The organism is Pseudomonas mandelii (assembly GCF_900106065.1).
GTDB classification, from domain to species: Bacteria; Pseudomonadota; Gammaproteobacteria; order Pseudomonadales; family Pseudomonadaceae; genus Aquipseudomonas; species Aquipseudomonas mandelii.
Genome location: NZ_LT629796.1, coordinates 3,810,540 through 3,924,288, shown reverse-complemented (window position 1 = coordinate 3,924,288; position 113,749 = coordinate 3,810,540). Strand labels below are relative to the sequence as shown.

Genomic DNA, 113,749 nt, shown 5'->3' with positions numbered 1-113,749 from the left:
CGACAAGCTCCCTCGCCACAAAAGCGGTTCACTCTGGATTAGCGAGCAGTAGACACCATCAACATGCGCTCACGCACCACGTCATACGCCCAGTGATACACGTAGGTGTATGGCAGGAAAAACAGCAACACGCCGATATCCAGCAGGAACGCCTGCCACAGGCTGACGTTCAGCCACCACGCAATCAGCGGCACCCCCATCGCCACCAGCCCGCCTTCGAACAACAGCGCATGGACAACCCTTACCCAGGCGTTGTGCACGATGCCATAGCGTTTGAGCAAACGGTCGAACAGCCCGTTGAAGACCACGTTCCAGGCCAGCGCCAGGGCGGCGATGACCAACGTGACGATGCCCATCTCGAGCATCGGTTTGTCCATGATCCACGCCAGGAGCGGCGTACAGATCAGGATGGCCAACACTTCGAAAGCGATGGCCTGGAAAATACGTTCAGTGATGGATTTGTTGACGCTCATGATCAGGAATCTCTGAGTGACTGTGGTTGCCATCATCCAGCCCTACGTCGATACTTCCTAACCAATAACCATCGACAAAGGCGATAGTTCATGGCTTCTCAGGAAGTGTTGCAAGCGTTTGTCCAGGCGGCGACGCAAGGTTCGTTTTCTGCGGCAGCGCGCAAACTCGGCCGCAGCCAGTCGACCATCAGTGCAGCGGTTGCCAGCCTTGAAATCGATCTGAACCTGGTCCTGTTCGACCGCAGCAGCCGCAAGCCGAGCCTGACCCCGGCCGGGCACGTGATGCTGCAGCGGGCCGAGGAGATCCTGGCCGCCACCAGCCGCCTGGCAATGACCGCCAGTCTGCTGTCCCAAGGGGTTGAGCCGAAGTTGACGGTGGCGATTTCCGACACTTATCAGTCCGACCGTTTCGAAGCGGCGTTGAGCGCGTTCGATCAGCGTTATCCGGACCTTGAACTCGAATGCCTGATCGCTGAATGCGATGACCTGGTGGCCTTGGTGCAAAGCGGCCGGGCGCATGTGGCCTTTGCCGAAAAGCAGGACAGTTACCCGCCGGACCTGGTCAGCTCGACCGTGGATGAACGCACGGAGATTGCCCTGTTCGTGTCCCGCGAGCATCCATTGGCAGCGCTGGGCCTCGTCGATCAAGACGTGTTGCAAAAGCATCGGGAGTTGCGTCTGGCGACGATCGTCAATCCGTATGAAAGCCGTGCGAAGGGACGCGTCTGGTCGGCGCCGAGTTACCTGATGCTGCTGGAAATGGCCCAGGGCGGGTTTGGCTGGGCACCGTTGCCGCGATGGCTGGTGGAGCGGTTTGGCCCGGGGACATTGCAGGAGCTGGACGTGCGGGGCTGGCCGAAACCGGTGTTTGTCGATGCCTTGTGGTCGCGGCTGCATCCGCCGGGGCCGGCAGGGAGCTGGTTGCTCGGCAAGCTGCTGGAATGAAAGTCCTGCGGACCTTATCGCGAGCAGGCTCGCTCCCACAGTGGATCGCGGTGATCACAAAATTTGTGTACGCCCCCGTAGGAGCGAGCCTGCTCGCGATGGGGCCCGTCAGTTCACATCACCTCAGCGCCTTGATCCGCGCCTCGATAAACCGCCGCTCCGGCACCTGCTGCGTCAATTCCAGCGCCCGTTCATACGCCGCCCGCGCCTCTTCACGCCTCCCCAACTGCCGACAAAACTCCGCCCGCGCCGAATGTGCCAAGTGGTAATCCAGCAGATCACCCCGACCCAGAATCCCGTCCACCAACACCAGCCCCGCCAACGGTCCGTCTCGCCTGGAGATCGCCGCTGCACGGTTCAACTCAATCACCGGTGAAGGCACCGCCGCCAGCAGCACGTCATACAAACCCACAATCTGCTGCCAGTCGGTCTCCCCCGCCGTGGGCGCTTCGGCGTGCACCGCCGCAATCGCCGCTTGCAGGCAATAAGGCCCGAACCGTCCGGTGGTCAGCGCCGCCTCCACCAGCGCGCAACCTTCGGCAATCATCCCGGCATCCCACAACGAGCGGTCCTGTTCATCCAGCACAATCAGTTCACCGCTCGCCGACGTGCGGGCCGGGCGTCGTGATTCATGCAACAGCATCAACGCCAGCAGCCCTATCACTTCCGATTCCGGCAGCAACTCCATCAACAGCCGCCCGAGCCGGATCGCTTCGCGGGTCAGGTCCTCGCGGGTCAGTTCGGCGCCGACCGACGCCGAGTAACCTTCGTTGAACACCAGGTAAATCACCCTCAGCACGCTGTCGAGACGCTCGGGCAGTTCCGCCAGTGTCGGCACTTGATAAGGGATTTTCGCGTCACGGATTTTCGCTTTGGCGCGCACGATGCGCTGGGCGATGGTCGCCGGTGCCGAGAGAAAGGCGCGGGCAATTTCCTCCGTGGTCAGGTCGCACACTTCGCGCAGGGTCAACGGCACCTGGGCATCCGACGCGAGGGCCGGGTGACAACAGGTGAAGATCAACCGCAAACGATCGTCTTCCACGTCCTCATCACTCCAGTCGGCCTGTTCCAGCTCCTCCAGTTGAGCAATCAACATCGGCCGGGACGCGGCAAAACGCGCGCGCCGACGCAACACATCAATGGCCTTGAAGCGCCCGGTGGACACCAGCCACGTGCGCGGGTTATCCGGCACGCCGTCACGCTGCCAACGCTCGACCGCGACGAAAAATGCCTCGTGCAGGGCCTCTTCGGCGAGGTCGAAATCGCCAAGCAGACGGATCAGCGTCGCCAGAATCCGCCGCGACTCTTCGCGGTAGACCTGCTCGACCCGAGCCGTGACCGAAGCGTCAGTCATCAGTCCGGCATGCCTTCAGTCACCAGCATCACCAAGCGATCGAGGCTTTGTCCCCAGCCATCGTAAAACCCCATGGCCTCGTGGGCCTGACGATCTTCTTCGGACCAGTGCATGGCCCGGGCGGTGTAGAGGGTTTTGCCGTCCTTGTCTTCGAGGGTCACTTCGGCCGACATGAAGGGTTTGCCCGAAGGAATCCACCCGGGAGTGAACGCGTCGGTGAACACCAGGCGTTCAGGCGCGACGATTTCCAGGAAGACTCCCATGGTCGGATACTCAGTCCCGTCCGGTGCGCGCATCAGGGTGCGAAACTGGCCGCCGACCCACAGATCCATTTCGCACTCCGGCGTGGTCATGCCATGCGGCCCCCACCATTGAGTGAGCAAGGCCGGCTCGGTCCAGGCGCGGAAGAGCTTGCGACGCGGCGCGTCGATCAGACGACTGATGGACAGCTCGAATTCGGCAGGCTGATGCTTATAGGGTTGCGGACTCATGGGGATCTCCTGTCTTGTGCTTGTTATTCAGGGATTCAACTGGCGAACGGGCCGCACCTCGACGCTGCCGATCCGGGCCGCCGGGATGTTGCCGGCGACCTGGATCGCTTCATTGAGGTCTTTGGCATCGATCAGGTAGAAGCCGGCCAACTGCTCCTTGGTTTCGGCGAACGGGCCATCGGTGATCGACATCTTGCCGTTGCGCATGCGCACGGTGGTCGCGGTCTGCACCGATTCCAGCGCCTCGGCCGCGATCATCCGGCCGCTGCCCTGAATCGCCTCGGCGTAGGCCATGCACTCGGCGTCATGGGGACTGTCGGGCAGCGAGTGCAACTCCTGTTCGTTGCTGTAGACCAGGCATAGGTACTTCATGTGGGCTCTCCCGGATCGAACTGATCAACTATGGCTGCTGATTGGCGTTTTGGCGCTGCTTCCCGATAAACAGCCCGGTGATCAGGGTTCAAGGTTGAACAGCGCCGTGCCGCTGGTCATGTCGAACGGGGCCGACCAGTGTTCATGGACGATGCGCCATTGCCCGGCATCGCGCCGATAGCAGGCGGTCACACGCATCCAGCAGGCCTGGGTTTCACCTTGTTCGTTGGTGCCGCCGCAATGGGCCAGCCAGTGAGCGAAGGCGATGTGCTCATCCGCGACGATGTTCAAGTGGGCGAAGTCGAACGTGTGCGCGCCCTGGCACATTTCCATGCACTCCTCCCAATGCGCGCGGTAAGCCGCCTTGCCGCGAAACTGCAAGGCCTTGACCGCGTCGTAGGAGACGATGTCGTCGGCATACAGCGTCATGAGTTTTTTGACGTCCTTGGCGATGACCGCCTCACGATAGGTGTCGATCAGGGCCTGGATTTCTTGGGTTGCGTTCATGGTGGTTCTCCGTGGTTTTTGTTGTGAAGACACCCTTAGTCGTCTGGCGCACCGCCAAATCGACAGTCGAAATAAAAATAATCCATGAATGCAAACTCGTTAGAATCCAACGCCTATTTTGTTGGAAAAAGGACACTCCAGTGACAATCCGACTCGTGCCTTACGAAAGCCTGAACGCGCGCCAGCGCCAGCAGATCGAGGCCATCGAAGTGCATAAAGAGCAGATTAAATTCTCCGGCGACATCCACGGTGCATTGCACACCTTGCTGTCCAAACCCGGCCCCGGCGTCAAGGGATTTGCGCTACTGGCCGAGGAGGTTCCCGTGGCCTTCCTGCTGCTCAAACGCCCGCCCGTGTTGCCGGCCTGGGCCGATGAACACAGTGCGACCTTGCATGCGTTGCAAGTCGATCACCGCGCTCAAGGCAAAGGTTATGGGAAGGCTTGCCTGCAAGCTTTGCCCGACGTGGCCCGGCTGGCGTTTCCGGAAATCAAAGCGCTGGAACTCTCGGTGGATGCGGACAATGAGGCCGCCATTGCGCTCTATGCAAAATTTGGCTGGGTCGACAGTGGCGAGGCGTACAAGGGCCGGATCGGTTATGAACGGCGCATGAGTCTGGTTTTCTGAGGTGGTTATGCTCAACAGCATCGAAGCACTGGAAGCAATCTACGGCCAACCCCACGACCGCGCCGTGCGCAAACAGATTGCCTTTCTGAACGAGGACTATCAGGCCATGGTCCGCGCCTCGCCGCTGGTCATCATCAGCTCGGCCGGGCCTGATGGCCTGGACGGTTCGCCTCGTGGCGACACGCCGGGATTCGTGCGGATCATCGACCCGAAGACCCTGGCGATCCCGGACCGTCCGGGCAACAACCGCATCGACACGCTGCGCAATGTGGTGCTCGATTCGCGGGTGTCGCTGCTGTTCATCATCCCCGGCATCGGCGAGACGTTACGGGTCAACGGCACGGCGCAGATCAGCGCGGAACCGACGTTGCTGGAGAGCTTTGCGGTGAACGGCAAACCGGCGCGCACAGTGATGCTGGTGACCGTGGACGCGGCATACTTCCATTGCTCGAAAGCGATTGTGCGTTCGGATTTGTGGAACCCCGAGAAGCATCTGGAGCGCTCGGCATTGCCAACGGCGGGGGCTTTTCACAAGCGATTGAATGACGGGCAGTTCGATGCCGAAACGTATGACCGGGAAGCGCCGGCGCGGGTGCGGGACAGTCTTTACTGACACGCCCCCTAACCAATGTGGGAGCGAGCCTGCTCGCGATGACGGCATAACATTCAACAGAAGTGTCGACTGTCAGACCGCCATCGCGAGCAGGCTCACTCCCACAGGGGATCTTCGGTGCTTGATATACGTTGGTTACAGCGCCAGAACCATCTCATGCCACGCCATTCCGCCGTGGTCGGAGGCCGACGGCTTGATGTAGGCAAAGCCGAATCCGGCGTACAGCGGAATATGCCGTTCCTTGCACATCAGATGGATGTGGGTCTTGCCCATCGCCCGCATGCCCTCGATGAATTCGCCCATCAAACGCTTCGCCAGCCCCTGCCCCTGAAAATCCGGGTGCACCACCACCGACATGATCACGACGTGCGGCCCGGCCGGGTCGTGGCCAATCAGCTCCTTGAACGCTTCGTCTGACATTTCAACCTGAAACGCTGCACCGGAATTGATGAAACCGGCTACAACGCCGTCTACTTCGGCGACGATGAAACCGTCGGGCCAGGTGGCGATGCGCGTGGCGATTTTTTCCCGTGTGGCGGCTTCGTCGCCTTCGTAGGCAACGGTTTCGATGGCGAAGCAGCGGTCCAGGTCGGCGGGAGTGACGTGGCGGATGACGGTGTTCATGGCAGCTCGGATTCAGCGTGGGAAAGGCTGGGGATCATAAATTAATAAGGTGTTCATATCGATCACTGCTGATGTCGTAAAGCCTTCGTATAGGCGCTTTCATTGCCGATCGGATCGGATTATTGGTGTTGCCTGTCTCTGATCATCGATAGGGGGAACACACCATGAGCAGCGTTCAGATCGGACTTCTCTTGCTGTTGGGCATCAGCACGTTTGGCTTTGTGACGTTGTCGATTGACGTGATGCGGTCGCGACGGATGAAGCGGAGCAAGTAACGATCAAGAGGCGGACGTGGGTCCGCCTCTTGATGCGGTCATTTGTCTTTTAGCGGCAGCCAGATTTCCAGCACGCCGGTGTTGAGCTTCGGGTTGAAGTCTTCGCTGTAGCGTTCGAACTCTGGCGCGTCCGCCGCCTGATGGCCGGACTGCGGCAGCCAGGTTTTCCAGATGTACTGAAAGGTCGCGGGCAACTGGTCCAGTGTGCCTTTGTGCTCGAACACCGCGTAATGCTGGGGTAGAACCTCGACCCAGCGGTACTTCTCGGGCAGGTCGTCGAGTTTGGCGATTTCGACGCCGGCGATGTACTCAAACCCGCCTTTGCCATCGGGATTGCAGCAAATACCGTAGGTCACTTCACCTTTTTGGCCGGGTATCTTGCCCATCTCGGGAATGAATTTTTCCCAGAGTTCGGGAATGCCTTGTGTGGTCTGCTGGGTAAATCGACCACCCAGCCCTGCGATGAGCAGAAAATGCCCATGTTCGAAGCGTGGCTCGGCCGGTTTCACGCCTGTTTGCTCATCCATGACTCAACTCCTTGCTGCAAAAAAAATGGGTTCGGCTGGGAGTATAGAAGCCAAACCCGATTCGCCTAATTACAGGGCGTGCAACTGCTCGACGGCGCCCGCACCAACAAACTCGTTATAGCCCGATAGAATCACGTACACCGCGAAATAGCAGAAGATCGCCGCCGATGCCATGTAGGAGTAACGCAGCAGTTTGTCGCCCAGCAACTTGCCGCCGTGGCTCGCGGCGAAGCACAACGCGACGCACCAGAACACTCCGGCGCACAGAAAACCGCCGAGAAACAGCGCCGAACTGACGGCATCACCGCCACCGGAGCGCGCGATCAGCGTGCCACCCACGGCCGCAAACCAGAGAATGGCGCTGGGTGACGACATGGCCAGGAAAATCCCACGGAAAAACTCCTTGCGGTGAGAGTTCTGCCCCACCTCGGCGGACTGCGCCAACACCGCTTCATGGTGAATCGCCGAATAGATCATCTTCGCCGCGAAATACACCAGCAACGCTGAACCGCCGATCCACAGCACCCAACGCACGGTTTCGTATTGCAGCAAAACGGTCATGCCCGCCAACGCCAGCACCGCGTAAATCAGGTCACCGACGCAAGTGCCCAAGCCCAGGGCAAAGCCTTGAAAATAGCCGCGCTGCATGGCCAGGGTGATCATCGCGATGTTGGCCACGCCGATATCCAGGCACAGCGAAAGGCTCAGCAGAAAGCCGCTGGTAAATTCCATCAACCGGGTTCCTTCGGACAAATTTATTTACAGAGTCGCTGGACAGTGTGCCACAACAGCCCTTACATTCCGCCACAGGCCACCGCAGTGGCCAGCGTCGCTCGGACGGTTCCGGGCGCTCACGTTACCGAGGCAACAATGGCTAACCCAGGTTCGCCGCGCCGCTTTGCGCGCATAGATCGACTCCCCCCTTACGTATTCAACATCACTGCCGAGCTGAAGATGGCCGCCCGTCGTCGTGGCGAAGACATCATCGACTTCAGCATGGGCAACCCTGATGGCCCTACTCCGCCACACATCGTCGAAAAACTGGTCACCGTCGCCCAGCGCGAAGACACCCACGGCTACTCGACGTCCAAGGGCATCCCGCGTCTGCGCCGGGCCATTTCCAATTGGTACAAGGATCGCTACGAGGTCGATATCGACCCGGAAACCGAAGCCATTGTCACCATCGGTTCCAAGGAAGGCCTGGCGCATCTGATGCTGGCCACCCTCGACCAGGGCGACACCGTGCTGGTGCCAAACCCCAGTTATCCGATTCACATCTACGGTGCCGTGATTGCCGGCGCCCAGGTGCGTTCGGTGCCGCTGATCCCGGGCGTGGACTTCTTCGCTGAACTGGAAAGCGCGATTCGCGGCTCGATCCCGAAACCGAAAATGATGATTCTCGGCTTCCCGTCGAACCCCACCGCCCAATGCGTGGAACTGGACTTCTTCGAGCGAGTGATCGCCCTCGCCAAGCAGTATGACGTTTTGGTGGTGCACGACCTGGCTTACGCCGACATCGTCTATGACGGCTGGAAAGCCCCGTCGATCATGCAGGTGCCGGGCGCCAAGGACATCGCGGTGGAATTTTTCACCCTGTCCAAGAGCTACAACATGGCGGGCTGGCGCATCGGCTTCATGGTCGGCAACGCTGAACTGGTCAACGCCCTGGCGCGGATCAAGAGTTACCACGACTACGGCACCTTCACCCCGCTGCAAGTCGCGGCGATTGCGGCGCTGGAAGGCGATCAGCAGTGCGTCAAGGACATCGCCGAGCAGTATCGGCAGCGTCGCAACGTGCTGGTCAAAGGCCTGCACGAACTGGGCTGGATGGTCGAGAATCCGAAAGCGGCGATGTATGTCTGGGCCAAGATTCCCGAAGCCTATGCGCACTTGGGCTCGCTGGAGTTCGCCAAGAAATTGCTCGCCGAGGCCAAGGTCTGCGTCTCGCCAGGCGTCGGGTTTGGTGAGTATGGGGATGATCATGTGCGCTTTGCGCTGATCGAAAACCAGGACCGGATTCGTCAGGCCGTGCGCGGGATTCGCGGGATGTTTCGGGCGGATGGCCTGGCCCCGAAATCCGCCGGCTAACACTTAACCTGTAGGAGTGAGCCTGCTCGCGATGAGGCCATCACATCCAATTGAAGTGTCAACTGCCGCACCGCTATCGCGAGCAGGCTCACTCCTACAAGGGTGATGTGTTGAGCCATGAAATCATCACCCACAAAAAAACCGCATTGCTGCGGTTTTTTTGTGCCTGCGCCTTGCTTAAACAAAGAGCCGCTTAAACGAACATCGACAGCAACAGGATAAAGCCCAGCGCAACGATGGACAGGATGGTTTCCATCGCGGTCCAGGTCTTGAAGGTTTCCGCCACGGTCATGTTGAAATACTGCTTCACCAGCCAGAAACCCGCGTCGTTGACGTGAGACAGGATCAACGAACCGGCACCAGTGGCCAGCACCAGCAGCTCACGGTTCACACCCGGAATCATCCCCACCACCGGCACCACGATGCCTGCGCCAGTAATGGTCGCCACGGTTGCAGAACCGGTTGCCACACGAATCACCGCCGCCACCAGCCAGGCCAGCAGGATCGGCGAGATCTGCGCTTCCACCGCCATGTGGCCGATCACGTCACCCACACCGCTGGTGACCAGCATCTGCTTGAAGCCACCACCGGCACCGATGATCAGAATGATCGCAGCGGTCGGCGCAAGGCTCGCGTCCAGCCATTTGAGCATCTGGTTGGAGCTAATGCCTTGCTTGTAGCCGAAGGTATATAGCGACAGCAGCAACGCCAGCAGGAGGGCCGAGATAGGGTGACCGATCAGGTCCATGAAGGTGCGGAAGAAGTTACCGTCCGGCAGCACCACATCGGCAAAGGTCTTGAGCAACATCAGGAAAACCGGCGACAGCACGGTGATCAAGGTGATGGAGAAACTCGGGAGATCGGCAGAGTCGTTTTCACGTGCCAGTTGATCCACCAGTTCCTGGTTAGGATGGCCGGGGATGTATTTGGCGATGAACGTGCCGTAGATCGGACCGGCAATGATGGCCGTCGGCAGCGCAACGATCAGACCGTAAAGAATGGTTTTACCGATGTCAGCGCCAAACACGCCGATGGCCAGCAACGGACCCGGGTGCGGCGGAACCAGGCCGTGCACGGCGGACAGACCGGCCAGCAGCGGGATACCGATCTTGATGATCGACACGCCGGTACGTCGGGCGACGATGAACACCAGCGGGATCAGCAGCACGAAGCCGATTTCGAAGAACAGCGGAATGCCGACCAGGAACGCGGCGAACATCATCGCCCACTGCACCTTGTCCTTGCCGAACGCACGAATCAGGGTCTGGGCAATCTGATCCGCCCCGCCCGACTCGGCCATCATTTTGCCGAGCATCGTGCCCAGCGCGAGGATGATCCCGACAAAACCGAGCACCCCACCGAAGCCGTCCTGGAACGCCTTGATGATGGTGCCGATCGGCATGCCGGAGGTCAGCCCGAGAAAGGCTGCGGCGATGATCAGGGCAATGAACGGGTGGAACTTGAACTTGGTGATCAGGACGATAAGCCCGATCACCGTGACCACTGCATCGAGCAGCAGGAACGTCTCGTGGGACATGCCAAACATTAGGGGTGTCTCCTGGTTGTTGTTGTTATTAAAGCGGGTAACTCGCACGCCATCAGGACAGCGCTATCTCTTCGGAAAAAACTCATACGGCCTGTTTCAGGCCATGGGCCTGCCACCAGACATGCGCTTGCTTCGCCAGTTGCTCGACGCTGTGGTTCGAAGCGTCCAGCGCCAGGGTCAAGGGCTCGCCAACGGGGGATTCAAGGGTGGCGAACTGACTGTCGATCAGGGTCGAAGGCATGAAGTGGCCCGGCCGGTGGGAGACACGATCAGCGGCGACTTCAGGGGTCAGCTCAAGGAACACGAAGCCCAGGCCCGGCAAGGCGCTGCGCAGACGTTCGCGGTAACTGTGTTTGAGGGCCGAGCAGGTCAGCACCGGGCGCTGGCCTTGAGCGTCGACGCGGCGCAATTCATCGCACAGGCTGTCGAGCCAGCCGGCACGGTCTTCGTCGTTCAGGGGGATGCCCGCGCTCATCTTTTCGATATTGGCGGCAGGGTGGAAAGTGTCGCCTTCAATGGCGGTCGCGCCGCTGAGTTGGCACAAGGCCTCGCTGACGCAAGTCTTGCCGCAACCGGCAACGCCCATGATGACCAGGGCGGTGATGGAATGATTCATGTAACACCTCAGCGCGCAGACAGCGCTACCTTTGCCAGTTATGACGCTTGAGCAAAAGCAGAAGTTGCCGACGCCTTCTTGTCATTTTTGTGGGTTGCAGCATGTTCGTTCCCAATGCCAAAAAGCGGGGATCAGGCAAACCCCGCTCACGCATTTGCAGCTGCATCGAGACAGCGCTACCTTAGTGCCTCGAATTTTGTTTGGCAAGCCGTCCGATGATCTCCACTAAAAACGATAAGAATACGCGCACCACTGGCCGCCCTACCCTGAACGAAGTGGCACGCCTGGCCGGTGTCAGCCCGATCACCGCCTCCCGCGCCTTGCGCGGCGTCAGCACGGTGGCCACCGAACTGGTGGAAAAAGTGCAGAAAGCGGCCCTTGAACTCAACTACGTGGTCAACCCTGCCGCCCGCGCCTTAGCCTCGGCCCAGAGCCATTCGGTGGTGGTTTTGGTGCCTTCGCTGTCCAACCTGCTGTTCATCGATACGCTGGAAGCCATTCATCAGGTTTTGCGTCCCAAGGGCTTCGAAGTGCTCATCGGCAACTTCCATTATTCGCGCGATGAAGAAGAAAACCTGCTGCGCAATTACATGGCGTATCAGCCTCGCGGTTTGCTGCTGACCGGTTTCGACCGCACCGAAAGTTCGCGACGGATGATCGAGGCGAGCAACATTCCGTGCGTGTACATGATGGAGCTGGACAGCGCCGCCGGGCTCAATTGCGTGGGTTTCTCGCAACTCGCGGCGGGTGAAACGGCGGCGCACCATTTGCTTTCACGTGGGCGCAAGCGCCTGGCCTACATCGGCGCGCAGCTGGATCAACGCACCTTGCTTCGCGGCGAAGGTTTCCGCAAAGCCCTGCAAAAGGCCGGTTTGTATGACCCGGACCTGGAAGTGCTGACGCCGCGCGCCTCCTCCGTCGGCCTGGGGGGCGAACTGTTTCTGCAACTGCTCGCCAATCATCCTGATGTCGATGCCATTTTCTTCGGCAACGACGACCTGGCCCAGGGCGCCCTGCTTGAAGCGATGCGTTGCGGGATCAAAATCCCCGAACAAGTGGCGATCCTCGGTTTCAACGACCTGCCCGCCTCGGCGCACATGGTCCCGCGCCTGAGCAGCATCAGCACCCCGCGCGAGGCGATTGGCCGACGTTCGGCGGAGTTGATGTTGACCTTGCTGGCGGGCAACACCGTGGCGAAACCGGTGCAGGACATGGGGTTTGAGTTGAAGGTGCGCGAAAGTACCTGACCCAGGTTGGCACGAGCCTGCTCGCGATGGCGGTGGGTCAGTCACCATCAATGTTGACCGTCAGGTCCTCATCGCGAGCAGGCTCACTCCCACAAGGGATTGCCTCAGCGACCCATCAGTTCGACGAACGCCATCGCGCCTTTCTGCAACGGCTGGCTCTTGAGCCATACCGCGTGCACCGGCAGCACCAGACCGTTCTCGATGTTGCGGAAACTCAGGCGCTTGAGTCTTCCGGCATCGAGCAACGGTTGGACCACCGACAACGGAAAATTGCCCCAGCCCAATCCGGCTTCGACCATTTCCAGCGCCATGGCGAGGGTGTCGGTGCGCCAATAGGATTCGCCCACCAAAGGCCGGGTTTCGCTGATCGGCAGGTCGCGACTGGCAACGATGATTTGCCGCACGTGAACCAGATCCTCCAGAAACAAATCCTCGCCCTGAAACAGCGGATTGTCCGCTGCAAGCGTCGCGATCACGCGCTCGGTGCCGACGAACTGGAATCGCTCCAGTACGTTCATGCTCAACCCCGCGAAGGCCAGGCAAACGCTGACGCGACCGCTGTGGAGCATCGCCAGCACATCGTCCTGGGGCGCGCTGAGCAGTTCTATCTCCAGGAGCGGATGACGCTGGGCGATGACCTTGATCGCGGCCAGTAAATGGCGCTTGTCGAGGTCCGCCACGACGCCAATGGACAACTTGCTTTCCAGCCCCAGCGACAGCTCGATCGCATGCACCTGCAGCTGCTTGAGCTGTTCGGCGATCAACCGCGCGTGCGGCACCAACGCACTGGCCATCGCCGTCGGCACCGGTTCGCGATGGCTGCGATCGAACAGCGGATATCCGAGCTCGGCTTCCAGGTTGGCAATGCCCATGCTCACCGCCGACGGCACTTTGCCCAGCGCACGCGCCGCCGCCGAAAACGAACCGCGCTCGATCACGGCCAGGAACAACTCGATGCTGTCGCTGTTAAAATTCATTCCTCGTCCTATCAATAAAACTGAAAGCTTCTGACTTTTTCTGTCAGTACTATTGAAGCTATCTTTCGTCGCCTTCGCCAGTGCTGCTGGCTTCAAGTTCGCGAGAAAGAGGCAAAACTCCATGCAAGGCGTTAAACGAAAACTGGTCTACGTGTCGCTGTTCGAAGTCTTTGGCATGACCTTCTCGACGCTGGGCCTGGCATTGCTGTCCGGCACCTCGCCTGGCAGCACCGGGCCGTTGGCCGTCATCATCACCACCATCGCAGTGACCTGGAATTTCATCTACACCACAGTGTTCGAGCGCTGGGAACGTCGTCAGCCATCGCGCACCCGCACCGTTAAACGGCGCATCGCCCATGCCGTGGGATTTCAACTAACCTTGATAGTATTTCTCATCCCGCTGATCGCCTGGTGGATGAACATCAGCCTGGTGCAGGCTTTCCTGCTGGACCTGGCGCTGATCATTTTCATCCCGTGCTACACCTTCGCGTTCAACTGGCTGTTTGATCGCACGTTTGGTTTGCCCGCCTCGGCGTTGCCGGATCCGGTTTGAAAACCGCGCAATGTCTGTCAGATTCCTGAAGCGTCGAATCGCTAACGGAGTAGCTCAATGGAACATGCACTGAAGATTTTGGGTAAGGCGTCGTCCATCAATGTCAGAAAGGTCCTGTGGACCTGTGAAGAACTGGGCGTTGCCTACGAACGCGAGGATTGGGGTAGCGGTTATGCCTCAACCCACACACCGGAGTTTCTGCGGCTCAATCCCAACGCGCTGGTGCCGGTGATCATCGACGACGCTGGAGTGCTGTGGGAGTCCAACACCATCTGCCGTTATCTGGCCGGCAAACACCAGAACACCGATCTGCTCCCCCACGAACCGGCCGCGCGCGCTCGGGTCGAGCAATGGATGGATTGGCAAGCCACTGAACTCAATGCCTCATGGAGCTATGCGTTCACGGCATTGGTGCGCAAAGATCCGGAGTTCCAGGACCCGCATCACATTGCTGCCGGTGTACGTGGCTGGAACCAGAAGATGGGCATCCTCGAACACCAGCTCGCGGCGACCAAAGCTTACGTCGCCGGGCCACGCTTCACCCTCGCCGACATTGTCATCGGACTGTCCGTCAACCGCTGGCTGATGACCCCGATGGAGCGGCCCGATTACCCGGCCATCGACGAGTATTTTCAGCGACTGGCACAACGTCCGGGGTTCCTCAAGTTCGGCTGCAATGGCCTGCCTTGATGCCCTGCCTTGTTTGCCGCCAAGCGGCAAAGACTAACCGCAGAACCCACGTCACCCCCTCGGCCAGCACTCACTAACTGGTTGATTTATAGTGATTTTTTCTTATAGGCATACTATTTGCTCAAAGCACCGCACCACAACTACCTGCAAGGTCTATTCATCATGTTGGTCAGTGCCAAACAACAAACGTTAATGATCCCGCTCTCCAAGAAGCCCGGCGATGATCCTGCGGCCGAAGCCGCTGCCGGCCTTCAGGGGGCAATGCTGCAAACGTTGCAAAGCAACGTTCAGGCGCAAACCGCGCAGGTGCAGACTTCCGCCACCCGGGACGCCACCCGGCAAGTCAGCGAGGCGAGCAAAATCAGCGACAACGTGGATGAAGCGTTCGCCAAAACCCGCGTGCAATTGCAAGCGCTCGAGTCTTTCCAACTGCCGGCCGATGTTAAAGCCAGGGTCACGGACAGCGCCGCCATGAGCGACTTCAAGGACTACATGAGCAAAACGCCGGAGCAGCGCCTGCGCGACAGCATTCTGCAAGAGATGGGGCTGACTGAAGAAGAAGTACAAGCCATGCCACCGGAGAAACAACAGGCGATCGCCAAAGAGATCGCCGAGCGCACGGAGGACAAGGTCAAACTGGCGCAGGTCGAGAAAGAAAACGCCAACAGTGAGAAAGGCAGTAGCCAAGTGGTCGACAAGTTCCTCGCTTCGCTTTAACGGCAGGGAGCCCTGCCCTTCATGCAGCAACCGGCACAGCCGGCTGCGACAAGAGACGCGACGCGATCAGTCAGTTCAACTGCAACGTTTCGTTGAACTGACTGATCGCATCCACCACATGCCGCGATCCCTGCTGAATCTCCAGGATCACCTCCCCCGCCTCGTTCGCCAGTTCCACCCCAAGTCCGGTTCTGCTCAAGCTCGACTGCATGCTGGTCACCGCGCTCAACGACAGGTCATGGTTCTTGCGCACCACATCGACGATCTCCAGCGTCGCCTGACTCGTGCGTGCCGCGAGGCTGCGTACTTCATCGGCGACCACCGCAAAACCCCGCCCATGCTCGCCGGCCCGGGCCGCTTCGATGGCTGCATTGAGCGCCAACAAGTTGGTCTGGTCGGCAATGCCGCGAATCGTCTGCACGATGGTGCCGATGATGTCGGACTGTTTGCTGACGGCATCAATACTGAGCGCGGCTTCGTTCAAATCCCGGGAAATGTCCTGGATGATCTGCACCGTTTGCTGCACCACCTGAGAACCTTTCTGTGCACAGGCGTCGTTTTGCACCGACGTGCTGTGCGCCGACTCCGCAGCGGTTTGCAACGTGGCGATTTGCCGGGTGATGTCGCTGGCAAACTTCACCACTTTGTAGAGCCGGCCCTTGGCGTCGAACAAAGGGTTGTAGGACGCTTCGAGAAACACGGTATGGCCGTGTTTATCTTTGCGTTCAAAACGATGAGAGTGATACTCGCCGCGATTGAGTGATGCCCAGAACGCTTTGTAAGCCGACGACTCGGATTCGGCGCGGTGGCAAAACAGGCTGTGGTGTTTCCCCACCACTTCGTTGAGCGAGTAATGCATCGTCTTCAGAAAGTTATCGTTGGCCGTGATGACGTTGCCCTCGGGGGTGAACTCGATCACCGCCATGGAACGACCTATGGCGGCGAGCATGCTTTCTTCTTCGTGTTCCTTGTAAACCCTGGCGGAGATGTCAGTGGCAACTTTAATCACGCTTTTAACCTGACGGTCGGGACCGAACACCGGCATGTAATTGGCTTCGAGCCAGACCTCCTTGCCGCGCTTGTTCAAGCGCAAGAAGCTCCCGCCCACCGGTTCGCCACGGGCCAGGTCGCGCCACAACTTCGCGTAAGCCTCGCTGCGATAAAAAGCTTCCTCGCAAAAGATCCGATGATGTTTGCCGCGCACTTCGTCGGCGCTGTACCCCATGACACTGCAAAAGTTGTCGTTGGCATCCAGCACGATGCCGTCCGGCGTGAACTCGATCATCGCCATTGATCGACTGACCGCCGCCAACTTGGCGTTGGCTTCGCTCAACGCGCAGCTATAGCGCTCGATTTCCAGCAGGTCAGCCTTGTGATGTAGGTTAAACATGGTCGTATCACCTTCAGCGCGTTCTTTTGATTGATGAAAGGTCTTTGGTCTTTCAACGGATCCACCACAACGTTCTATGGAACAGGCACACGCGTTCCTCCACGGGAGGAAGTGTCAGGTGATCAATGATGTTCAATCGGAGTGTCCATGCAGCAACGCACTCATCAAGACATCCTTCTCTTGATAGCCCGGGACCGGGCCAGCCCTAACGGTTTCATAAGTAATTCCCTTTACCGGCCAGCTCCTTGTTACTCCCTGTCGGCGCCTTGGGTTGGGCACTCTTGCTGCGCCATCTTTCATATGGCGAGCGACATGGGTAGTTAGAAGTCAGCGTAGACAGTCGATAGAGGGGCGCAAGGCCACTAGTCGGCCAGTATTGAGGACAAAATCGGTTCAGCGAGGAAAATCAGGAATGCCTGTAGCGCTGCAGCGCATCAAACGAACTCGCAATGTCTGCCCGTGGGCGGCATCGAAGTAATGGGGCATGGCGTTGCTCAGATCGGGGACCGGTCCCCCTCTGTGCAATGGCGCAGGGAAATCTTGCGGATTATTGGGTTACTTCTTTAGGCATGCAGCAGGAGCCCGAAGACCGGGCTCCCTTGTGGCGAGATCAATGACCGAACACATCCACCTTCTTGGCCTTCTTGTCTGCGCGCTTTTCATCGGCGGTTTTCGCCGGTTTCTTCTTTGCCGCTTTTTTTGAATCCATGCCTTTGGCCATGATACGTACTCCACTCATACGGGATGTGAGATCAGGTATACACCTATCGCCGGCCGCGCGTTCTTTTATAATCACCCGCTTTGCGCACCGACAGATCGAACCCATGCCCGACACCCAGTACACCCTGCTCGCCGAGCCGTTATGGCCGTTGATGAACAAGTTTTATCGCGCCCACCAATCGTCGATGAAAGCGGTTCGCGACGCTCAGCTGTGGGTCGCCAGACGCGAGGAGATCATTGGCGCGCTGTGTTTGCGGCCGGTCTCGGGCGGGCATTGGTTGACGGGGTTGTTCGTCGATCCGGCCTGTCGCGAACAGGGCATCGCGGCGGCGTTGATCGCCGAAGCGGTGCGCGGTCTCGACCAACCGGTCTGGCTGTTCTGCCACCCGGACTTGCGGGGCTTTTATGAACGCCGAGGGTTTTCCTTCGATCCGCACATGCCCTACGCCATGACCGAACGCCTGAGCCGTTATGCCCGCAGCAAACCGATGATCGCCATGGGCCTGGAACCGTCTGTGAGTTCGACATGTAGGAGCGAGCCTGCTCGCGAAGGCGGCGTGTCATTCGACATCATCGGTGAATGACCCGCCGCCTTCGCGAGCAGGCTCGATCCCACCGTGGTTTGTGGTGTTTTCGCCTCAGTCGTCAGCGTTAGGGTCGAGGTCGGGGAACATCACTTCGGTAAAGCCGAATTGGCTGAAGTCGGTAATCCGTGACGGGTACAACCGGCCGATCAGGTGATCGCATTCATGCTGCACCACCCGCGCATGGAATCCCTCGGCGATCCGCAAGATAGGCTGGCCCTTGGGATCGAAGCCTTCGTAGCGAATCTGCTGATAACGGTCTACCGCGCCGCGCAGGCCGGGCACTGACAGGCAACCTTCAAAGCCCTCTTCCATCAGCGAGTTCAAAGGTGTGATCAGCGGGTTGATCAGAATGGTCTGCGGCACCGCTTCAGCGTCCGGGTAGCGTTCGCTGTGTTCGAACCCAAAGATCACCAGTTGCAGATCGACGCCGATCTGCGGCGCAGCCAGGCCGACGCCACCGACGCTTTCCATGGTCTGGAACATGTCGTCGATCAGTTGCCACAACTCAGGGCTGTCGAACATCTCGGCCGGCACCGGCGGAGCAATGCGCAGCAGGCGTTCATCGCCCATTTTCAGGATTTCACGGATCATTTTATGGTTTCGTCAGTGTGCGGCTTGATCGAGTGATCCCGACCCAGTCCGGAAACGTGGTGTTTGGGTTCGTGATCGAGCTCACCGGGGACTTTTTCACCGTCATTCTTGCCTTCGGTCGACATGTGCTCGATCACTGCATTCATCTCCGCGCCCAGCAACAGCACCGCGGCGGAAATATAAAAATAGAGCAGCAACACGATGATCGCGCCGATACTGCCATACATGGCGTTGTAGTTGGCGAACTCCTTTACGTACAGGCCAAAGCCCACGGAGGCAAGGATCCACACCACCACCGCCAGCACCGAACCTGGGGTGATAAAACGAAACTCTTGTTTAACGTCGGGCATCACGTAATAAATCAGCGCCACGGCCACCATCAGCAAAATCACCACGACGGGCCAGCGCACGATGGTCCACAGGGTCACGATGAAATCCTCCATGCCGACTTGCGCGGCAATCCAGCCCATCAGTTGCGGCCCGAGCACCATCAACGCGGCGGCGATCAGCAGCATGCCGGCGATGCCAACGGTGTAGATGATCGACAGCGGAAAACGCTTCCACGCGGGCCGGCCTTCGACCACGTCGTAGGCGGCGTTCATCGCGCTCATCATCAGCCGCACGCCAGCGGATGCGGTCCACAGGGCAATCACGATACCAATCGACAGCAAGCCACCCTTGGACTGCTGGAGTTGGTCGATCACCGGGTTCACCTGTTCCAGCGCCTGGGGCGGCAGGACCAGTTCCGATTGCAGACGCAGCCAGGAGAAGAAGTCCGGCAGGTGCAGGAAACCGATCAGAGCGATCAGGAACAGGATGAAGGGAAATAGCGAAAACAGCATTTGATAGGCCAGCGCCGAGGCATAGGTCGACATCTCATCGTCGACGAACTCGGTGACCGTGCGCATCATCACACGGTGCAGGCGCAGGCCTTTCATGTGGGGGAAAAACATTAGCGTCTCCTTTCGCCGCAGGTTGGGTTGAAGTCGAGGCGACTCAGGGGCCGTTTTCTACATCAAAGTAGCCTACTTGGCGACTTTGAAACAATTTCCGTGCGCAAGTTCAGGCTGACACAAAAACGGCCATCCGTGGATGGCCGTTCATGTTGTTCATCAAAGGCCGAATCAAGCCTTGTCGACGCCTTTCTTAATCGCGTCCTTGGCTTTGCCGACCGCTTGCTGGGCCTCGCCTTTTCTTTCCTGCACGACCCCTTCGGCGCGCATTTTGTCATTACCGGTGGCCTTGCCGACGCCTTGCTTGACGTTGCCGGCGGCTTCGTTGGCCATGCCTTTTACTTTATCGCCAGTGCTGCTCATGGTGTTTCTCCTGTGAACAATTCAACGGAAAAAGTCGTTACACAAAGATTGACCGGGAGCATTTGCACGGAGTTTCATTTATTTTCACGGCGACATTTCATCGTTCAGTGCAGGTTGGGCTTTATGTTTGCCGACCAACCCCCGAGAATGCGCAACGTATTCAGGCCATGGCGCTGAAGATCCAATCCCGTAGGAATGTTATGAAACTCGATAAAAAGCAGGCCATTGCCCGCAGAAACCAGGAACTCGGCGGTGCTGTGCTTGGCGTCAACAACTGCCATTTCACCGAATTGAACCGCAACCGCAACATCTGGTGGTTCGATATCCCGGTGGCGCGCCTGGCCATTGGTCAGTACGAATGGGTTCACCTGCTGATGCACACGCCGGAAACCGACGAACTGCTGCACTTGAAAGTGCCGACGGTGTTCCTGCGCGAGAAGCTTGAAGGCCTGGTGGTGCGCAACGAAGGCAAGCGCAAAGCCGCCTTGAGCCTGGAACTGAGCGCCGACAAGGACTCATACCTCCAGGACATGCGTCCGGCGGGCACCAACGTCAATTTCGCGCCGTTTCGCCTCTAAATCGATCGCTCCCACGCAGAGCGTGGGGACGATCAGTCAGGCAACAAAAAGCCCCGCATCTGCGGGGCTTCTTGTTTGTTACGCGCTGACTTTCTTGGCGTTGAGCTTCTTCAGCTCTTCGTCGCGCAATTCGCGGCGCAGGATCTTGCCGACGTTGGTGGTCGGCAGCGCATCGCGGAACTCCACGGCGCGCGGGACCTTGTAACCGGTGACGTTCGCACGCATGTGCTCCATCACCTGCTCCTTGGTCAACGTCACGCCCGGTTTGGCGACGATGAAGATCTTGATCGCCTCGCCCGACTTCTCGTCCGGCACGCCGATGGCCGCGCATTGCAGCACGCCCGGCAGGGTCGCCAGCACATCTTCCAGCTCGTTCGGGTAAACGTTGAAACCGGAGACCAGAATCATGTCTTTCTTGCGATCGACAATTCGCATGTAGCCGTCCGGCTGGATCAGCGCGATGTCACCGGTCTTCAACCAGCCTTCGCTGTCGAGCATTTCATCGGTGGCGTCCTGACGCTGCCAGTAGCCCTTCATGACTTGCGGACCTTTCACACACAGTTCACCGATTTCGCCCAGCGGCTGTTCAACGCCGGCATCGTCGATGACCTTGCACACGGTCGATGGAACCGGAATACCGATGGTGCCGATCTGGATGTGCTGGATCGGGTTCACCGTGGCGACCGGGCTGGTTTCGGTCATCCCGTAACCTTCGCAGATGGCGCAACCGGTGACCGCTTTCCAGCGCTCGGCTGCCGCCAGTTGCAGGGCCATGCCGCCGGACAGGGTGACTTTCAGCGCCGAGAAGTCCAGCTTGCGGAACGCTTCGTTGTTGCACAGCGCCACGAACAGGGTATTGAGGCCGACGAAGCCGCTGAACTTCCACTTCGACAGTTCTTTGACCATCGCCGTCAAATCGCGCGGGTTGCTGATCAGGATGTTGTGGTTGCCGATCAGCATCATCGCCATGCAATGAAAGGTGAAGGCATAGATGTGGTACAGCGGCAGCGGCGTGATCAGGATCTCGCAGCCTTCGTTGAGGTTGGAACCCATCAGCGCCTTGCACTGCAACATGTTCGCCACGAGGTTGCGATGGGTCAGCATCGCGCCCTTGGCTACGCCGGTGGTGCCGCCAGTGTATTGCAGGACGGCAACGTCGCTGCTGGCCGGGTTGGCTTCAGCCACTGGCTGGCCGTGGCCCTTGCTCAGCACGTCGTTGAACTTGATCGCCTTGGGCAAGTGATACGCCGGGACCATCTTCTTCACGTACTTGATGACGCTGTTGACCAGCAGGCGCTTGAGCGGTGGCAGCAGGTCGGCCACTTCGGTGACGATCACGTGCTTGACGCCGGTTTTCGGCACGACGATTTCGGCCAGATGCGCCATGTTGGCCAGGCAGACCAGGGCTTTGGCACCGGAATCGTTGAATTGGTGTTCCATTTCCCGCGCGGTGTACAGCGGGTTGGTGTTGACCACGATCAGCCCGGCGCGAATGGCACCGAATACGGCGACCGGGTACTGCAACACGTTGGGCAGTTGCACGGCGATTCGATCGCCCGGCTGCAAGTCGGTATGCTGTTGCAGGTAAGCGGCAAAGGCACCGGACAATTCGTACAGTTCACCGTAGGTGATTGTCTTGCCCAGGTTGCTGAATGCCGGTTTGTCGGCGAAGCGCTGGCAGGAACGTTTCAACACTGCCTGAATATTCGGATACTCGTCTGGATTGATCTCGGCAGCAATCCCGGCAGGGTACTTATCCTTCCAAAAGTCTTCGTTCATGGAAGCCCACTCCTCAGCAACGCGAATTCAGCACCGCATTTGATGCGATTATTATTGGTGTGTGTTTGTCGGTGAATCTAGCGCTTTCATAAGCCCGAGACGTCACAAAGCGCGCCGAGAGTAGCAGCTTTGCCAAGGGTCGACTAGAGCCAAAAGCGGCCTCTACGGTCACAATTGTGACTCAAGAATTGCTAGCGGTCATTTTAGAGCAAAAATTCTATACACCCCTGAAAAGCCTGTGAAACCGGGGGCTTCAGATGTTTAAAAGCTTCGCGGGCAAGCCTCGTTCCTGCAGGCTCGCATCGTTCGCTGACTTAATGAACGACACGAACCTGCAGGAGCGAGGCTTGCCCGCGAACGCGCGAAGCGCGGCCATTCACCGACTACGCGATATCCCGCAACTCCCGCCGCAGGATCTTGCCCACCGGCGTCATCGGCAACGACTCCCGCAACACAATGTGCTTGGGCACTTTGTACGCCGTGAAGTTTTCCTTGCAGTACGCCTTCAGCTCTTCAAGGCTGACCCCTGATTCGCGGGCCACCACAAACAGCTTCACCGCCTCCCCCGAACGCTCGTCCGGTACGCCGATCACCGCGCAGTTGGCGACTTTCGGGTGAGCCATCACGATGTCTTCGATCTCGTTCGGGTACACGTTGAAGCCCGAGACGATGATCATGTCTTTCTTGCGATCGACGATGCGCACAAAACCGTCCGGGTCGATCACCGCGATATCGCCGGACTTGAACCAGCCTTCGGCATCCAGCACCTCGGCGGTGGCTTCCGGTTTCTGCCAGTAGCCCTTCATGATCTGCGGGCCCTTGATGCACAGTTCGCCTCGCTCGCCCAGCGGCTGCTCGACGCCTTCATCGTTGATCACTTTCAGGGTGGTGCCCGGCACCGGCAGGCCGACCGTGCCGATCCGCGATTTGTCGCCGTAGGGGTTGGTGCAGGCCACCGGTGAGGTTTCGGTCAGGCCATAACCCTCGGTGATGCGGCAGCCGGTGAGCTGTTCCCAGCGCTCGGCGGTGGCCTTGACCAGCGCGGTGCCGCCGGAGTTGGTGAGTTTGAGGCTGGAGAAATCCAGGGTCTTGAAGTCTGGGTGATCCATCAATGCAACGAACAGCGTGTTAAGCCCCAGCAGTGCCGAGAACCGCCAGTTCTTCAGCTCCTTGATGAAGGCGCCGATGTCGCGTGGATTGGTGATCAGCACGTTGTGGTTGCCGGTCACCATCATGCACATGCAATTCGCCGTGAAGGCATAGATGTGGTACAGCGGCAGCGGCGCGATCATCACTTCCTGACCTTCGCGCAGCAATGGCTGACCGTCGCTGCCGAACTGTCCGAGGCATGCCCGCGCCTGTTGCATGTTCGCCACCAGGTTGCCGTGGGTCAGCATCGCGCCCTTGGCCAGGCCGGTGGTGCCGCCGGTGTATTGCAACACCGCGATGTCGTCGAGGCTGACGTTCAGCGGCTTGATGCCCAGGCCCCGGCCCAGACGCAGCGCGCTCTTGAAGGAAATCGCCTGGGGCAAGGAATAGTCCGGGACCATTTTCTTGACCTTGCTCACCATCGTGTTGACCAGCCAACCCTTGGCGGCAGGCATCAGGTCGCCCATCTTCGCTTCGATCAGGTACTGGATGTCGGTGTCGGGCAGCACTTCCTGGACCTTGGCCCCGAACATGTTCAGGTACACCAACGCCCGGGCACCGGAGTCCTTGAACTGATGACGCATCTCCCGCGCGGTGTACAGCGGGTTGGTGTTGACCACGATCAGCCCGGCGCGCAAGGCACCGAACACGGCAATCGGGTAATGCAAAACGTTGGGCATCTGCACCGCGATGCGATCCCCCGGCACCAAGTCGGTGTGGGCTTGCAGGTAACCGGCGAACGCCAGGCTGTAGCGTTCCAGTTCGGCGTAGGTCAGGGTCACGCCCATGTTGCTGAAGGCGGGGCGATCAGCGAATTTCTTGCAGGAACGCTCGAACACCTCAAGCACCGACTTATAGGCCCCAAGGTCAATGTCCAGGGGCACGCCGGCCGGGCGTTTGTCATTCCAGAAATCAGGTTGCATTGTTCTTGTCCTCTTTACCTGAGCCTATCCGGGCCGCTTTTCTGTCACTTTTGTAAAAGCGGGGCTTCACGGACACTAGCAGCTATGGCGAATCAGGCAAATATGCCAATGGGCGTCATTGACCGCGTGAATCTTGCTGCAGCGGCGTGGCCTGATCAGACGGCAAGCGCTGGATGCGCTATACAATGCATCGAGGCTATTTTCATACCCGGCAGCCCCATGCAAAGGAATCGCCATGATCCACGACACTTTCTGGCTGACCGCGAGTGACCGCAGCCGCCTCTTCGTCAACCAGTGGCTGCCCGATCCGCCTTTGAAAGCCGTGATTCTGCTGGCCCATGGCATGGCGGAACACAGCGGTCGCTACGCCCGCCTGGCGGAAAAACTCTGCGCGCAGGGTTACGGTGTCTACGCGCCGGACCTGCGTGGACATGGCAAAACTGCCGAAAACGGGACGCTCGGCCATTTCGCCGATGACGATGGCTGGTGCAAAGTGGTTGGCGATCTGGCGAGCCTCAACCAGCACATCGGCCAGCAACATCCTGGCGTGCCGATCGTGCTACTCGGCCACAGCATGGGCAGCTACATCGCCCAGGCCTACCTGCTGCATCACAGCGCCAGCCTGCACGGTGCGGTGCTCAGCGGTTCGAACTTCCAGCCCATCGCGCTCTATCGCGCGGCACGTCAGATTGCCCGTGTCGAAAAACTGCGTCAGGGGCCCAAGGGCCGCAGTGCGCTGATCGAGTGGCTGTCGTTTGGCTCGTTCAACAAAAAATTCAAACCGGTGCGCACGCGTTTCGACTGGCTCAGCCGCGATCCGGCGGAAGTCGATCGGTACGCCAACGACCCGCTCTGCGGCTTTCGTTGCACCAATCAGCTGTGGATCGATTTGCTCGGTGGGTTGCAGCAAATCAGCAAAGCGTCCAATCTCGCTCAGATTGATCCGGGCCTGCCGTTGCTGGTGATTGGCGGTGAATGTGATCCGGTGAGCGAAGGCAAACGTCTGAAGGATCTGGCCGATGCACTACGCGCGGCCGGCAGCCAGAACCTGCAACTGACTATTTACCCGCAGGCACGGCATGAACTGTTCAACGAGAGCAACCGCGATGAAGTGATCAATGACGTGTTGAACTGGATCGCCCAGGCGCTGAGCCACCGCCGGCCACCCAGATCGGAATAGTTTTTTTGTGGATTTTTTATTCGTCACAGGAATTGAAACAGATGACCCAGGTTACCAACACCCCATACGAAGCCCTCGAAGTCGGCCAGACCGCCAGCTACAGCAAGACGGTCGAAGAGCGCGACATTCAGTTGTTCGCCGCGATGTCGGGTGATCACAACCCGGTGCACCTGGACGCGGAATTCGCCGCCGGCACCATGTTCAAGGAGCGCATCGCTCACGGCATGTTCAGCGGTGCGCTGATCAGCGCGGCCGTGGCTTGCGAGTTGCCTGGGCCGGGGACTATTTATATCGGTCAGCAGATGAGCTTTCAGAAGCCGGTGAAGATTGGCGACACCCTGACCGTGCGCCTGGAAATCCTCGAGAAACTGCCGAAGTTTCGTGTGCGGATCGCCACGCGGGTGTTTAACCAGCGCGATGAATTGGTAGTGGATGGCGAGGCCGAGATTCTGGCGCCGCGCAAGCAGCAGACGGTGACGCTGCCTACCCTGCCGGCGATCAGCATCGGCTGATTCACCTCTCACCTGTGGCGAGGGAGATTGTCGGAACACCGCACCGTCCCGTTGGGGTGCGCAGCACCCCCAAATCAGGCGCCGCGTTTGATCTGATCAACTGCGGCGTGAGTTTTTTAGACCGCTTCGCAGCCGAGCGTGACGGTGCGGCGTTCCGACAAGCTCCCTCGCCACAATGATTGCGGCGCAGCGTATTTAGCGTTCGCTTACCTGCACACTCGCCGTCATCCCCGAACTCAGATTCATGCCCTCCGGCAATTTATCAATCTTGATCCGCACCGGAATCCGCTGTGCCAGCCTCACCCAGTTAAACGTCGGTTCTACCTCCGCCAACAACTGCCCATCTGGCGTGGTGTTGCGATCGGTAATCCCGCGGCTGATGCTTTCCACATGCCCGTCCAGCGCTTCTCCCGCGCTCATCAACCAGATCTTCACCGGATCGCCAACCCGAATCCGCGACAACTTGGTTTCCTCGAAATACGCCTGCACATAGAAGGTCGAATCATCGATCAATGCCATCACCGGCTGCCCGGCGTTCACATAATTGCCTTGGGCCAGGCGCAGGTTGGTGATGTGGCCGCTGCGAGGCGCATGGACCTGACTGCGCGCCAGATTGAGTTCGGCAACCTTGGCTTCCGCCTGAGCTTCACGCAATTCACCCCGGGCGATACCGGCGTTGATTTGTGCGTTCTCGCGCAGTTCGGCACTGATGGCTTGCGGCCCGAGGCTGGCGCGGCGACTGGCTTCGCGTTCGCGCAGATTGAGTTGTTGCTGGCGGGTCTGAACCACCGCCTGGGCCTTCTCCAGCGCCGCTTCGAACCGGTCACGATCGATGCTCAGCAACAGGTCGCCCGCCTTGACCGGCTGGTTATCGAACGCCTTGAGTTCACGCACCCACCCCGAGACGTCCGGGGCGATGACCACCACGTCGGCGCGGATCCGCGCATCCCGGGTCCAGGGCGTAAGCATGTAGTACTGCCACAAATGGAAGCCGGCAAAGATCGCCACCGCCACCAGGCACAGGGTTACCGCGACACGTACGGGGGTACGCATGTTCAACTCCTTATAAAGGTCCGAGGACGACGGTGATCAAGGCCAATACACAGACGTACAAGGCGCAATCAAACAGTGCTTCGTGCCAGATCCAGCGGCCGACCGGTGTCAGGCGCAACAGCATGCGCAAGGCTCCGGTGACCAGCAGTGCCAGCAGCACATAAATCAAAAACGGACTGAGCAGCACGCCACCCACCGACCACTCACGCAAGCCCATGGCTTTGCTCCTGCTGACGGCACCAGGCGCGCCAACTGCTCTGCAATTGCAGCACCGCGCCCTGAGCCAGTTTCACCGCGTCGCTGGGTGGCAACGCGTACAAGGTCTTCAAGAAATCTGCGCTGGGTCGTTCCAGCGCATCGACGCGGTTGCCCGCAGGGCCCTGTTCAAGGACTTCTTCCAACTGCTCGAGATAACGCCGCTGCGGTGCGCTGACCGGCACTTGCGCCACCGCCAGGCTCAACCGCAGATGCAACAATTCATCGCCGATATCGAGGCCGAGCAAGCCGTCATCCCAGCGACTGCGCGCCGGTTCCGGCAACTCGGGATAGTGCCGCGCCAGTTGCAGCAAGCGGTCGGCCATGCGTCCGCCAAACCAGCTTTCGGCACCCCGCAGGTTACGGCGAGTCAGCCGCACCAGATCGTCGAGCGTCGCTGCCAGCAAGCGGCGGCCATGCCACGCCGGGTTACGCAGGATCAGCAAATGAAACGCCAGCACCGCCGCGCCGACACCGACCACCATCGCCTGGGCGCTGTTGAAGAACGTGGCGACGTCGAATTTCATCGCGTTCAGCGGCGACACCAGCACGATGAAATGCAGACAGAACGAAGTCGCCGTGGCCCCAATCTGCGGCTTGGCCATGCCCAGCGCACCGAAAAACAACGGCACGCCCATGCCCATACAGAGCAAGGCAAATCCGCTCCATTGCGGCAGCAGAATCTGCCCGACGAAAAACGCCGCCGGAATCGCCAGGAAAATGCCTCGCATAAAACTCATGCCGATCTGCGCGCCGTTCTCGCGACTGGCGAACAGGCTGCACACCACGCACGTCAGCACCAGGGCGCCCGACGCGGCGGGCCAGGCCGTCGCCAGCCAGAAGCACGACACCACCAGAAACGCCAGGGCACTACGCGCGCCAAACACCAGCGCCAATGACAGGTCGCGGTGCGGCGCCAGGGTGCGTGGCGGATCGACCGTTTCGCGCCCCTCCTCCACCGCTTTCATCGCCGCAGTGGCCGCCATCGCGGTATCGAGCAACAAGGTGAAACGGGCCAGGCAATAACTCTGCGCGGAGCTGATGTGCGGGTCATGGGACGCATCGAGCAACCTCGGCCGCAACGCTTGCAGGGTCGCCGTATCGTCGCCGCTGAGCGCAACCTGAACCTCGGTCATCCACGGCGACAGTTGCTCGGCTTCCTGTGGTTCCAGCTGCTTCCACTGACGGCGCACCGAACGGGCAATGCGCAGCAGCATCAAGAGCTTCTGGCTCAAGCCGCTGATGGCTCGTGCCCGCTGCCGACCCAGGCCACCTTCAAACCAGGCATGTTCGCGCTGGGCATCGACCGCGACAATTCGCCCGAGGATCTCCAGCAACCCCTTACGGGCCTGAGCATCGCCGGCCAGCGTTGCACGCGCAGCATTCATCCCGCTGTTCCAGGCAGCTCGCGCCTGATCCGCCAGTTGTCGCTCGACGCGCATCGGCCACAGCAACGCGCTGGCCGCCGTGGCGCACAGGATGCCCAGACAAATTTCCGTGCAGCGCGCCACGGCCTGGTCGAACACCGTCAGCGGATGGGTAATGGCCGGCAACGCGATGATCGCCACCGTGTAACCGGCCAGCACAAATGAATAGGACCAGGCACTGCGCAGCAACGTTGAACTCGCTGTACACAGCCCGAGCCACAACGCCAAGGCCAGCAAAAACAGCCAAGGCGTCTGGGCGAACAAGCCCATGAATACCACCGACATAATCGTGCCGACCAGCGTGCCCAGCAGCCGTGCCAGCCCCTTCTGCACCACCATTCCAGACAATGGCTGAGCGACGATGAACGCCGTCATCAATGCCCAGGCGGGTTGCTCAAGCCCCCAGCGCAATGCCAGCCACAGGGCCAGACCGCCACCGATCAAGGTTTTGATTGCGAACTGTAGGGCGCGGCGGTCAGGCGCAAACAAAGCCTGCAAAGTGATAGGCACGTAAAAGACTCTTGAAAGGACGTTTTTAACGATAGTCGGGTTCACTGAAGTCACTTGAAAAACAAATTATTAGCGAGCTATCTATATTCCGTCCAGCGTTAAATCCCAGACACAAAAAAACGCCAGACTGGCTGGCGTTTTTGACAGGCTACGAACGCTTAAGAGCGTGCGCGAGCCTGGTTGCGCAGGGCTTTTACCTGATCGTGATTGCGTTGCACGCCGTGGTACTGACGTTCAACCAGGTCACGAATGCCCACCAGATTGTGCTTGTTGATTTTTTCGAGGGCTTCTTTGTATGCCTTCAGTGCATGGTCTTCACCGCGTTCGGCTTCGTTCAGCACGGCTTCTTCATCCTTGCCGGTGAACATCGCTTTGACGTCGACCCAACGACGGTGCAGATCACCGCTGACGCTGGTGGACGTTTCCGGATCGCCGCCCATCGAACGCACGGCACTCTGAAGTTCGGCAGCGGCGGTGGCGCAGTCGGCGGAGCGTTGCACGAACAGGGTTTTGAGTTCAGGGTGTTTGATGTCTTCAGCGCAAGTCTTGAACCCTTCCTGACCGTCTTTGCTGGTTTCAATCAGGTCGTTGAGTACAGAGATCGCTTCTTTATTCATGTCGGTCATTTTTCAATTCCTTGCGGGTTGATGAAAGATGCAATAGCTATTGCACCCTGCATGCCAGCTTCGAACTGAGAATTTATGCGTTATATTTCAATAAGTTAGTTATAGCGACCAAATCTGTATCCGCTTTTTTTGCATGAACTGTCAATTGGCCTGCATGCAGAATGCCTGTATTTTCCAGCCTGATGAATCAAGACGACCGATAGATGAACCCTGAAAAGCTCGAACTGTTGATCACCCGTGAAATGCCCTTCGGCAAATACAAGGGTCGCATCATTGCCGACCTGCCCGGCCAATACCTGAACTGGTTCGCCCGTGAAGGATTCCCGCACGGTGAGCTGGGCGGATTGCTGGCCCTGATGCAGGAGATCGACCACAACGGTCTGTCGGACCTGCTCGAACCGCTGCGCGCCAAACACGGCAAACCTGCCCCGCGCCACTGACATCGTCATCAAAAAAGCCGAGTAGCTCATGCCCGATAACACCCGTCGCGCCCGTGATGAACATTTCTGGAAAACCTTTGCCGACCGCTACTCGGTCGAACCCGGGCCCATCAACCTTGAAAACGGTTACTTCGGACGGATGTCGCGCACCGTGGTCGAGGAGTACGAGCGCAATATCGAGCTGATCAACCGCAGCAACTCGGTGCATGTACGCCAGCGTTTCGAACAGATCGAAAGTCTCGAGATCCGGGCGCAGCTCGCCCGCCTGATCGACGTTCCAGTCGACACCGTGGCCCTCACCCGTAACGCGTCGGACGGCCTGCAATCGTTGATCCGCAATTACAATCGCCTTCAGCCGGGCGATCAGGTGCTGATTTGCGATCTGGAGTACGACACGGTCAAAGGCGCGATGCGTTGGCTGGCACGGCATCGCGGCGTGGAAGTGATCGAAATCGACCACGCGCACCCCGCAACGTTTGACAGCTTGCTGGCGACTTATCGCGACGCTTTCGCGCGTTATCCAAAGCTCAAATTGATGGCCCTGACCCATGTCACCCATCGCACCGGATTGGTCATGCCCGTGCAGGCCATTGCTGCTGCCGCGAAAGAATACGGCATCGACGTGATCCTTGACGGCGCGCACGCCCTCGGCCAGATCGAGTTCAATCTGGATGAACTGGGCGTTTCTTTCGCCGGCTTCAACCTGCACAAGTGGATTGGCGCGCCCCTGACGCTGGGCTTTATCTATATAGACCCCGAGCGTTTGGCCGACATCGACCCGGACATGGGCGAGATGCACTTCCCGGTCACCGATATCCGCGCCCGCACGCCCTACAGCACACCGAACATCCCGGCCCTGCTGACGCTGCCGCTGGTATTCGAGGAGCATCTCGCCATGGGCGGGGCCGCTGCCAAGAGCACACGGCTCAATTACCTGCGCAACCGGTGGGTCAGCGCCGTTCGCGAGTTACCGGGGATCGAGATCATGACACCCGATGACCCGCGACTGTACTGCGGCATTACCTCGATGCGCTTTACCCGGCATACCGATCAACAGGCGATGGTCGAGCGGCTGCTCAGCGATTACAACCTGTTCACCGTGGTCCGCAGTGGCGCGGCGAGCGGGCCCTGCATTCGCATTACACCAGGGCTCACCACCACCGCTGCCGACATGGATCTGCTGGCCAGGGCGCTGAGCGAGTTGCGCTGACGTCAGACCGTGTATTTGTCGAAGTCCTCCGGCTTGATTTGCGTCGAAGCGGCGAACGTGTCGATACCGATGGTCGTATGCCCGAAAAAGCCATCCTCGTTCGAGTCTCGACCGAGGGTGTGGACCGTCAATGTCGAAGCCTCGCCACCCTGCTCGCGGTAATAAGTGTCTTCATTGTTGCTCAACGGCGAGACCGATCGGCCGCTGTAGTCCCGGGCGTTTAGCACCGAACGTGAAGCGGGTTCGGGGAAGTAGAGCTGACCGACCCAGGCGACGTGTCGTTCGTCGAGGTAATTGTTGCCGGACGTAATGCGCACGGCGACATGAATGTGCAAGGTACGGCCGGCATAGAACCCCGGGTAGATGGTGGTAAACCGCACAATGCCCTTTTTGTCGGTGAATTGTCCGCCTCGCAGATAGGTGTCGTCGTCGGTGCGCGGGATGGAGCCGATGTCCCCGACATCGACTTCCTGGTCCGGATTGACCTTGCTCCAGCCCGAATACGCACCGCGCGCATTGCAATGCCAGATATCGACCAGGGCTCCGGTCACCGGCTCCCCCGTCATGGCATCGACAATCGACAGTCGCAGCACCAGGGGAATGCCATCGGCGCTCTCGCTGATGTTGCGCCTGATCAGTTTCGGATTGCGGAAATACGGGCCGGCAATTTGCTCGGGAGACAGCAGGTAAACGGAGGGTGCGGGTGTTGCGGAGGTGGTGTCGTCCATGACGTTCTCTCTTCCATAAGATGAACGCAGGTTAACGCTGGATGGGCGGCGAGAGGCGGTAACTATGTATCGCATCATTTCCCTTGCAGAGGTATTTCATCAGGCAAAAAAAAACGGTGCACCGACCAAGCGCACCGTAAAGCCGTAGAACACACAACGAAGTGTTTGGTAAAAGCCGATCAGTCCAGCAGCGCCAAGGCCTCGGCGGTGCATTCCTGAATGCGGGCCCAGTCGCCGTTCTTGATCCACTCGGGATCCAGCATCCAGCTACCGCCCACGCACATCACGTTTTTCAACGCCATGTAGCTCTTGATGTTGGCCGGGCTGACGCCGCCGGTCGGGCAGAATTTCACTTCACCGAACGGGCCGCCAAGGGCCTTGATGGCGGCAACGCCACCGCTGACTTCCGCCGGGAACAGCTTGAAGCGGCGATAACCCAGACCATAGCCTTCCATGATGCCGGAAGCGTTGCTGATGCCTGGCAACAGCGGGATCGGGCTATCGACGCTGGCTTCGAGCAGGTCACGGGTGATACCCGGGGTGACGATGAACTGCGAGCCGGCCGCTTCGGCAGCGGCGAGCATCGTGCGATCCAGCACAGTACCTGCACCGGTCACCAGCTCCGGACGCTGCTCACGCAGAATCTGGATGGCCTTGAGGCCGAACTGCGAACGCAGGGTCACTTCCAGGGCAGTCAGGCCACCGGCGGCCAGGGCATCGGCCAGCGGCAGGACGTCCTGTTCGCGGGCGATGGTGATCACCGGCAGGATCCGCGCCTTGGCGCAGAGGCTGTCGATCAGGGCAATTTTGTCCGCCATGGAAACGGTCGGGGATGTGATTGTCATAGCGGCTGATCCTTGGCTCATGGGCACCAGTAAATCTCTAACGTAGGTTGCAGAAACGCGCGAATCGGCATGGCGGCGACATCGTCACCGGCCAATGCGGCACTCAAAGTGGTCAGTTTGGACTGACCGGAAATCGATAGAACGGTGGTCTTGGCCGAGGCCAGCAGCGCGCGGCTCATGGTCAGTCGCTGATGCGGCACGGTCGGTGCCAGCATCGGATAGCACCGACGGGTGCCGTCGACTTTCAAGGCATCGATCAGGTTCGGGCTGTTGGGGAACAGCGAAGCGGTGTGACCGTCATCGCCCATGCCGAGGATCAACACATCGATCGGCGGCAATTCGGCGAGCAAACGGTCGGCCTGCTCGGCGGCCTGCTCAAGGTTCGCAGTGGCGCTGTAGAGGCTCAGAAACTGAGCCTTGGCTGCCGGGCCTTGCAACAGGTAACGCTTGAGCAGACCGGCATTGCTGTCGGCATGCTCGACCGGCACCCAACGCTCGTCGGCCAGGGTGACCACGACCTTGGACCAGTCGAGTTTCTGCTTCGCCAGGTTTTGGAAAAAAGCCACCGGGCTGCGGCCACCGGACACCACCAGCGTCGCGCTGCCGCGAGCGTCGATGGCGTCACTCAGTTGCTTGGCCACATTCAGCGCCAGACCATCGGCCAGCAACACCGGGCTTTTGAACTCATGGGCGCTGACGCCCTGAGGCAGTTTCAATTCAGATATCGCCATACCACGACCTCCCATCCCGCGTGATCAGAGCAATGGAGCTCATCGGTCCCCAGGACCCAGCCGCATACGGCTTGGGCGCATCACCGGATTTTTTCCACCCGGCGATCAACTGGTCACACCACTTCCACGCGGCTTCGATTTCATCTTTACGGACAAACAGGTTCTGATTGCCGCGCATCACTTCCAGCAACAACCGCTCGTAGGCATCGGGAATCCGTGCGCTGCGATAAGTGTCGGAAAAATTCAGCTGCAACGGACCGCTGCGCAACTGCATACCCTTGTCCAGGCCTTGTTCTTTGGTCATCACACGCAAGGAAATGCCTTCATCCGGTTGCAGGCGGATAATCAGCTTGTTGCTGATTTGCAGGCGCTGCTCGGGGGCGAAGATGTAGTGCGACGGTTCCTTGAAGTGGATGACGATCTGCGACAGCTTCTGCGGCATGCGCTTGCCGGTGCGCAGGTAAAACGGCACGCCGGCCCAGCGCCAGTTGCGGATGTCCGCACGCAGGGCGACGAAGGTTTCGGTGTCGCTTTGGGTGTTCGAATTCGGTTCTTCCAGATACCCCGGAACCGGTTTGCCTTCGCTGTACCCGGCGATGTACTGGCCGCGCACCACTTGTGTAGTCAGGCCTTCCGGGCTGATAGGCGCCAGGGCCTTGAGCACTTTGACTTTCTCGTCACGGATGCTGTCGGCGGACAGGTCGGCCGGCGGGTCCATGGCGATCAGGCAGAGCAGTTGCAGCAGGTGATTCTGGATCATGTCCCGCAGCTGACCAGCCTTGTCGAAGTAACCCCAGCGGCCTTCGATGCCGACCTTCTCGGCCACGGTGATTTCCACGTGGGAGATATAATTTTGGTTCCACTGGGTTTCGAACAGGCTGTTGGCGAAACGCAGGGCGATCAGGTTCTGGACGGTCTCTTTGCCCAGGTAGTGATCGATGCGGTAGGTGCGGTTCTCCGGGAAGAACTGCGCCACGGCGTCGTTGACCTTGCGCGAGGATTCCAGGTCCGAACCGATGGGCTTTTCCAGCACCACGCGGGTGTTTTCAGTCAGGCCGACCTTCGACAGGTTCTCGCAGATCGCACCGTAAACGGCGGCCGGCGTGGCGAAGTAGGCAATCACACGCTGGGCGCTGCCGGCCATTTCGGCCAGGGCGACGTAATCGTCGGCCTTGAGGAAGTCGACATGCAGGTAGCTCAAACGGGCCAGGAAGCGTTCGACCACAGCTTCGTCCAGCTCTTTGGCACCTACATAACGGCGCAGTTCGGAGGCGATGAACGCCAGGTGTTCCTGCTCGCTGCCTGGCTCACGGGCCAGCGCGATAATCCGCGTTTCCTCGTGCAGCAGGCCTGCGCCATCGAGTTGATAAAGGGCAGGAAACAGTTTGCGCAGGGCCAAGTCACCGAGGGCGCCGAACAAGGCAAAGGTGCACGGTTCAACCGTAATCGAAGGCATGATGTTTGTTCTTTTATCAAGTTAAGCTACAAATACCTTTTTTCAAGGCATCACTCAAGGGAAAATGTAGTAATAACCACAACATTTTCGCAAAATACAGATTCCGAGTGGTGGTCGGTCGGAGCCATCAGTAGGATAGGCCACCGTGACGGGCCCGATCAAAGTCCCAATTTGCATAGCCGGGGCCCTTATTTGCATTGCTCTCTTGTTTGCGGAGCTAAGGAACATATATGGACCGCGTGCGAAATTTACTGGAACAGATCCAGAATCGCCTTGAAGACCTGAACAAGGCGGAACGCAAAGTCGCCGAAGTGATCCTGCTCAACCCAGAGCTGGCCACCCGGTTCAGCATTGCCGCCCTCGCCCAGGCCTCTAAGGTCAGCGAGCCGACGGTCAACCGTTTCTGCCGTTCGTTCGGCGTCAGTGGCTACCCGGAGCTCAAGCTTCAACTGGCCCAGAGCCTGGCCAGCGGCGCGGCGTATGTCAGCCGTGCAGTCGAGGCCGATGACAATCCCGAGGCGTACACCAAGAAGATTTTCGGCAGCGCCATTGCGTCGCTGGACAGTGCCTTGCAGGCACTGGACCCGAACCTGATCAGCCGCGCCGTCGACTTGTTGATCCAGGCCCGACAGATCCACTTCTTCGGCCTTGGCGCCTCGGCCCCGGTGGCGCTGGATGCGCAGCACAAGTTCTTCCGCTTCAACCTGGCGGTCACCGCCCATGCCGACGTGCTGATGCAGCGCATGATTGCGTCGGTGGCGCATACCGGCGAGTTGTTCGTGATCATTTCCTACACCGGCCGCACCCGCGAACTGGTGGAAGTGGCGCGTATCGCCCGGGAGAACGGCGCTTCAGTGCTGGGGCTGACGGCCGAGGGGTCGCCTTTGGCCAAGGCCAGCACCTTGAGCCTGAACATTCCGTTGCCGGAAGACACCGACATCTATATGCCGATGACGTCGCGGATCATCCAGCTGACCGTGCTGGATGTGCTGGCCACCGGCATGACCTTGCGCCGTGGCGTGGACTTCCAGCCGCATTTGCGCAAGATCAAAGAGAGCCTCAATGCCAGTCGGTATCCGGTTGGGGATGAGTTTAACTAGGTCAATATCTTCATTGCCTGTCCTGGCCTCATCGCGAGCAGGCTCGCTCCCACATTAGATCTTCGGTGGACACTGTATTTGTATTCAAAGCAGGTCCACTGTGGGAGCGAGCCTGCTCGCGAAAGGGCCAGCCCAGGCGCAAAGATTCTGGAACTAAACCCCCACCCGCGCCTGCAAACTCAAATGCGCTTTCTGCCCCGGCGCCAGGCTCAAACTGTCGGTCCCGCCACTCGCCGCCTCGACACACACAAATTCTGAAATCTCGTTCCAGCTCACCCCCAGCAACGGTCGCGCCCCCGGATGCCAGACCACCGTGTCCGCATGGTCACCGGTGTCGATGCACAACTCGCGCTGCCAGGCGTGGTCCTTGAGCTGCAATTCACCGTCATGCTGGAACACCCGCTGACACCCACCATCAACTCTCAACTCGCCTTCCTGCTGGCAAACCTGGCGGTTCAACTGGTCGTAACCGTGGGCGCCATCGAGTCCGGACAGCGCTATCTCACCGACATCACCAATACGCCAATAGGCATGCAACGCCTGGCTCAATTGGCACGGCAGGCTGTCCTGATGCTCGGTGCTCAGGCGCAGATCCATGCGTTCGCCCAAGTGTGCGTGCAGGTCCACTTGCCAGTCACACAGCTGAAGTTGCCAATGCAGGCGCACGCCATCGTCGTCATGGCTGCTGTCGAGCAGTTTCCAGTCGATCAACCGTGCCCAGCCATGGGAAGGCCAGGCGTTTTCGCTTGGATGACGGCCATACCACGGCCAGCATACCGGCACACCGCCACGAATCGCGCCGACTTGTGGCCACTTCGCCGCGCACCAGAGCCAGGGCTTCTGGCCCTTGGGCTGGAAGTGCAGCAACTGCGCGCCCTGCCGGCTGAACACCGCCTGACACAGCGGGTGATCGATCACCAGCACATCGCGCTTCTGATAGCGCTCCCACGCAAACACCGGACGTTCGCGCAAGGATTTGAAGAAGCGTTGTAGCGGATGCTCATGCATGTGCCACGGTCCTGAAAATCATCCGGGGTGCGCCGCCCCAAAAAAAAGCGGACAGCCAAGGCTGTCCGCAAAAATGCGCACATAGAGAGGAGCTTATCGCAACAGCGTTAGAACACCGACTGAATTTTCAGGCCGGCCACCAGCGCGTTGTCGACTTCATCCACACCGCCCGGGTGAGTGATGTATTGCAGGTTAGGACGCACGGTCAGCCAGTTGGTGACGTGGAAGCCGTAGTTGATCTCGTAGTTGTACTCAGTGTTACGCAGCGGCGCGAACAGCGGGTCCTGATAGTCAGTGACATTGTTGGAGGCGTTGACCAACTCTGAGTTTTTCTTAACGTCATCGTTGACATGGATACGGGCGGCACCGATACCGAAGTCATCCTTCGGCCGTGCATCGAACGGGCCCTTGTACACCAGCATCAGCGACTGGTAGTTATCGACGAAGTTGGTGTCCTTGTCGTGGAAGGTAGCGTTGGCAGCAATGTTCAGACCGCGGGAAGCGTCACCGTTGTGGGTGGTGAGTTGTTGCTGCGCCACGAACCAGTAGCCGGACTTGCTGCTGTGGCTGCGATAGGCGTTACCGCTGGTTGCGGCGTCATTACCGTTGTCGTCTTCACGAACGTCATCGGCCTTGGCCGTACTTTTGTAGTAACCGACACGGTATTCGCCCGGCAGGTTGCCAGGGTTAGGCAACCAGACCAGTTCGACCGGCAACACGGTGCCCTTGGTACCACTGCCGCTCAGCTTGAAGCCGTTACCGTGCTCCAGTTGCGACGGGTTCTGGTTGTACGCGCCGATCTGCGCATACCACTCAGGCGAGATGTTGTACTTCACGCGAACCGCAGCCTGCATGACCGGCCAGTTGTACCAGATGTTGGTCGCCCAGTTACCCGCTTGGGAACCGCAGAACGCCAGGTTCTGGAACTCGCACGGGAAGGTGTTGAAGTCTTCGCCTTCGCCGAAGTAACCGGCCTTGACGTCCAGTTTGCCATCGAGGAACTGGTGCTTGATCCACAGTTGGGTCAGGCGAACCATGTGGCCACGGCCGTAGACTTCCTGGGAGGAACTCAAGGTGCCGGCACGCGGATCGCCGACACGGTCATTGGAGATGTTCTCACCGTTACGGTTGGTGAGCTGGACCTTGGCCTGGGTGTTATCCCAGCCCCACAGCTTTTGCAGGTCCAGCGCCACGCCCAGGCCAAACTGGTCGGCGTAACGCGCGGTCTTGTCGTTGTTGTAGCCACCGTGAAGGTTGCCACCGACTTCACCGACGTAGTCCATCTTGATGTCGATGCCCCGCTCGATCAGCTTGGTCCGCTCGCCACCCCAATCGCCGGTCATCCATTCGGAATCGGCGCTGAACGCGTCAGCCGCGTGCACACTACCGGCCAGCATCATGGCCGCAACCGCGGACAACTGGCAGATAAGCTGAGCGTTGTTGTTCTTCTTCATCCCTACATCCTCGTTTTATTGTTATTAACTGTTTTTATTTAACGCGGTTACATCAGGTGCGGAGAGCGACAGGCCGCTCACCGCATATCCCCCCTGCAGGAGCCAGTTTTGCCGGCGAAGGCGACCCTGAAATCGCCTTCGTCGGCAAGCCTGGTTCCTACAGTTTTAATCTTCAGCGGCCTTTGAATTGGGCGACGTTGGCGCCGTGGCTCTCGGCTTTTGGTTGACCGGCCACCCCCAGGCGCTCCCCCGTCTTGGCATCGAACAACAGCACTTTCGATGGGTCGAATTGCAGGGTCAGGGTCTCGCCCACGTTCGGCGCGACGTCCGGCGCCAGGCGGCAGCAGACTTTGGTGTCGTTGAGATTGACGAACACCAGGGTGTCGGGACCGGTCGGTTCGGTGACTTGGACTTCGGCGCGAATGGTCGGCAAACCGTTCGGCTCGCTGCCCGCCAGAACGATCTGCTCCGGGCGCAGGCCGAGGATCACTTCACGGTCTTCCAGACCGGCGTCCTGCATGCCCATCGGCAATTCGCAACGCGCCTGGCCGCTGTCGAGCAGCGCCACCAGACGACCGTCCTTGCGCTGCAAACGCAGCGGAATGAAGTTCATCGGCGGCGAGCCGATGAAGCTCGCCACGAACAGGTTGGCCGGGTTGTTGTAGATGTCCTTCGGCGTACCGAACTGCTGAATGATCCCGTCCTTCATCACCGCGACCTTGTCGCCCAGGGTCATCGCTTCGATCTGGTCGTGGGTCACGTAGACCGTGGTGGTTTTCAGGCGCTGGTGCATCAGTTTCATTTCAGTGCGCATCTCGACGCGCAGCTTGGCGTCAAGGTTGGACAGCGGTTCGTCGAACAGATAAATTTTCGGCCGACGCGCCAGGGCACGGCCCATGGCCACGCGCTGTTGCTGACCACCGGAGAGCTGACCGGGCTTGCGGTTGAGCAAGTGTTCGATCTGCAACAGCTTGGATACCCGCGCCACTTCCGCTTCGATGTCGGCGGCGGGCATTTTGCGGATCTTCAAGCCGAAAGCGATGTTCTCGCGCACGCTCATGGTCGGGTACAGCGCGTAGGACTGGAACACCATGGCGATGTCGCGGTCTTTCGGGCTCATGCCGCTGACGTCCTGATCACCGATCATGATCGCGCCGCCGGTGATGGTTTCCAGGCCGGCGATGCAATTCATCAGGGTCGATTTACCGCAACCCGAAGGTCCGACCAGGATCAGGAACTCACCGTCCTTGATCGACAGTTCGATGTTCTTGAGGGTGTCCGGCAGGCCGGGACCATAGGTCTTGTTTACATTGCGAAGTTCGAGCGTAGCCATGATTACCCCTTGACTGCGCCGGCCGTCAGCCCGCGCACGAAATACTTGCCTGCGACCACATAGACCAGCAGGGTCGGCAGCCCGGCGATCATCGCCGCCGCCATATCAACGTTGTATTCCTTGGCCCCGGTACTGGTGTTGACCAAGTTGTTCAACGCCACCGTAATGGGTTGCGAATCACCGCTGGAGAACACCACGCCGAACAGGAAGTCGTTCCAGATCTGGGTGAACTGCCAGATCAGGCAGACCATGATGATCGGGGTGGACATCGGCAGGATGATCAAGCGGAAGATGGTGAAGAAACCCGCGCCATCGAGCCGCGCCGCCTTCACCAGCGCATCGGGAACGCTGACGTAGTAGTTACGGAAGAACAGCGTGGTGAACGCCAGGCCGTAGACCACGTGCACAAACACCAGGCCGGTGGTGGTGCTGGCCAGGCCCATCTTGCCGAGGGTGAACGAGGCCGGCAGCAGGACGGTCTGGAACGGCAGGAAGCAACCGAACAGCAGCAGACCGAAGAACAGTTGCGAGCCACGAAAGCGCCACATCGACAGCACATAGCCGTTCAGTGCACCGATGGCGGTGGAGATCAGTACCGCCGGAACGGTGATCTTGATCGAGTTCCAGAAGTACCCGTCAACCGTGCCCCAGGCCTTGACCCAGCCAATGCCGCTGACCACGGTCGGCCAGCTCAGCAGGTTGCCGGAGTTGATGTCTTCCGGCGTCTTGAAACTGGTCAACAGCATGACCACCAGCGGTATCAGGTAAAGGAATACCGCCAGGATCAGCACGCCGTAGATGGCGATGCGACTCAGGCTGATGGACGGTTTGGCAGCGAAATTAGTCATGACGCTTGGTCCTCAGCTCGGAGTACAGGTAAGGCACGATGATTGCGAGAATCGCACCGAGCATCAGAATCGCACTGGCCGAGCCCATGCCCATCTGGCCGCGACTGAAGGTGAAGGAATACATGAACATCGCAGGCAGGTCAGAGGAATAACCCGGGCCACCGGCAGTCATTGCCGCCACCAGGTCGAAACTCTTGATCGCGATGTGGGCCAGGATCATGACCGCGCTGAAGAACACCGGGCGCAGGCTCGGCAACACCACTTTCAGGTAAATGCGCGGCATGCTCGCGCCATCGATCTGGGCAGCACGGATGATCGATTGATCCACGCCACGCAGGCCGGCGAGGAACATCGCCATGATGAAGCCAGAGGCTTGCCAGACCGCCGCGATCACCAGGCAATACACGACGCGATCCGGGTCGATCAGCCAGTCCAGGCGAAAGCCTTCCCAACCCCAGTCACGCAGCAATTTGTCCAGGCCCATGCCCGGGTTGAGCAGCCACTTCCACGCGGTACCGGTGACGATCATCGAGAGCGCCATCGGGTACAGGTAAATGGTGCGAATGAAACCTTCGCGACGAATGCGCTGGTCAAGAAACACCGCCAGCAGCACACCGATCACCAAGGTGATGCCGATGAACATGCCGCCGAACACCGCCAGGTTCTTGCTCGCTACCCACCAACGGTCGTTGTCGAACAGCCGCTGGTACTGCGCCAGGCCCGCCCATTTGTAAGTCGGCAGGAAGGTCGAGGTGGTGAACGACAGGATGAACGTCCACAGGATATAGCCATAGAAGCCCACCAGGACGATGAACATGCTCGGCGCCAGCACCAGTTTCGGTAGCCAGCGCTGCAGTGCATCGAACGGCGAGGCCTTGCTGAACACAGCAACAGAACTCATGGGAAGATCCCGTACGAGAGAAAATTTACGTTGGAAATGCTGACCCTTGCAGGCGTGAGACTGCTTGCGATAGCTGAGTGTCAGACTCTGGATGTATCAACTGATACACCGCTATCGCGAGCAGGCTCGCTCCTACAGGGGCCAAGCATTACTTGGCAGCTTTGACGGCCGTGCCCAATTGCTTGGCGGCAGTCGCCGGATCGGCTTTCGGGTCGTTGATGAAGTTGGTCACCACATCAAAGAACGCGCCCTGGACCGCCAGCGTGGTCGCCATGTTGTGCGCCATGCTCGGCTGCAGGCCGCCGGACTTGGCGTCCACCAGGAAGTCCTTGGCAGCGGTCTGGGCGCAGGAGTCGAAACCGTACTTGCCCATGTCGTTCAGCATGTCGATTCGAACCGGGATCGAGCCCTTGTTGATGCTGAAGACTTTCTGGAAGTTCTCACCCAGCACGACCTTGGCAATGTCCTGTTGAGCAGCAGCAGTGCCTTTGTCTTTCTGCTTGAACACGGCCAGGGAGTCGATGTTGTAGGTGAACGCCTTGTCGGTGCCCGGGAACGCTACGCACTCGTAGTCCTTGCCGGCGACTTTCTTGGCGGCTGTCCACTCGCTCTTGGCCCAGTCGCCCATGATCTGCATACCGGCCTTGCCGTTGATGACCTTGGCCGCTTCCAGGTTCCAGTCCTGGCCTTTGCCGTCGGCGTCCATGTAGGTCGCGACTTTCTTCAGCTCGGTCAGCGCCTTGACCATTTCAGGACCGGTCAGTGCTGCGTTGTCCAGGTCGACCAGGGCTTTCTTGTAGCCGTCGACGCCCATGACCGACAGGACCACCGCTTCGAACACGGTGCTGTCCTGCCAAGGCTGGCCGCCGTGGGCAAGGGCAATGAAGCCCGCTGCCTTGAGCTTGTCACCGGCTGCGTAGAATTCCTGAAGGGTGGTTGGCGCTTTTTCGATGCCGGCTTTCTTGAAGACTTCCGGGTTGATCCACAGCCAGTTGACGCGGTGAATGTTCACCGGCACGGCCACGTAGTCACCTTCGTACTTCACGGTATCGGAGACTTTCTTGTCGAGCAGACTGTCCCACTTCTCGGTTTTGGCCGCGTCTTTCAAGACGTCGGTGTCGAGCAGACCGGTAGACGCCCATTCCTGGATGTCCGGGCCTTTGATCTGTGCGACGCCCGGTGGGTTACCTGCAACGGCGCGGCTTTTCAGCACGGTCATGGCGGTCGCACCGCCACCACCGGCAACGGCGCCGTCCTTCCAGGTGAAACCGTCTTTTTCGACTTGGGCCTTGAGGACATCAACGGCCGCTTTTTCGCCACCGGAGGTCCACCAGTGAACGACTTCTACCGAACCTTTGGAATCGGCGGCAAGCGCACTGACAGGGAATGCAGAGATAGGGAGCAATGAGGCAAGAGAAATGACAGTAGCGAGGCGAGAAATCGCATTCATCTAGAATTACCTTTCTTGTTGTTATGCATGCAAGTCTGGTGCTTGCGCTGCATAGGATTTTAAACAGGAGTTATCCCCTCGCAGGTAACGAAGGGACGCTTGAATGTCACCACATGGTTACACAGGAGCGCTCTGGGACAACTGCCCCAAGGCCGTGGCCATGCTCGGCGCCAGTGGCAGGCGCGGGATCAGGACGGCTTGCCAGGCGTGATACAGATCCGGTTTACCGGCCCAGATATCGGCACTTGGACGGTTTTGCGGGTCGAGCTCATGGTGCCAACTGCCATCGCAGCGGTCGATGAAATGACTGTCACAGAATTCCCAGAACAGCCGGTACCAGGTTTCGTATTGCGTATCCCCAGTGCGTTTAAGCAACGCGCTGGCGGCGGCACTGGCTTCGCAATGGGTCCAGTGCAAGCGATGGCGAACCACCGCGCGATTGTCCCAGTCGAGGGTGTAGACAATCCCGGGCAGCCCGTCGACATCCCAGCCGTGACGGCAGTTGTGATCGAAGAGTTTTTGCGCGTCGGTGGCCAGCCAACCCGGCGTGAGCATGCCGGCTTGCACGCGTGCCGCTTCGAGGTGCAGCAACAGCCGCGCCCATTCGAAACCGTGGCCCGGCGTGGTGCCGTAAGGGCGGAAACCGTCGGCCGGGTTGGCGTGGTTGTACTCGCGCAGCGGCTGCCAATCGCGATCGAAATGCTCGACCACCAGGTAGTCGTTGGCAGCGGCGTGACCATGAATGACGCGCTCGACGATGCGCTGAGCGCGGACCAGCCAGCGGTGGTCGTCGGTGACATCGGCCAGGGCGAGAAAGGCTTCGGTGGCGTGCATGTTGCTGTTGGCGCCGCGGTAGGCTTCTTCTCCGCTCCAGTCGCGCTCGAAGGATTCGCGCATTGCGCCCTCCTCCTCGCTCCAGAAATGCGTGTCGATGATGTTGATCGCATCGTCGAGCAACGCCTGTGCACCGGGGCGCCGGGCGACGACCGCCGAACTGGCCGCGAGGGCCACGAAGGCATGCAGGTAAGCGGCCTTGCAGGTGTTGTCATCGTGATGATGGGCTGCGGCAAACCAGCCGCCGTGTTCGGCATCACGCAACGGGCCGCTGAGCGCCTGGATGCCGTGATCGACCAGCTCGGCAAACCCCGGCAACCCCTGGATGTGCGCCATGGCGAAGCTGTGGGTCATGCGGGCGGTGTTCATGGTTTCGGCGTGGGCATTGGCCGGGAGACGACCCTTTTCATCGAGATTACCGAAGCCTTCGGCAAGCTTTGAAGCCTTGGCAAATGCCAACAGGCGCAAGCCTTCGGCCGCGAGCCATTGCTGATGGGCAGGTGCGTTGAGCCAACTGCTGAATGCAGGTTGGAAGGTGTCCATGGGGTGCCTTTTTTTGTTGTTTTGACTGAGGGCAGTCTAAACAACGGGCGGGGGCGGGCTTGTAACGAAGGGGGCGAGTTATGTCACCGGTTTGTGACATTTAGCTTGAGAGATTTGTTTAATGGTCTGACGCCTTCGCGAGCAGGCTCGCTCCCACATGGGTTCTGCGGTGCACACAAATTCCCTGTGGGAGCGAGCCTGCTCGCGAAGAACGATAACGCGGTCAATCTAGTCAAAACTGCGAGGCAACTGCAACGTCACCCGCAACCCGCCTTCACGCAGGTTTTGCAGGCTGACTTCACCGCCATGGCTATGGGCAATGTTGCGCGCAATCCCCAACCCCAAGCCATATCCCTGCTGCTGCCCGGCCAACCGGAAGTGCGGTTCGAACACCTGCTCCATCCGTTGTTCCGGCACGCCTGGCCCTTCGTCATCGACATGCAGGATGAAGGCGCTCTCGTCGTCATCGATATGCAAATGCGCGTTCTGCCCATACTTCAATGCGTTGTCGATCAGGTTGCCGATGCAGCGCTTGAGCGCCAGCGGTTTGCCCGGGTACGCCGCCAGCGCCCGGCCCTGCTGGGTGACACGACCATTGCCGTTGGGCGCCAGGTACGGTTCCACCAGACAATCGAGCACATGATTCAGATCCACCGGCTCGATGTTTTCGTGAATATCGGTGTCTTTCACGCATTGCAGCGCGCCCTTGACCAGCAATTCCAGCTCATCCAGATCGCGGCCGAACTTGGCTTGCAGCTGTTCGTCTTCAAGCAATTCGACCCGCAGCCTTAACCGGGTAATCGGCGTGCGCAGGTCATGGGAAATTGCGCTGAATAACTGGCTGCGTTCGGTCAGGTAACGGCTGATGCGCTCGCGCATCGCATTGAAAGCGCGGCCCACTTCGACCACTTCACTGCCGCCGCCTTCGGCCACCGGTTCGACTTCGGCACCGAGGGACATGTCCCGCGCCGCCCGCGCCAGGCGTTTGAGCGGACGACTCTGCCAGTGCACCAACAGGCCGATGAACAACAGCAAAAAGCCACTGGTGAGCACAATGAACCAGACCTGCTGCGCCGGCAGGCCCTGTTCTTCAAGGCTGGTGTAGGGCTCGGGCAACAGCGAGGCGATGTACAGCCACTCGCCCGGCGCCATCTGGATTTGCGTGACCAGCACCGGCGGGTTCACCGGCTCCAGCGTCAGCGCGTAATGCGCCCATGAGCGCGGCAACTCATCGAGTTTCAGCCCGCTGTTGAAGATCCGCAGGTCTTCGGGGCTGACGAAGGTCACCGAGATATCCGTGTCTTGGCCGAGGGACTCGCGCAACACCTGATCCACCGCCTTGAGCACGGCTTCCTTGCGCGGAGTGATCGGCAACACTTCCATGCCCAGCGGCTTGTCGTTGAGGGTCACCACGAAACGGGTGCCGCCCATGCTGCGCAATTGGTCGAGCACCAAGGGACGAAACGCCACCGGCAGCGAACGAAAATAACTGACGCTGGCCGTCATCGAATGGGCCAGGCTGCGGGCACTGGTGACCAGGCCTTCAAGTTGGGTGGCACGCAGTTGCGACACCCAGATCACGCTCGACAAGGTCTGCGCGAACAGCACCGCCAACAGGGTCAGCAGCAACATGCGCCCGAGCAGCGAACGCGGCATCGGCACGCGGGCGGCGAGCTTGCGCAACCACTCAGTGGCCATTGCTGGCAACCACATTGGCGGCCAGTTGGTAGCCGCTGCCACGCACGGTACGGATCAATCGCGGCGGTTTTTCGGTATCACGCAGGCGCTGACGCAAACGGCTGACCGCCATGTCGACGATGCGATCCAGCGGCATCAGATCGCGGCCACGGGTGGCGTTGCCGATGGTGTCGCGGTCGAGGATTTCCTGCGGATGATCAAGGAACAGTTTCAGCAGCGCAAAATCGGCGCCGGAGAGAATCACTTCTTCGCCGTCGATGTGGAACAGCCGGTGGCTGACCATGTCCAGCCGCCAGTCGTCGAACGCCAGCACTTCACCGCCGGAACGCTCCTGACCGAACTGCGCGCGGCGCAACAAGGCCTTGATGCGCGCCTGCAATTCACGGGGGCTGAACGGTTTACCGAGGTAGTCGTCGGCGCCCAGTTCCAGGCCAATGACGCGGTCGGCCTCGTCGGAGCTGGCGGTGAGCATGATGATCGGCACCTGCGCCTGACGCGGGTGCTGGCGGATCCAGCGACAAAGGCTGAAACCGTCTTCGTCGGGCAGCATCACGTCGAGGATCACCAGATCGCTCGGCGCTTCGTTCATCGCTTGGCGAAAGCCCGCGCCATCGGGCGTGGTGCGGACCTGGAAACCGGCGCGGGTCAGGTAGGTGTCCAGCAACTCGCGTATCTCTTGATCATCATCGACCAACAAAATCGACTTGTTGACTGAGCTCACGGGGCGGCGTCCTTGTTGTTTGAATTGGGCGGATTATGCCTTAAGCACCGTTTTCACAAACACCACAAAACTACTGTAGGAGTGAGCCTGCTCGCGATTGCGGTTTTACATTCAACGCATTGGTTGACTGATACACCGCTATCGCGAGCAGGCTCACTCCTACAGGTTGATCGCATTTCAGGCCTGATCGAGCGCCACACCCGCACCCATCAACCCGGAATACGGCGCCGTCACCAGCCACACAGGGATGCCTTTGAAGTAATCGCTCATGCAGCCCTTGTCGGCGAAGCAGCGGGCGAAACCGCTTTCGACGAAGAAATCGGCAAACCGCGGAATCACTCCGCCGACGATATACACGCCACCGCGAGCCCCCGTGGTCAGCACGTTGTTGCCGGCGACACGACCGAGCCAGCAGCAGAACTGCTCCAGCACTTCCAGCGCAATCGGGTCACCCGCCAGACCGGCAGCGGTTATCGATTCCGGAGTATCGAGCACCGGCTCATGACCGTCCACCGCACAAATCGCCCGGTAGACCCGCGGCAAACCGCTGCCGCTCAACGCCGTTTCAGCGCTGACATGCCCGATCTCATTGAAGATGTGTTGCCACAGTTGGGTTTCACGCAGACTGCTCAAGGGCAGATCGACGTGACCGCCCTCCCCTGGCAAGGCGGCAAAACGGCCTTCGCCCAGGTCCAGCAAGGTGCCGACACCCAGCCCCGTGCCCGGACCGATCACCACGGCAGGCCGCAGCGGCTCAGGCGTGCCTTCGCAGACCACCCGAAACTCACCAGGCTGCAAACGGGTCATGCCCAGCGCCATCGCCGAAAAATCATTGACCAGCAACAACTGATCGACCTGCAATGCCTTGCAAAAATCTTTGCGACTGAGCCGCCAGTGATTATTGGTGAACTTGAATTCATCACCGCTTACCGGGCCGGCCACCGACAGGCATACCGAGCCGATCGAACCCGGCGCCAGGCCAAGCCCGCCCAGATAGAGGGCAATCGCCTCTTCAGGGCTGGCGTGGTCGGCCGTTGCCAGCACCTGGATCGCTTCCAGTTGCTGGTTTTTCCACAACGCGAAACGTGCGTTGGTCCCACCGATGTCACCGACCAAAGCCAGTTTCAATTAAGCGTCTCCAGGGCAGAAGTAAAGGCGCTGGCGCCCTGCTCTGCGGAGCTGAAGGCCATGCGCATGAAACCAAACAGTTCGCGACCGCTGCCAATGTTGTTGCCCAACAGGCCCTTGGCCGGGGTGCGCGCTGCAAATTCTTCGGCGTCCACCTTAAGCTCCAGGGTGCCTTTGACGCCATCGACGCGGATGATATCGCCCTCTTGCACCCGCGCAAGAGCGCCGCCGACATAAGCTTCGGGACTGACATGAATCGCCGCCGGGATTTTCCCCGACGCGCCGGACATGCGCCCGTCGGTCACCAGCGCGACTTTGAAGCCGCGATCCTGCAGCACGCCGAGGAACGGCGTCATTTTGTGCAGCTCCGGCATGCCATTGGAGCGCGGGCCCTGGAAGCGCATCACCGCGACAAAATCCTTCTCCAGCAAACCGGCCTTGAACGCGTCGGCCAGGTCCTGCTGATCCTGGAACACCATGGCTGGCGCTTCGACGATCTGGTTTTCCAAGGCAACGGCGGAGACTTTCATCACGCCACGTCCGAGGTTGCCTTCCATCACCCGCAAGCCGCCCTCAGGCGAGAACGCACGCGCGACCGGGCGAAGAATGGTTTCGTCGAGGCTTTCGATCGGGCCTTCGCGCCAGACCAGCTCGCCGTTTTCGAGGAACGGCTCCATGGTGTAACGGCTCAAGCCGTGGCCCAACACCGTGTTGACGTTTTCGTGCAGCAGCCCGGCTTCCAGCAGTTCGCGGATCAGGAATGACATGCCGCCCGCCGCCTGGAAATGGTTGATGTCGGCTTTGCCGTTCGGGTAGACGTGGCTCAGGGTCGGCACGACTTCGGAGAGGTCGGCCATGTCCTGCCAGGTCAGTTGAATGCCGGCCGCCATGGCGATGGCGGGCATGTGCAAGGTGTGGTTGGTCGATCCGCCGGTGGCGTGCAGCGCCACGATGGAGTTGACCAGCGAACGCTCGTCGACGATTTCGCCGATCGGCATGAAGTCACCGTTCTGCTTGGTCAGACGCGTCACCTGATGCGCCGCTTCGCGGGTCAGGGCATCGCGCAACGGGGTGTTCGGGTTGACGAACGAGGCGCCCGGCAAGTGCAGGCCCATGACTTCCATCAGCAACTGGTTGGTGTTGGCGGTGCCGTAAAAAGTGCAGGTACCCGGGCTGTGGTAGGACTTCATTTCCGATTCCAGCAGCTCTTCGCGGCTGGCCTTGCCTTCGGCATAACGCTGACGCACATCGGCTTTCTGCTTGTTGGAAATGCCCGAGACCATCGGCCCGCCCGGGACGAAGATCGTCGGCAGATGACCGAAACGCAGTGCGCCCATCATCAGGCCCGGGACGATCTTGTCGCAGATGCCGAGCATCAGCGCGCCATCGAACATGTTGTGGGACAGCGCCACGGCGGTGGACAGCGCGATCACCTCACGGCTCGGCAGGCTCAGCTCCATGCCCGGCTCGCCTTGGGTCACGCCATCGCACATGGCCGGGGTGCCACCGGCGAACTGACCGACGGAGCCGATCTCGCGCAGGGCTTTTTTGATCTGTTCAGGAAAGACTTCGTAAGGCTGATGCGCCGAGAGCATGTCGTTATATGACGAAACAATCGCAATGTTGGCGGAGTTCATCATCCGCAGACTGTGCTTGTCTTCAGTGCCGCAACCGGCCACGCCGTGAGCGAAGTTGGCGCATTGCAGCTTGCCGCGCATCGGACCGTCGCTGGCTGCATCGCGAATAAGCGCAAGGTAAGCCTCACGGGTTGCGCGGCTACGGGCGATAAGCCGTTCGGTGACCTCAAGGACGCGGGGATGCATGTGTAGAACTCCAGGCTAACGGATGTGGCGACCTGATTGTCTATGCTGAGCAAGAGCCGGCGTCGATGGGATGACAGACGGTTTTCTTGATCGGTCGGACCAGTTGATTCAGGTCACTCGTTGTAGATTGAACAAAATATTGCCATTAAAAAGGCTTGTTTTCTATTTTTATGCGAATAATCTTGTAATTCCAACAACAAAACGACGGCGGCCCTGTTAAATGACTCTTCGAATCGCAATCAATGGTTTTGGCCGAATTGGCCGCAACGTCCTGCGCGCACTGTATACCCAAGGCTATCGCCAGGATCTGCAGATCGTTGCCATCAATGACCTTGGCGACAGCGCGATGAACGCTCATCTGCTCAAGTACGACACCGTTCACGGCACGTTCGACGCCGATGTCCAGCACGATCAGGAAAGCCTGACCGTCAACGGTGACCGTATTGCCGTCAGTGCCATTCGCAACCCGGCCGAGTTGCCTTGGGCCGCGGAAAAAATTGATGTGGTGTTCGAGTGCACCGGTCTGTTCACCGACCGTGCCAAAGCCGCCGCGCATATTACGGCCGGCGCGCGCAAAGTGATTATCTCGGCCCCGGCCAAAGGCGCCGACGCCACCGTTGTCTACGGGGTCAACCACGACATTCTGCGCCAATCGCACCAGATCATTTCCAACGCATCGTGCACCACCAACTGCCTGGCCCCGGTGGCGCAGGTGCTGCACCGCGAACTGGGCATCGAAAGCGGTCTGATGACCACGATCCACGCCTACACCAACGACCAGAATCTGACCGACGTCTACCACACGGACCCGTACCGCGCCCGTTCGGCCACCCAGAACATGATCCCGAGCAAGACCGGCGCCGCTGAAGCGGTCGGCCTGGTGCTGCCGGAACTGGCCGGCAAACTGACCGGCATGGCGGTACGTGTTCCGGTGATCAACGTGTCGCTGGTGGACCTGACCGTGCAGCTCAAGCGCGAAGCGTCGGCCGATGAAGTGAATGCACTGCTGAAAGAAGCCAGCCAGCACTCGAAGATTCTCGGCTACAACACCCTGCCGCTGGTCTCCAGCGACTTCAATCACAACCCGCTGTCGTCGATCTTCGACGCCAACCACACCAAGTCCAGCGGCAAGCTGCTCAAGGTACTGGCCTGGTACGACAACGAATGGGGCTTCTCCAACCGCATGCTCGATAACTGCCTGGCGCTGTGCAACGCTGAGTAACGGGGAGCTAAACCGATGATCGGTATCAGCTTCACGCAAAAGACCATGGCGGCGCGCAAGCGTATCGCCCTGGTCGCCCATGACCACTGCAAGGTGTTTTTGCTGGACTGGGCCGAGCGGCAGAAGGACAAGCTTGCGCAACATGAACTGGTCGCCACCGGCACCACCGGGCTGTTGTTGCAACAACGCCTGGAGCTACCGGTGGAAAGCATGATCAGCGGCCCCTTGGGCGGCGACCAGCAACTCGGTGCGCGCATTGCCGAGCAGCGGGTCGACATGCTGGTGTTTTTCTGGGACCCGTTCGAACCGCAACCCCATGACCCGGACATCAAGGCGTTGCTGCGGGTCGCGGCGGTCTGGAACATTCCGGTGGCGTGCAACGAATGCAGCGCCGACTACCTGCTCAGCAGCCCGATGATGGAGCAGGCTCACGCTCACCGCATCCCCGATTACGCGACCTATCTGTTGGGTCGCGCCTGAACCGCTTTCGGATCCATCACTGATCCCTTGAACGGATAATGGACATCATCGTCCGTTCAAGAAGGATCAGGTACGCCAGCCTCAGAATTTCCCCGCGATTTCCCCCGTTTTAAGCCCTGTTTTCGGCAGATTTTTCCGCGCAAACGTTCAACCCCTACCGTTCGTCGGGGCCACCATCATGCATCCTCGTCCCACGCCGATGTGCATTGAATGGCGCTGAATGGACTTGGCGAACCGGGTCGACATCGACCCACAGCCAACACTTCATCCCTTCGCGAGTTCGCCCTATGTTCGACTCTCTCTCTATCCGTCTGAAAATCGTCTTGCTGTCCGGCCTGTGCCTGCTTGGCGTGGTCGCGTTGATCGTTGGTATGAACTTCTACCAGACCAACCAGAACGATGAGCTGGTCAGCGCCTCCAGCCGCAAGATGCTCACCACCAGCGTGCAGGACCTGCTCCAGGCCAAGGCCGCCGAGCAAGCGGTGCGGGTGCAGAAGACATTCGGTGAAAGCCTGTTGGTGGTGACTGCCCTGGCCGATCAGATCAAGGACATGCGCGCCATGGCCGCCAAGCGTTCGCTTGAGGCCGGGGCCCTGCGTGAGGAGTTGAACCAGAGCCTGAAAACCGCGTTTGAGCGCAACAGCAAAGTGCTGGGGATCTGGCTGGCGTTCGAACCCAACGGCCTGGACGGCAAGGACAGCGAGTTCGCCAACGATGCGGCCCGCCAGTCCAACGAATCCGGGCGTTTTGCCAGTTACTGGAGCCGTGCCGGTGGGGCCGGGATCAACACGATCATGGTCGAAGACGACATGACCAAAACCACCCTGAGCCTCAGCGGCACGCCGTACAACAGCTGGTACACCTGCCCTCGCGACAGCAAACGCACCTGCTTGCTGGACCCGTATGCCGACACCGTCGGCGGCAAGGAAATGCTGATGACCACCATTTCCGTCCCGCTGCTGGTGGACGGCAAGTCCATCGGCGTGGTCGGTATCGACATCGCCCTCGACGCCCTGCAAGCGGCCGCAGTCGATTCCCAGCGTGACCTGTTCAACAGCGCCGGGCACATGCTGATTGTCTCCGGCAGCGGTGTATTGGCTGGTTACAGCGTCGATGCGAGCAAGGTCGGCAAAAGCATTGATGCGACCCTCGGCGCTGACGGCAAGGACATCCTGCAACTGCTCAGCGGCGGCACGCCGAAGATTCTCGAACAAGGCGATGTGATTCGTGCGGTGTACCCGGTCAGCCCGATCAGCGACTCCAAAGCCTGGGGCGTGGTGATTGACCTGCCCAAGCAAGTGCTGCTGGCCGATTCGGTCAAGCTGCAAGCGGTGCTCGATGACGCCCAGCAAAGCGGCACGATCAAAGCGGTGCTGGTGGCTGTCGCGGCCGGCCTGGTCGGTCTGTTGCTGATCTGGCTCACCGCGTCCGGCGTGACCCGGCCGATCAACAGCGTCGCCGAGATGCTCAAGGCGATTGCCAGCGGCGACGGCGACCTGACCCAACGCCTGCACTACAGCAAAAAAGATGAACTGGGCGAACTGGTCAGCTGGTTCAACCGCTTCCTCGACAAGCTGCAACCGACCATCGCGCAGATCAAACAAAGCATCACCGACGCTCGTGGCACCGCCGACCAATCCTCGGAAATCGCCCGTCAGACCAGCGAAGGCATGCAGGTGCAGTTCCGCGAAATCGACCAGGTCGCCACAGCGTCAAACGAAATGAGCGCCACCGCCCACGAAGTCGCCAACAGTGCGTCGAACGCGGCCAATGCGGCCAAAGGTGCGGATCAATCGGCGCGCGATGGCATGTCGATCATCGAGCGCAGCACCCGCGACATCAATCAACTGGCCGACGAAGTCAGCAAGGCTGTGACCGAAGTCGAGGCGCTGGCGGTGAACAGCGAGCAGATCGGTTCGGTGCTGGAAGTGATCCGCAGCATTGCCGAACAAACCAACTTGCTCGCCCTCAACGCGGCGATCGAAGCGGCCCGTGCCGGCGAAAGCGGTCGTGGGTTTGCCGTGGTGGCCGACGAAGTGCGCAACCTGGCCAAACGCACCCAGGACTCGGTGGAAGAAATCCGCGTCGTGATCGAGCGCATCCAGACCGGCACACGCGGCGTGGTGGCCACCATGCATTCGAGCCAGACCCAGGCCCACAGCAATGCCGGACAGATCCAGCAAGCGGTCCAGGCCTTGGGCAAAATCAGCGACGCGGTCACCGTGATCAGCGACATGAACCTGCAAATCGCCAGCGCCGCCGAACAGCAAAGCGCGGTGGCCGAAGAGGTCAACCGTAACGTCTCGGCGATCCGCACCGTCACCGAAACCCTGACCGGCCAGGCCACCGAATCGGCGCAGATCAGCAGCCAGCTCAACTCGCTGACCACCCACCAGATGAAATTGATGGATCAGTTCCGGGTGTAACAGCCACAGCCCTGTAGGAGCGAGGCTTGCCCGCGAAGGGAGCGCTGCGGTTTTCAGATAGACCGCATTATCGTTCTTCGCGGGCAAGCCTCGCTCCTACAGGTTTCATCCGCTTCATCACCTGTTTGATCTATGCTCGGGCTCTCGTTCCGGAGGGCCTTCGATGACTGGTTTACTCACGTCCATTCAAGCCGCGCTTGGCTTGCCTCACACGCCAATTCCCTTTACGTCGAGCGGCGCCCTGCCCTCGGCGTTTGCCGTCACTGATCTGGCCTGTGCCAGCATCGCCGCCGCCGGCCAGGCAGTCAGCGAATTACTGCAACAACACACCGGTCGCTTGCCCAGCCTTGAAGTCGACCGCCGCCTGGCCTCTTTCTGGTTCGCCACCTCGATCCGCCCCGAGGGCTGGAGCGTTCCGCCGCTGTGGGACCCGGTGGCCGGTGATTACGCGACCCAGGACGGCTGGATCCGCTTGCACACCAACGCGCCGCATCACCGCGCCGCCGCCGAAAGCGTGCTCGGCACTTGTGCCGACCGTGCGGCGATGGCGAGCAAGGTTGCGCAATGGGCGAAAACCGATCTGGAACAGGCCGTGGTCGATGCCGGCGGCTGCGCCGCCGAGATGCGCAGCTGGGCACAATGGCAGGCGCATCCCCAAGGCTTGGCGGTGAACGCCGAGCCGTTGATTCAGTTCAGCGCCGGCAGCGGTCAACACGCGAAACCCTGGAAAGGTTCTGTGGCGCAACCGTTGGCAGGCATCAAGGTGCTGGACTTGACCCGCGTGTTGGCCGGCCCCGTCGCCAGTCGTTTTCTCGCCGGCCTCGGCGCCGATGTATTGCGCATCGACCCACCGACCTGGAACGAACCCGGCGTGGTGCCCGAAGTCACGCTGGGCAAACGCTGCGCACGGCTGGACCTGCACAACAACGACGATCGAGCGGTGTTCGAAAGCCTGCTCAAGGACGCCGATATCGTGCTCCACGGCTACCGCGCCGACGCACTGGAAAAGTTGGGTTACGGTGTCGCCGAGCGGGAAAAACTGGCGCCGGGCCTGATTGATGTGTGCCTCAACGCCTACGGTTGGAGCGGCCCGTGGCGCAACCGCCGTGGCTTCGACAGCCTGGTACAGATGAGCAGCGGCATTGCCGACGCGGGCTGGCAGTGGAAGAAAGCGGACAAACCGACGCCGCTGCCCGTTCAGGCGCTGGATCATGCGACCGGGTATTTGATGGCGGCTGCGGCGATCACGTTATTGGGACGGGGTGGGTCGGCCAGGTTGTCGTTGGCGCGAACGGCGAAATTGTTGATTGAAAACGGTGCCGGGACGGATGAGGCGCTGCGAGCTGAAGATGAAAATGATCAGGGGATGTTGATCGAGCAAACGCCTTGGGGGCCGGCACATCGGCTTCATGTGCCTTTGAAAATCACCGGCACACCGTTGCAGTGGACACTTCCGGCTTCGGAATTGGGTGCCCATCGCGCGCAGTGGTGGTGACTGTCAGATAGCTATCGCGAGCAGGCTCGCTCCCACATTGGATCTGCGTCGAACACAAAACCTGTGGGAGCGAGCTTGCTAGCGATGGGGCCAGAACACTCAATACAAAACCGGTGCCAGCCGCCACCTCACAACGACAGCAACCCGCTGTACAACCCATACGCCGCCAGCCCCGCCCCGCTGATGACGCAGGTAAAAATCCCTTTCTCGATATGGGTAAACAGCGGCTCGCCTTGCTCTCGCTTGGCCTTGGCAAACAAGATCACTCCCGGCGCATACAGCAACGCCGACAGCAGCAGATATTTCACCCCGCCCGCATACAACAACCACACTGCGTAACCCAGGGCGATGCCGCCGATCATCAGGTCCTTGGTCCGCTCGGCCGACGCGTGCTCGTAGGTTTCGCCGCGTCCGCTCAACAGCACCGCATACGCCGCCGACCACAGATACGGCACCAGGATCATCGACGACGCGAGGTAGATCAGGCTGGTGTAAGTGCCTGCCGAAAACAGCGTGATCAGCAGAAAAATCTGGATCATCACGTTGGTCAGCCACAGCGCATTGACCGGTACATGGTTGGCGTTTTCCTTGGTCAGAAAGGCCGGCATGGTCTTGTCTTTAGCCGTGGCGAAAAGGATTTCGGCGCAAAGCAGCGCCCAGGACAACAATGCACCCAACAGCGAAATCGCCAGGCCGATGCTGATCAGCAGCGCCCCCCAAGGACCGACAATGTGCTCCAGCACCGCCGCCAGTGACGGGTTTTGCAGGGTGGCCAATTCCGGCTGGCTCATGATCCCCAGGGATAACACGTTCACCAGCACCAATAACGCCAACACGCCGAGAAAACCGATCACCGTTGCCCGGCCGACGTCCGAGCGTTTCTCCGCCCTGGCCGAGTACACACTGGCGCCTTCAATGCCAATGAACACGAACACGGTGACCAGCATCATGTTGCGCACCTGCTCCATGACACCGCCGAAATTCGGGTTGCTGCGTCCCCAGATATCGCGGGTGAAGACGTCCGCCTTGAAGGCCACGGCGGCGATGACGATGAACATGATCAGCGGCACGATCTTGGCCACGGTGGTCAGCTGGTTGATGAACGTCGCCTCCTTGATCCCGCGCAGCACCAGAAAATGCACGGCCCACAGCAGCACCGAGGCGCAACCGATGGCGATCGGCGTGTTGCCCTGGCCAAACACCGGAAAGAAATAACCGAGGGTGCTGAATAGCAACACGAAATAACCGACGTTGCCCAGCCAGGCGCTGATCCAGTAACCCCAGGCGGATGAAAACCCCATGTAATCGCCGAACCCGGCCTTGGCGTAGGCGTACACCCCGGAATCCAGTTCGGGTTTGCGATTGGCCAGGGTCTGGAACACGAAGGCCAGGGTCAGCATGCCGACCGCAGTGATCGCCCAACCAATCAATATCGCCCCGGCATCGGCACGCGCCGCCATGTTTTGCGGCAAGGAAAAAATCCCGCCGCCGATCATCGATCCGACGACCAGGGCGATCAGCGCACTGAGGCGAAGCTTTTGCGTCGTTTGCACCATCTTGCGTCCCTTTTTTACGGCATGGCCATTGAGGCATAACTTTAACTAAATGGATAACGGGTTTAAGCGTTTATTAACTAACGGAAAATAACGCCTTCTATTTATAGCCGATAATTCTATGGGATCGGTGTGTAACAGTTTTGTATGTCAATTTTGATAAATCCCTTCCACACCGAAAACAGATGACAAAATTGGCAGAAAGCCAAAACCGGACTAAGGTCAAAATTCAAAAGTGCTATGCATCATTCACGCCTGAACTGGCCGAAGCCTCTGGAAAGGGCTTTTCCAGCGATATCCTTATGCCCGTAAAAGTTTCATAAGTCTTTCATTAACAATGGAATGTGTCGATGTACTGATCTATGTCAGATGTCTGAATAGCTAACAGCATTAATCTGCTGTCTCTTTTCTCCTGCATTGGAGGTCATGCAATGTCTGAATCCCCCGGTAAACTGAAACTCGGCGCACTTGTGGCGCTGGTTGTCGGCTCAATGATTGGTGGCGGGATCTTCTCTTTACCGCAAAACATGGCCGCCAGTGCCGATGTCGGTGCCGTGCTGATCGGTTGGGCGATTACCGCGGTCGGCATGCTGACCCTGGCCTTCGTGTTCCAGACCCTCGCCAACCGCAAGCCTGACCTGGACGGCGGTGTCTACGCCTACGCCAAGGCCGGTTTCGGCGACTACATGGGTTTCTCGTCTGCCTGGGGTTACTGGATCAGTGCGTGGCTGGGCAACGTCGGTTATTTCGTGTTGCTGTTCAGCACCCTCGGCTATTTCTTCCCGATCTTCGGCGAAGGCAACACCGTCGCTGCGGTGATCGGCGCGTCGGTGCTGCTCTGGGGCGTGCATTTCCTCGTGTTGCGCGGGATCAAGGAAGCGGCGTTCATCAACCTGGTGACCACCGTCGCCAAGGTCGTGCCACTGGTGCTGTTTGTGCTGATCGCGATTTTCGCCTTCAAACTGGACATCTTCACCGCCGACATCTGGGGCCTGAAAAACCCGGACCTGGGCAGTGTGATGAACCAGGTGCGCAACATGATGCTGGTCACCGTGTGGGTGTTCATCGGCATTGAAGGCGCGAGCATTTTCTCGGCCCGGGCAGAAAAACGCAGCGACGTCGGCAAGGCCACCGTGATCGGTTTTATCACCGTGTTGCTGTTTCTGGTGCTGGTGAACGTGCTGTCGCTGGGCATCATGACCCAACCGGAACTGGCCAAACTGCAGAACCCGTCGATGGCCGCGGTGCTGGAACACGTCGTCGGTCCATGGGGCGCCGTGCTGATCAGCGTCGGCCTGATCATCTCGCTGCTCGGGGCGCTGCTGTCGTGGGTGCTGTTGTGTGCGGAGATCATGTTTGCCGCCGCCAAGGACCACACCATGCCGGCGTTCCTGCGCAAGGAAAACGCCAAACAGGTGCCGGTCAACGCCTTGTGGCTGACCAACGCAATGGTGCAGCTGTTCCTGGTCATCACCCTGTTTTCGGCCAGCACTTACCTGTCGCTGATCTACCTGGCCACCTCGATGATTCTGGTGCCGTATCTGTGGTCCGCGGCTTATGCCCTGCTGCTGGCGGTGCGTGGCGAGAGCTATGAAAACGCTGCGGCTGAACGTCGCAAAGACCTGTTCATCGGTGCCGTCGCGTTGATTTACGCGGTCTGGCTGATCTATGCCGGCGGCGTCAAATACCTGCTGCTCTCTGCCCTGCTCTATGCCCCCGGCGCGATCCTGTTCGCCAAGGCCAAGATGGAGCTCAACAAACCGGTTTTCACCAACGTCGAGAAGCTGATTTTCGCCGCTGTTGTCGCTGGCGCCCTGGTGGCGGCCTACGGCCTGTATGACGGCTTCCTGACCCTGTAACACTCGACTCATTTGTCATCTGGAGGATCACTGTAATGACCACCGAAAAAGTTAAGTACGGCGTCCATTCCGAAGCCGGCAAACTGCGCAAAGTCATGGTTTGCTCCCCAGGCCTGGCCCACCAGCGGCTGACTCCGAACAACTGTGACGAACTGCTTTTCGATGATGTGCTGTGGGTGGCCCAGGCCAAGCGTGACCATTTCGACTTCGTCACCAAGATGCGCGAACGCAACGTCGAAGTGCTGGAAATGCACAACCTGCTGACGGACATCGTCGCCATCCCCGAAGCCCTCGACTGGATTCTGGAACGCAAGGTCACCGCCAACTCGGTCGGCCTCGGCCTGATCAACGAAGTGGGTTCGTGGCTGCGTAGCCTGGAACCGCGGCATATCGCCGAGTTCCTGATTGGCGGTGTCTCCGCCGATGACCTGCCGGACAGCTTCGGTGGCAAGACCATCCAGATGTTCCGCGACTTCCTCGGCCACTCCAGCTTCATTCTGCCGCCGCTGCCCAACACCCAGTTCACCCGCGACACCACCTGCTGGATCTACGGTGGCGTGACGCTGAACCCGATGTACTGGCCGGCGCGACGTCAGGAAACCCTGCTGACCACCGCCATTTACAAATTCCACCCACAGTTCACCAACGCCGATTTTGAAATCTGGTACGGCGACCCGGACCAGGATCACGGCAGCGCCACCCTGGAAGGCGGCGACGTGATGCCCATCGGCAACGGTGTGGTGTTGATCGGCATGGGCGAACGTTCGTCACGACAGGCCATCGGCCAACTGGCGGTGAACCTGTTCAAGCACAACGCCGTGGAGAAAGTCATCGTCGCCGGCCTGCCGAAGTCCCGCGCAGCGATGCACCTGGACACTGTGTTCAGCTTCTGCGACCGCGACCTGGTGACGATTTTCCCGGAAGTGGTAAACCAGATCGTCGCCTTCACCCTGCGCCCTGACGACAGCAAGCCGGGCGGCATCGACATCCGCCGCGAAGAAACCAACTTCCTCGACACCGTCGCCAAGGCCCTCAACCTCAAGGCGCTGCGCGTGGTGGAAACCGGCGGCAACAGCTTCGCCGCCGAACGCGAGCAATGGGACGACGGCAACAACGTGGTGGCCGTGGAGCCCGGCGTGGTGATCGGCTATGACCGCAACACCTACACCAACACCCTGCTGCGCAAGGCCGGTGTGGAAGTCATCACCATCAGCGCTGGCGAACTGGGGCGCGGCCGTGGCGGCGGCCACTGCATGACCTGCCCGATCATTCGCGACCCTATCGACTATTAATTTTTATGCCCTGCTTCGCGCTCATAAAGCGCGAAGCAGGCGGATAACCGAAACCCAAGGAGATCCAAAATGGCTTTCAATATGCGCAACCGCAGCCTGCTCTCGCTGATGCACCACACCACTCGCGAGCTCAACTACCTGCTGGACCTGTCCCGCGACCTCAAGCGCGCCAAATATACCGGCACCGAGCGTCCGCACCTGCAAGGCAAGAACATCGCGCTGATCTTCGAAAAAACCTCGACCCGCACCCGTTGCGCCTTCGAAGTCGCGGCCCATGACCAAGGCGCCCACGTCACCTACATCGACCCGGTGTCGTCGCAGATCGGCCACAAGGAAAGCATGAAAGACACCGCCCGCGTGCTGGGGCGGATGTTCGACGCCATCGAGTACCGGGGCTTCGAACAGGAAATCGTCGAAGAGCTGGCCAAGTTCGCCGGCGTACCGGTGTTCAACGGCCTGACCGCTGAATTCCACCCGACACAAATGATCGCCGACACCCTGACCATGCGTGAGCACAGCGACAAGCCGCTGCACGACATCAGCTACGCCTACCTTGGCGACGCCCGTTACAACATGGGCAACTCGCTGCTGATGATCGGCGCCAAACTCGGCATGGACGTGCGCATCGCCGCGCCCAAAGCCTTGTGGCCGCACGCTGATTTCATCGCCCAGTGCAAAGCCTTCGCTGAGGAAAGCGGCGCACGCATCACCATCACCGAAGACCCGAAAGAAGCGGTCAAGGGCGTGGACTTCATCCACACCGACATCTGGGTGTCGATGGGTGAGCCGGTAGAAGCGTGGGACGAGCGCATCGAGCAACTGCTGCCGTACCAGGTCAACGCCGCGATGATGAAAGCTTCCGGCAACCCGCGGGTGAAATTCATGCACTGCCTGCCGGCGTTCCACAACAGCGAAACCAAGGTCGGCAAGGACATCGCCGCACGCTATCCGCACCTGGCCAACGGCGTGGAGGTGACTGAAGAAGTCTTCGAATCGCCGGCCAACATCGCCTTCGAGCAAGCGGAAAACCGCATGCACACCATCAAGGCGATCCTGGTGTCGGCGTTGGCGGATATCTAACGGCCCACCCGGCTCTCCCGGCTGGAACAAAGCCCCTGTGGGAGCGAGCCTGCTCGCGATAGCGGAGTAACAGTCAACGTCTCTGTTGAGTGTTAAATAGTCATCGCGAGCACGCTCACTCCCACACTGATCGGGTTTCACCAGGGAGACCGAGTCACCTCATCTAGAAGGACTGCATTATGCGTATCGTCGTTGCTCTGGGCGGTAACGCCCTGCTCCGCCGTGGTGAACCCATGACCGCGGACAATCAACGCGCCAACATCCGGATCGCCACTGAACAGATCGCCAAGATTTATGCTGGCAACGAACTGGTGATCGCTCACGGCAATGGCCCGCAAGTCGGGTTGCTGTCGTTGCAGGCCGCCGCTTACACCTCGGTTTCGCCTTATCCGCTGGACGTACTCGGCGCCGAAACCGAAGGCATGATCGGCTACATCATCGAACAGGAACTGGGCAACCTGCTGGACTTCGAAGTGCCCTTCGCCACCTTGCTGACCCAGGTCGAAGTCGATGCCAACGACCCGGCGTTCCAGAACCCCACCAAACCCATCGGCCCGGTCTACGCCAAGGCCGAAGCGGAAAAACTTGCCGCCGAAAAAGGCTGGGCGATTGCCCCGGACGGCGACAAATACCGTCGCGTGGTGGCCAGCCCGAGACCGAAACGCATCTTCGAAATCCGCCCGATCAAATGGTTGCTGGAAAAAGGCAGCATCGTGATCTGCGCGGGCGGTGGCGGCATCCCGACGATGTACGGCGCCAGCGGCAAACTGCAAGGCGTGGAAGCAGTGATCGACAAAGATCTGTGCTCGGCGCTGCTGGCCGAACAGCTGGAAAGCGATCTGCTGGTGATCGCCACCGACGTCAACGCCGCCTGCATCGACTTCGGCAAACCGACCCAGAAAGCCATCGCCCGAGCCCACCCTGACGAAATGGAAAAACTCGGCTTCGCCGCCGGCTCCATGGGACCGAAGGTGCAGGCCGCCTGCGAGTTTGCCCGCCATACTGGAAAAACCGCGGTGATCGGTTCACTCTCGGACATCGAAGCGATCGTCCAGGGCACGGCCGGCACGCGCATCAGCACGGCGACACCTGGCATTACTTATTTATAAGGAGAAACGTCAATGGCAACGTTCGCCCCCGGTCACTTGCACATCGAGCGCCACGCGCTGACCTCGGATGATGTCAGCTACAACCTGCACTTCGACTATGAGGTCAGCAATAACGACAAAGGGGAAAAAGGCATCCAGTTCACCATGCATGGCAGCATTCAGGGAAAGGATATGAGCGAAACCTTCTTTCTACCCAAGGTTGAGGCCTACAACTTCGCCAACAACATAACGAATATCGCCGAGAAGTACGGTATTCCAAGGACACACAGCCAGATCGGCTCGGTTCACAAAAATTACGACCAGGTATTTGAAGACATTCGGAAGAAGCTGGATATGAAATCCGGCGACCCGGTAGACCTCGAGAACTTTGAGTAACCTGCGCCCCCTTGTGGGAGCGGGCCTGCTCGCGATGACGGACTTTCATTCGCTATGGATGCCGACTGAAAGACTGCGGCCCCACGACCTGTAGGAGCGAGGCTTGCCCGCGAAGCTTTTAGCGGTCTTGATGGCCTCTTCGCGGGCAAGCCTCGTTCCTGCAGGTTGAACACGTGCATTTCACCTGAGACCCGCCCCAAGGCATACTTGCCCCCCTCCGCTTGCCAGATTGAAAACCGCCCCATGCGTATCCACGTCAGCTTCATCGACCGCGTCGGCATTACCCAGGAAGTCCTGGCCCTGCTCGGTGGGCGCAATCTCAATCTGGATGCGGTGGAAATGGTCCCGCCCAACGTGTACATCGACGCTCCGACCCTGAGCCCGGAAGTGCTCGAAGAGCTGCGCGATGCGTTGCTCAGCGTGCGCGGCGTGCAAGCGATGACGGTGGTCGACATCCTTCCGGGGCAACGGCGGCACTTGCAGCTCGATGCGCTGCTCGCCGCCATGACCGACCCGGTGCTGGCCCTGGACAGTGACGGCAAAGTGCTGCTGGCCAACCCGGCGCTGATCGCGTTGTATGGTCGCGAACCGGCCGGTGAAAGCGTCGCCGATCTGTTTGCCGACCCGGCGCTGCTTGGCGTATTGCTCGAAAACGGCTTCCGCCTGCCGCTGCGCGAGATCACCGTCAACGGCCAGACCCTGCTGCTCGACGCCACCCCGATCACCGACGCCGGCGCCCTGCTGACCTTGTATCAACCGAACCGCATCGGCGAACGCCTCTCGGCGCTGCACCACGACCATGCCGAAGGTTTCGACGCGTTGCTCGGCGAGTCCCCGGCGATCCGTACCCTCAAGGCACGCGCCCAGCGCGTGGCAGCACTGGATGCGCCGTTGCTGATCCAGGGCGAAACCGGAACCGGCAAAGAACTGGTGGCGCGGGCCTGCCACGCCATCAGCGCCCGGCACGGTTCGCCGTTCCTGGCGCTGAACTGCGCCGCATTGCCGGAGAACCTCGCCGAAAGCGAACTGTTCGGCTACGCCCCTGGCGCCTTTACCGGTGCGCAACGGGGCGGCAAACCGGGGCTGATGGAACTGGCCAACCAGGGCACGGTGTTTCTCGATGAAATCGGTGAAATGTCGCCGTACCTGCAGGCGAAGTTGCTGAGGTTCCTCAATGACGGCAGCTTCCGGCGAGTCGGGGGTGATCGCGAGGTAAAGGTCAATGTGCGAATCCTCAGCGCAACTCACCGCAACCTGGAAAAAATGGTCAGCGAAGGTTCGTTCCGCGAAGACTTGTTCTATCGCCTCAACGTCCTGAATGTCGAAGTCCCGCCTCTGCGTGAACGCGGTCAGGACATCCTGCTGCTGGCGCGCTATTTCATGCAGCAGGCCTGCGCACAGATCCAGCGCCCGGTCTGTCGTCTGGCGCCGGGGACTTATCCTGCACTGCTGGGTAACCGCTGGCCGGGCAACGTGCGGCAATTGCAGAACGTGATCTTCCGTGCGGCGGCGATTTGCGAAAGCAGCCTGGTGGACATCGGCGACCTCGACATCGCCGGCACCTCGGTGGCGCGCCAGAGTGACAGCGATGTCGATAGCCTGGAGCAGGCGATGGAGGAGTTCGAAAAGACGCTGCTGGAAAAACTCTACGTCAGCTACCCCTCCACCCGGCAACTGGCCAGCCGCCTGCAAACTTCCCACACGGCGATCGCCCATCGACTGCGCAAGTACGGCATTCCCAATAAGCCGTGAGGCCGGATATACAATCTCCCAACCGGCACAAAACAACTGTAGGAGTGAGCCTGCTCGCGATAGCGGAGTGTCAGTTGCTGCATGTGTTGACTGACACACCGCTATCGCGAGCATGCTCACTCCTACAGAGGTTTGTGTCTGGCCTGAAGACCTGTTTAAAAACGACCTCCACCTGTACTGAAAGCGCTACAGCGGAACGATATCGCTACACCCTCCCCTGATCACCGCTGTGCAAGGCTTTGATCCACTTAGGCTTTTTTCTTCGCCTCTTGCTGTAGCGATTTCGCTACAGCCATCAATCTACCGCACATCGCAATATCAACTAAGCGATTGATTTATAACGATAAAAAAACATTGGCCGCGAAATTGCTTAGTAACCCGCCATAAAGCAGGGCTTTAGCCCAAGCATTCCATCGCGTCCACCAGACAAGTCTGGCCCCCTTAGGAGTTTCCATGAGCGAGTTGCGTTTTACTGAAGATCACGAATGGCTGCGCACCGAAGCTGACGGCAGCGTCACTGTCGGCATCACCGCCTTCGCACAGAACGCCTTGGGCGACGTGGTTTTCGTACAACTGCCTGAGCTGCAGTCCTACGACAAAGGCGCCGAAGCCGCCACCGTGGAATCGGTAAAAGCCGCCAGCGGCGTGTACATGCCACTTGACGGCGAAGTGCTGGAAGTGAACCCGGCACTCGACACCAGCCCTGAACTGGTCAACGAAGATCCGCTGGGCGAAGGCTGGTTCTTCCGCTTTCAGCCAACCGACGCTTCGGCTGTCGCCAAACTGCTGGATCAGGACGCTTACGACCGTCTGATCAAAGCCAACGCCGAAGCCTGAGGAGCGCTGACATGACTCAAGTCAACCTGACGACCGCCAACGAATTCATCGCCCGCCACATCGGCCCGCGTTCCGGCGACGAGCAAGCCATGCTCAACAGCCTCGGTTTTGACTCTCTGGAAGCCCTGAGCGCCAGCGTCATCCCGGAAAGCATCAAAGGCACCAGCGTCCTCGGTCTCGAAGACGGCCTGAGCGAAGCCGATGCCCTGGCCTTGATCAAGTCCATCGCCGGCAAAAACCAGCTGTTCAAGACCTTCATCGGCCAGGGTTACTACGGCACCCACACGCCGTCGCCGATCCTGCGCAACCTGCTGGAAAACCCGGCCTGGTACACCGCGTACACCCCGTACCAGCCAGAAATCTCCCAGGGTCGTCTCGAAGCGCTGCTGAACTTCCAGACCCTGATCAGCGACCTGACCGGCCTGCCGATTGCCAACGCATCCTTGCTCGACGAAGCCACCGCCGCCGCCGAAGCGATGACCTTTTGCAAACGCCTGAGCAAGAACAAGGGCAGCCACGCCTTCTTCGCGTCCGTGCATTGCCACCCGCAAACCCTCGACGTACTGCGCACCCGTGCCGAGCCGCTGGGTATCGACGTGGTCGTTGGTGACGAGCAGGCACTGACTGACGTGACGCCGTTCTTCGGCGCCTTGCTGCAATACCCGGCGAGCAACGGTGACGTCTTCGATTACCGCGAACTGACCGAACGCTTCCACGCCGCCAACGCGCTGGTCGCCGTCGCCGCCGACCTGTTGGCCCTGACCGTGCTGACCCCTCCGGGTGAGTTCGGCGCCGACGTGGCCATCGGCAGCGCGCAACGCTTCGGCGTGCCGCTGGGCTTCGGTGGCCCGCACGCGGCTTACTTCTCGACGAAAGATGCGTTCAAGCGCGACATGCCGGGCCGTCTGGTCGGTGTCTCCGTGGACCGTTTCGGCAAACCGGCCCTGCGCCTGGCGATGCAAACCCGCGAGCAGCACATCCGCCGCGAGAAGGCCACGTCGAACATCTGCACCGCGCAGGTTTTGTTGGCCAACATCGCCAGCATGTACGCCGTGTACCACGGCCCGAAAGGCCTGACGCAGATCGCCAACCGCATTCATCACCTGACCGCGATTCTGGCCAAGGGCTTGAGCGCACTGGGCCTGACGGTCGAGCAAGAAAGCTTCTTCGACACGTTGACCATTAAAACCGGCGCCAACACTGGCGCGTTGCACGACAAGGCTCGCGCCCAGCAGATCAACCTGCGCGTCGTGGATGCCGAGCGTCTGGGCCTGTCCCTCGACGAAACCACTTCGCAAGCCGACGTGGAAACCCTGTGGGCCCTGTTCGCCGACGCTAAGGCGCTGCCAGACTTCGCCGCCCTCGCCGGTTCCGTGGTCAGCACCCTCCCGGCCGCGCTGGTTCGCCAATCTCCGATCCTCAGCCACCCGGTGTTCAACCGTTATCACTCGGAAACCGAGCTGATGCGCTACCTGCGCAAGCTGGCCGACAAGGACCTGGCCCTGGATCGCACCATGATCCCGCTGGGTTCGTGCACCATGAAACTCAACGCCGCCAGCGAAATGATCCCGGTCACCTGGGCCGAGTTCGGTGCCCTGCACCCGTTCGCCCCGGCCGAGCAAAGCGCCGGTTACCAACAGCTGACCGACGAACTGGAAGCGATGCTCTGCGCCGCCACCGGTTACGACGCGATCTCCCTGCAACCGAACGCCGGTTCCCAAGGTGAATACGCCGGCCTGCTGGCAATTCGCGCCTATCACCAGAGCCGTGGCGAAGACCGTCGCGACATCTGCCTGATCCCGTCCTCTGCCCACGGCACCAACCCGGCCACCGCCAACATGGCCGGCATGCGCGTAGTCGTCACCGCGTGCGATGCCCGCGGCAACGTCGACATCGAAGACCTGCGCGCCAAGGCCATCGAGCACCGCGAACACCTCGCAGCATTGATGATCACTTACCCGTCGACCCACGGCGTGTTCGAAGAAGGCATCCGTGAAATCTGCGGCATCATTCATGACCACGGCGGCCAGGTGTACATCGACGGCGCCAACATGAACGCGATGGTCGGCCTCTGCGCCCCGGGCAAGTTCGGCGGCGACGTGTCCCACCTGAACCTGCACAAAACCTTCTGCATTCCCCACGGTGGTGGCGGCCCGGGCGTTGGCCCGATTGGCGTGAAATCGCACCTGACCCCGTTCCTGCCGGGTCACGGCACCATGGAGCGTAAAGAAGGCGCGGTCTGCGCGGCACCGTTCGGCAGCGCGAGCATTCTGCCAATCACCTGGATGTACATTCGGATGATGGGCGGCGCGGGCCTCAAGCGCGCTTCGCAGCTCGCGATCCTCAATGCCAACTACATTTCCCGTCGCCTCGAAGAGCACTACCCAGTGCTGTACACCGGCAGCAACGGTCTGGTGGCGCACGAATGCATCCTCGATTTGCGTCCGCTGAAAGACAGCAGCGGCATCAGCGTCGATGACGTCGCCAAGCGCCTGATCGACTTCGGTTTCCATGCCCCGACCATGTCCTTCCCGGTCGCCGGCACGCTGATGATCGAGCCGACCGAAAGCGAATCCAAGGAAGAACTGGACCGCTTCTGCGACGCCATGATCCGCATCCGCGAAGAAATTCGCGCGGTGGAAAACGGCACGCTGGACAAGGACGACAACCCGCTGAAAAACGCCCCGCACACCGCCGCGGAAATCGTTGGCGAGTGGGCGCATCCGTACAGCCGTGAGCAAGCGGTATACCCGGTTGCGTCGCTGATCGAAGGCAAGTACTGGCCACCGGTCGGTCGCGTCGACAACGTGTTTGGCGATCGCAACCTGGTTTGCGCTTGCCCGTCGATCGAAAGCTACGCTTGATCCATAGGGGGCGGTTCACCGCCCTCACAAGGACACACCGGTTCTGTAGGAGCGAGGCTTGCCCGCGAAGAGGCCATCACGGCCGCTAAAAGCTTCGCGGGCAAGCCTCGCTCCTACAGGTCGTGTGGTGCTCCTCATAACAAGAAACCGGAGCCCAACCATGTCGTTAAGCGTGTTCGACCTGTTCAAGATTGGCATCGGCCCTTCCAGCTCCCACACCGTCGGCCCGATGCGCGCTGCTGCGCGTTTTGCCGAAGGCTTGCGCCGTGAAGGGCTGCTGACTGCAACCGCCTGCGTCAAAGTCGAGCTCTACGGCTCGCTCGGCGCCACCGGTAAAGGCCACGGCAGCGACAAGGCCGTGTTGCTCGGCCTGGAAGGCGAACACCCGGACACCGTGAACACCGAAACCGTCGCCGCCCGTCTGCAAGATATTCGCGGCAATGGTCGCTTGAACCTGCTCGGCGAACACAGCATTGCTTTCAACGAGAAAGAACACCTGGCGATGATCCGCAAACCGTTGCCCTATCACCCCAACGGCATGATCTTTCGTGCGTTCGACGCGGCGGGCCTACAGGTCCGCAGCCGCGAGTACTACTCGGTCGGCGGCGGATTCGTGGTCGATGAAGACGCCGCTGGCGCCGACCGCATTGTCGAAGACGCCACGCCGCTGACCTTCCCGTTCAAAAGCGCCAAGGACCTGCTCAGTCATTGCGCCACGTACGGCTTGTCCATCAGCCAGTTGATGCTGACCAACGAAAGTGCCTGGCGCCCGGAAGCGGAAACCCGCGCCGGCCTCCTGAACATCTGGCAAGTCATGCAGGATTGCGTCGCCGCCGGTTGCCGCAATGAAGGAATTCTGCCCGGTGGCTTGAAGGTCAAACGTCGGGCCGCTGCGCTGCATCGGCAACTGTGCAAGAACCCGGAATCGGCGCTACGTGATCCGCTGTCGGTGCTGGACTGGGTCAACCTCTACGCTTTAGCGGTCAACGAAGAAAACGCCAACGGCGGGCGCGTCGTCACCGCGCCTACCAACGGAGCAGCGGGCATCGTACCGGCGGTGCTGCATTACTACATGCGCTTCATCCCCGGCGCCAACGAAGACGGCGTCGTGCGCTTTCTGCTGACTGCCGCCGCCATCGGCATTCTCTATAAAGAAAACGCCTCGATCTCTGGCGCCGAAGTCGGTTGTCAGGGTGAAGTCGGCGTCGCCTGTTCCATGGCAGCCGGCGCGCTGTGCGAAGTGCTTGGCGGCACGGTGCAGCAAGTGGAAAACGCGGCGGAAATCGGCATGGAACACAACTTGGGCCTGACCTGCGACCCGATTGGCGGGCTGGTGCAAGTGCCTTGCATCGAGCGCAACGCCATGGGTTCGGTGAAAGCCATCAATGCCGTGCGCATGGCCCTGCGCGGTGACGGTCAGCACTTCGTCTCCCTCGACAAGGTCATCCGCACCATGCGCCAGACCGGCGCCGACATGAAAAGCAAATACAAGGAAACCGCCCGTGGCGGTTTGGCGGTCAACATTATCGAGTGCTGATGCCCACGCGCATCCGCACACTTTTTCAGGAGCTGAATATGTCCACCGAACAATTGCTGAAAACCCCGCTGCATGCACTGCACATCGAACTCGGCGCGCGCATGGTGCCGTTCGCCGGCTACGACATGCCGGTGCAATACCCGTTGGGCGTGATGAAGGAACACCAGCACACCCGTGATCAGGCCGGGCTGTTCGATGTCTCGCACATGGGCCAGATCCGCCTGACCGGCGCCAATGCCGCCAAGGCCCTGGAAACCCTGGTGCCGGTGGACATCATCGACCTGCCGGTGGGCATGCAGCGCTACGCGATGTTCACCAATGAAACCGGCGGAATCCTCGACGACCTGATGGTCGCCAACCTGGGTAACGACGAACTGTTCCTGGTGGTCAACGCCGCCTGCAAGGATCAGGACCTTGCGCATCTGCAAAAGCACATTGGCGACCAGTGCACAATCGAACCGCTGTTCGAAGAACGCGCGCTGCTGGCCCTGCAAGGCCCGGCTGCCGTGACCGTGCTCGCTCGTCTGGCGCCTGAAGTCGCGAAGATGACTTTCATGCAGTTCACCCGAGTGAAACTGCTGGGTGTCGAATGCTTTGTCAGCCGTTCGGGCTACACCGGTGAAGACGGCTTCGAAATCTCCGTACCGGCCGCCAACGCTGAAGCCTTGGCGCGCGCGCTGCTGGCTGAGCCTGAAGTGGCGGCCATCGGCCTCGGCGCTCGCGACTCCCTGCGCCTGGAAGCCGGCCTGTGCCTCTACGGCCACGACATGAACACCGAGACCACTCCGATCGAGGCCAGCCTGCTGTGGGCCATCTCCAAGCCACGTCGCGCCGATGGCGCACGGGCCGGCGGCTTCCCTGGCGCAGAGACTGTGTTCGCGCAACAACAAGCCGGCGTCAACCGCAAGCGTGTGGGCCTGTTGCCTCAGGAACGTACACCGGTGCGTGAAGGCGCGGAAATCGTCAACGAAGCAGGCGACATCATCGGCGCTGTGTGCAGCGGTGGTTTCGGCCCGACTCTGGGCGGACCGTTAGCCATGGGCTACCTCGACAGCGCTTATATCGCTATCGATACACCCGTATGGGCGATTGTTCGTGGGAAAAAGGTGCCTTTGCTTGTAAGCAAAATGCCATTTGTTCCACAACGCTACTATCGCGGCTGATTGACTGTTTCTATAAGTAACGCGGTTGCGTTAACAGTGCACTAATGTGTAACGCAACCGCCATAAAACAGTGCATGTCTTTGGCTCTAAGCTTCGTTTATGAACGTTGCTTATAACGTTCGAAAACAATTGAACAACCCGATCGAATAAGCCCGCACTAGTGGACACGCTATTGCCATCAACCTGAGCAAAACCGGGGCTCTCACAGGGCTTGTTTTTTCTCACGTAGTTGGCGTAGAGTTTGTTCACTGTGTTTGCATGGGTCGCTTGGAATCGTGACCTGGGCAGTAGCCTACAAGTTAGCTACATCCCGTTCGACGTCTTCTTACTCTCCTGCAACCAGCCCCAGTACTCTTTCATGAGAAGGAGACTGTCATTAATTTTTGCGTCAAAGGAAATAAGAAATGTCCCAACGTCAGAGCGGTACCGTCAAGTGGTTTAACGACGAGAAAGGTTTTGGTTTTATCACTCCAGAAAGCGGTCCGGATCTGTTCGTGCATTTCCGCGCTATTCAGGGCAACGGCTTCAAAAGCCTGAAAGAAGGCCAGAAAGTGACTTTCGTTGCTGTGCAAGGCCAGAAAGGCATGCAGGCTGACGAAGTACAAGCAGAAGCCTAATCTTCTGTAACGAAAAAGCCCCTGATGCTGACATCAGGGGCTTTTTTGTGCGCGTAAACCCGTAAAATGGCTTTTTTTTCCGTCCAGAGGCTGCCATGTCGAAACACCTGCTCAACCCCCAGGGCGACTTTCCCGCCGCCACCCTGGGCCGTCGCCTGGCAGCGATGTTCTATGACTTCCTCTTGTGCACCGCCCTGCTGATCGTCACCAGCGGCATTTACAAGATGATCCAGATGGCGATCATCGGCGAAGACAAAATGCGCACATTGACCGAATCCGGCGCGCTGGACGGTGATCCGCTGCTATCGACGGTGTTGCTGTTTGTGTTGTTTGGTTTTTTTGCCAAGTTCTGGACCTGGTCCGGTCAGACGCTGGGTATGCAGGTGTGGTGCATTCGCGTGCAGAACGCGGATGGTTCGTCCATCAGCCTGTGGCAGGCGCTGCTGCGGTTTGTCGTGTCGATCGCGTCGCTGTTGTGCGTTGGCCTTGGGTTCTTCTGGTCGCTGTTCGATAAACAGAAACGCAGCTGGCATGACATGTACTCGAACACGCAGCTCGTGCGCATTCCGAAGAAGACCAAGTAGCTGCGGGAAGCAAAAACCATTGTGGGAGATTCTATGTTTGGGGGGAACACCCAAACATAGAATTTGGCTTGTATTCGGTTTGGTTTTTCATCAGGGCAAACATCACTCTGGCCAGCTTGCGTGCCAGGATAACCAAGGCCTGAGTGCCTTTTAGACCTCTGGCCAGATAGCGTTCGTAGTACGGCTTCCAGGTCGGCGAACGGCTGGCAGCCATAGCGCTATTGTGAAACAAGCGCCGGAACTCCGAGTCCCCTCGTTTAGAGAGTCGGCGCTTTTGATCCTTTTGTCCTGACTGCCTCACACGCGGATCCATGCCGAGGAAGGCGACGTACTCGTCGCTGTTGGCAAATTCCCCACGCATAAAAGCAGTGGCCGCTGCGGTGGCCGTCAGGAGCCCTACGCCCTCGATGGCCTGGCAACGCTTCACCTGATCATCAATCCCACCTTCCTCAGCAATTTCCTTGAGCGTTTTCTGAATCATCTTTTCAAACTGGGCAATGGCGGCCAGAAGCTGGTTGAAGTGCTCTTTCAGCAAGGATTCGTTTTTCCAGCTCTGCTTGAGTGCAACACAGGCCCGGACCAACTGAGCCCGACGGCGAAGCAGGCTTTTCATTTGTGTGTAAGCCTTCGGTGGCGGATTCCAGATCCTCAATCTGTCGGATTCGCGGCTCAAGTAACGGGCCAGCAGTTCGGCATCCAACGTATCTGTTTTCGCCTTCATGCCTATTCCATCGCGGTATTTGTTGAGGCGACTGCCATCGATGACGTAAACGTCATGGCCCATTTCATGGGCCATTTCCGTTGTATCAAGGTGATAGATATTGGTCGCTTCTAGCGCGATAGCGCTGTGCGCTGTGCGCTGGCAGCGTCTTGAGCCATTGCTTCAAGGTTGATCGCTTGTTCGCGATATTTAGGGTCTTTTCCAGGTCGGATCGATAGATAACGATCTCGTCCTTCGCCACATCCACACCGACGACCACCTGCGAATCCAGGATTGTCATGGCACACCCTCCGAGCTAGGGTTTAGATACTTGACGGGGTTCACCGTTGCGCTGGCTTGTTTCTATCGTCGGTCCGAGCCGATGCATTCCTTATCGGCGCATTAGGTGAAGGGGTGGGACGAAGTCTCCCACGGTCTGTACTGGTTAGAGTCAGATGACGAGCTTTAGTCCCACCCACCCCTTCAAGTCTAAACATACAAGCGAGCCTGCTCGCGATGGCGGTGCTTCAGTCAACATACATGTGACTGACGGACCGCCATCGCGAGCAGGCTCGCTCCCACAGTTTTTATCCCACAGTTTTTGCGAGTACTTAAGCGTTACCGGCCAGTTTCATCCGAGCAGCCTGGGTGAAGTCGAGCATCCGCTTCAACGGCCGAATCGCCTGCGGAATCAACGCCGGATCCACAAAGATCTCGTTCGTCCCCTCCTTCAAGCACTTCAGCGTGCGCTCAAGGGTGTTCATCGCCATCCACGGGCAATGTGCGCAACTGCGGCACGCTGCGCCGTTACCAGCCGTTGGGGCTTCGATGAAGACCTTGTCCGGGCACAGCTGCTGCATCTTGTAGAAGATGCCGCGATCGGTGGCGACGATCAGGGTCTTGTTCGGCAGGCTCTGTGCCGCCGCAATCAACTGACTGGTGGAACCAACGGCGTCCGCCAGCTCGATCACCGAGGTCGGCGACTCCGGGTGCACCAGAATCGCCGCGTCCGGGTACAGCGCCTTCATGTCTTCGAGCTGCTTGGACTTGAACTCTTCGTGAACGATGCAGGCACCGTCCCACAGCAGCATGTCCGCACCGGTCTGGCGCTGGATATAAGTGCCCAGATGCTTGTCCGGGCCCCAGATGATAGTTTCGCCGTTATCCATCAGGCTTTCGACAATCTCCAGCGCGCAGCTGGACGTTACCACCCAATCCGCCCGGGCTTTGACCGCCGCCGAGGTGTTGGCATACACCACCACCGTGCGTTCCGGATGCTGATCGCAGAACGCCGAAAACTCATCCACCGGGCAACCCAGGTCCAGCGAGCAGGTCGCTTCCAGGGTTGGCATGAGAATGCGTTTTTCAGGATTGAGGATTTTCGCGGTTTCGCCCATGAACTTCACACCGGCGACCAGCACAGTCTTGGCCGGGTGAGCACTGCCGAAGCGCGCCATCTCCAGTGAGTCGGAGACGCAACCACCGGTTTCTTCGGCCAGGGCCTGAATCACCGGATCGCAATAGAAGTGAGCAACCAGCACCGCGTCCTGAGCCTTGAGCTCGGCAGCGATGGCGGCACGGTAAAAAGCTTCCTCTTCAACGGTCAGCGGCTTGGGCTGCTTGGCGTCGAGGTGGGCTTGAACCAGAAGGCGTTCGGAAATTTGCGTCATGTTCGCAAGACCTGCAGGCGCTTTCGCGCGAAAGTCGAGTATACACCCGGCTCCGGACCCTTCAGGGTACCGCCGGGAGAGTGAGTATCATCAGGCACGGACATCGGTGAGGCTGCGCAAGGCTACAGAATATCCCGTGGATGCAAAAGATGATTCTGACCTGCGTCACGCGGTGCAACCCCGCGTTGAGCCGAGGTCAAATCGCGGACAAAAAAAAATCCGGAAATCCTCACTTGCGTGGGCCTTCCAGACTTTTAAAACTGCTACAAAAATGGTGGGTCGTGTGGGATTCGAACCTACGACCAATTGGTTAAAAGCCAACTGCTCTACCAACTGAGCTAACGACCCGCTGTGTGGTGGCGCGTATAATACTGATTTTTAAGGACTATTCAACACCTAATTTGAAATAAATCAAAAATAAGGTGTTGGGTCGCTCACGCCGGCCGCTGCAAAGCCTTCTGCACGCAGTCGGCAGCTGTCGCATTTGCCGCACGCACGACCATTATCGTCCGCCTGATAGCAGGAAACGGTCAGCCCATAATCGACCCCCAGCTTCACGCCTGCCTGGACGATCTGTGCCTTGCTGAGGTTCTGCAGTGGCGCCTGGATGCGGAAGCCATTGCCCTCTACACCGGCCTTTGTCGCCAGATTGGCCATGCGCTCGAAGGACTCGATGAACTCGGGACGGCAATCCGGGTAACCGGAGTAATCCACCGCGTTCACGCCGATGAAGATGTCGCGCGCGCCGAGCACTTCAGCCCAACCCAGCGCCAGAGACAGAAACACCGTGTTGCGCGCCGGCACATAAGTGACTGGAATGCCTTCCCCCAGCTCTTCAGGAATGTCGATGCTGCTGTCGGTCAGTGCCGAGCCGCCCATACCGTTCAAATTGAGGCCGATCACCTTGTGCTCGACCACGCCCAGGTCGCGGGCGACTCGTTCTGCGGCGTACAACTCTGCTTGTGACCGCTGACCGTAGTCGAAGCTCATGGTGTAGCAGCTGTAGCCTTCAGCACGGGCCATGGCCACGACCGTCGCGGAGTCGAGACCGCCGGACAGCAGGATGACCGCACGTTTTTCAGCAGTGTTCAGTTGTTCAGTCATCTCAGCGCCCCGGCTCGTCATTCCAAAGATATTTATGCAGCTGCAATTGCAGACGCACTGGCAAGTTGTCCGCCACCACCCAGTCAGCCAGATCCCGCGCATTCAGGTCATGGTGGCTTGGCGAAAACAGCACTTCGCCCGCACGCGTGTCCAGGCCGTACTGAATCAGCTTGGACACCGCCCAGTCGTAGTCTTCCCGCGAGCAGATGACGAACTTCACCTGGTCGTTGGGCGTGAGCAGTTCGATGTTTTCGTAGCGGTTGCGGTGTGCTTCTTTCGAACCCGGGGTTTTCAGGTCGACGACCCGACTGACCCGTGGATCGACCGCCGAGATGTCGAGCGCGCCGCTGGTCTCCAGCGACACTTCGTAACCGGCGTCACACAACTGCTTGAGCAATGGGATGGCATTGGGTTGCGCCAGCGGCTCGCCACCGGTGACACAGACGTAACGCGGACGGAAACCGGCCACTTGCTCGAGGATGTCGTCGAGGGGGCGAATGGTGCCGCCGGTGAACGCGTAGGCGCTGTCACAGTATTGGCAACGCAATGGGCAACCGGTCAGGCGCACAAAAACTGTGGGCAGCCCGGCAGTCCGCGTTTCACCCTGCAACGAGTAGAAAACTTCGGTGATTCTCAATGTGTCTTGCATAGTCGCCACGGGCATAACAGCTAAACAGGCTGTCCGCCTCCGTCAGGCACTTCAAGGAACCCCGCCAACGCGCAGATCCCAAAAAGCGTGTTTCAGAAAAAGGGCGTGAATTCTAACGAAAAAACCCGCGACAGGCGCGGGTTTCTTCAAAACGGGTCAAGCAGCCCTTACATTTTTTGCAGATCACGCTGGGCCAGCTGCGCAGCGGAAGTGCCCGGATACTGGGACACAACCTGTTGCAGAATGCCTTTGACCTTGTCGGTGTGACCGAGGCGGCGTTCTACATCAGCCAGCTTGTACAGCGAATCAGGCACTTTGGGGTGCTTGGGGTATAGCTGCGAAACCTTGGCAAATGCCTGACCTGCACCTTGCAGATCGCCTTTGGCCAAATTGACTTCGCCCAACCAGTATTGGGCATTGCCCGCGTACTGGCTGTTCGGGTACTTGCGCAGGAATGCGGCAAAAGCCTGACTGGCCTTGTCGAAGTCCTTGGCTTTGATCAGGTCGAAGGCTGCATCGTAATACAGTTTTTCCTTCGCCGGATCAGCCGGTTCGCTACCCGCAGCAGGTGCTTGAGCGGCGGCCGCTCCTGCGGCCGCTCCTGCACCCGCGCCAGCGGCTGCACCGGGGGCATTCAAACTGCCACCGGTGGAAGAATTATCAGGAGTCGCGGCTGGTGCAACGCCGGTTCCTATGCGCCGATCAAGATCCTGATATCGCTCCAGGCTCTCTTGCTTCATGCGCGCTACATCATTCTGCAGAACTTCGATCACACCCTGTTGGCGTGAAATCTGCTCCTGCATGGATTGCAATTGGTTGAACAGCTCGCCCTGTGCCGAGACAGGGGTCGAAACCCCTCCCCCGGCATAGGCGCCGTTCGTACCGTAACCCGCAGGCGGATTGCTACTCCCGCTATTGTTATAGCCGGAGTCGTTATCGACCACAGGAACCGCAGCCCACACCGCAAGCGGTGCGAGGCTGAGAGCCAAAACAGTTACAGCACGACGGCACGTTCGCATGACGAATTACTTACGCAGTTCGACGCGACGGTTTTGAGCCCAGGACTGCTCGTCGTTGCCGGTAGCAACTGGACGCTCTTCGCCGTAGGAAACCAGTTCCAGCTGAGCTGGGGAAACACCTTGCAGTACCAGGTAACGCTGAACGGCTTTCGCACGACGCTCGCCCAGTGCCATGTTGTACTCACGAGTACCACGTTCGTCGGTGTTGCCTTCCAGAACAACGCGAGCGCCGTTTGCTTTCAGGTCTTTGGCGTGAACGTCCAGAGCGCGCATGGCTTCTGGCTTCAGGTCCGAGCTGTCGTATTCGAAGTAGAAGGTAGTGATTGCGCGCAGAGCAGCTTCTTCGCTCAGGGAGCCATCAACGGCACCAGTGTTTGCGCCGTAACCAGCGTTTGGATCAACAGCGCCTTCACCGGCATTGTCGCCGCCTTTGGACGAGCAACCTACAGCTACAGCCATGGCCAGAGCCAGCGCAGCAAATTTACCAAACTTCAGCATTTCCATCGTGAAACTCCTAATGAACCCCAGTGTGTTAAGTAAAACGTGTAGCGCCGCGTCAGTTCAGGTAAGGGGACCAGGAAGGTTCTCTGACTTCGCCTTGTGCGGTAGGAAGCGGGAGCCTTACGCGTCCATTAATGGACACGAGCATCAAGACTCCCCGGCCCTGCTGGCGGGTGGCGTAGATTACCATGGTGCCGTTGGGCGCAACAGTAGGCGACTCGTCCAGAGTGCTATCAGTGAGGATCTTTACACTACCGCGCTGCAAATCCTGGGCCGCCACCTTGAAATTAGTGAAGCCATCCTGGCGGTGAATCATCACCAGGGTCTTTTCATCAGCCGAAAGTTTAGGGTTGGCGTTGTAGTTACCAATAAAGGTCACGCGTTCCGCACCGCCACCACCGACGCTGGTTTTGTAGATCTGTGGCTTGCCGCCACGGTCGGAGGTGAAGTAGATGGTCGAACCATCCTTGCCCCAGAACGGTTCGGTGTTGATGCCGGGACCATTGGTGACGCGAGAGATCTGACGCGAGCCCAGGTTCATCACGTAGATGTCCGGGTTACCGTCTTTCGAGAGTACGAATGCCAGGCGATTGCCATCCGGCGACCAGGCAGGCGCGCCATTGAGGCCTTCGAAGTTGGTGATCTGCTCACGGCGACCGGTGTCGATGTTCTGCATGAAGATACGCGGACGCTTCTGCTCGAACGAAACGTAAGCGATGCGCTTGCCGTCCGGTGCGAAACGCGGCGACAGGATCGGCTCGCGCGATTGCAGCAGAGTCACGGCGCGGGCACCGTCATAGTCCGAGCGTTGCAGCGTGTAGCGCGTGTTCTTCTCGGAGAAACGTTCGGCCGTCACGTACAGCAGGCGTGTCGAGAACGCACCTTTGATACCGGTGAGTTTTTCGAACGACTGATCGGCGATGTAGTGCGCCATGTCACGCAGTTGATCGACGCTGCCCGACACGCTGCCGGTCAGCACTTGCTGTTCGGTGGCGACGTTGAACAGAGCGTATTGAACCTGCAGGCGACCGCCCGCTGGAACGATGCTGCCGACCATAATGTACTGAGCGTTGATCGCCTTCCAGTCACGGAAAATGATTTCGCTGGCCTGGCTCGGCTGGCTGATCATGTTCTGCTTTGGAATCGGCGCGTAGTAACCCGAGTTGCGCAGGTCGTTGCCGATGATTTCGGCCATGTCATCCGGCAGCACGGTGCCGCCCTGGAAACCGAATGGCACTACGGCAATTGGAGTTGCCTGGGAGCTACCACTGCTGACCAGGATATTTTTTTCATCTGCTGTGGCCAGTCCTGCAAAGCAGAACATGACGACAAGCAGTCCTCGAAGAAGGTTTCTCACAAGGCTAGATCCTCAGGTGTGAATGTCATCTTGAATGAACGATAGGGTGCGAAATCAGCTGGCTTCAGACCCTGCATTTCGGTCAATCGACCAATATTTTTTACCGCCGCTACCGCTGAACTGTCGAACGGTACATCACCGCTGGACTTGGCAACCGATACGCCGGAGATTGTTCCATCAGGCAGCATGTTGATTTGCAGAATCACTTTCATGCCCTTGCGGGCCGACGGTGGCTGCGCCCAACCTTCGGAAGCACGCGAGCGAATCAAATCGTCGAAGTTACCCGCGACTTCATCACCCGTTTCATCCGCCAAGGCCTGCTGACGCTCCGTCGTGTCGGAAAGCAGATCGGCCAGGGCCTGAGCTTTTTTCTCATCGACGGATTTACGCGCCGCTTCCTGCGATTTTTTCTTCGCAGCATCGGCAGCAGCTTTCTTCTTCGCGTCTTCGGCGACTTTCTTCTTCGCCTCTTCAGCTTCGGATTTCTTCTTGGCGTCTTCCGCGGCTTTCTTCTTCGCGTCTTCGACAATCTTTTTCTTGGCTTCTTCAGCGGCCGCGTTCTTGGCCTCTTCTTCAGCCGCTTTCTTGGCTTCTTCTTCAGATTTCTTCTTGGCTATATCAGCCAATTGTTTCTCTTCGGCCTTTTTGGCTTCGGCGGTCTTCTTCGCTTCATCGGCTTTCTTGGCTTCATCAGCCTTTTTTGCCTCTTCCGCTTTCTTGGTCTCGTCGGCCTTCTTGGATTCTTCGGCTTTTTGAGCCGCATCTTCCTTCTTTTGTTCCGCGGCCTTGATCGCTTCCTGTTCGATCTTTTTCTGTTCCATCTGTTCGACTTCGGTCTGACGCGCGGCGGATTTCTTCGCCTCACCCGCAATCTTCTGATTGGTCTGGGTGGTCGCCTGACTTTTCGATTTCAGTTGGTACAAGGTCGCCTGGACAATCGGCTTGGCCGGCGGCAACTCCGGTGTGAAGGCGAAACTGACGAACAGCATGCCGAACACCAGCACGTGCAAGACAATCGCCAGGACACTAGGCCAGAAGTAGCTTTCCGAGGCGGACGGCTCTCGCATTTGCTGCATCAGGGTGCCTCGGTAATCAAGCCAACATTACCGACCCCGGCTTTCTGCAACCCGCCCATGGCGCCCATCACGGAACCGTAATCGACGGTCTTGTCACCGCGGATGAACACCTGGGTGCGCTTGCCGCCTTCAGTACCGGCGCGAATGATCTTGGTCACCGCGTCAGTCATCTGCGGCAAGGTCATGGCCTTGTCCTGTTGCTTTTCAGTGTCGACTTCGCTGCCAAGGTTCCAGTAGTAGGTCTTGTCAGCCTTGATCGAAATGGTCAGGACCTGGGTGTTGTTGTCCTGCGGCAAGGCTTCGCTGGAAACCTTGGGCAGATCAACTTTCACGCCCTGATTGAGCATCGGAGCGGTCACCATGAAGATGACCAGCAGCACCAGCATCACGTCGATGTAAGGCACCACGTTCATCTCGGCAACCGGCTTGCGCTTTTTGCGAGCTCGAGCGATTAAAGCCATTGGAAATTACCTGCTTATTCTTCGCTGGTGTGCACTTTGCGGTGCAGGATCGCCTGGAATTCATCGGCGAAGGTGTAGTAACGGCCCAGCAGGGTTTCACTGCGAGCAGCGAAACGGTTGTAAGCGATAACGGCCGGGATGGCTGCGAACAGGCCGATCGCGGTAGCAATCAGTGCTTCGGCGATACCCGGAGCCACGGTGGCCAGGGTCGCTTGCTGGGCAGTGGCCAGACCACGGAAGGAGTTCATGATCCCCCAGACCGTACCGAACAGACCGATGTACGGGCTGACGGAACCGACGGTAGCGAGGAACGGCAGGCTCTGTTCGAGCTTTTCTTCTTCGCGGGAAATGGCGACGCGCATGGCACGGGCCACGCCTTCCATGACCGCTTCCGGGTCAACGCCTGGCTGCTGACGCAGACGGGAGAATTCCTTGAAACCGGCACGGAAGATCTGCTCGACGCCCGAATCCGGGTCCGGGTTGCTACCGGCCTGACGGTAGAGTTTGGACAGGTCGATGCCGGACCAGAAGCGCTCTTCAAAGCTCTCCAGGGCACGTCGACCGGCGCGCAGCAGGTTGCTGCGCTGAAAGATCATGATCCATGAGGTCACCGATGCGGCTACCAGGATCAGCATTACCAGTTGCACCACGATACTGGCATTGCTGACCAGGCTCCACATGGAGGAATGGTCGACGACGTTAGCTTCCACGCTTTATCTCCTGCTTTGAGTGTGTACCCGCGCCGCTCACGTCGGCAAAGGCCGCACGTAGAGCTTCGGGAATGGCCCGGGGTTTTAAACTTTCAGTGCGCACACAGGCCACCAGAAACTGCCCTTCGCAGAGCAGCGCATTATCCGTGGCTCGCCTGACCTGCTGTTTGAAGCGCAGGCTGACACGGTTCAATTCGATTACTTCAGCGCTTACCAGAAGTTCGTCGTCCAGTCGCGCCGGCGCGTGATAACGCGCTTCGCTGGAATGCACGACAAACAACAGGTCCTCTCCTGCCAGCTGGGACTGGGCAAAGCCCAGATCCCGGAGCCGCTCGGTTCGAGCCCGTTCCATAAACTTGAGGTAATTGACGTAATACACGATGCCGCCCGCATCGGTGTCCTCGTAATAAACGCGACAACGAAGTGCGAAAGGCTCAAGCCCGTTTTGCGCGCGCATACTCTAGTGCTTACTCCTCAGGTTGCCAATCCGGCCAGGCAACTGTTTTTCATTGATTCGCGGCTTTCTGGCAAAAGCACGGTCCTAGGACCGCGCAAATCCCGAATAAATCGGCCCGAAAGGTGATTAATCGTCTACCGCATCGAGGAACTCGTCTACAACGGGCATCTCGCCCAATCGTGACGGAATGTTTAAACCGAAGTGCAGATACGCGTGCCGAGTGACCACTCGCCCCCGCGGCGTGCGCATGATGTAGCCCTGCTGGATCAAATATGGCTCCAGCACGTCTTCAATGGTGTGACGCTCTTCGCTGATCGCCGCGGCCAAACTGTCCACACCCACCGGCCCACCGTCGAACTTCTCGATCATGGTCAACAGCAGGCGCCGGTCCTGGTGATCGAAGCCACGCTCGTCGACGTCCAGCAGGTTCAAGGCCAAGTCGGCGATCGGTTTGGTGATGTGGCCCTTGGCACGCACTTCGGCGAAATCCCGAACCCTGCGCAACAAACGGTTGGCGATCCGCGGCGTGCCACGGGCACGACGGGCGATCTCAAAGGCGCCCTCCGGGTCCAGCGGCAAGCCGAGGATGTTCGCCGAACGACTGACAATCGTCGCCAGGTCGGCGGTGTTGTAGAACTCCAGGCGCTGGACGATGCCAAAGCGGTCGCGTAACGGGTTGGTCAGCATGCCGGCCCGCGTCGTCGCCCCCACCAGGGTGAACGGCGGCAGATCCAGTTTGATCGAGCGCGCAGCCGGCCCTTCACCAATCATGATGTCGAGCTGGAAATCTTCCATGGCCGGGTACAGCACTTCCTCGACGATCGGCGAGAGCCGATGGATTTCATCGATAAACAGCACGTCGTGGGGCTCAAGGTTGGTCAACAGCGCCGCCAGATCACCCGGGCGCTCAAGCACCGGGCCCGAAGTGCTCTTGATCGACACGCCCATTTCCTGAGCGATGATGTTGGCCAGGGTGGTTTTACCCAGACCCGGCGGGCCGAAAATCAGCGTGTGGTCCAGGGATTCGTTACGCCCGCGTGCGGCCTGGATGAACAACTCCATTTGCTCGCGAACGGTCGGCTGGCCAATGTACTCGGCCAGGCTGACGGGGCGAATCGCCCGGTCCTGGACTTCCTCGCGGTCGCGAGGGCCGGGCGTGGCGGCAATCAGACGATCAGCTTCAATCACTTAGATCATTCCCTTCAGGGCACGACGAATCATGTCTTCACTGCTCAAACCTTTCTCCTTGATCGCGGAAATCGCCTTGCTGGCTTCCTGCGGCTTGTAGCCCAGGGATATCAGCGCGCTGACCGCGTCATTTTCGGCGGTGGCAACCGGCGCCACATCAGGCCCGCCCGGCTGGTTCGGCACCAGGGCGAACATCGCCGGCACGGTTTCCCAAGCCTTGAAGCGGTCCTTGAGTTCCACCAGTAAACGCTCGGCCGTCTTTTTGCCCACGCCCGGCACCTTGGTCAGCGCCGAGGTGTCCTGGGATTGCACGCAACGCACCAGCTCATCCACTTCCAGGCTCGACATCAATGCCAGGGCCAATTTCGGCCCCACACCATTGAGACGGATCAACTCGCGAAAAAAGTCTCGCTCACGCTTGCCGAAGAAGCCATAGAGTAACTGCGCGTCTTCACGTACGACCAAATGGGTGTGCAAGGTCAGCGGTTCACCGACCGACGGCAAGCGATAGAGCGTGGTCATGGGCACTTCCAGCTCATACCCCAGACCGTTTACATCCAGAATCAGGTGCGGCGGCTGTTTCTCAGCCAGTGTGCCGCGCAAGCGTCCAATCACGTTTCAGATCCTTGAGCGTTGGCCAGATCAATGACTGGCGACTGACAGAACAAGGGGTTTGCGCCGACAACACAGGCGCAAAACCCTCATTCGCTAAAAATGATTGCTGATGCTATCAGAGACGCAGGCGCCCGCCACGACTGCGTGCCGTTCCCAGGCCATGGGGCAACAGGCTGGAACGGGTATGCGCGTGGCAAATGGCAATGGCCAGGGCATCCGAAGCATCGATTTGCGGCTTGCTGGTCAATTTCAGCATGTGCATGACCATCATCTGCACTTGCTCTTTATTGGCGGCACCGGTGCCGGTCACTGCTTGCTTGACCTGGGTTGCGGTGTACTCAGCGATTTCCAGGCTTTCTTCGGCACCCGCCACGATCGCGGCGCCCCGGGCCTGACCAAGCTTGAGGGCAGAGTCGGCATTGCGCGCCATAAAGACTTTTTCGATGCCCATGGTCACCGGGCCGTAGGTCTGGATGACTTCACGCACACCGCGATAAACGATTTGCAGACGCTCATGCAGTTCGCCGGACCCGGTGCGAATGCAGCCCGACGCCACATACACGCAACCACGCCCGGTATCGCGTACCACGCCATAACCGGTGATGCGCGAACCGGGGTCGATACCAAGAATTAAAGTCATAACGCCTGCAGCTCAAAAATGATGCCTGCCGGCAATTGCTTGCTCGGCGTAAAGGCAGAAGCCGGACATGCCTGGCGGTGAAACATCACCGCCTGCACTTCCGGCTTCAAGAGTATTGCAGATCAATCAACCCAGCTGTGCGGCCACCGACTCTGGAATATCCGCGTTGGAGTAGACGTTCTGCACGTCATCCAGGTCTTCAAGCATGTCGATCAGCTTGAGCACCTTCTCGGCGCCTTCCAGGTCCAGTTCAGCGCTGGTGGTCGGCAGCATCACGATTTCCGCATCATCACCTTTGAAACCTGCCGCTTCCAGCGCGTTACGCACGGAGTAGAAGCCGGCGAACGAGGTGAACACGTCAATCGAACCGTCTTCATGGGTGACCACGTCATCGGCGTCAGCTTCCATGGCCGCTTCCATCAGCGCGTCTTCATCGACACCTGGCGCGAAGGAAATCTGCCCCTTGCGCTCAAACAGATAAGCCACCGAACCGTCGGTCCCCAGGTTGCCACCGCACTTGCTGAACGCATGGCGAACAGCAGCTGCGGTGCGGTTACGGTTATCGGTCATGCACTCGACCATCACCGCCACGCCACCCGGGCCGTAGCCTTCGTAGGTCAGTTCGACCATGTCGTCGGTATCGGCTGCACCGGCACCGCGGGCGACTGCGCGATCAATGATGTCGCGGCTCATGTTCGCACCAAGCGCCTTGTCCAGCGCCAGGCGCAGGCGCGGGTTGGAACCCGGATCACCGCCGCCCTGACGGGCCGCAACGGTCAGCTCACGAATCCACTTGGTGAAAATCTTGCCCTTCTTGGCATCCTGACGTTCTTTGCGGTGCTTGATGTTCGCCCACTTGGAATGACCCGCCATATCTCGCTCCGAATTTCTCTTTGAAACATCGCCCGCCGCGCACGTTGTGTCGGCCAGCAACAAAAAATCTCGACCTAAAGAAAAGGCGCATCCCGGAAGGATGCGCCTTTGCGGTCAGCTTTACTCAGCCTTTGGTGTTTCGCGCAGACGAATGTGCAGTTCGCGCAATGCCTTGGCATCTACAGCACCCGGTGCCTGAGTCATGACGTCAGCCGCGCTCTGGGTTTTCGGGAAAGCGATCACTTCACGAATCGACTGGGCGCCGGTCATCAGCATGACCAGACGGTCCAGGCCGAAAGCCAGGCCACCGTGCGGCGGCGCGCCGTATTTCAGGGCGTCGAGCAGGAAGCCGAACTTCTCTTCCTGTTCCGCTTCATTGATACCCAACAGGCGGAACACGGTCTGCTGCATTTCCTTGCGGTGGATACGGATCGAACCGCCACCCAGCTCGGTGCCGTTCAGAACCATGTCGTAGGCACGGGACAGAGCGATCGCCGGGTTGGCTTCCAGTTCTTCCGGGGTGCACTTCGGCGCGGTGAACGGGTGGTGCAAGGCGGTGAAGCTGCCGTCGTCGTTCTCTTCGAACATCGGGAAGTCGACAACCCACATCGGCGCCCACTTGCAGGTCAGCAGGTCCAGGTCGTTGCCGACCTTGATCCGCAGCGCGCCCAGGGCTTCGCTGACGATCTTGGCTTTGTCGGCGCCGAAGAACACGATGTCGCCATCGACCGCGCCAACACGATCGAGGATCACGTTGAGGTTGGCTTCAGGGATGTTCTTGACGATTGGCGACTGCAGGCCTTCAACACCTTTGGCGCGCTCGTTGACCTTGATGTACGCCAGGCCCTTGGCACCGTAGATGCCGACGAACTTGGTGTAGTCGTCGATCTGCTTGCGCGGCATGCTCGCAGCGCCTGGAACGCGCAGGGCGGCAATACGGCATTTCGGGTCGTTGGCCGGGCCGCTGAACACCTTGAAGTCGACGTCTTTCAGCTGGTCTTCAACGTCAACCAGTTCCAGCGGGTTGCGCAGGTCAGGTTTGTCGGAACCGTAACGACGCATGGCTTCTTCGAAGGTCATGTGCGGGAAGTCGCCGAACTCCAGGTCCAGCACTTCCTTGAACAGGTTGCGGATCATTTGTTCGGTGATGGCCATGATCTCTTTTTCATCGAGGAAGCTGGTCTCGATGTCGATCTGGGTGAATTCCGGCTGACGGTCGGCGCGCAGGTCTTCGTCGCGGAAGCACTTGGCAATCTGGTAGTAACGGTCGAAGCCGGCGACCATCAACAGTTGTTTGAACAGCTGCGGCGATTGCGGCAAGGCGAAGAAGCTACCGGCGTGGGTACGGCTCGGCACCAGGTAGTCGCGAGCGCCTTCTGGCGTGGCACGGGTCAGGATCGGCGTCTCGACGTCGAGGAAGCCGTTTTCGTCGAGGAAGCGACGGATGCTGGTGGTCATGCGCGAACGCAGACGCAGCTTCTCGAGCATTTCCGGGCGACGCAGGTCGAGGAAGCGATAGCGCAGGCGGGTTTCTTCACCGACGTCGGAGAACTCGTTCAGCGGGAACGGCGGGGTTTCCGACTCGTTCAGCACTTCCAGTTCATAGCCCAGCACTTCGATCATGCCCGACGCCATGTTGGCGTTGGTGGCACCTGCCGGACGCAGGCGAACCTTGCCGGTGATCTTCACGACGTATTCGCTGCGCACGCGATCGGCGGCGGCGAAGCTCTCGGCGCGGTCCGGGTCGAACACCACCTGGGCCAGACCATCACGATCACGAATATCGAGGAAAATCACCCCACCGTGGTCACGGCGACGGTGCACCCATCCGCAAAGGGTAATTTCCTGGCCTTCCAGGGCTTCGTTCAGTTGGCCGCAATAATGGCTGCGCATCATGGTAGTGGTTTCACTTCTCGTAATCGAAATTCGGTTGGAGGCCTTGCAGGTGTTGCAAGAGCTCGCGCGTGTCGTTCAACTCAGGTTCCAGACCTTAGTCAGCTTTGTCGCCGCCGGCCAGATTCTTCTTGGAACCGGTCTTGAAATCGGTTTCGTACCAGCCGGTGCCGCTCAGGCGGAAGCCCGGCATGGACAGCATCTTTTTAAGCTCTGGCGCCTGGCAGGCAGGGCAGTCGACCAGCGGTGCTGCGCTGATCTTTTGAATGGCTTCCAACTGATGACCACAGGAAGCACATTGATAGTCGTACATCGGCATGGGGGTTGTCTCGGCGATCAGATTGCTACCGCACACGCTGGGTTTTGCGGCAAAGAGCGGGATTATATCCATTAAATGCAGCCTGTGCAGCCGTAAGACTGCACAGACTGACACTCTGTCCGATCACCTGCGTGGCTAGGGCATTGCGACGCTGCCCCCTTCTTTCAGGCTGTGCACGACGCAGACAACCCGCACCAGCCCGGTAAAGTTCTTGACCCCGCCATGACGCAAGTGCACTTCGCGATCCACATGGGACAGCAGCGCACTGACCGTACAACAATTGACCTTGGCCATATCGCCCAGAATATCCCAGTACACCTGCTCAAGCCGCAAGCAGGTGGCAAAGCCGTTCAACCGCACCGACCGGGATAAGGGCCGGGCCAGCCCCATATCAAATTCGCTGACAAATGGATCAATCCTTATCTCCTTGACCGGACTGACCCTCCCCTCGCTTCGCCTGTCTTCGTAATCCATATCGTTGACACTCCTTTGTCATCCTTGCCTTCTGTAAGAGCACTCTCCGTGGCCCTATAAAAGCGCAGGCGCAAAGGTATATCCAGATGACTTTATGACCATCGACGTAGGATAAGCCAACAACTGAAGGGCGATCATGGAGAGCGTCCTAGGCCGGCTATTTTCCTACGCCGCCAGACGATTTTTAACGAGCTTAAAAGCGATTTGAAGAAGGCAAAAGACCGCGAATAACACCCGACGGGCGTCATTCGCGTAGTGACGATATTACTGATCCAGCAGAGACCGCAGCATCCATGCGGTTTTTTCGTGGACTTGCATGCGCTGGGTCAGCAGGTCAGCCGTCGGCTCGTCGCTGACTTTTTCCAGCAGCGGAAAGATTCCGCGGGCGGTACGGGTGACCGCCTCTTGCCCATCGACAAGCTGCTTGATCATGTCTTCAGCGCTCGGCACACCGGCTTCTTCTTTAATAGAAGACAGCCGCTCATAAATCGAATAGGCGCCGGGGGCAGGAAACCCGAGGGCGCGAATGCGCTCGGCAATCGAATCGACGGCCAGGGCCAACTCGTTGTATTGCTCCTCGAACATCAGGTGCAGGGTCCGAAACATGGGACCGGTGACGTTCCAATGAAAGTTATGAGTTTTCAAATACAGCACATAAGTGTCCGACAGCAGACGCGAAAGCCCGTCAACGATGGACTTGCGGTCCTCTTCACTGATACCGATATCGATTGCCATGTTTTTCCCCTAAAGGTGATGAGTTCATCCAACAGGTGCAGGACCACTCTAGCAAGCCTGCCACCCCCTCGCCGCCCGGGATTGCACAATAACCTGCGACAAATCGCCCCGCGAAGCACCGCTGGACTGCCTGATTTGAGTAGCTGCAGGCTTTGCTGTTAAATAGACCGTGTGTCGCGACCGCCTATTTTTCGGGGGCTGCGCATAGGCTGGTACCGGGTACGTGTCCAACGCCTCTTATTGTTCTGAAGCGAACCGTGCTCCATCAGCTCTTCCTTGTGATCCGTCTTAACGTGAGTTAATCAAAATGTTGAAAATCGTCCACCTGCTAATGGGCGCAGCAGCTTTGCTGCTGTCCTTCATCCCTAGCCTGCAACCCGAAGCTGCTCCTTACCTGCAACAACCCGCTGCGCTGTACCTGGCCTTTTTCGGCCTGCTTAACCTGACCCTCGCTCCGGTTATCCCTTACTGGAACAAAGGTCCTCGTCACCAACTGCAAAACTTGGTCAGCGCCCTGCTGGTCCTGGCCGTCGTCCTGCAAACCCTGACGTTGCTCGCGCCGATGCCTGTCATCGCCGGTCAACCTGCCGTCCTGTTCAGCCTGGTGGCTGCACTGATCGCCGTTCTCCTGCACCTGGCTATCAGCTTCTACAAATCCTCGCCGGCCGCCGCCTCGCCAAGCTACGACATGAGCAACCGCGATACCGGCACCGTCAAGTGGTTCAACACCTCCAAAGGCTTCGGCTTTATTTCCCGTGATTCCGGCGATGATATTTTCGTGCATTTCCGGGCCATTCGTGGCGAAGGTCACCGTGTTCTGGTTGAAGGCCAGCGCGTGGAGTTCTCTGTCATGAATCGTGACAAAGGGCTGCAAGCCGAAGATGTGATCGCTGCATTGCCGCGTCGCTGATTCAAGGCTAAAAAAAACCGCGAGCAGCTGAGCTGTTCGCGGTTTTTTATTGCCTGCGGTTTCAATAATGAGGCGGAGGTGCTTCTTCTTCGAAGGTTTCGAACTGCCCGGCCATTTCTTCCTGGCGCTTGAGCAATGCAGCCATCTGCAATTGCAGGCGTTCAACGGCGCGCTGCTGCGTTGCCAGCACATCACTCAATGACTGGATGGTGTCATCCTGAAACGCCAGTTGGCTCTCCAGATCGGTAACGCGATCTTCCAGGCTCATGATTCAACCCTCCAGAAACGTGAAATGTTCGGTTAACAGCAGACGCAGGCGCTCGCGAATGGCCGCAATTTGCGCTGCGCTGTAAGGCACGGCCGGGTGTTTGCCCCAGACCGGGGCTGGCCAGGCGGCGTCCTCACGCTTGCGCACAATGACATGCATGTGCAACTGACTGACGACATTACCCAGCGCCGCGACATTCAGCTTGTCGGCGTCGAACGAATCCTTGAGCAGTTCCGCCAGCGCGGTCGTTTCCTGCCACAGCTGCTGTTGATCTGCGACACCTAACTGAAATATCTCACTGATATCTTCACGGCGTGGCACCAGGATGAACCAGGGGTAGTTCGAATCATTGGATAACAGCAACCGGCAAAGCGGGAAATCGCCAATCGGTAGCGTGTCTTGTTGAAGTCGTGGATCTAAAGCGAACACCGCGCGCACTCCCGCCAGGTCATCATTTTCAGCTTAGCGCCCATCCTGACAGGCTGCGCACCAAGCGACAGGACGCCAGCATACCCGTGAACGCCACTGCCTTCACGCCGCACGAGCGCCCCTAAATGGGCCTTTTTTGCTCACGGCGCACCATTACAGAACCGCAGACCACGCCAAAAATGCTGAAATGACTGATAACCAATGAAAAGTTCCAGATGAGTCCGTTACCGCACTGTTTGAAATCAGCACAGTGATTAAGATTTTTTGCACCAAAACCGCACAGTGCGTCTACGCTGAGTGCGTCAGCATCCGAGAATTACTCAACGAGGGGTGAACCGGTAACATTTTTCGTTGTCACGCTTTCCGTTTCAGTGGTGCAACACCATGCAATGCACGGCGTCAAGCGTACAAAAAACACGCTTGAAGCCCCCGGTTTCATGAGGTTTTTATAGCGACAGGCAGGTTTCCAGAAAAAAACAGCTACAGAATTCTGGTTTGTGCACGCTTGTTGCATTCACACCCACATAGCTTTGGAAGCCTCCGCTGGAAGTGGAAGCCTCAAGGCCAATAAAAATAGCGGCAGGGTTGCCCAATGGAGATTCAAACGTTTCACCAGGGACTCTTTTTAGCGATGCACAAGCCTTGGAAAACAACGTTAAAGTTGCCAATCCGCTTGCGTCGAGGCAGTAAATTTGCGACATCTACCAAGCTGTTTGCGACAGGGTCGTAAAGAAGCTGAAAGGTTAGATACGCAAGTATCGCCAACATGGTCGGCGTGATATAAGTTTGCGCCGACACAAAAAGAAAGAGCCGCCCAGATAATAAAACAGGTGGGACGGCAGTACTCTTCTAAAAACCAAAGGAGCAAATCACGATGCGCGTGATGAAGTGGAGCATGATCGCACTGGCTGTTTCGGCTAGTACCTCGCAGTTCGCAATGGCGTCTTCTCAAGAGGAATCCAAGGGCTTTTTTGAAGATCAGAGCCTGAATGTCAAAAGTCGCATGCTGTACATGAACCGCGATTTCAAGAACGGTGCCTCCAACAACCAAAGCACCGCAAATAAACAACGTATCACAGGCTACCGCGAAGAAACCGGCCTGGGCGTCCAAGCTGTTTATGAGTCGGGCTTCACCCAAGGTACTGTTGGTTTCGGTTTAGACGCCTTGGCCAATGGCATGATCAAACTGGACAGCGGTCCAGGCCGCACCGGTAACGGCATGTTCGGCAAGGACAGTGATGGCACGCCAGAAGACACCCAATCCAACGCTGGCGGCGCAGTTAAATTCCGCTTGTCCGACACTGTTCTGAAATACGGTAACCAATACGTTGCCAGCCCTGTCTTCTCTACTGACGACAGCCGTTTGCTGCCAGAAGTTGCTACCGGTACTTTGATCACCAGCAAAGAAATCAAAGGCCTTGAATTGAGTGCTGGTCATTTCACCGCGATGCGGGCGCAGAACCAAATGGGGCGCGATAGCCTTGGTCTGAAAGCCGCAGATATTGCCGGTGCAACCTACCAGTTCACCGACAATTTTGTTGCCGGCGTAGCTGCTTCCGATGTTGACGACCATTTCAAGAAGCAATACATCAACGCCAACTACACCCTGCCGATCAACGAAGATCAGTCCCTGAACTTCGACTTCAACGGCTATCGCTCCAAGAGCCAGGGTCAAGAGCTGAGCGGTGACGTTGACAACCGCATCTGGTCCCTCGCAGCGGCCTATAGCCTTGGCGCACATAAATTCACCTTGGCTCACCAGCGTTCGACCGGTGACACCGGTTATGTTTATGGCGTTGACGGCGGCGGTACTATCTTCCTCTCCAACTCCGTTCAATACTCCGACTTCAACGGTCAAGACGAGCGCTCCTGGCAGGCTCGCTATGACCTGAACATGAAGAGCTACGGCGTTCCTGGCTTGAGCTTCATGACTCGTTACATCCGTGGCGACAACATCACCACCGGTGACACTGAGTCCAAAGAACACGAATGGGACTTCGAGACCAAGTATGTTCTGCAAAGCGGCCCAGCCAAGGACCTGTCTTTCCGCGTACGTAACGCGGTCTATCGTGCAAACTCCGCATACGATAGCGACAAAGTTGACACCCGTCTGATCATTGAATATCCGCTGAGCATCTTGTAATTCAGCGCTAATTCGACAGCTACACAGCACGGCAACAAAAAAAACGCTCACCTGAATCAGGTGAGCGTTTTTTTGTGCCTGGTTTCCATACCGTCTTTTGATTGTTGCCAGTTCGATAGCAACCTAACAGTACAATACTGACAACCTCCAAGTGACAACGAAGACGTTATTGCGGCACAGTCTCCTGAACCACACGAATAACCCGCTGTGGAAACGGAATATCGATACCCGCCGCTTTCAAACGATCACGGGACTGTTCATTGAACATGAACATCACATCCCAGTAATCCGCGGTCTTCACCCAAACACGCAGCGAAACAGTAATCGAACTGTCTCCCAGGGTCGAAATAACGGCTTGTGGTGCAGGTTCTGCCAGGATGCGTTCATCTTTGGCCAAATCCAGCAACACTTCACGGGCCTTCTGCAAGTCCGCTTCGTAGTCCACGCCCACATCAAATACAACTTTGCGGGTTGGCTGACGATTTGTATTGGTAATGATACCGTTCGACAAGTTGCCGTTAGGCACAATGATGGTCTTGTTATCGCCAGTGCGCAGTACGGTGTGGAAAATCTGGATACTGTCGACCGTACCGGCAACGCCTTGGGCTTCGATCCAGTCACCGATGCGGAATGGACGGAACAACAGAATCAGCACGCCGCCGGCAAAGTTTGCCAGGCTGCCCTGCAAGGCCAGACCGATGGCCAGACCCGCCGCACCAATGGCCGCCACGAACGAAGTGGTTTCCACGCCGATCATTGATGCCACGCTGACTACCAGCAAAACCTTGAGAATAATGTTCGCCAGGCTGCTGATGAAACCTTGCAGCGCGAGGTCGGCATTACGCAACGCCAGCAGGCCGCCAAGTTTTTGCGCCACCTTGCTGATCAACCACCATCCGACTGCCAGCGTGATGACTGCCAGTAGCACGCGGCTGCCGTACTCCATGATCATCGGGATCCAGGCTTGGGATGCCTTGACCAGGTTGTCCACTTCGGTATTCAAATCCATCTACTTTCTCCTGGGTTAAGCACAATCCGGGTGGGAGCGACGGTGCGGCGATCCGACCTGCTCGCGAAGAGGGCAGATCAGTCGACATCACTAATGAAATGACCCACCGCTTTCGCGAGCAGGCTCGCTCCCACAGGGTTCCCGCATTGCTAGGTCAGTCGCGGAAGTTGTTGAACTGCAGCGGCATATCGAAAGTCTTGGCGCGCAGAGCTGCAATCGCCTCCTGCAAATCATCACGTTTCTTACCGGTGATGCGCACTTGCTCGCCCTGAATGGCGGCCTGAACCTTGAGCTTGGCGTCCTTGACGTGAGCGACGATTTTCTTCGCCAGCTCTTTGTCGATGCCCTCCTTGAGGACGGCTTCCTGTTTCATCAGCTTGCCCGACGCGTAGGCATCCTTGACTTCAAGGCACTGCACGTCGATCTTGCGCTTGACCAGGGCCAGCTTGAGGATCTCGATCATCGCCTCGAGCTGGAAGTCAGCCTCGGCGGTCAGGTTGACGGTCAGGTCCTTTTCCTTGAATTCAAAGGTGCCCTTGCCTTTCAGGTCATAACGGCGATCGAGTTCCTTGACGGCGTTCTCGACCGCGTTGGTGACTTCGTGTTTGTCCAGTTCGGATACCACGTCGAACGACGGCATGTAATCTCTCCAATAAAAGGCGCGCTCGATAGCGATGGCGCGCGCTTGGCTTGCGGTTAAAATCGGGCTCATTATAACGGGTCTTTTCCAACCGATACTGCGAGCCTCACATGCCTGTGCCAAACCGAGCAAAAAGCTGATGTCCACCACCTGGCATGTATTGGGCGCCGGCAGCCTCGGCACCTTGTGGGCCACCCGCCTGGCGCGGGCCGGGGTGCCGGTCCGGTTGATCCTGCGCGATGAGCAACGCTTGCAGGCTTATCAGGCGGCCGGAGGGCTGACGCTGGTGGAACACGGCGAAGCCAGCACCTATGACATCCCCGGTGAAACACCCCACGGCAACGAGCCGATCCACCGTCTGCTGGTGGCGTGCAAAGCCTACGATGCCGAAAAGGCCGTGGCGCAACTGGCGCCGCGCCTGGCGCCTGATGCCGAACTGATCCTGTTGCAGAACGGCCTCGGCAGCCAGGACGCCGTCGCCGCGCAGGCTCCCCAAGCGCGTTGTGTATGCGCCTCAAGCACCGAAGGCGCGTTTCGCGATGGCGACTGGCGTGTGGTGTTCGCCGGTCACGGCTACACCTGGCTGGGGGATGCCGGTCACCCGGTCGCGCCGATCTGGCTGGACGACTTGACTGCCGCCGGTATTCCTCACGAATGGAGCACCGACATTCTCACGAGGCTGTGGCGCAAACTGGCGCTCAACTGTGCGATCAATCCGCTGACCGTGCTGCACGATTGCCGCAACGGCGGCTTGCAGGAACACCATTGCGAAGTCGCCACCCTTTGCGTCGAACTGACCGACTTGCTGGAACGCTGCGGTCAGCCGGCAGCCGCCGAGGACCTGCAACAGGAAGTCGAACGGGTGATCCATGCCACCGCGGCCAATTACTCCTCGATGCACCAGGACGTCGCAAGCCAGCGCCGAACCGAAATCAGCTATCTGCTGGGCTATGTCTGCAAAGTGGCCTCGCGGCACCAGTTGAACCTGCCCCACCTCAATCAATTACAGCAGCGGCTGATTGCCCATCTTCAAAGCCTTGGATTGCCCAGCGACTGAGCAGCGGCTACGCTGGCCACTTGTTCCTTTTCAGCGATGAACCTGATGCCATTGCGCCAGCGTCTCGAAAACCTTCCCGTCGGCCAGAAACTGCTGGCCGCCCTGCTCGTGCTGTTGATCACCATCCTGCTGGTCGCCAACCTGACCTTTATCAGCGCCGCGTATTACATCTCCCAGGAAAGCATGGCGCCCCAGGCCTTGCAGACCATCGGCCGACTGGTGTCCAACCCGAGCCTGGTGGCCGATGCCTTGAAGTCGCCGCAAAGCGCGGAACGCCTGCTCAACGAACTCAACAGCTATTCACCGCTGCGGGCGGCGGCCCTGTATGACGGCAAGGGTGAGCGATTGGCGCAATTGCAACATGGCGAGAAGCTGCAACTGCCAGAACGCTATCGGCATATCGAAGCCTGGCAGGCCACCGAGTTTCGCAGCAATCAGATCATCACCCTGCCCCGCCCTGGCACCGCGCCGGGCCACCTGTTGTTGGTGGCCAGCAGTGAACTGCCAATGGCGTTCTACACCGGGACCCTGACCGCCAGTCTCGGCATTCTGATCTTCAGTGTACTGTTGTGGCTGGTGATCGCCCGGCAGATCAAGCGCCTGATTACCCGGCCGATCCATCAGCTCGAAGAGCTGTCCCGGCAAGTGACCCGCGAAGAAAACTACGCCCTGCGCGCCTCCCGTGGCAACCACGACGAAATCGGCAGCCTCGCCGAGGCCTTCAACACCATGCTCTCGCGGATCGAAGCCCGGGAGCAGCAGCTCAAACGGGCCCGGGACGATTCCCAGGCGGCTTACGATCAGGCGCAAGGCCTGGCCGAAGAAACCCGCCACACCAATCGCAAGCTGGAACTCGAAGTCCAGGTGCGCAGCAAGATCGAGAAAAAACTTACCGGTTTCCAGAACTACCTCAACAGCATCATCGACTCCATGCCGTCGGCGCTGATCGCCCTTGATGAGCAGCTCTACGTGACCCAGTGGAATCAGGAAGCCAGTGCGCTGTCCGGCACGCGTCTGGACGAAGCCTTGAACCAGCCGATCTTCCTCGCCTTCGAACCCTTGAAGCCATTTCTGCCGCAGCTCAAGCAAACCGTCGAGCAGCACACCGTGGCGAAGATCGAGCGCGTGACCTGGTTCAAGGACGATGAACCCAAGCATTACGCCCTGACCTTCTACCCCCTGATGGGCGGCGCTGGGCGCGGCGTGGTGATCCGGATCGATGACATCACCCAGCGTCTGTCGCTGGAAGAGATGATGGTGCAGTCAGAAAAAATGCTCTCGGTCGGCGGCCTCGCCGCGGGCATGGCCCACGAGATCAACAATCCGTTGGGCGCGATCCTGCACAACGTACAGAACATTCGGCGGCGCCTGTCACCTGACTTGCCGAAGAACCTCGAACAGGCTGAGCTAGCCGGTATTTCCCTGGACACGGTCAACAAATACCTGCAATTGCGCGAAGTACCGCAGTTGCTTGATGGCATTCAACAGGCTGGCGCCCGGGCCGCGAAAATTGTCACGCACATGCTCAGCTTCAGCCGCCGCAGCACCCGGCAAATGGCCCCGTGCGACCTGCCGGCGCTGATCGATCAGGCGGTGGAAATCGCCGGTAACGACTTCGACCTGGCCATCGGTTTCGACTTCAAGGGCCAGGCGATCATCCGTCAGTTCGACCCGGCGCTGGGCCCGGTGCCCGGCACGGCCAACGAACTGGAACAAGTGCTGCTCAATTTGTTGAAAAACGCCGCCCAGGCCATTCACCAACGTGAAGACGACAGTGAACCCGGGCGAATCATTCTGCGCACCCGGCTGAATCCGCCGTGGGCCGAAATCCAGGTCGAGGACAACGGCATCGGCATGAGCGAGAACGTGCGCAAACGCACCTTCGAGCCGTTCTTCACCACCAAGGAAATCGGTCAGGGCACAGGCCTTGGCTTGTCGGTCTCGTATTTCATCATCACCAATAACCACAAGGGGCAGATGGAGGTGCAATCGACGCCAGGCCAAGGCACCTGTTTCACTTTGCGTCTGCCGCTGGCGGGCTCCCCCGTCATCTCTCAAGAACTCAATCAGCTATCGAGGTAACCCATGGGCTTTCGCTTGTCGAAGATTTACACCCGCACCGGCGACAAAGGCGAAACCGGACTCGGCGATGGTCGCCGCGTGCCCAAGGACCATCCGCGGATCGAGGCGATTGGCGAAGTCGACACGCTGAACAGCCAAGTGGGCGTGCTGCTGGCCGGATTGGCCGCAGAAAGTGCTGCGAATCCGGGTTTGAACGAGGTGATTGAGGTTTTGGCGCCTTGCCAGCATCGGTTGTTCGACCTCGGCGGCGAGTTGGCGATGCCGGAGTATCAGGCGTTGAATGCAGCGGAAATCGAACGACTGGAAACGGCGATCGATCTGTGGAATGAGGAGTTGGGGCCGCTGGAGAATTTCATTCTGCCGGGAGGTTCAGCGCTGATTGCCCAGGCCCATGTGTGCAGAAGCCTGGCGCGCAGCGCGGAGCGGCGGTGTCAGCAGTTGAATGCGATTGAACCGTTGGCCGGGGTTGGCTTGGCGTACATCAATCGGCTGTCGGATGTGTTGTTTGTGGTGGCCAGGGTGATTGCCAAGCGGCAGGGGGTTGCCGAGATTCTTTGGCAGGCGGCTGCTAAACCTCAGGAATAATTGGCGTATTCGAGGACGCTATCGCGAGCAGGCTCGCTCCCACAGTTGACCGAGTTCCTCCAGAAGGAATGCGATCAAAGGTGGGAGCGAGCCTGCTCGCGATGAGGCCGGTGGCTACATCACAGAATCAGGCCAGAACGCCCGAATCCCCGCCACTCCCTGCGCCCCCGCCTCCCAAGCCTTTTGCTGTTCCGCCGGGCCAACACCACCGAGCAAGAACACCGGTTTGCTGAAACCGTCGATCAACGCCGCCACCTGCTCCCAGCCCAACGGCAGCGCATCCGGATGAGTCTGGGTCGGCTGCACCGGTGACAAGGTCACAAAATCCACGCCCATCTGCTCGGCCAGCGCAAGCTCTTCAGCGTTGTGGCAAGACGCCGCCAACCAGCGCGACGCCGGTAACGGTCGACCCGCCGCTGCATATTTGCGCAACTGCGCTGACGTGATGTGCCAGCCGGCGGACGGGAAGTCACCCAGCCACTCGAACGGGCCCTTGATCATCAACTGCGCCTTGCCAGCACACAGCCCCGCCGCATCCACCGCCAGATCGCGGTATTTCGGATCGTAGCCGTTGGGTGCCCGCAGCTGGATCAGCTTGATGCCGCCAGCGATGGCTTTCTGGATTCCACGCAGCAAGGCCGGGGTTTCCAGGTCTTCAGGCGTAATCAAATACTGCGCAGGCAAACGTGCAGCCGCCACGATCGGCTGGTTGGCTGCCGGGAACTCATAGCTCAGCAGATCACGTTGGCCCACCCATTCCAAAGGCTGGCCTTCGGCGCCATGGGGCTCGCCGGTAAAGGACGAAACTTCCCAAACGTCCAGCAACACTTGCTTGTCCGGGTAATCGTGGCGGACTTTGATCAACGGTCGCGCAGCGCTGACCACAATGCCCAACTCTTCCTGGAGTTCGCGAGCCAATGCGCTTTCGACGGATTCGTCATCCTCGACCTTGCCCCCGGGGAATTCCCACAAGCCGCCCTGGTGCTGGGTGTCGGCACGGCGTGCGATAAGGATCTTGCCGCTGCTGTCGCGGATAACGGCGGCGGCTACGTGTACTCGTTTCACTGCCCAATCTCCTCCAGGCCAGCCTTCTGCCAGGCCTTGAACGACGGCCATTGATAGACGGTTTCAACGTAGGCTTCGTCCACCGCCGGCAATTTCACCTGATAGGTGCGCAGGCGCACGGCAATCGGGGCGAAGAAGGCATCGGCGAGGGTCGCGCCACCGAACAGGAACGGACCGGTTTCAGTGGCGACCGCACGGCATTCAGCCCACAACGCCAGCATGCGCTCGATGTCTGCCTGAACCTCAGGAGGCGTCGGCGATAGCGGTGCGTCGCGGCTCAGGTCGAACGGCATGTTGCCGCGCATGGCAAAGAACCCGGCGTGCATCTGCGCACAGGCCGAACGGGCCTGGGCACGGGCGGCGGTGTCTTTGGGCCAGAGGCCAGCGTCGGGGAATTGCTCGGCCAGGTATTCGGCAATCGCCAGAGAATCGGCGATGGTGCCGTGCACGGATTTCAGCAGCGGGACTTTGCCGGTCGGCGAATGCTTGAGCAGGCGTTCGCGGGTGTCCGGCTGGCCCAGCTTGATCAGTTCTTCGGTGTACGGGGCGCCAGTGAGGTCAAGGGCCAGTGCGCCGCGCAGGGACCAGGAGGAAAGCAGTTTGTCGCCGATGATCAGGTGGAGGCTCATGTTCGGGACCTTTTGAGAAGGGAAGCGGGCCAGCATTTGCAGTGTCTGGTCGGCCGTCTTCGCGGGCGATCCGACGTGCCCGCGAAAGCGATCTATCTTATGTGCGGTATTCGGCGTTGATCTTCACGTATTCGTGGGACAGGTCGGTGGTCCAGATGGTTTCGCTGCAATCGCCGCGACCCAGTTCGATACGGATGGTGATCTCTTCCTGCTGCATCACCGCCGCGCCCTGGGCTTCGGTGTAGGTCGCGGCGCGGGCGCCACGGCTGGCGATGCAGACTTCGCCGAGGAACACGTCGATCTTGCTGACGTCCAGGTTCGGCACGCCGGCACGGCCAACGGCAGCAAGGATGCGGCCCCAGTTCGGGTCGGACGCGAACAGCGCGGTCTTGATCAGCGGCGAGTGCGCCACGGTGTAACCGACGTCCAGGCATTCCTGATGATTGCCGCCGCCATTGACTTCAACGGTCACAAATTTGGTCGCGCCTTCGCCGTCACGCACGATGGCCTGGGCCACGTCCATGCACACTTCGAACACGGCTTGTTTCAGCTTGGCAAACAACTCGCCTTCGGCGCGGGTGATTTCCGGCAGCGCGGCCTGACCGGTGGCGATCAGCATGCAGCAGTCGTTGGTCGAGGTGTCGCCGTCGATGGTGATGCGGTTGAACGACTTGTTGGCACCGTCCAGCAGCAGATTCTGCAACACGTCGCGGGAAACTTTGGCGTCGGTGGCGATGTAGCCGAGCATGGTCGCCATGTTCGGACGGATCATGCCCGCGCCTTTGCTGATGCCGGTAACGGTAATAGTCACGCCGTCATGCTGGAACTGGCGGCTGGCGCCTTTGGGCAAGGTGTCGGTGGTCATGATGCCGGTGGCGGCGGCTTCCCAGTTATTCACTGACAGGTCGTCAAGGGCGGCTTGCAGCGCACCTTCGATTTTCTCGACCGGCAGCGGCTCACCGATCACACCGGTGGAATACGGCAGCACCAGGCTGGCGTCAACGCCGGTCAATTCAGCCAGTTTCGCGCAGGTGCGCTCGGCGGCGGCCAGGCCAGGTTCGCCCGTGCCGGCGTTGGCATTGCCGGTGTTGGTCAGCAGGTAACGTACCGGGCCTTGCACTCGTTGCTTGGCCAGAATCACCGGAGCGGCGCAAAAGGCGTTCAGGGTGAACACGCCCGCGACCGTGGAGCCTTCGGCGCAGCGCATGACCACAACATCCTTGCGCCCCGGGCGCTTGATGCCGGCCGAGGCGATACCGAGTTCAAAACCGGCAACCGGGTGCAACGTTGGCAAAGGACCAAGACCAACAGCCATGAATGCGCTCCTTAATAAATGATGTCAGCACCGCTCTCAGGAAGAACGGTGGTGTAAATGGCAAAACGCCGCGACGGCTGATGCCGGTCGCGGCGCGGGTATTTCAGCGTATGAAACGGGTTTACTGGATCTGCCCGTGGCAATGCTTGAATTTCTTGCCCGAACCGCAGTAGCACAGTTCGTTACGGCCCAGCTTCTGTTCGTTGCGAACCGGTGCAGTGGCGAGGGCGACATCGACCTCTTCACCGAGCAGTTCCGGTTGCTCAAGACCAGGCGCTTCGTCGTGCAGGAACTGCATGCGCGCCGCCAATGCCTCGGCTTCCTGACGCAGGCGTTGCTCTTCTGCTTCCGGATCTTCGCGGCGAACCTGAACGTGCGACAGCACACGGATCGAGTCGCGCTTGATCGAATCCAGCAGCTCGGAGAACAGCGTGTAGGACTCGCGCTTGTACTCTTGCTTCGGGTTCTTCTGTGCATAACCACGCAAGTGGATGCCGTGACGCAGGTGATCCATGGTCGACAGGTGGTCTTTCCACAGGTCGTCGAGCACACGCAGAACGATTTGCTTCTCGAAGGTGCGCAGTGCGTCGGCACCGGCCTGATCTTCTTTCTCGTTGTAGGCAGCGATGAGCTCCTGCATCAGCTTCTCGCGCAGGGTTTCTTCGTACAGGTGATCGTCTTCGTCGAGCCATTTCTGGATCGGCAGCGCCACACCGAAGTCGCTCTGCAACGCAGCTTCCAGACCGGCCACGTCCCACTGCTCTGGCAGCGATTGCGGTGGAATGTGCGCACTGATGGTCGCGTTGAGCACGTCCTGACGGAAGTCGGCGATGGTTTCACCGATGTTGTCGGCGGCCAGCAACGTGTTACGCATGTGATAGATCACTTTACGCTGTTCGTTGTTGACGTCGTCGAACTCGAGCAGTTGCTTGCGAATGTCGAAGTTACGACCTTCAACCTTGCGCTGAGCCTTCTCGATGGCGTTGGTCACCATACGGTGCTCGATCGCTTCACCGGACTGCATGCCCAAGGCTTTCATGAAGTTCTTCACCCGGTCAGAGGCGAAGATGCGCATCAGGCTGTCTTCCAGCGACAGGTAGAAACGGCTGGAACCGGCGTCACCCTGACGACCGGCACGACCACGCAGCTGGTTGTCGATACGGCGCGATTCGTGACGCTCGGAAGCGATCACCTGCAAGCCGCCCGACTCCAGTACTTGCTGGTGACGTTTCTGCCAGTCGGCCTTGATCTGGGCAATCTGCTCAGGGGTCGGATTTTCCAGGGTCGCAACTTCCACTTCCCAGTTGCCGCCCAACAGAATGTCGGTACCGCGACCGGCCATGTTGGTGGCGATGGTCAGCGCACCCGGGCGACCGGCCTGGGCAATGATCTCGGCTTCTTTTTCGTGGAACTTGGCGTTCAGGACCTTGTGTTCGATGCCTTCCTTCTGCAGCAACGCAGACATGTGCTCGGACGTTTCGATGGTTGCAGTCCCCACCAGCACCGGACGGCCCAGGGTCATGCATTCCTTGATGTCGTTGATGATCGCCGCGTATTTCTCTTCGGCGGTCAGGAACACCAGGTCGTTGTAATCTTTACGCGCCAGCGGTTTGTTCGGTGGAATGACCATCACCGACAGACCGTAGATCTGGTGGAATTCGAACGCTTCGGTGTCCGCAGTACCGGTCATGCCGGACAGTTTGTTGTACAGACGGAAGTAGTTCTGGAACGTGGTCGAGGCCAGGGTCTGGCTTTCGGCCTGGATGTTCAGGTTTTCCTTGGCTTCGATGGCCTGGTGCAGGCCTTCGGACAAACGGCGACCCGGCATGGTGCGGCCGGTGTGTTCGTCGACCAGGACGACCTGGCCATCCTGCACGATGTATTCGATGTTGCGATTGAACAGCTTATGAGCGCGCAGACCGGCATAAACGTGGGTCAGCAGGCCCAGGTTGTGCGCCGAATACAGGCTCTCGCCTTCAGCCAGCAGGCCGACGCGGGTCAACATGTCTTCGATGAACTGGTGACCGGCTTCGTTGAGCTCGACCTGACGGGTCTTCTCGTCAACGGTGTAATGGCCAGCCTTGGTGACTTCGCCTTCCACTTCTTCGACGTGCAATTCCAGCTGCGGGATCAGTTTGTTGATCTCGATGTACAGCTTGGAGCTGTCCTCGGCCTGACCGGAAATGATCAGCGGGGTACGGGCTTCGTCGATGAGGATGGAGTCGACTTCGTCGATCACGGCAAAATTGAGTTCGCGCTGGAATTTTTCTTCCATGCTGAACGCCATGTTGTCGCGCAGGTAGTCGAAACCGAATTCGTTGTTGGTGCCGTAGGTGATGTCGGCGGCGTAAGCAGCGCGCTTCTCTTCCGGCGGCTGGAATGGGGTGACCACACCGACCGTCATACCGAGGAATTCGTAGAGCGGACGCATCCAGTTGGCGTCACGACGGGCCAGGTAGTCGTTCACCGTCACAACGTGCACGCCCTTGCCGGACAGTGCGTTGAGGTAAACGCCCAGTGTTGCCACCAGGGTCTTGCCTTCACCGGTACGCATTTCCGCGATCTGGCCTTCATGCAAGGTCATGCCGCCAATCAGCTGGACATCGAAGTGGCGCATACCCATGACACGCTTACCGGCTTCGCGGGCGACCGCAAAGGCTTCTGGCAGCAGCTTGTCGAGGGTTTCCCCTTTGGCGATGCGGGCCTTGAACTCGTCTGTCTTGGCACGCAATTGATCGTCCGAAAGGGCCACCATTTGCTCTTCGAAGGCATTGACGAGTTGCACCGTCTTGAGCATGCGTTTGACTTCACGCTCGTTCTTGCTTCCAAAAAGTTTCTTTAACAAAGGCGCAAACATATCGGCAGGATCTTCCACACTAAAGGGATGGAGGGCGGCCCCGTGAGTCGCCCGTGCAGCCCTCATGGCCGCATGCGAACGAGCATTCTACCCGGAAACGATGGTGAGGAAAGTGGCGTTGTTCCACGATGCATGCACTGCGCTGTGACGGGGCTCACTTAAAATAAGGGCTTTTTGCGCAACTTCAAGCCATTCGCGGCAGAAGTTACTTGTTGATTTAATGGGTAAAGCGCTCGCAAAGCAATGGGTCGGGCGCATGTGATGCTTTCTGCTACCATGGCGGCTCTGTTACTTCAGGTGTCTGATCATGGCATTTCGCCCTCTCACGGCCAGAGCACCCGCCGTTCTGCTTCGCGAAGCCAAGCCGCTGAAAGCCATTTTTGGCCATGCTCAACGCCTGGGTCATCTGCAACGTCTACTCGAAAGCCAGTTGCAGCCTGCTGCGCGCGAGCATTGCCATGTGGCCTCGTGGCGCGAAGGCAGTTTACTGCTGATCGTCACTGACGGTCATTGGGCCACCCGCCTGCGTTACCAGCAAAAACGCCTGCAACGCCAGTTACAGATGTTCGACGAGTTCGCCAGCCTGACGCGGATTCTGTTCAAAGTGCAGCCCCCCACCGTTCAGCAAGGGGCGGCGGGGCATACCATCAGTTTGTCGACGGATGCCGGCGCAACCATTCAGGCCACGGCCGATGGCATCAGCGATCCGAATCTGCGAGCGGCGCTGGAACGCCTTGCGGCGCACGCCAAACCCAAAACCTGAAATTGATATTTCACCTGTAGGATCGCCGCACCGCTCGCTCCTACAGGGTTGTGTCCGGCCAGTGGTTGTCAGCGGCGTTTACTGCCACCGAGCAGCGAGCCCATCAGTCCGCGTACCAGCTGCCGGCCCAATTGATTGGCCGCCTGGCGCATCGCCGATTTCAGCGCCTGCCCCGCCGCCGTGCCGAGGAATTCCCCGGCCTTGTCGGTGAAACTTGGCTCTTCGGCGGCCGGTTTACCCGGAACGGCCTCAGGCTCCGGCGCCAACCCTTTACGGCCCATCAATATTTCATACGCCGATTCCCGATCAACCGGCTTGTCATACCGCCCCTTGAACGGCGACCCGGCGATCAGCATTGTGCGCTCGGTTTCGGTCAACGGCCCGATCCGCGATTGCGGCGGGGCGACCAAGACACGCTGGACCATCTCCGGCGTGCCCTTGTCCTGCAAGGTGCCGACCAGCGCCTCGCCGATCCCCAGTTCGGTCAACACCGACAGGGCATCAAACGCCGGGTTCGGCCGGAAGCCCTCCGCCACCGCTCGCAGGGATTTCTGCTCCTTGGCGGTGAAAGCGCGCAAACCATGCTGGATGCGCAGGCCGAGCTGAGCCAGCACGTCATCCGGCAAGTCGCCCGGTGATTGCGTGACGAAATACACGCCCACGCCTTTGGAACGAATCAGCCGCACCACCTGCTCCAGGCGATCCTGCAAAGCCTTGGGCGTGTCGGCGAACAATAAATGCGCTTCGTCGAAAAACAGTGCCAGCAGCGGTTTGTCCGAATCGCCACGCTCCGGCAGTTGCTCGAACAACTCGGCCAGCAACCACAGCAGGAATGTCGCATACACCTTCGGCGCTTCGTGGACCAGACGACTGGCATCCAGCAAATGGATGCGCCCACGGCCGTCAGCCGTCGGTTGCAGAATGTCTTCGAGTTGCAGCGCCGGTTCACCGAACAGCGCTTCGGCACCTTGTTGCTCAAGGGTCGCCAGACGCCGCAACAGCGCCTGACTGGAACCGGTGGTCATCAACGCCGCGTCGTCCCCCAGCAACTCAGGGTTGTCACGCAGGTGATTGAGCAGCGCCTTCAGATCCTTGAGGTCCAGCAGCAACAGCCCTTCGCGGTCCGCGACCTTGAACGCCGCATACAGCGCCGACTGCTGGCTGTCGGTCAACTCCAGCAGGCTGCCGATCAGCAACGGCCCCATTTCGCTCAAGGTGGTGCGCAAGGGATGACCGGACTCACCGTGAATGTCCCACAGGGTGACCGGGTAAGCCGCAGGCTTGTGGTTGAGCCACGGCATCCCGGCGATCCGCTCGGCGATTTTGCCTTGAGGGTTGCCGGCAGCACCCAGGCCACACAGGTCGCCCTTGATGTCTGCCGCGAACACCGCCACGCCCGCGTCGCTGAAGGCTTCGGCCAGTCGCTGCAACGTGACGGTTTTACCGGTCCCGGTAGCGCCCGCAACCAGGCCGTGACGGTTCGCCAGGCGCATGGCCTGGGAGATAGGCTGGCCGGCAAGGTCAGCGCCGATAACGAGTTGCGATGAGTCAGGCATTTTGTCACCCATGGTTAATCTTTGATCCTGCACGGCCGATACAAATAGTTGTGAGACCAATCCGAAAATAGCGTCGGTAATTCCCTAAGGAGAGGATGGAAATATCAGCTTTTTTTCAACATTGCCCATTTTGCGTGCCTTTATAAAAGCACGCTCAGGACATTAAGACCTTAGCGGAACCCCAAGCCATGAACAAAAACCTGCGTTTCAGCCATAAAATCTTGCTTGCCGCCGCCCTCATCGTCATTGCCGCCTTCGCCTCGTTCACACTGTACAACGACTACCTGCAGCGCAACGCCATTCGCGAAGACCTGGACAATTACCTCAACGAGATGGGAGACGTCACCGCCAGCAACATCCAGACCTGGCTGACTGGCCGTATCCTGCTGATCGACAACCTCGCTCAAAACATAGCCGTCAATCCTGAACAGGCCAACGTCGCCAGTCTGCTTGAGCAGAAAGCCCTGACGTCGACTTTCATGGCGTCCTACCTGGGCGACTCCACCGGCAGCTTCACGATTCGTCCCGACGCCAAAATGCCTGCCGGTTTCGATCCGCGGGTGCGTCCCTGGTACAAAGGCGCCGAAAGCAGCAGCACGGCCACCCTGACCGAACCTTATATCGATGCGGCCACCGGCCAGACCATCATCTCAATCGCCACCGCCTCGAAAAAGGCCGGGCAAAGCGTGGGTGTGGTGGGCGGCGACTTGAGCCTGCAAACCCTGATCGACACCCTCAGCGCCCGTGATTTCGACGGCATGGGTTACGCCTTCCTGGTCAGCGCCGACGGCAAGATCCTGGTGCACCCGGACAAAGCCCTGGTGATGAAGTCCCTGAGCGAGGCGTACCCGAACAATACCCCGCGCATCAGCAGCGACTTCAGTGAAGTCGAAGTGGACGGCAAGACTCGCATCGTCACCTTCACGGCGATTAAAGGCCTGCCATCGGTCCACTGGTACATCGGCCTGTCGGTCGATAAAGACAAAGCTTTCTCGATGCTCAGCGAATTCCGCGCCTCGGCGGTCGTCGCGACGATCATTGCCGTGGCGATCATCATCGCGTTGCTGGGCATGTTGATCCGCATCCTGATCCAACCGCTGCACGTCATGACCCGCGCCATGGAAGACATCGCCGACGGTGAAGGCGACCTGACCAAACGTCTGACCATCGTCAATAACGACGAATTCGGCGTTCTAGGCACAGCGTTCAACCGTTTCGTCGAACGTATTCACGGTTCGATCCGTGAAGTGTCCTCGGCCACCGGCCAGGTCAACGAAGTCGCGCTGCGCGTGGTCGCCGCGTCGAATTCGTCGATGTTCAACTCCGACCAGCAAGCCTCGCGCACCAGCAGCGTGGCCGCCGCGATCAACCAGCTCGGCGCCGCCGCTCAGGAAATCGCCCGCAACGCTGCCCAGGCGTCCAGCCAGGCCAGCGATGCCCGCAGCCTCGCCGAAGATGGCCAGCAAGTGGTGGATCGCAGCATCAAAGCGATGAATCAACTGTCGAGCATGCTCAGCGCTTCGAGCACCAACATCGAATCGCTGAACAGCAAAACCGTGAACATCGGGCAGATTCTCGAAGTGATCACCAGCATCTCCCAGCAAACCAACCTGCTGGCGCTCAACGCAGCCATCGAAGCGGCCCGCGCCGGTGAAGCCGGGCGTGGTTTTGCCGTGGTGGCTGACGAAGTACGCAACCTGGCGCACCGCACGCAGGAATCGGCGCAGCAGGTGCAGACCATGATCGAGGAGCTGCAAGTCGGCGCCCGCGAATCCGTCAGCACCATGAGCGACAGCCAGCGCCACAGCCAGGACAGCGTGGAAATCGCCAACCTGGCGGGCGAGCGCTTGAACAGCGTGACGTTGCGTATTGGTGAGATTGACGGGATGAACCAGTCGGTGGCGACCGCGACCGAGGAACAGACGGCGGTGGTGGAGTCGATCAACGTCGACATTACCGAGATCAACACGCTGAATCAGGAAGGCGTGGAGAACCTGCAATCGACGTTGCGGGCGTGTTCGGACCTGGAGCAGCAGGCGGCACGTCTTAAGCAGTTGGTGGGCAGTTTCCGTATTTGATGCGGCATTGAGGTCCTCTTCGCGGGCAAGCCTCGCTCCTACACGGATTAGCGTTAACGTGTAGGAGCGAGGCTTGCCCGCGAAGGCGGTCTGAAATACACCGCAAAAACCTCGCTGATCTGCGCGCCACAAAACCCCGACCGAACATCTATCCTTCATAAAGGTCAACCAAGGGAGAACAACGGACCGGAGGGATGCTCACTGTGCATATCGCGGACATCACCATGTTCTACGCCCCGGCCAGCGGTGGCGTGCGCACGTATCTGGATGCCAAGCACCGTCGCCTGAGCATCAAGCCAGGCATTCGCCACAGTTTGCTGATTCCAGGGGCACACCTGAGTGAGCATGACGGCGTCTACTCAGTTCCAGCCCCGGCCTTACCTTTCGGCAAGGGTTATCGTTTTCCTCTCCGCTTGGCGCCATGGCGAAATGTCCTGCATGATTTGCAGCCTGACCTGATCGAAGTCGGCGACCCTTACCTCACCGCATGGGCAGCTCTGGATGCGCGCCGGCAACTGGATGTGCCGGTGATCGGCTTTTATCACTCGGACCTGCCACTGCTGGTCAGCAATCGAATGGGCAATTGGGTGACCCCGAATGTCGAGGCCTATGTCCGCAAGCTGTATGGCAACTTCGACCGGGTGCTGGCACCGAGTCAGGTCATGGCCGACAAGTTGATCGGTCTTGGCGTGAAGAATGTGTTTGTCCAGCCGTTGGGGGTCGACCTGCAAACGTTCAATCCCCAAGCAAGGGACAGCGGCTTGCGGGCCGAGTTAGGCATTGATGAAAACACCCGCCTGCTGATTTTTGCCGGCCGTGGCTCCAAGGAAAAAAACCTGCCGGTCTTGCTCGGTTGCATGAAACGTCTGGGGCCTCGTTATCATTTATTGCTAGTCGGTTCTTCCATGCCCGCTGTGGTGCCGGACAACGTGACTGTCGTCGATGAGTTCTGCCCGGCCACGCAAGTCGCGCGCTTGATGGCCAGCGCTGACGCGTTGCTGCATGCCGGCGATCAGGAAACCTTCGGCCTGGTGATCCTCGAAGCCATGGCCAGCGGTATTCCGGTGGTGGCAGTAGCCGCCGGGGCCTTTCAGGAAATCGTCACCGATCAATGCGGCTTGCTCTGCGCGCCGAACAATCCCCTGGCGATGGCCAATGCCGTCCGCGAGCTGTTCAGCCACGACAGCGCCGCCCTGGGCAAGCGCGCCCGCAGCCATGTCGAACAGCATTACGCCTGGGACACCGTGGTCGACAGCCTGCTGGGGCACTATCACGCAGTGCTCGGCAGCCAATGGCCGCTGACCGCCAATGGTTGAGCCCATGAGCCTGCCCAGCCTGGTACTCGTGCTGCATGACGTTGCGCCGCAGACCTGGGCCGATTACCAGCCTTTTGTCGAGGCTGTCGATGCCCTGGGCGAGGTGCCGATGACCTGGCTGGTGGTGCCGAACTTCCACAAGCACAACGACCTGGACGAGCATCCGGGATTTCGCCGATGGCTGACCAGCCGAGTCGCCCGAGGTGACGAACTGGCATTGCACGGCTACTTTCATTGCGACGAAAGCCCTCCTCCCAGCAATCCCAGAGACTGGTTCATGCGCCGGATCTATACCCACGAAGGCGAGTTTTACAGCTTGTCGCAAGCCGCCGCCCTCGCCCGCCTGCGTGCCGGAATCGAAGTGTTCCATCGTTATCACTGGCCACTGGAAGGCTTTGTCGCCCCGGCATGGTTGATGAGCGAAGGCACTCGGCTGGCGTTACGCCAGTTACCGCTGGGCTACACCAGCGATTCACAGCATCTCTATCGGCTGCCGGACTTCAAGGCCATCGATGCGCCGGGACTGGTCTGGAGTGCGCGCAGTGCCTGGCGCCGGGGGCTGTCGAAAATCATCAGCGACCAGCGTGAACAGCGCTGGCGGCACGCGCCGGTGATTCGCCTTGGACTGCACCCGGTGGACATGCGTCATGGATTTTCGCGCAACTATTGGCTGCAAACCCTCAAGCGCTTGCTCGATGAGGGGCGAGTGCCAATGACCAAGGCCCAGTGGCTCTCTTTTCACAGTGATCGTCTCGGTCGCGCCGCATGAGCCGGGGCATTCTGCTGTTTATCGCCCTGCTCGCCGCGGTGCTGATTCCATTGCTGCTGGGCGGCAACGAGACGTGGTCGCGGCTGCAAAATTTCCCCTTGAATGAATTGCTGATCATGTTCGGCATGATCTTGCTGTGCTGGGTGGTGAACACCCTGCGCTTGCGCCTGTTGCTGGGCGATCAGTGCAACAAGGTCGGCCGGGTGAAGAGTCTTGGCGTAGTGATGGCCGCCGAGTTCGCCTACTGCGCCACCCCAGGCGGCAGCGGCGGCCCGCTGACCATCATGGCCCTACTGGCGCGCAATGGCGTGCGCCCGGCACGGGGCAGCGCGGTGTTCGCCATGGACCAACTCAGCGATCTGCTGTTTTTCCTCTGCGCGCTGAGCGGGATTCTGATCTATGCGTTGTTCCAGCACCTCAGCGAACGCCTGGAATGGCTGCTGATCGTCAGCGCCGTCTCCATGTTTGGCGGGCTGCTCAGTTGCGTGGTGGTGGCGCGCTACCATCGACTGCTGATTCGCCTGAGCGGGCGACTGCTCGTTCGCCTCAACGTCAAAGGCACCACGCGCCTGCGCTGGGCACGCAAGCTCCTTCATTTCCTGGCAGCGTTCACTGACACGCTGAAGTTGCCCGTTATGACGTTGATCAAGGTGTTTGCCCTGACCTGCGTGCATTGGCTCCTGCGGTATAGCGTGCTGTATCTGGCGTTGCGCGGGCTCGGGGCCGACTTGCAGTGGGCCTGGTGCTTTCTGATCCAGATGCTGTCGCTGAGTGCAGGGCAATTCAGCCTGCTGCCGGGCGGTGCGGGTGCGGCGGAGTTGACTTCAGCGGCTCTGTTGGCGCCCATGGTGGGGAAATCCACCGCCGCGGCGGCGATTCTGATCTGGCGGACGGTGACGTATTACTTCTACCTGGTAGTGGGCGGCCCGGTGTTTCTGCTGATGCTGGGGCGGCCGCTGCTGAAGAAACTGATGAAGTTCAAGCAGGCTTAGGCTTGTCTTCGGGTTGCTGCTGCAACTGCTCCCACAACTCGGCCGCACCGGGAAACTCCGTGCCGTCTTCAGGGCTCATCTCATCCGGGTCGTAGCGACTCAAACAGCCCTCCCCCAACGTGGCGGGGGCCTTGGAAGTGGCTTTGTCGAGTGGATCGGCCATGGTCATGTCCTCAGTGCAGAAACGGCGAAGGGCCTGAAGCGATTGAACGCCCAGGCCCTTCGAATTTCAACCGTGATGTGCGGCGATCAGAACACTACGGTCTTGTTGCCATGCACCAGCACCCGGTCTTCCAGGTGATAACGCAGACCACGGGCCAGCACCATTTTCTCGACGTCACGGCCGAAACGCACCATGTCTTCAATGCTGTCGCTGTGGCTGACGCGCACCACGTCCTGCTCGATGATCGGACCGGCATCCAGCTCTTCGGTCACGTAGTGACACGTCGCACCGATCAACTTCACGCCACGCATCGAGGCCTGGTGGTACGGCTTGGCGCCGACGAACGACGGCAGGAAGCTGTGGTGAATGTTGATGACCTTGTGCGCATATTCCCTGCACAACGCGGGCGGCAGGATTTGCATGTAACGGGCAAGTACCACCACTTCGGCATCGTGCTGTTTGACCAGGCGCGAGACTTCGGCGAAGGCCGGCTCTTTGTCCTGTGGATTGACCGGCACGTGGTAATAAGGAATGCCGTGCCACTCGACCATGCTGCGCAAGTCGTCGTGGTTGGAAATCACACAGGAAATTTCGCAATCCAGTTCATCACTGTGCCAGCGGTGCAGCAAGTCGGCCAGACAGTGGGACTCACGGCTGGCCATCAACACAACGCGCTTTTTCTGCGCGGTGTCGGTAATGCGCCAGTTCATCGAGAACTCTTCGGCAATGGGTGCAAACGCTTCGCGAAAGGCCTCAATACCGAAAGGCAGCGAGTCGGCACGTATTTCGTGACGCATGAAGAACCAGCCATTCTGATTGTCCGAGTGATGGCTCGCTTCAGTGATCCAGCCGTTATGTGACGCCAGAAAGTTACTGACTTTAGCAACGATGCCGACGCGGTCCGGGCAAGCAATCACCAGCCGAAAAGTGCGCATGAGGGGGAAACTCCAGAACTTCGCAAAGGCCGCCATTCTAGCGATTGCGCAGCAAAACTGCAGTATCGATGACACATTGACCTGCACGCGGGTCAGTGGAACAGATTCCGGCAACCCCTCACCACCCGCGCGATGGTGTTCTTGTAGTCAATCTTCAAGCGCTCAATTGTGAATATCTGTGATGACTGCATCACACTTTTAACTCTGCGTTGAATTGACGCCCTATTCATCGCAACTAATTTAAATAAAAAGCCGGTTAAATGTTTACTTGATGAAACACCCTGACTATTATTGCGGCACTGTCACCCTGCCATCCAGCGCCCAACATAAGGTAGTCCTCATGTCCTTGATCAACGAATATCGCGCCACCGAAGAAGCTATCAAAGAGCTGCAAGCCCGTTTGAAGAACCTGTCCCAAGACGACAAACTGCAAACCGAGCTGGAATTCGAAGGCAAACTGCGCACCCTGATGGGCGAATACTCCAAGTCCCTGCGTGACATCATCGCGTTGCTGGACCCAGAGTCCAAGACCAAAGCACCACGTGGCGGCGCAGTAAAAACTACTGGCACCAAGCGTGCTCGCAAAGTTAAACAATACAAAAACCCGCACAACGGCGAAGTCATCGAAACCAAAGGTGGCAACCACAAGACTCTGAAAGAGTGGAAAGCCAAGTGGGGCGGTGACGTGGTTGAAGGCTGGGCTACCCTGCTGGGCTAAGCCCAATAGGTTGTCAAAGACTTATCCGTGACAAAAAATAACGCCAGCTGATGCTGGCGTTTTTTTATGCCCGGAATACAGCCCGGGCATTTTTCGTTTTCAAAGATTCAAACGTTTGCGTAATTCCTGGACATAATTCTGCCATTCACTCAGTACCTCTCGCTGAAACGTTGTAGCAGTAACGCTCAATTGGGCTGCGGCTTCTACGAAACTTTCAAGCGTATTGGGCGCCCCCCACTCCGGGGTCGACAAACGTTGCTGACAGAATGTTTGCCAGCGCTCTTGCTCCTCGGAATTCAACGTATCGGGGAAGTTGCGTGCGCGATAACGAAACAATAATTCAGGTAAACGTTCGTCATCGAAAGGCCATTGCTGTTGTGATAATTGGGCGGGGTCGGCGGCCCTGACTTGCTCACATAGACGACGATCCCGATCACCGATAAAACCATCGTATAACTGTTGTTCGGGGTCCCGGCTCGGAGTGAAATCTTCGCTGGCATAAATAGCCAACACTTTATCTCGCCAAACTTGTTGTGCGTCACTTAGCCGCAGTACGCGATCCTGATAAAGCGCCATGTCCAGCCCCAGGCGTTGCTGATCGTCAGGACGAAGTACCGACAGCGGCGCCACCACCGGGCACTTATTGATATGAATGAGCTTGAGCGGCACCGGCAATTCGCCGTCGGCCAGGTCATC

At 59.2% G+C, this 113,749-nt stretch carries 108 protein-coding genes, 1 tRNA gene and 5 pseudogenes (1 of these 114 running past the window's edge); 44 read left to right on the top strand and 70 right to left on the bottom strand.

Annotated elements, in window-relative coordinates; genetic code table 11:
• Positions 1–38: 38 nt before the first annotated feature.
• Positions 39–473 (bottom strand): multidrug/biocide efflux PACE transporter, encoded by a 435-nt coding sequence (locus tag BLU63_RS18125; RefSeq protein ID WP_042933029.1) that lies wholly within the window; start codon positions 471–473, stop codon positions 39–41.
• Between the two features lie 90 nt (positions 474–563).
• On the opposite strand from BLU63_RS18125, the gene BLU63_RS18120 reads away from it, so the two are divergent.
• Positions 564–1,418, top strand: a complete 855-nt coding sequence (locus BLU63_RS18120) for a LysR family transcriptional regulator (protein WP_077748674.1) — start codon at positions 564–566, stop codon at positions 1,416–1,418.
• A 118-nt stretch (positions 1,419–1,536) separates the two neighbouring features.
• Here BLU63_RS18120 and BLU63_RS18115 read toward each other — a convergent pair whose 3' ends face one another.
• The 4 genes from BLU63_RS18115 to BLU63_RS18100 form a co-directional block, all read right to left on the bottom strand.
• The gene (locus BLU63_RS18115) at positions 1,537–2,772 is read right to left on the bottom strand and encodes an RNA polymerase sigma factor (RefSeq protein WP_083375909.1); all 1,236 of its coding nucleotides are present in this window, start codon (positions 2,770–2,772) and stop codon (positions 1,537–1,539) included.
• A complete protein-coding gene (locus BLU63_RS18110) occupies positions 2,772–3,263 on the bottom strand; it encodes an SRPBCC family protein (protein WP_010457306.1) in 492 nt (163 codons plus the stop codon). The genes BLU63_RS18115 and BLU63_RS18110 overlap by 1 nt, the downstream gene beginning before the upstream one ends.
• 27 nt (positions 3,264–3,290) lie before the next feature.
• Entirely contained in the window at positions 3,291–3,635 is a 345-nt protein-coding gene (locus BLU63_RS18105) for a YciI family protein (protein ID WP_083375908.1), read from the bottom strand.
• An 81-nt stretch (positions 3,636–3,716) separates the two neighbouring features.
• A complete protein-coding gene (locus BLU63_RS18100) occupies positions 3,717–4,142 on the bottom strand; it encodes a YybH family protein (protein WP_083375907.1) in 426 nt (141 codons plus the stop codon).
• A gap of 140 nt (positions 4,143–4,282) precedes the next feature.
• Between BLU63_RS18100 and BLU63_RS18095 the strand changes: the two genes are divergently transcribed.
• On the top strand, positions 4,283–4,768 hold the full coding sequence (locus BLU63_RS18095) for a GNAT family N-acetyltransferase (RefSeq protein ID WP_083375906.1): 486 nt from the start codon (positions 4,283–4,285) through the stop codon (positions 4,766–4,768).
• Between the two features lie 7 nt (positions 4,769–4,775).
• A complete protein-coding gene (locus BLU63_RS18090; protein ID WP_010457318.1) occupies positions 4,776–5,381 on the top strand; it encodes a pyridoxamine 5'-phosphate oxidase family protein in 606 nt (201 codons plus the stop codon).
• A 135-nt stretch (positions 5,382–5,516) separates the two neighbouring features.
• Here the strand turns inward: BLU63_RS18090 and BLU63_RS18085 are convergent, their stop codons facing one another.
• From BLU63_RS18085 to BLU63_RS18075, 3 genes are all read right to left on the bottom strand, one after another.
• Complete coding sequence (locus tag BLU63_RS18085) at positions 5,517–6,005, bottom strand: GNAT family N-acetyltransferase (protein ID WP_083375905.1); 489 nt, start codon at positions 6,003–6,005, stop codon at positions 5,517–5,519.
• A 313-nt stretch (positions 6,006–6,318) separates the two neighbouring features.
• Entirely contained in the window at positions 6,319–6,807 is a 489-nt protein-coding gene (locus BLU63_RS18080; protein ID WP_010457321.1) for a GyrI-like domain-containing protein, read from the bottom strand.
• 69 nt (positions 6,808–6,876) lie between these two features.
• On the bottom strand, positions 6,877–7,539 hold the full coding sequence (locus tag BLU63_RS18075; protein ID WP_077748680.1) for a LysE family translocator: 663 nt from the start codon (positions 7,537–7,539) through the stop codon (positions 6,877–6,879).
• Between the two features lie 138 nt (positions 7,540–7,677).
• On the opposite strand from BLU63_RS18075, the gene alaC reads away from it, so the two are divergent.
• Positions 7,678–8,895, top strand: a complete 1,218-nt coding sequence (gene alaC / locus BLU63_RS18070; RefSeq protein ID WP_083375904.1) for an alanine transaminase — start codon at positions 7,678–7,680, stop codon at positions 8,893–8,895.
• Positions 8,896–9,088: 193 nt separating this feature from the next.
• Here alaC and BLU63_RS18065 read toward each other — a convergent pair whose 3' ends face one another.
• Together BLU63_RS18065 and BLU63_RS18060 are read right to left on the bottom strand one after the other, a co-directional pair.
• A complete protein-coding gene (locus BLU63_RS18065) occupies positions 9,089–10,441 on the bottom strand; it encodes a GntP family permease (protein ID WP_083375903.1) in 1,353 nt (450 codons plus the stop codon).
• Positions 10,442–10,523: 82 nt separating this feature from the next.
• Positions 10,524–11,057, bottom strand: coding sequence for a gluconokinase (locus BLU63_RS18060; RefSeq protein ID WP_010457327.1), 534 nt, complete (start codon positions 11,055–11,057; stop codon positions 10,524–10,526).
• A 215-nt stretch (positions 11,058–11,272) separates the two neighbouring features.
• Between BLU63_RS18060 and gntR the strand changes: the two genes are divergently transcribed.
• Positions 11,273–12,304 (top strand): HTH-type transcriptional regulator GntR, encoded by a 1,032-nt coding sequence (gene gntR, locus BLU63_RS18055; protein WP_010457329.1) that lies wholly within the window; start codon positions 11,273–11,275, stop codon positions 12,302–12,304.
• A 104-nt stretch (positions 12,305–12,408) separates the two neighbouring features.
• Here gntR and BLU63_RS18050 read toward each other — a convergent pair whose 3' ends face one another.
• Positions 12,409–13,281 carry a LysR family transcriptional regulator gene (locus BLU63_RS18050; RefSeq protein WP_077748683.1) on the bottom strand — a complete coding sequence of 291 codons (873 nt, stop codon included), beginning with the start codon at positions 13,279–13,281 and terminating at the stop codon, positions 12,409–12,411.
• 121 nt (positions 13,282–13,402) lie between these two features.
• Between BLU63_RS18050 and BLU63_RS18045 the strand changes: the two genes are divergently transcribed.
• The 3 genes from BLU63_RS18045 (at position 13,403) to BLU63_RS18035 (ending at position 15,241) form a co-directional block, all read left to right on the top strand.
• Positions 13,403–13,834, top strand: a complete 432-nt coding sequence (locus BLU63_RS18045) for a PACE efflux transporter (RefSeq protein WP_010457335.1) — start codon at positions 13,403–13,405, stop codon at positions 13,832–13,834.
• Between the two features lie 57 nt (positions 13,835–13,891).
• Positions 13,892–14,524: a glutathione S-transferase family protein gene (locus tag BLU63_RS18040; RefSeq protein ID WP_010457337.1), complete on the top strand. Its 633-nt coding sequence runs from the start codon at positions 13,892–13,894 to the stop codon at positions 14,522–14,524.
• Positions 14,525–14,686: 162 nt separating this feature from the next.
• A complete protein-coding gene (locus tag BLU63_RS18035; protein ID WP_083377273.1) occupies positions 14,687–15,241 on the top strand; it encodes a hypothetical protein in 555 nt (184 codons plus the stop codon).
• Positions 15,242–15,311: 70 nt separating this feature from the next.
• Here BLU63_RS18035 and BLU63_RS33830 read toward each other — a convergent pair.
• Together BLU63_RS33830 and BLU63_RS33825 are read right to left on the bottom strand one after the other, a co-directional pair.
• Positions 15,312–15,737 (bottom strand): annotated as a pseudogene (locus BLU63_RS33830) (methyl-accepting chemotaxis protein); the annotation flags it as partial.
• Positions 15,738–15,863: 126 nt separating this feature from the next.
• A pseudogene (locus BLU63_RS33825) lies at positions 15,864–16,526 on the bottom strand (PAS domain-containing protein); the annotation flags it as partial.
• Positions 16,527–17,455: 929 nt separating this feature from the next.
• Between BLU63_RS33825 and BLU63_RS18025 the strand changes: the two are divergent.
• Complete coding sequence (locus BLU63_RS18025) at positions 17,456–17,935, top strand: GNAT family N-acetyltransferase (RefSeq protein ID WP_083375901.1); 480 nt, start codon at positions 17,456–17,458, stop codon at positions 17,933–17,935.
• Positions 17,936–17,989: 54 nt separating this feature from the next.
• Here the strand turns inward: BLU63_RS18025 and def are convergent, their stop codons facing one another.
• The 3 genes from def to BLU63_RS18010 all read right to left on the bottom strand — a co-directional run bounded on the left by def (position 17,990) and on the right by BLU63_RS18010 (position 19,845).
• Positions 17,990–18,529 (bottom strand): peptide deformylase, encoded by a 540-nt coding sequence (gene def, locus BLU63_RS18020; RefSeq protein ID WP_083375900.1) that lies wholly within the window; start codon positions 18,527–18,529, stop codon positions 17,990–17,992.
• Positions 18,526–19,482: a YihY/virulence factor BrkB family protein gene (locus tag BLU63_RS18015; RefSeq protein WP_010457347.1), complete on the bottom strand. Its 957-nt coding sequence runs from the start codon at positions 19,480–19,482 to the stop codon at positions 18,526–18,528. Before BLU63_RS18015 ends, def begins: the two co-directional genes overlap by 4 nt.
• A 171-nt stretch (positions 19,483–19,653) precedes the next feature.
• On the bottom strand, positions 19,654–19,845 hold the full coding sequence (locus BLU63_RS18010) for a CsbD family protein (RefSeq protein ID WP_010457349.1): 192 nt from the start codon (positions 19,843–19,845) through the stop codon (positions 19,654–19,656).
• Positions 19,846–20,045: 200 nt separating this feature from the next.
• Here BLU63_RS18010 and BLU63_RS18005 point away from each other — a divergent pair, with 200 nt between their 5' ends.
• Positions 20,046–20,423, top strand: a complete 378-nt coding sequence (locus tag BLU63_RS18005) for a hypothetical protein (RefSeq protein WP_010457352.1) — start codon at positions 20,046–20,048, stop codon at positions 20,421–20,423.
• Between the two features lie 78 nt (positions 20,424–20,501).
• Here BLU63_RS18005 and fadD1 read toward each other — a convergent pair whose 3' ends face one another.
• Both fadD1 and fadD2 read right to left on the bottom strand, forming a co-directional pair.
• Positions 20,502–22,202, bottom strand: coding sequence for a long-chain-fatty-acid--CoA ligase FadD1 (gene fadD1, locus BLU63_RS18000; RefSeq protein ID WP_083375899.1), 1,701 nt, complete (start codon positions 22,200–22,202; stop codon positions 20,502–20,504).
• A 383-nt stretch (positions 22,203–22,585) separates the two neighbouring features.
• The gene (gene fadD2 / locus BLU63_RS17995; protein ID WP_010457356.1) at positions 22,586–24,274 is read right to left on the bottom strand and encodes a long-chain-fatty-acid--CoA ligase FadD2; all 1,689 of its coding nucleotides are present in this window, start codon (positions 24,272–24,274) and stop codon (positions 22,586–22,588) included.
• 235 nt (positions 24,275–24,509) lie between these two features.
• On the opposite strand from fadD2, the gene BLU63_RS17990 reads away from it, so the two are divergent.
• Both BLU63_RS17990 and BLU63_RS17985 read left to right on the top strand, forming a co-directional pair.
• Entirely contained in the window at positions 24,510–25,454 is a 945-nt protein-coding gene (locus BLU63_RS17990; RefSeq protein WP_010457358.1) for an alpha/beta hydrolase, read from the top strand.
• A gap of 41 nt (positions 25,455–25,495) precedes the next feature.
• Positions 25,496–25,966: a MaoC family dehydratase gene (locus tag BLU63_RS17985; protein WP_008151121.1), complete on the top strand. Its 471-nt coding sequence runs from the start codon at positions 25,496–25,498 to the stop codon at positions 25,964–25,966.
• Positions 25,967–26,161: 195 nt separating this feature from the next.
• On the opposite strand, the gene BLU63_RS17980 is transcribed toward BLU63_RS17985, so the two are convergent.
• From BLU63_RS17980 to BLU63_RS17965, 4 genes are all read right to left on the bottom strand, one after another.
• The gene (locus BLU63_RS17980) at positions 26,162–27,019 is read right to left on the bottom strand and encodes an efflux RND transporter periplasmic adaptor subunit (protein WP_010457361.1); all 858 of its coding nucleotides are present in this window, start codon (positions 27,017–27,019) and stop codon (positions 26,162–26,164) included.
• A 10-nt stretch (positions 27,020–27,029) separates the two neighbouring features.
• On the bottom strand, positions 27,030–27,236 hold the full coding sequence (locus BLU63_RS17975) for a DUF1656 domain-containing protein (protein WP_083375898.1): 207 nt from the start codon (positions 27,234–27,236) through the stop codon (positions 27,030–27,032).
• Positions 27,223–29,211 carry an FUSC family protein gene (locus BLU63_RS17970; RefSeq protein ID WP_083375897.1) on the bottom strand — a complete coding sequence of 663 codons (1,989 nt, stop codon included), beginning with the start codon at positions 29,209–29,211 and terminating at the stop codon, positions 27,223–27,225. Before BLU63_RS17970 ends, BLU63_RS17975 begins: the two co-directional genes overlap by 14 nt.
• Before the next feature lie 158 nt (positions 29,212–29,369).
• A complete protein-coding gene (locus tag BLU63_RS17965) occupies positions 29,370–29,837 on the bottom strand; it encodes a ferritin-like domain-containing protein (protein ID WP_010457366.1) in 468 nt (155 codons plus the stop codon).
• Positions 29,838–30,040: 203 nt separating this feature from the next.
• On the opposite strand from BLU63_RS17965, the gene BLU63_RS17960 reads away from it, so the two are divergent.
• Positions 30,041–30,277 carry a DUF3820 family protein gene (locus BLU63_RS17960; RefSeq protein ID WP_010457368.1) on the top strand — a complete coding sequence of 79 codons (237 nt, stop codon included), beginning with the start codon at positions 30,041–30,043 and terminating at the stop codon, positions 30,275–30,277.
• A gap of 28 nt (positions 30,278–30,305) precedes the next feature.
• Complete coding sequence (locus BLU63_RS17955; protein ID WP_083375896.1) at positions 30,306–31,487, top strand: aminotransferase class V-fold PLP-dependent enzyme; 1,182 nt, start codon at positions 30,306–30,308, stop codon at positions 31,485–31,487.
• A 2-nt stretch (positions 31,488–31,489) separates the two neighbouring features.
• On the opposite strand, the gene BLU63_RS17950 is transcribed toward BLU63_RS17955, so the two are convergent.
• From BLU63_RS17950 to zwf, 4 genes are all read right to left on the bottom strand, one after another.
• On the bottom strand, positions 31,490–32,215 hold the full coding sequence (locus tag BLU63_RS17950) for an intradiol ring-cleavage dioxygenase (RefSeq protein ID WP_010457372.1): 726 nt from the start codon (positions 32,213–32,215) through the stop codon (positions 31,490–31,492).
• Between the two features lie 179 nt (positions 32,216–32,394).
• Positions 32,395–33,060 carry a bifunctional 4-hydroxy-2-oxoglutarate aldolase/2-dehydro-3-deoxy-phosphogluconate aldolase gene (locus BLU63_RS17945; protein WP_010457374.1) on the bottom strand — a complete coding sequence of 222 codons (666 nt, stop codon included), beginning with the start codon at positions 33,058–33,060 and terminating at the stop codon, positions 32,395–32,397.
• Between the two features lie 17 nt (positions 33,061–33,077).
• Positions 33,078–33,791 carry a 6-phosphogluconolactonase gene (pgl, locus tag BLU63_RS17940; protein ID WP_083375895.1) on the bottom strand — a complete coding sequence of 238 codons (714 nt, stop codon included), beginning with the start codon at positions 33,789–33,791 and terminating at the stop codon, positions 33,078–33,080.
• A complete protein-coding gene (gene zwf, locus BLU63_RS17935) occupies positions 33,778–35,247 on the bottom strand; it encodes a glucose-6-phosphate dehydrogenase (RefSeq protein WP_010457378.1) in 1,470 nt (489 codons plus the stop codon). The genes pgl and zwf overlap by 14 nt, the downstream gene beginning before the upstream one ends.
• 239 nt (positions 35,248–35,486) lie before the next feature.
• Here zwf and BLU63_RS17930 point away from each other — a divergent pair, with 239 nt between their 5' ends.
• Positions 35,487–36,347, top strand: a complete 861-nt coding sequence (locus BLU63_RS17930) for a MurR/RpiR family transcriptional regulator (protein ID WP_169858048.1) — start codon at positions 35,487–35,489, stop codon at positions 36,345–36,347.
• A 153-nt stretch (positions 36,348–36,500) separates the two neighbouring features.
• Here the strand turns inward: BLU63_RS17930 and BLU63_RS17925 are convergent, their stop codons facing one another.
• From BLU63_RS17925 to edd, 11 genes are all read right to left on the bottom strand, one after another.
• Entirely contained in the window at positions 36,501–37,355 is an 855-nt protein-coding gene (locus BLU63_RS17925; protein WP_010457382.1) for a D-hexose-6-phosphate mutarotase, read from the bottom strand.
• A 107-nt stretch (positions 37,356–37,462) separates the two neighbouring features.
• On the bottom strand, positions 37,463–38,809 hold the full coding sequence (locus BLU63_RS17920; RefSeq protein WP_010457384.1) for a carbohydrate porin: 1,347 nt from the start codon (positions 38,807–38,809) through the stop codon (positions 37,463–37,465).
• A gap of 172 nt (positions 38,810–38,981) precedes the next feature.
• Positions 38,982–40,142, bottom strand: coding sequence for an ABC transporter ATP-binding protein (locus BLU63_RS17915; protein WP_010457386.1), 1,161 nt, complete (start codon positions 40,140–40,142; stop codon positions 38,982–38,984).
• A gap of 2 nt (positions 40,143–40,144) precedes the next feature.
• Entirely contained in the window at positions 40,145–40,990 is an 846-nt protein-coding gene (locus tag BLU63_RS17910) for a carbohydrate ABC transporter permease (RefSeq protein WP_077748691.1), read from the bottom strand.
• On the bottom strand, positions 40,983–41,891 hold the full coding sequence (locus tag BLU63_RS17905; protein ID WP_010457390.1) for a carbohydrate ABC transporter permease: 909 nt from the start codon (positions 41,889–41,891) through the stop codon (positions 40,983–40,985). Before BLU63_RS17905 ends, BLU63_RS17910 begins: the two co-directional genes overlap by 8 nt.
• 148 nt (positions 41,892–42,039) lie before the next feature.
• Positions 42,040–43,341 carry an ABC transporter substrate-binding protein gene (locus BLU63_RS17900; RefSeq protein ID WP_010457391.1) on the bottom strand — a complete coding sequence of 434 codons (1,302 nt, stop codon included), beginning with the start codon at positions 43,339–43,341 and terminating at the stop codon, positions 42,040–42,042.
• A 117-nt stretch (positions 43,342–43,458) separates the two neighbouring features.
• On the bottom strand, positions 43,459–44,718 hold the full coding sequence (locus BLU63_RS17895) for a D-mannose isomerase (protein WP_083375894.1): 1,260 nt from the start codon (positions 44,716–44,718) through the stop codon (positions 43,459–43,461).
• Between the two features lie 228 nt (positions 44,719–44,946).
• Entirely contained in the window at positions 44,947–46,416 is a 1,470-nt protein-coding gene (locus BLU63_RS17890; protein ID WP_083375893.1) for an ATP-binding protein, read from the bottom strand.
• Entirely contained in the window at positions 46,406–47,137 is a 732-nt protein-coding gene (locus BLU63_RS17885) for a response regulator (RefSeq protein ID WP_010457397.1), read from the bottom strand. Before BLU63_RS17885 ends, BLU63_RS17890 begins: the two co-directional genes overlap by 11 nt.
• 177 nt (positions 47,138–47,314) lie before the next feature.
• Positions 47,315–48,265, bottom strand: coding sequence for a glucokinase (locus tag BLU63_RS17880; RefSeq protein WP_010457399.1), 951 nt, complete (start codon positions 48,263–48,265; stop codon positions 47,315–47,317).
• Complete coding sequence (edd, locus tag BLU63_RS17875) at positions 48,262–50,088, bottom strand: phosphogluconate dehydratase (RefSeq protein ID WP_010457401.1); 1,827 nt, start codon at positions 50,086–50,088, stop codon at positions 48,262–48,264. The genes BLU63_RS17880 and edd overlap by 4 nt, the downstream gene beginning before the upstream one ends.
• Positions 50,089–50,308: 220 nt before the next feature.
• Between edd and gap the strand changes: the two genes are divergently transcribed.
• From gap to BLU63_RS17855, 5 genes and pseudogenes are all read left to right on the top strand, one after another.
• Positions 50,309–51,310, top strand: a complete 1,002-nt coding sequence (gene gap / locus BLU63_RS17870; RefSeq protein ID WP_010457403.1) for a type I glyceraldehyde-3-phosphate dehydrogenase — start codon at positions 50,309–50,311, stop codon at positions 51,308–51,310.
• Between the two features lie 15 nt (positions 51,311–51,325).
• Positions 51,326–51,790 carry a methylglyoxal synthase gene (locus tag BLU63_RS17865; RefSeq protein ID WP_077748695.1) on the top strand — a complete coding sequence of 155 codons (465 nt, stop codon included), beginning with the start codon at positions 51,326–51,328 and terminating at the stop codon, positions 51,788–51,790.
• 287 nt (positions 51,791–52,077) lie between these two features.
• Positions 52,078–53,358, top strand: a pseudogene (locus BLU63_RS33820) (PDC sensor domain-containing protein); the annotation flags it as partial.
• A gap of 102 nt (positions 53,359–53,460) precedes the next feature.
• Entirely contained in the window at positions 53,461–54,216 is a 756-nt protein-coding gene (locus tag BLU63_RS33815; RefSeq protein ID WP_370654441.1) for a methyl-accepting chemotaxis protein, read from the top strand.
• A 163-nt stretch (positions 54,217–54,379) separates the two neighbouring features.
• Positions 54,380–55,711, top strand: a complete 1,332-nt coding sequence (locus tag BLU63_RS17855; RefSeq protein ID WP_083375892.1) for a CoA transferase — start codon at positions 54,380–54,382, stop codon at positions 55,709–55,711.
• Between the two features lie 128 nt (positions 55,712–55,839).
• Here the strand turns inward: BLU63_RS17855 and arcD (BLU63_RS17850) are convergent, their stop codons facing one another.
• A complete protein-coding gene (gene arcD, locus BLU63_RS17850; RefSeq protein WP_083375891.1) occupies positions 55,840–57,267 on the bottom strand; it encodes an arginine-ornithine antiporter in 1,428 nt (475 codons plus the stop codon).
• Positions 57,268–57,695: 428 nt separating this feature from the next.
• On the opposite strand from arcD (BLU63_RS17850), the gene arcD (BLU63_RS17845) reads away from it, so the two are divergent.
• The 12 genes from arcD (BLU63_RS17845) (at position 57,696) to BLU63_RS17790 (ending at position 72,333) form a co-directional block, all read left to right on the top strand.
• The gene (gene arcD / locus BLU63_RS17845) at positions 57,696–59,123 is read left to right on the top strand and encodes an arginine-ornithine antiporter (protein ID WP_083375890.1); all 1,428 of its coding nucleotides are present in this window, start codon (positions 57,696–57,698) and stop codon (positions 59,121–59,123) included.
• Between the two features lie 35 nt (positions 59,124–59,158).
• Entirely contained in the window at positions 59,159–60,415 is a 1,257-nt protein-coding gene (gene arcA / locus BLU63_RS17840) for an arginine deiminase (protein WP_083375889.1), read from the top strand.
• Positions 60,416–60,484: 69 nt separating this feature from the next.
• Complete coding sequence (locus tag BLU63_RS17835; protein WP_010457417.1) at positions 60,485–61,495, top strand: ornithine carbamoyltransferase; 1,011 nt, start codon at positions 60,485–60,487, stop codon at positions 61,493–61,495.
• Between the two features lie 179 nt (positions 61,496–61,674).
• Positions 61,675–62,604 carry a carbamate kinase gene (gene arcC / locus BLU63_RS17830; RefSeq protein ID WP_010457419.1) on the top strand — a complete coding sequence of 310 codons (930 nt, stop codon included), beginning with the start codon at positions 61,675–61,677 and terminating at the stop codon, positions 62,602–62,604.
• A gap of 12 nt (positions 62,605–62,616) precedes the next feature.
• Positions 62,617–62,979, top strand: a complete 363-nt coding sequence (locus tag BLU63_RS17825) for a DUF5064 family protein (protein ID WP_083375888.1) — start codon at positions 62,617–62,619, stop codon at positions 62,977–62,979.
• A gap of 243 nt (positions 62,980–63,222) precedes the next feature.
• On the top strand, positions 63,223–64,731 hold the full coding sequence (locus BLU63_RS17820) for a sigma-54-dependent transcriptional regulator (RefSeq protein ID WP_077748702.1): 1,509 nt from the start codon (positions 63,223–63,225) through the stop codon (positions 64,729–64,731).
• A 453-nt stretch (positions 64,732–65,184) separates the two neighbouring features.
• Positions 65,185–65,568 (top strand): glycine cleavage system protein GcvH, encoded by a 384-nt coding sequence (gcvH, locus tag BLU63_RS17815; RefSeq protein ID WP_083375887.1) that lies wholly within the window; start codon positions 65,185–65,187, stop codon positions 65,566–65,568.
• A gap of 11 nt (positions 65,569–65,579) precedes the next feature.
• Positions 65,580–68,432: an aminomethyl-transferring glycine dehydrogenase gene (gcvP, locus tag BLU63_RS17810; protein ID WP_083375886.1), complete on the top strand. Its 2,853-nt coding sequence runs from the start codon at positions 65,580–65,582 to the stop codon at positions 68,430–68,432.
• A 160-nt stretch (positions 68,433–68,592) separates the two neighbouring features.
• The gene (locus BLU63_RS17805) at positions 68,593–69,969 is read left to right on the top strand and encodes an L-serine ammonia-lyase (protein WP_010457430.1); all 1,377 of its coding nucleotides are present in this window, start codon (positions 68,593–68,595) and stop codon (positions 69,967–69,969) included.
• 38 nt (positions 69,970–70,007) lie between these two features.
• Positions 70,008–71,132 (top strand): glycine cleavage system aminomethyltransferase GcvT, encoded by a 1,125-nt coding sequence (gcvT, locus tag BLU63_RS17800; protein ID WP_083375885.1) that lies wholly within the window; start codon positions 70,008–70,010, stop codon positions 71,130–71,132.
• 404 nt (positions 71,133–71,536) lie between these two features.
• On the top strand, positions 71,537–71,749 hold the full coding sequence (locus tag BLU63_RS17795) for a cold-shock protein (protein ID WP_003175786.1): 213 nt from the start codon (positions 71,537–71,539) through the stop codon (positions 71,747–71,749).
• Positions 71,750–71,844: 95 nt separating this feature from the next.
• Positions 71,845–72,333 (top strand): RDD family protein, encoded by a 489-nt coding sequence (locus BLU63_RS17790; protein ID WP_010457440.1) that lies wholly within the window; start codon positions 71,845–71,847, stop codon positions 72,331–72,333.
• Between the two features lie 31 nt (positions 72,334–72,364).
• Here the strand turns inward: BLU63_RS17790 and BLU63_RS17785 are convergent.
• From BLU63_RS17785 to BLU63_RS17685, 20 genes and pseudogenes are all read right to left on the bottom strand, one after another.
• A pseudogene (locus BLU63_RS17785) lies at positions 72,365–73,334 on the bottom strand (IS110 family transposase).
• Positions 73,335–73,644: 310 nt separating this feature from the next.
• Entirely contained in the window at positions 73,645–74,703 is a 1,059-nt protein-coding gene (gene nadA / locus BLU63_RS17775; RefSeq protein WP_077748706.1) for a quinolinate synthase NadA, read from the bottom strand.
• 272 nt (positions 74,704–74,975) lie between these two features.
• Positions 74,976–75,051 (bottom strand) — tRNA-Lys (locus BLU63_RS17770).
• A gap of 63 nt (positions 75,052–75,114) precedes the next feature.
• Complete coding sequence (gene queC, locus BLU63_RS17765) at positions 75,115–75,807, bottom strand: 7-cyano-7-deazaguanine synthase QueC (protein ID WP_010457444.1); 693 nt, start codon at positions 75,805–75,807, stop codon at positions 75,115–75,117.
• A 1-nt stretch (position 75,808) separates the two neighbouring features.
• Positions 75,809–76,456, bottom strand: coding sequence for a 7-carboxy-7-deazaguanine synthase QueE (gene queE, locus BLU63_RS17760; RefSeq protein WP_077748728.1), 648 nt, complete (start codon positions 76,454–76,456; stop codon positions 75,809–75,811).
• Positions 76,457–76,623: 167 nt separating this feature from the next.
• A complete protein-coding gene (gene ybgF, locus BLU63_RS17755) occupies positions 76,624–77,475 on the bottom strand; it encodes a tol-pal system protein YbgF (protein WP_010457448.1) in 852 nt (283 codons plus the stop codon).
• A gap of 6 nt (positions 77,476–77,481) precedes the next feature.
• Positions 77,482–77,979, bottom strand: coding sequence for a peptidoglycan-associated lipoprotein Pal (pal, locus tag BLU63_RS17750; protein ID WP_003178634.1), 498 nt, complete (start codon positions 77,977–77,979; stop codon positions 77,482–77,484).
• Between the two features lie 52 nt (positions 77,980–78,031).
• Positions 78,032–79,300, bottom strand: coding sequence for a Tol-Pal system beta propeller repeat protein TolB (gene tolB / locus BLU63_RS17745; protein WP_187699818.1), 1,269 nt, complete (start codon positions 79,298–79,300; stop codon positions 78,032–78,034).
• Between the two features lie 29 nt (positions 79,301–79,329).
• A complete protein-coding gene (gene tolA, locus BLU63_RS17740) occupies positions 79,330–80,409 on the bottom strand; it encodes a cell envelope integrity protein TolA (RefSeq protein ID WP_083375884.1) in 1,080 nt (359 codons plus the stop codon).
• Positions 80,409–80,861: a protein TolR gene (tolR, locus tag BLU63_RS17735; protein WP_161807482.1), complete on the bottom strand. Its 453-nt coding sequence runs from the start codon at positions 80,859–80,861 to the stop codon at positions 80,409–80,411. The genes tolA and tolR overlap by 1 nt, the downstream gene beginning before the upstream one ends.
• A 23-nt stretch (positions 80,862–80,884) precedes the next feature.
• Positions 80,885–81,580, bottom strand: a complete 696-nt coding sequence (gene tolQ, locus BLU63_RS17730; protein WP_008147369.1) for a protein TolQ — start codon at positions 81,578–81,580, stop codon at positions 80,885–80,887.
• Entirely contained in the window at positions 81,570–82,037 is a 468-nt protein-coding gene (ybgC, locus tag BLU63_RS17725; protein ID WP_010457477.1) for a tol-pal system-associated acyl-CoA thioesterase, read from the bottom strand. Before ybgC ends, tolQ begins: the two co-directional genes overlap by 11 nt.
• A gap of 126 nt (positions 82,038–82,163) precedes the next feature.
• Positions 82,164–83,225, bottom strand: a complete 1,062-nt coding sequence (ruvB, locus tag BLU63_RS17720; protein ID WP_008147374.1) for a Holliday junction branch migration DNA helicase RuvB — start codon at positions 83,223–83,225, stop codon at positions 82,164–82,166.
• Positions 83,226–83,840 carry a Holliday junction branch migration protein RuvA gene (gene ruvA, locus BLU63_RS17715; protein ID WP_077748709.1) on the bottom strand — a complete coding sequence of 205 codons (615 nt, stop codon included), beginning with the start codon at positions 83,838–83,840 and terminating at the stop codon, positions 83,226–83,228.
• A gap of 115 nt (positions 83,841–83,955) precedes the next feature.
• On the bottom strand, positions 83,956–84,480 hold the full coding sequence (ruvC, locus tag BLU63_RS17710) for a crossover junction endodeoxyribonuclease RuvC (protein WP_008147379.1): 525 nt from the start codon (positions 84,478–84,480) through the stop codon (positions 83,956–83,958).
• A gap of 126 nt (positions 84,481–84,606) precedes the next feature.
• Positions 84,607–85,353 carry a YebC/PmpR family DNA-binding transcriptional regulator gene (locus tag BLU63_RS17705; protein WP_008072427.1) on the bottom strand — a complete coding sequence of 249 codons (747 nt, stop codon included), beginning with the start codon at positions 85,351–85,353 and terminating at the stop codon, positions 84,607–84,609.
• A gap of 120 nt (positions 85,354–85,473) precedes the next feature.
• On the bottom strand, positions 85,474–87,249 hold the full coding sequence (aspS, locus tag BLU63_RS17700) for an aspartate--tRNA ligase (protein ID WP_042932630.1): 1,776 nt from the start codon (positions 87,247–87,249) through the stop codon (positions 85,474–85,476).
• Positions 87,250–87,343: 94 nt separating this feature from the next.
• On the bottom strand, positions 87,344–87,565 hold the full coding sequence (locus BLU63_RS17695) for an FmdB family zinc ribbon protein (RefSeq protein ID WP_010457489.1): 222 nt from the start codon (positions 87,563–87,565) through the stop codon (positions 87,344–87,346).
• A 135-nt stretch (positions 87,566–87,700) separates the two neighbouring features.
• The gene (locus tag BLU63_RS17690) at positions 87,701–88,039 is read right to left on the bottom strand and encodes a ribbon-helix-helix domain-containing protein (RefSeq protein ID WP_010457491.1); all 339 of its coding nucleotides are present in this window, start codon (positions 88,037–88,039) and stop codon (positions 87,701–87,703) included.
• A gap of 264 nt (positions 88,040–88,303) precedes the next feature.
• Complete coding sequence (locus BLU63_RS17685; RefSeq protein WP_010457493.1) at positions 88,304–88,774, bottom strand: Dps family protein; 471 nt, start codon at positions 88,772–88,774, stop codon at positions 88,304–88,306.
• Between the two features lie 307 nt (positions 88,775–89,081).
• Here BLU63_RS17685 and BLU63_RS33545 point away from each other — a divergent pair, with 307 nt between their 5' ends.
• Complete coding sequence (locus BLU63_RS33545) at positions 89,082–89,684, top strand: cold-shock protein (protein WP_010457494.1); 603 nt, start codon at positions 89,082–89,084, stop codon at positions 89,682–89,684.
• Positions 89,685–89,745: 61 nt separating this feature from the next.
• Here the strand turns inward: BLU63_RS33545 and BLU63_RS17675 are convergent, their stop codons facing one another.
• Together BLU63_RS17675 and BLU63_RS17670 are read right to left on the bottom strand one after the other, a co-directional pair.
• Entirely contained in the window at positions 89,746–89,952 is a 207-nt protein-coding gene (locus BLU63_RS17675) for a SlyX family protein (RefSeq protein ID WP_010457497.1), read from the bottom strand.
• A 3-nt stretch (positions 89,953–89,955) separates the two neighbouring features.
• Positions 89,956–90,381: an HIT domain-containing protein gene (locus BLU63_RS17670; protein WP_042933027.1), complete on the bottom strand. Its 426-nt coding sequence runs from the start codon at positions 90,379–90,381 to the stop codon at positions 89,956–89,958.
• A gap of 874 nt (positions 90,382–91,255) precedes the next feature.
• Between BLU63_RS17670 and BLU63_RS17665 the strand changes: the two genes are divergently transcribed.
• A complete protein-coding gene (locus BLU63_RS17665; RefSeq protein WP_010457501.1) occupies positions 91,256–92,524 on the top strand; it encodes an OprD family porin in 1,269 nt (422 codons plus the stop codon).
• 166 nt (positions 92,525–92,690) lie between these two features.
• On the opposite strand, the gene BLU63_RS17660 is transcribed toward BLU63_RS17665, so the two are convergent.
• The gene (locus BLU63_RS17660) at positions 92,691–93,533 is read right to left on the bottom strand and encodes a mechanosensitive ion channel family protein (RefSeq protein WP_010457503.1); all 843 of its coding nucleotides are present in this window, start codon (positions 93,531–93,533) and stop codon (positions 92,691–92,693) included.
• A gap of 154 nt (positions 93,534–93,687) precedes the next feature.
• The gene (locus BLU63_RS17655) at positions 93,688–94,173 is read right to left on the bottom strand and encodes a YajQ family cyclic di-GMP-binding protein (protein WP_007906601.1); all 486 of its coding nucleotides are present in this window, start codon (positions 94,171–94,173) and stop codon (positions 93,688–93,690) included.
• 139 nt (positions 94,174–94,312) lie between these two features.
• Here BLU63_RS17655 and BLU63_RS17650 point away from each other — a divergent pair, with 139 nt between their 5' ends.
• From BLU63_RS17650 to BLU63_RS17640, 3 genes are read left to right on the top strand one after another with little or no spacing between them, the layout of a single operon-like run.
• Positions 94,313–95,230 (top strand): putative 2-dehydropantoate 2-reductase, encoded by a 918-nt coding sequence (locus BLU63_RS17650; protein WP_010457507.1) that lies wholly within the window; start codon positions 94,313–94,315, stop codon positions 95,228–95,230.
• Positions 95,231–95,275: 45 nt separating this feature from the next.
• Positions 95,276–97,312 (top strand): sensor histidine kinase, encoded by a 2,037-nt coding sequence (locus BLU63_RS17645; protein ID WP_042933026.1) that lies wholly within the window; start codon positions 95,276–95,278, stop codon positions 97,310–97,312.
• Positions 97,313–97,315: 3 nt separating this feature from the next.
• The gene (locus tag BLU63_RS17640; RefSeq protein WP_010457512.1) at positions 97,316–97,897 is read left to right on the top strand and encodes a cob(I)yrinic acid a,c-diamide adenosyltransferase; all 582 of its coding nucleotides are present in this window, start codon (positions 97,316–97,318) and stop codon (positions 97,895–97,897) included.
• Between the two features lie 114 nt (positions 97,898–98,011).
• On the opposite strand, the gene BLU63_RS17635 is transcribed toward BLU63_RS17640, so the two are convergent.
• From BLU63_RS17635 to secA, 4 genes are all read right to left on the bottom strand, one after another.
• Entirely contained in the window at positions 98,012–98,962 is a 951-nt protein-coding gene (locus BLU63_RS17635; RefSeq protein ID WP_010457514.1) for a Nudix family hydrolase, read from the bottom strand.
• A complete protein-coding gene (locus BLU63_RS17630) occupies positions 98,959–99,591 on the bottom strand; it encodes a glutathione S-transferase family protein (RefSeq protein WP_010457515.1) in 633 nt (210 codons plus the stop codon). The genes BLU63_RS17635 and BLU63_RS17630 overlap by 4 nt, the downstream gene beginning before the upstream one ends.
• Positions 99,592–99,688: 97 nt before the next feature.
• The gene (gene argJ / locus BLU63_RS17625; protein ID WP_010457517.1) at positions 99,689–100,906 is read right to left on the bottom strand and encodes a bifunctional glutamate N-acetyltransferase/amino-acid acetyltransferase ArgJ; all 1,218 of its coding nucleotides are present in this window, start codon (positions 100,904–100,906) and stop codon (positions 99,689–99,691) included.
• 121 nt (positions 100,907–101,027) lie between these two features.
• A complete protein-coding gene (gene secA / locus BLU63_RS17620) occupies positions 101,028–103,763 on the bottom strand; it encodes a preprotein translocase subunit SecA (protein ID WP_010457520.1) in 2,736 nt (911 codons plus the stop codon).
• A 307-nt stretch (positions 103,764–104,070) separates the two neighbouring features.
• Between secA and BLU63_RS17615 the strand changes: the two genes are divergently transcribed.
• Positions 104,071–104,526 (top strand): DUF721 domain-containing protein, encoded by a 456-nt coding sequence (locus BLU63_RS17615; RefSeq protein ID WP_008147416.1) that lies wholly within the window; start codon positions 104,071–104,073, stop codon positions 104,524–104,526.
• A 68-nt stretch (positions 104,527–104,594) separates the two neighbouring features.
• Here the strand turns inward: BLU63_RS17615 and BLU63_RS17610 are convergent, their stop codons facing one another.
• Positions 104,595–106,082: a helicase HerA-like domain-containing protein gene (locus BLU63_RS17610; protein WP_010457524.1), complete on the bottom strand. Its 1,488-nt coding sequence runs from the start codon at positions 106,080–106,082 to the stop codon at positions 104,595–104,597.
• 188 nt (positions 106,083–106,270) lie between these two features.
• Here BLU63_RS17610 and BLU63_RS33985 point away from each other — a divergent pair.
• The 5 genes and pseudogenes from BLU63_RS33985 to BLU63_RS17590 all read left to right on the top strand — a co-directional run.
• Positions 106,271–107,302 (top strand): annotated as a pseudogene (locus tag BLU63_RS33985) (HAMP domain-containing protein); the annotation flags it as partial.
• Positions 107,303–107,395: 93 nt separating this feature from the next.
• Positions 107,396–108,160: a methyl-accepting chemotaxis protein gene (locus BLU63_RS33980; protein ID WP_427701491.1), complete on the top strand. Its 765-nt coding sequence runs from the start codon at positions 107,396–107,398 to the stop codon at positions 108,158–108,160.
• Between the two features lie 194 nt (positions 108,161–108,354).
• Positions 108,355–109,476 carry a glycosyltransferase family 4 protein gene (locus BLU63_RS17600; protein WP_083375882.1) on the top strand — a complete coding sequence of 374 codons (1,122 nt, stop codon included), beginning with the start codon at positions 108,355–108,357 and terminating at the stop codon, positions 109,474–109,476.
• On the top strand, positions 109,469–110,245 hold the full coding sequence (locus BLU63_RS17595; protein WP_083375881.1) for a DUF2334 domain-containing protein: 777 nt from the start codon (positions 109,469–109,471) through the stop codon (positions 110,243–110,245). Before BLU63_RS17600 ends, BLU63_RS17595 begins: the two co-directional genes overlap by 8 nt.
• Entirely contained in the window at positions 110,242–111,237 is a 996-nt protein-coding gene (locus tag BLU63_RS17590) for a lysylphosphatidylglycerol synthase transmembrane domain-containing protein (RefSeq protein WP_077748713.1), read from the top strand. The genes BLU63_RS17595 and BLU63_RS17590 overlap by 4 nt, the downstream gene beginning before the upstream one ends.
• Here BLU63_RS17590 and BLU63_RS33045 read toward each other — a convergent pair.
• The gene (locus BLU63_RS33045; RefSeq protein ID WP_010457533.1) at positions 111,224–111,400 is read right to left on the bottom strand and encodes a hypothetical protein; all 177 of its coding nucleotides are present in this window, start codon (positions 111,398–111,400) and stop codon (positions 111,224–111,226) included. The two genes, BLU63_RS17590 and BLU63_RS33045, sit on opposite strands and share 14 nt — an antisense overlap.
• Before the next feature lie 86 nt (positions 111,401–111,486).
• On the bottom strand, positions 111,487–112,335 hold the full coding sequence (gene purU / locus BLU63_RS17585; RefSeq protein ID WP_010457535.1) for a formyltetrahydrofolate deformylase: 849 nt from the start codon (positions 112,333–112,335) through the stop codon (positions 111,487–111,489).
• 340 nt (positions 112,336–112,675) lie between these two features.
• Between purU and mvaT the strand changes: the two genes are divergently transcribed.
• Positions 112,676–113,053, top strand: a complete 378-nt coding sequence (mvaT, locus tag BLU63_RS17580) for a histone-like nucleoid-structuring protein MvaT (RefSeq protein ID WP_007933316.1) — start codon at positions 112,676–112,678, stop codon at positions 113,051–113,053.
• Between the two features lie 99 nt (positions 113,054–113,152).
• On the opposite strand, the gene sbcB is transcribed toward mvaT, so the two are convergent.
• A protein-coding gene (gene sbcB, locus BLU63_RS17575; RefSeq protein WP_010457539.1) for an exodeoxyribonuclease I crosses the window boundary here: on the bottom strand, positions 113,153–113,749 show its final stretch. The gene runs 834 nt beyond the window's last position; 597 of the gene's 1,431 nt are visible here — the last part of the coding sequence; the start codon falls outside the window, past its right edge; it ends in the stop codon at positions 113,153–113,155.

Bases quoted from the DNA above. Each gene is read 5' to 3' on its own strand.
- BLU63_RS18125 (WP_042933029.1), bottom strand. From the start codon at position 473: ATGAGCGTCAACAAATCCATCACTGAACGTATTTTCCAGGCCATCGCT.
- BLU63_RS18120 (WP_077748674.1), top strand. From the start codon at position 564: ATGGCTTCTCAGGAAGTGTTGCAAGCGTTTGTCCAGGCGGCGACGCAA.
- BLU63_RS18115 (WP_083375909.1), bottom strand. From the start codon at position 2,772: ATGACTGACGCTTCGGTCACGGCTCGGGTCGAGCAGGTCTACCGCGAA.
- BLU63_RS18110 (WP_010457306.1), bottom strand. From the start codon at position 3,263: ATGAGTCCGCAACCCTATAAGCATCAGCCTGCCGAATTCGAGCTGTCC.
- BLU63_RS18105 (WP_083375908.1), bottom strand. From the start codon at position 3,635: ATGAAGTACCTATGCCTGGTCTACAGCAACGAACAGGAGTTGCACTCG.
- BLU63_RS18100 (WP_083375907.1), bottom strand. From the start codon at position 4,142: ATGAACGCAACCCAAGAAATCCAGGCCCTGATCGACACCTATCGTGAG.
- BLU63_RS18090 (WP_010457318.1), top strand. From the start codon at position 4,776: ATGCTCAACAGCATCGAAGCACTGGAAGCAATCTACGGCCAACCCCAC.
- BLU63_RS18085 (WP_083375905.1), bottom strand. From the start codon at position 6,005: ATGAACACCGTCATCCGCCACGTCACTCCCGCCGACCTGGACCGCTGC.
- BLU63_RS18080 (WP_010457321.1), bottom strand. From the start codon at position 6,807: ATGGATGAGCAAACAGGCGTGAAACCGGCCGAGCCACGCTTCGAACAT.
- BLU63_RS18075 (WP_077748680.1), bottom strand. From the start codon at position 7,539: ATGGAATTTACCAGCGGCTTTCTGCTGAGCCTTTCGCTGTGCCTGGAT.
- alaC (WP_083375904.1), top strand. From the start codon at position 7,678: ATGGCTAACCCAGGTTCGCCGCGCCGCTTTGCGCGCATAGATCGACTC.
- BLU63_RS18065 (WP_083375903.1), bottom strand. From the start codon at position 10,441: ATGTTTGGCATGTCCCACGAGACGTTCCTGCTGCTCGATGCAGTGGTC.
- BLU63_RS18060 (WP_010457327.1), bottom strand. From the start codon at position 11,057: ATGAATCATTCCATCACCGCCCTGGTCATCATGGGCGTTGCCGGTTGC.
- gntR (WP_010457329.1), top strand. From the start codon at position 11,273: ATGATCTCCACTAAAAACGATAAGAATACGCGCACCACTGGCCGCCCT.
- BLU63_RS18050 (WP_077748683.1), bottom strand. From the start codon at position 13,281: ATGAATTTTAACAGCGACAGCATCGAGTTGTTCCTGGCCGTGATCGAG.
- BLU63_RS18045 (WP_010457335.1), top strand. From the start codon at position 13,403: ATGCAAGGCGTTAAACGAAAACTGGTCTACGTGTCGCTGTTCGAAGTC.
- BLU63_RS18040 (WP_010457337.1), top strand. From the start codon at position 13,892: ATGGAACATGCACTGAAGATTTTGGGTAAGGCGTCGTCCATCAATGTC.
- BLU63_RS18035 (WP_083377273.1), top strand. From the start codon at position 14,687: ATGTTGGTCAGTGCCAAACAACAAACGTTAATGATCCCGCTCTCCAAG.
- BLU63_RS18025 (WP_083375901.1), top strand. From the start codon at position 17,456: ATGCCCGACACCCAGTACACCCTGCTCGCCGAGCCGTTATGGCCGTTG.
- def (WP_083375900.1), bottom strand. From the start codon at position 18,529: ATGATCCGTGAAATCCTGAAAATGGGCGATGAACGCCTGCTGCGCATT.
- BLU63_RS18015 (WP_010457347.1), bottom strand. From the start codon at position 19,482: ATGTTTTTCCCCCACATGAAAGGCCTGCGCCTGCACCGTGTGATGATG.
- BLU63_RS18010 (WP_010457349.1), bottom strand. From the start codon at position 19,845: ATGAGCAGCACTGGCGATAAAGTAAAAGGCATGGCCAACGAAGCCGCC.
- BLU63_RS18005 (WP_010457352.1), top strand. From the start codon at position 20,046: ATGAAACTCGATAAAAAGCAGGCCATTGCCCGCAGAAACCAGGAACTC.
- fadD1 (WP_083375899.1), bottom strand. From the start codon at position 22,202: ATGAACGAAGACTTTTGGAAGGATAAGTACCCTGCCGGGATTGCTGCC.
- fadD2 (WP_010457356.1), bottom strand. From the start codon at position 24,274: ATGCAACCTGATTTCTGGAATGACAAACGCCCGGCCGGCGTGCCCCTG.
- BLU63_RS17990 (WP_010457358.1), top strand. From the start codon at position 24,510: ATGATCCACGACACTTTCTGGCTGACCGCGAGTGACCGCAGCCGCCTC.
- BLU63_RS17985 (WP_008151121.1), top strand. From the start codon at position 25,496: ATGACCCAGGTTACCAACACCCCATACGAAGCCCTCGAAGTCGGCCAG.
- BLU63_RS17980 (WP_010457361.1), bottom strand. From the start codon at position 27,019: ATGCGTACCCCCGTACGTGTCGCGGTAACCCTGTGCCTGGTGGCGGTG.
- BLU63_RS17975 (WP_083375898.1), bottom strand. From the start codon at position 27,236: ATGGGCTTGCGTGAGTGGTCGGTGGGTGGCGTGCTGCTCAGTCCGTTT.
- BLU63_RS17965 (WP_010457366.1), bottom strand. From the start codon at position 29,837: ATGACCGACATGAATAAAGAAGCGATCTCTGTACTCAACGACCTGATT.
- BLU63_RS17960 (WP_010457368.1), top strand. From the start codon at position 30,041: ATGAACCCTGAAAAGCTCGAACTGTTGATCACCCGTGAAATGCCCTTC.
- BLU63_RS17955 (WP_083375896.1), top strand. From the start codon at position 30,306: ATGCCCGATAACACCCGTCGCGCCCGTGATGAACATTTCTGGAAAACC.
- BLU63_RS17950 (WP_010457372.1), bottom strand. From the start codon at position 32,215: ATGGACGACACCACCTCCGCAACACCCGCACCCTCCGTTTACCTGCTG.
- BLU63_RS17945 (WP_010457374.1), bottom strand. From the start codon at position 33,060: ATGACAATCACATCCCCGACCGTTTCCATGGCGGACAAAATTGCCCTG.
- pgl (WP_083375895.1), bottom strand. From the start codon at position 33,791: ATGGCGATATCTGAATTGAAACTGCCTCAGGGCGTCAGCGCCCATGAG.
- zwf (WP_010457378.1), bottom strand. From the start codon at position 35,247: ATGCCTTCGATTACGGTTGAACCGTGCACCTTTGCCTTGTTCGGCGCC.
- BLU63_RS17925 (WP_010457382.1), bottom strand. From the start codon at position 37,355: ATGCATGAGCATCCGCTACAACGCTTCTTCAAATCCTTGCGCGAACGT.
- BLU63_RS17920 (WP_010457384.1), bottom strand. From the start codon at position 38,809: ATGAAGAAGAACAACAACGCTCAGCTTATCTGCCAGTTGTCCGCGGTT.
- BLU63_RS17915 (WP_010457386.1), bottom strand. From the start codon at position 40,142: ATGGCTACGCTCGAACTTCGCAATGTAAACAAGACCTATGGTCCCGGC.
- BLU63_RS17910 (WP_077748691.1), bottom strand. From the start codon at position 40,990: ATGACTAATTTCGCTGCCAAACCGTCCATCAGCCTGAGTCGCATCGCC.
- BLU63_RS17905 (WP_010457390.1), bottom strand. From the start codon at position 41,891: ATGAGTTCTGTTGCTGTGTTCAGCAAGGCCTCGCCGTTCGATGCACTG.
- BLU63_RS17900 (WP_010457391.1), bottom strand. From the start codon at position 43,341: ATGAATGCGATTTCTCGCCTCGCTACTGTCATTTCTCTTGCCTCATTG.
- BLU63_RS17895 (WP_083375894.1), bottom strand. From the start codon at position 44,718: ATGGACACCTTCCAACCTGCATTCAGCAGTTGGCTCAACGCACCTGCC.
- BLU63_RS17890 (WP_083375893.1), bottom strand. From the start codon at position 46,416: ATGGCCACTGAGTGGTTGCGCAAGCTCGCCGCCCGCGTGCCGATGCCG.
- edd (WP_010457401.1), bottom strand. From the start codon at position 50,088: ATGCATCCCCGCGTCCTTGAGGTCACCGAACGGCTTATCGCCCGTAGC.
- gap (WP_010457403.1), top strand. From the start codon at position 50,309: ATGACTCTTCGAATCGCAATCAATGGTTTTGGCCGAATTGGCCGCAAC.
- BLU63_RS17865 (WP_077748695.1), top strand. From the start codon at position 51,326: ATGATCGGTATCAGCTTCACGCAAAAGACCATGGCGGCGCGCAAGCGT.
- BLU63_RS33815 (WP_370654441.1), top strand. From the start codon at position 53,461: ATGCAGGTGCAGTTCCGCGAAATCGACCAGGTCGCCACAGCGTCAAAC.
- BLU63_RS17855 (WP_083375892.1), top strand. From the start codon at position 54,380: ATGACTGGTTTACTCACGTCCATTCAAGCCGCGCTTGGCTTGCCTCAC.
- arcD (WP_083375891.1), bottom strand. From the start codon at position 57,267: ATGGTGCAAACGACGCAAAAGCTTCGCCTCAGTGCGCTGATCGCCCTG.
- arcD (WP_083375890.1), top strand. From the start codon at position 57,696: ATGTCTGAATCCCCCGGTAAACTGAAACTCGGCGCACTTGTGGCGCTG.
- arcA (WP_083375889.1), top strand. From the start codon at position 59,159: ATGACCACCGAAAAAGTTAAGTACGGCGTCCATTCCGAAGCCGGCAAA.
- BLU63_RS17835 (WP_010457417.1), top strand. From the start codon at position 60,485: ATGGCTTTCAATATGCGCAACCGCAGCCTGCTCTCGCTGATGCACCAC.
- arcC (WP_010457419.1), top strand. From the start codon at position 61,675: ATGCGTATCGTCGTTGCTCTGGGCGGTAACGCCCTGCTCCGCCGTGGT.
- BLU63_RS17825 (WP_083375888.1), top strand. From the start codon at position 62,617: ATGGCAACGTTCGCCCCCGGTCACTTGCACATCGAGCGCCACGCGCTG.
- BLU63_RS17820 (WP_077748702.1), top strand. From the start codon at position 63,223: ATGCGTATCCACGTCAGCTTCATCGACCGCGTCGGCATTACCCAGGAA.
- gcvH (WP_083375887.1), top strand. From the start codon at position 65,185: ATGAGCGAGTTGCGTTTTACTGAAGATCACGAATGGCTGCGCACCGAA.
- gcvP (WP_083375886.1), top strand. From the start codon at position 65,580: ATGACTCAAGTCAACCTGACGACCGCCAACGAATTCATCGCCCGCCAC.
- BLU63_RS17805 (WP_010457430.1), top strand. From the start codon at position 68,593: ATGTCGTTAAGCGTGTTCGACCTGTTCAAGATTGGCATCGGCCCTTCC.
- gcvT (WP_083375885.1), top strand. From the start codon at position 70,008: ATGTCCACCGAACAATTGCTGAAAACCCCGCTGCATGCACTGCACATC.
- BLU63_RS17795 (WP_003175786.1), top strand. From the start codon at position 71,537: ATGTCCCAACGTCAGAGCGGTACCGTCAAGTGGTTTAACGACGAGAAA.
- BLU63_RS17790 (WP_010457440.1), top strand. From the start codon at position 71,845: ATGTCGAAACACCTGCTCAACCCCCAGGGCGACTTTCCCGCCGCCACC.
- nadA (WP_077748706.1), bottom strand. From the start codon at position 74,703: ATGACGCAAATTTCCGAACGCCTTCTGGTTCAAGCCCACCTCGACGCC.
- queC (WP_010457444.1), bottom strand. From the start codon at position 75,807: ATGACTGAACAACTGAACACTGCTGAAAAACGTGCGGTCATCCTGCTG.
- queE (WP_077748728.1), bottom strand. From the start codon at position 76,456: ATGCAAGACACATTGAGAATCACCGAAGTTTTCTACTCGTTGCAGGGT.
- ybgF (WP_010457448.1), bottom strand. From the start codon at position 77,475: ATGCGAACGTGCCGTCGTGCTGTAACTGTTTTGGCTCTCAGCCTCGCA.
- pal (WP_003178634.1), bottom strand. From the start codon at position 77,979: ATGGAAATGCTGAAGTTTGGTAAATTTGCTGCGCTGGCTCTGGCCATG.
- tolB (WP_187699818.1), bottom strand. From the start codon at position 79,300: ATGTTCTGCTTTGCAGGACTGGCCACAGCAGATGAAAAAAATATCCTG.
- tolA (WP_083375884.1), bottom strand. From the start codon at position 80,409: ATGCAGCAAATGCGAGAGCCGTCCGCCTCGGAAAGCTACTTCTGGCCT.
- ybgC (WP_010457477.1), bottom strand. From the start codon at position 82,037: ATGCGCGCGCAAAACGGGCTTGAGCCTTTCGCACTTCGTTGTCGCGTT.
- ruvC (WP_008147379.1), bottom strand. From the start codon at position 84,480: ATGACTTTAATTCTTGGTATCGACCCCGGTTCGCGCATCACCGGTTAT.
- BLU63_RS17705 (WP_008072427.1), bottom strand. From the start codon at position 85,353: ATGGCGGGTCATTCCAAGTGGGCGAACATCAAGCACCGCAAAGAACGT.
- aspS (WP_042932630.1), bottom strand. From the start codon at position 87,249: ATGATGCGCAGCCATTATTGCGGCCAACTGAACGAAGCCCTGGAAGGC.
- BLU63_RS17695 (WP_010457489.1), bottom strand. From the start codon at position 87,565: ATGCCGATGTACGACTATCAATGTGCTTCCTGTGGTCATCAGTTGGAA.
- BLU63_RS17690 (WP_010457491.1), bottom strand. From the start codon at position 88,039: ATGGATTACGAAGACAGGCGAAGCGAGGGGAGGGTCAGTCCGGTCAAG.
- BLU63_RS17685 (WP_010457493.1), bottom strand. From the start codon at position 88,774: ATGGCAATCGATATCGGTATCAGTGAAGAGGACCGCAAGTCCATCGTT.
- BLU63_RS33545 (WP_010457494.1), top strand. From the start codon at position 89,082: ATGTTGAAAATCGTCCACCTGCTAATGGGCGCAGCAGCTTTGCTGCTG.
- BLU63_RS17675 (WP_010457497.1), bottom strand. From the start codon at position 89,952: ATGAGCCTGGAAGATCGCGTTACCGATCTGGAGAGCCAACTGGCGTTT.
- BLU63_RS17665 (WP_010457501.1), top strand. From the start codon at position 91,256: ATGCGCGTGATGAAGTGGAGCATGATCGCACTGGCTGTTTCGGCTAGT.
- BLU63_RS17660 (WP_010457503.1), bottom strand. From the start codon at position 93,533: ATGGATTTGAATACCGAAGTGGACAACCTGGTCAAGGCATCCCAAGCC.
- BLU63_RS17655 (WP_007906601.1), bottom strand. From the start codon at position 94,173: ATGCCGTCGTTCGACGTGGTATCCGAACTGGACAAACACGAAGTCACC.
- BLU63_RS17650 (WP_010457507.1), top strand. From the start codon at position 94,313: ATGTCCACCACCTGGCATGTATTGGGCGCCGGCAGCCTCGGCACCTTG.
- BLU63_RS17645 (WP_042933026.1), top strand. From the start codon at position 95,276: ATGCCATTGCGCCAGCGTCTCGAAAACCTTCCCGTCGGCCAGAAACTG.
- BLU63_RS17640 (WP_010457512.1), top strand. From the start codon at position 97,316: ATGGGCTTTCGCTTGTCGAAGATTTACACCCGCACCGGCGACAAAGGC.
- BLU63_RS17630 (WP_010457515.1), bottom strand. From the start codon at position 99,591: ATGAGCCTCCACCTGATCATCGGCGACAAACTGCTTTCCTCCTGGTCC.
- argJ (WP_010457517.1), bottom strand. From the start codon at position 100,906: ATGGCTGTTGGTCTTGGTCCTTTGCCAACGTTGCACCCGGTTGCCGGT.
- secA (WP_010457520.1), bottom strand. From the start codon at position 103,763: ATGTTTGCGCCTTTGTTAAAGAAACTTTTTGGAAGCAAGAACGAGCGT.
- BLU63_RS17615 (WP_008147416.1), top strand. From the start codon at position 104,071: ATGGCATTTCGCCCTCTCACGGCCAGAGCACCCGCCGTTCTGCTTCGC.
- BLU63_RS17610 (WP_010457524.1), bottom strand. From the start codon at position 106,082: ATGCCTGACTCATCGCAACTCGTTATCGGCGCTGACCTTGCCGGCCAG.
- BLU63_RS33980 (WP_427701491.1), top strand. From the start codon at position 107,396: ATGTTCAACTCCGACCAGCAAGCCTCGCGCACCAGCAGCGTGGCCGCC.
- BLU63_RS17600 (WP_083375882.1), top strand. From the start codon at position 108,355: ATGCTCACTGTGCATATCGCGGACATCACCATGTTCTACGCCCCGGCC.
- BLU63_RS17595 (WP_083375881.1), top strand. From the start codon at position 109,469: ATGGTTGAGCCCATGAGCCTGCCCAGCCTGGTACTCGTGCTGCATGAC.
- BLU63_RS17590 (WP_077748713.1), top strand. From the start codon at position 110,242: ATGAGCCGGGGCATTCTGCTGTTTATCGCCCTGCTCGCCGCGGTGCTG.
- BLU63_RS33045 (WP_010457533.1), bottom strand. From the start codon at position 111,400: ATGGCCGATCCACTCGACAAAGCCACTTCCAAGGCCCCCGCCACGTTG.
- purU (WP_010457535.1), bottom strand. From the start codon at position 112,335: ATGCGCACTTTTCGGCTGGTGATTGCTTGCCCGGACCGCGTCGGCATC.
- mvaT (WP_007933316.1), top strand. From the start codon at position 112,676: ATGTCCTTGATCAACGAATATCGCGCCACCGAAGAAGCTATCAAAGAG.